The organism is Myxococcus sp. CA023, from assembly GCF_010998615.1.
In the GTDB taxonomy this organism is placed as follows: domain Bacteria; phylum Myxococcota; class Myxococcia; order Myxococcales; family Myxococcaceae; genus Myxococcus.
In genome coordinates this window covers 1-85692 of record NZ_JAAEAH010000037.1, presented here as the reverse complement: position 1 = coordinate 85692, position 85692 = coordinate 1, and the positions used below count along the sequence as shown (strand labels likewise).

Annotated in this window: 77 protein-coding genes, 1 tRNA gene and 1 pseudogene; 22 read left to right on the top strand and 57 right to left on the bottom strand. The window is 68.7% G+C overall.

Translation table 11 applies throughout. The features are described 5' to 3' along the window. Positions 1-814: 814 nt before the first annotated feature. The 18 genes from F8M74_RS17930 to F8M74_RS17845 all read right to left on the bottom strand — a co-directional run bounded on the left by F8M74_RS17930 (position 815) and on the right by F8M74_RS17845 (position 23607). On the bottom strand, positions 815-1621 hold the full coding sequence (locus F8M74_RS17930) for an LpxI family protein (protein WP_141253149.1): 807 nt from the start codon (positions 1619-1621) through the stop codon (positions 815-817). A gap of 28 nt (positions 1622-1649) precedes the next feature. Beyond that, on the bottom strand, positions 1650-2426 hold the full coding sequence (gene lpxA / locus F8M74_RS17925; protein WP_011554711.1) for an acyl-ACP--UDP-N-acetylglucosamine O-acyltransferase: 777 nt from the start codon (positions 2424-2426) through the stop codon (positions 1650-1652). Between the two features lie 29 nt (positions 2427-2455). Then, on the bottom strand, positions 2456-2917 hold the full coding sequence (fabZ, locus tag F8M74_RS17920) for a 3-hydroxyacyl-ACP dehydratase FabZ (RefSeq protein WP_140796573.1): 462 nt from the start codon (positions 2915-2917) through the stop codon (positions 2456-2458). Then, positions 2917-3966: a UDP-3-O-(3-hydroxymyristoyl)glucosamine N-acyltransferase gene (gene lpxD, locus F8M74_RS17915; RefSeq protein ID WP_171410141.1), complete on the bottom strand. Its 1050-nt coding sequence runs from the start codon at positions 3964-3966 to the stop codon at positions 2917-2919. The genes fabZ and lpxD overlap by 1 nt, the downstream gene beginning before the upstream one ends. Positions 3967-3997: 31 nt before the next feature. After that, positions 3998-4552: an OmpH family outer membrane protein gene (locus F8M74_RS17910; protein ID WP_090495490.1), complete on the bottom strand. Its 555-nt coding sequence runs from the start codon at positions 4550-4552 to the stop codon at positions 3998-4000. 107 nt (positions 4553-4659) lie between these two features. Beyond that, the gene (bamA, locus tag F8M74_RS17905; RefSeq protein ID WP_228559702.1) at positions 4660-7062 is read right to left on the bottom strand and encodes an outer membrane protein assembly factor BamA; all 2403 of its coding nucleotides are present in this window, start codon (positions 7060-7062) and stop codon (positions 4660-4662) included. 130 nt (positions 7063-7192) lie between these two features. Continuing rightward, positions 7193-7867: an ABC transporter ATP-binding protein gene (locus tag F8M74_RS17900; protein ID WP_140793535.1), complete on the bottom strand. Its 675-nt coding sequence runs from the start codon at positions 7865-7867 to the stop codon at positions 7193-7195. 2 nt (positions 7868-7869) lie between these two features. After that, positions 7870-10239, bottom strand: coding sequence for an ABC transporter permease (locus F8M74_RS17895; protein WP_141253146.1), 2370 nt, complete (start codon positions 10237-10239; stop codon positions 7870-7872). Positions 10240-10251: 12 nt separating this feature from the next. Then, positions 10252-11805, bottom strand: coding sequence for a lysine--tRNA ligase (gene lysS / locus F8M74_RS17890; RefSeq protein ID WP_140864396.1), 1554 nt, complete (start codon positions 11803-11805; stop codon positions 10252-10254). 74 nt (positions 11806-11879) lie between these two features. Beyond that, positions 11880-12221, bottom strand: a complete 342-nt coding sequence (locus tag F8M74_RS17885) for an anti-sigma factor (RefSeq protein WP_141253145.1) — start codon at positions 12219-12221, stop codon at positions 11880-11882. Between the two features lie 38 nt (positions 12222-12259). After that, positions 12260-12886, bottom strand: coding sequence for an RNA polymerase sigma factor (locus F8M74_RS17880; RefSeq protein WP_141253144.1), 627 nt, complete (start codon positions 12884-12886; stop codon positions 12260-12262). Positions 12887-13025: 139 nt separating this feature from the next. Continuing rightward, positions 13026-14148 (bottom strand): peptide chain release factor 2 gene (gene prfB / locus F8M74_RS17875; RefSeq protein ID WP_228559694.1). Its coding sequence is split into 2 segments (ribosomal slippage): positions 13026-14078 and positions 14080-14148, totalling 1122 coding nucleotides; the frame shifts between segments, so codons are not numbered across the junction. Positions 14149-14166: 18 nt separating this feature from the next. Next, positions 14167-15489, bottom strand: coding sequence for a DUF4105 domain-containing protein (locus F8M74_RS17870; protein ID WP_141253142.1), 1323 nt, complete (start codon positions 15487-15489; stop codon positions 14167-14169). A gap of 99 nt (positions 15490-15588) precedes the next feature. Further along, complete coding sequence (ybeY, locus tag F8M74_RS17865; protein ID WP_171410142.1) at positions 15589-16473, bottom strand: rRNA maturation RNase YbeY; 885 nt, start codon at positions 16471-16473, stop codon at positions 15589-15591. After that, positions 16470-18971: an HD family phosphohydrolase gene (locus tag F8M74_RS17860; RefSeq protein ID WP_171410143.1), complete on the bottom strand. Its 2502-nt coding sequence runs from the start codon at positions 18969-18971 to the stop codon at positions 16470-16472. The genes ybeY and F8M74_RS17860 overlap by 4 nt, the downstream gene beginning before the upstream one ends. Before the next feature lie 133 nt (positions 18972-19104). Next, on the bottom strand, positions 19105-20190 hold the full coding sequence (locus F8M74_RS17855; RefSeq protein WP_141253140.1) for a PhoH family protein: 1086 nt from the start codon (positions 20188-20190) through the stop codon (positions 19105-19107). 87 nt (positions 20191-20277) lie between these two features. Next, on the bottom strand, positions 20278-21393 hold the full coding sequence (locus tag F8M74_RS17850) for a DUF4388 domain-containing protein (RefSeq protein ID WP_141253139.1): 1116 nt from the start codon (positions 21391-21393) through the stop codon (positions 20278-20280). Positions 21394-21399: 6 nt separating this feature from the next. Next, positions 21400-23607 (bottom strand): hypothetical protein, encoded by a 2208-nt coding sequence (locus F8M74_RS17845; RefSeq protein ID WP_228559700.1) that lies wholly within the window; start codon positions 23605-23607, stop codon positions 21400-21402. Positions 23608-23723: 116 nt separating this feature from the next. Between F8M74_RS17845 and mazG the strand changes: the two genes are divergently transcribed. Together mazG and rpsT are read left to right on the top strand one after the other, a co-directional pair. Further along, the gene (gene mazG / locus F8M74_RS17840) at positions 23724-24914 is read left to right on the top strand and encodes a nucleoside triphosphate pyrophosphohydrolase (RefSeq protein ID WP_141253137.1); all 1191 of its coding nucleotides are present in this window, start codon (positions 23724-23726) and stop codon (positions 24912-24914) included. A 139-nt stretch (positions 24915-25053) separates the two neighbouring features. Continuing rightward, complete coding sequence (gene rpsT, locus F8M74_RS17835) at positions 25054-25329, top strand: 30S ribosomal protein S20 (protein WP_141253136.1); 276 nt, start codon at positions 25054-25056, stop codon at positions 25327-25329. Between the two features lie 72 nt (positions 25330-25401). On the opposite strand, the gene lptE is transcribed toward rpsT, so the two are convergent. From lptE to leuS, 3 genes are all read right to left on the bottom strand, one after another. Next, positions 25402-25875, bottom strand: coding sequence for an LPS assembly lipoprotein LptE (lptE, locus tag F8M74_RS17830; protein WP_228559692.1), 474 nt, complete (start codon positions 25873-25875; stop codon positions 25402-25404). 88 nt (positions 25876-25963) lie between these two features. After that, positions 25964-26563, bottom strand: coding sequence for a hypothetical protein (locus F8M74_RS17825; protein WP_141253134.1), 600 nt, complete (start codon positions 26561-26563; stop codon positions 25964-25966). 12 nt (positions 26564-26575) lie between these two features. Then, positions 26576-29077 carry a leucine--tRNA ligase gene (gene leuS / locus F8M74_RS17820; protein ID WP_141253133.1) on the bottom strand — a complete coding sequence of 834 codons (2502 nt, stop codon included), beginning with the start codon at positions 29075-29077 and terminating at the stop codon, positions 26576-26578. Positions 29078-29594: 517 nt separating this feature from the next. On the opposite strand from leuS, the gene F8M74_RS17815 reads away from it, so the two are divergent. Together F8M74_RS17815 and F8M74_RS17810 are read left to right on the top strand one after the other, a co-directional pair. Next, entirely contained in the window at positions 29595-32492 is a 2898-nt protein-coding gene (locus F8M74_RS17815; protein ID WP_216619763.1) for a SusC/RagA family TonB-linked outer membrane protein, read from the top strand. A 3-nt stretch (positions 32493-32495) separates the two neighbouring features. Then, entirely contained in the window at positions 32496-33839 is a 1344-nt protein-coding gene (locus F8M74_RS17810; protein ID WP_141253132.1) for a RagB/SusD family nutrient uptake outer membrane protein, read from the top strand. A 66-nt stretch (positions 33840-33905) separates the two neighbouring features. Here the strand turns inward: F8M74_RS17810 and F8M74_RS17805 are convergent, their stop codons facing one another. From F8M74_RS17805 to plsX, 25 genes are all read right to left on the bottom strand, one after another. Beyond that, the gene (locus F8M74_RS17805; protein WP_141253131.1) at positions 33906-34796 is read right to left on the bottom strand and encodes an NAD(P)-dependent oxidoreductase; all 891 of its coding nucleotides are present in this window, start codon (positions 34794-34796) and stop codon (positions 33906-33908) included. A gap of 94 nt (positions 34797-34890) precedes the next feature. Beyond that, a complete protein-coding gene (locus tag F8M74_RS17800) occupies positions 34891-36621 on the bottom strand; it encodes a putative ABC exporter domain-containing protein (RefSeq protein WP_141253130.1) in 1731 nt (576 codons plus the stop codon). Continuing rightward, on the bottom strand, positions 36618-37367 hold the full coding sequence (locus F8M74_RS17795; protein ID WP_141253129.1) for an ABC transporter ATP-binding protein: 750 nt from the start codon (positions 37365-37367) through the stop codon (positions 36618-36620). Before F8M74_RS17795 ends, F8M74_RS17800 begins: the two co-directional genes overlap by 4 nt. 16 nt (positions 37368-37383) lie before the next feature. Then, positions 37384-37764, bottom strand: a complete 381-nt coding sequence (locus F8M74_RS17790) for a response regulator (RefSeq protein ID WP_011554738.1) — start codon at positions 37762-37764, stop codon at positions 37384-37386. A 41-nt stretch (positions 37765-37805) separates the two neighbouring features. Further along, positions 37806-38843 (bottom strand): chemotaxis response regulator protein-glutamate methylesterase, encoded by a 1038-nt coding sequence (locus F8M74_RS17785; protein WP_141253128.1) that lies wholly within the window; start codon positions 38841-38843, stop codon positions 37806-37808. Continuing rightward, on the bottom strand, positions 38840-39712 hold the full coding sequence (locus F8M74_RS17780; protein WP_141253127.1) for a protein-glutamate O-methyltransferase CheR: 873 nt from the start codon (positions 39710-39712) through the stop codon (positions 38840-38842). Before F8M74_RS17780 ends, F8M74_RS17785 begins: the two co-directional genes overlap by 4 nt. A 9-nt stretch (positions 39713-39721) precedes the next feature. Then, on the bottom strand, positions 39722-41701 hold the full coding sequence (locus tag F8M74_RS17775; RefSeq protein ID WP_141253126.1) for a HEAT repeat domain-containing protein: 1980 nt from the start codon (positions 41699-41701) through the stop codon (positions 39722-39724). After that, a complete protein-coding gene (locus tag F8M74_RS17770) occupies positions 41698-42075 on the bottom strand; it encodes a hypothetical protein (RefSeq protein ID WP_141253125.1) in 378 nt (125 codons plus the stop codon). Before F8M74_RS17770 ends, F8M74_RS17775 begins: the two co-directional genes overlap by 4 nt. Before the next feature lie 21 nt (positions 42076-42096). Beyond that, complete coding sequence (locus tag F8M74_RS17765; RefSeq protein ID WP_141253124.1) at positions 42097-42621, bottom strand: chemotaxis protein CheW; 525 nt, start codon at positions 42619-42621, stop codon at positions 42097-42099. Further along, complete coding sequence (locus F8M74_RS17760; protein WP_141253123.1) at positions 42618-43184, bottom strand: chemotaxis protein CheW; 567 nt, start codon at positions 43182-43184, stop codon at positions 42618-42620. The genes F8M74_RS17765 and F8M74_RS17760 overlap by 4 nt, the downstream gene beginning before the upstream one ends. Positions 43185-43227: 43 nt before the next feature. Next, on the bottom strand, positions 43228-45816 hold the full coding sequence (locus F8M74_RS17755) for a chemotaxis protein CheA (RefSeq protein ID WP_141253122.1): 2589 nt from the start codon (positions 45814-45816) through the stop codon (positions 43228-43230). After that, entirely contained in the window at positions 45813-46187 is a 375-nt protein-coding gene (locus tag F8M74_RS17750; RefSeq protein WP_011554746.1) for a response regulator, read from the bottom strand. Before F8M74_RS17750 ends, F8M74_RS17755 begins: the two co-directional genes overlap by 4 nt. Before the next feature lie 55 nt (positions 46188-46242). After that, positions 46243-46734 (bottom strand): M17 family peptidase N-terminal domain-containing protein, encoded by a 492-nt coding sequence (locus F8M74_RS17745; RefSeq protein ID WP_141253121.1) that lies wholly within the window; start codon positions 46732-46734, stop codon positions 46243-46245. A 30-nt stretch (positions 46735-46764) separates the two neighbouring features. Next, a complete protein-coding gene (gene nusB / locus F8M74_RS17740) occupies positions 46765-47187 on the bottom strand; it encodes a transcription antitermination factor NusB (RefSeq protein WP_141253120.1) in 423 nt (140 codons plus the stop codon). A gap of 3 nt (positions 47188-47190) precedes the next feature. After that, entirely contained in the window at positions 47191-47694 is a 504-nt protein-coding gene (gene ribH / locus F8M74_RS17735; RefSeq protein WP_141253119.1) for a 6,7-dimethyl-8-ribityllumazine synthase, read from the bottom strand. Positions 47695-47734: 40 nt separating this feature from the next. After that, entirely contained in the window at positions 47735-48397 is a 663-nt protein-coding gene (locus F8M74_RS17730; RefSeq protein WP_141253118.1) for a riboflavin synthase, read from the bottom strand. 51 nt (positions 48398-48448) lie between these two features. After that, on the bottom strand, positions 48449-49612 hold the full coding sequence (gene ribD, locus F8M74_RS17725) for a bifunctional diaminohydroxyphosphoribosylaminopyrimidine deaminase/5-amino-6-(5-phosphoribosylamino)uracil reductase RibD (RefSeq protein WP_141253117.1): 1164 nt from the start codon (positions 49610-49612) through the stop codon (positions 48449-48451). Between the two features lie 9 nt (positions 49613-49621). Then, a complete protein-coding gene (nrdR, locus tag F8M74_RS17720) occupies positions 49622-50128 on the bottom strand; it encodes a transcriptional regulator NrdR (protein ID WP_090495519.1) in 507 nt (168 codons plus the stop codon). Between the two features lie 21 nt (positions 50129-50149). After that, positions 50150-51406 carry a serine hydroxymethyltransferase gene (gene glyA, locus F8M74_RS17715; protein WP_141253116.1) on the bottom strand — a complete coding sequence of 419 codons (1257 nt, stop codon included), beginning with the start codon at positions 51404-51406 and terminating at the stop codon, positions 50150-50152. A 36-nt stretch (positions 51407-51442) separates the two neighbouring features. Continuing rightward, complete coding sequence (gene rpiB / locus F8M74_RS17710) at positions 51443-51886, bottom strand: ribose 5-phosphate isomerase B (protein ID WP_090495521.1); 444 nt, start codon at positions 51884-51886, stop codon at positions 51443-51445. A gap of 20 nt (positions 51887-51906) precedes the next feature. After that, on the bottom strand, positions 51907-53160 hold the full coding sequence (gene fabF / locus F8M74_RS17705; RefSeq protein ID WP_011554755.1) for a beta-ketoacyl-ACP synthase II: 1254 nt from the start codon (positions 53158-53160) through the stop codon (positions 51907-51909). Positions 53161-53244: 84 nt separating this feature from the next. Further along, positions 53245-53487 carry an acyl carrier protein gene (acpP, locus tag F8M74_RS17700; protein ID WP_011554756.1) on the bottom strand — a complete coding sequence of 81 codons (243 nt, stop codon included), beginning with the start codon at positions 53485-53487 and terminating at the stop codon, positions 53245-53247. Positions 53488-53591: 104 nt separating this feature from the next. Further along, positions 53592-54341 carry a 3-oxoacyl-[acyl-carrier-protein] reductase gene (gene fabG / locus F8M74_RS17695; RefSeq protein ID WP_011554757.1) on the bottom strand — a complete coding sequence of 250 codons (750 nt, stop codon included), beginning with the start codon at positions 54339-54341 and terminating at the stop codon, positions 53592-53594. After that, positions 54338-55279, bottom strand: a complete 942-nt coding sequence (gene fabD / locus F8M74_RS17690) for an ACP S-malonyltransferase (protein WP_141253115.1) — start codon at positions 55277-55279, stop codon at positions 54338-54340. The genes fabG and fabD overlap by 4 nt, the downstream gene beginning before the upstream one ends. Before the next feature lie 138 nt (positions 55280-55417). Beyond that, complete coding sequence (gene plsX, locus F8M74_RS17685; protein ID WP_141253114.1) at positions 55418-56479, bottom strand: phosphate acyltransferase PlsX; 1062 nt, start codon at positions 56477-56479, stop codon at positions 55418-55420. Positions 56480-56922: 443 nt separating this feature from the next. Here plsX and rpmF point away from each other — a divergent pair, with 443 nt between their 5' ends. Further along, positions 56923-57111 carry a 50S ribosomal protein L32 gene (rpmF, locus tag F8M74_RS17680; protein ID WP_011554760.1) on the top strand — a complete coding sequence of 63 codons (189 nt, stop codon included), beginning with the start codon at positions 56923-56925 and terminating at the stop codon, positions 57109-57111. A 132-nt stretch (positions 57112-57243) separates the two neighbouring features. Here the strand turns inward: rpmF and F8M74_RS17675 are convergent, their stop codons facing one another. Next, positions 57244-57846, bottom strand: a complete 603-nt coding sequence (locus F8M74_RS17675; protein WP_141253113.1) for a DUF177 domain-containing protein — start codon at positions 57844-57846, stop codon at positions 57244-57246. A gap of 163 nt (positions 57847-58009) precedes the next feature. Between F8M74_RS17675 and F8M74_RS17670 the strand changes: the two genes are divergently transcribed. The 6 genes from F8M74_RS17670 to F8M74_RS17645 are packed head-to-tail and all read left to right on the top strand — an operon-like array spanning position 58010 to position 63040. Then, a complete protein-coding gene (locus F8M74_RS17670; protein WP_141253112.1) occupies positions 58010-58945 on the top strand; it encodes a lipopolysaccharide assembly protein LapB in 936 nt (311 codons plus the stop codon). Beyond that, entirely contained in the window at positions 58942-59445 is a 504-nt protein-coding gene (locus tag F8M74_RS17665) for a hypothetical protein (RefSeq protein ID WP_141253111.1), read from the top strand. The genes F8M74_RS17670 and F8M74_RS17665 overlap by 4 nt, the downstream gene beginning before the upstream one ends. 25 nt (positions 59446-59470) lie before the next feature. Then, on the top strand, positions 59471-60151 hold the full coding sequence (locus tag F8M74_RS17660; RefSeq protein WP_140864458.1) for a response regulator: 681 nt from the start codon (positions 59471-59473) through the stop codon (positions 60149-60151). 13 nt (positions 60152-60164) lie between these two features. Further along, a complete protein-coding gene (locus F8M74_RS17655; RefSeq protein ID WP_141253110.1) occupies positions 60165-61529 on the top strand; it encodes a cell wall metabolism sensor histidine kinase WalK in 1365 nt (454 codons plus the stop codon). A gap of 12 nt (positions 61530-61541) precedes the next feature. Then, positions 61542-62486 (top strand): metallophosphoesterase, encoded by a 945-nt coding sequence (locus F8M74_RS17650; RefSeq protein ID WP_141253109.1) that lies wholly within the window; start codon positions 61542-61544, stop codon positions 62484-62486. Between the two features lie 59 nt (positions 62487-62545). Further along, entirely contained in the window at positions 62546-63040 is a 495-nt protein-coding gene (locus F8M74_RS17645; RefSeq protein ID WP_141253108.1) for a histidine phosphatase family protein, read from the top strand. A 6-nt stretch (positions 63041-63046) separates the two neighbouring features. On the opposite strand, the gene F8M74_RS17640 is transcribed toward F8M74_RS17645, so the two are convergent. The 6 genes from F8M74_RS17640 to F8M74_RS17615 form a co-directional block, all read right to left on the bottom strand. After that, positions 63047-63499 carry a DUF1634 domain-containing protein gene (locus tag F8M74_RS17640; RefSeq protein WP_171410144.1) on the bottom strand — a complete coding sequence of 151 codons (453 nt, stop codon included), beginning with the start codon at positions 63497-63499 and terminating at the stop codon, positions 63047-63049. Beyond that, positions 63496-64338, bottom strand: a complete 843-nt coding sequence (locus F8M74_RS17635; protein WP_141253106.1) for a sulfite exporter TauE/SafE family protein — start codon at positions 64336-64338, stop codon at positions 63496-63498. Before F8M74_RS17635 ends, F8M74_RS17640 begins: the two co-directional genes overlap by 4 nt. Before the next feature lie 96 nt (positions 64339-64434). Then, positions 64435-65175: a carbonic anhydrase gene (locus tag F8M74_RS17630; protein ID WP_141253105.1), complete on the bottom strand. Its 741-nt coding sequence runs from the start codon at positions 65173-65175 to the stop codon at positions 64435-64437. Beyond that, positions 65172-66719, bottom strand: a complete 1548-nt coding sequence (locus F8M74_RS17625; RefSeq protein WP_141253104.1) for a SulP family inorganic anion transporter — start codon at positions 66717-66719, stop codon at positions 65172-65174. The genes F8M74_RS17630 and F8M74_RS17625 overlap by 4 nt, the downstream gene beginning before the upstream one ends. A 205-nt stretch (positions 66720-66924) precedes the next feature. Continuing rightward, positions 66925-68268 carry a sigma-54 dependent transcriptional regulator gene (locus F8M74_RS17620; protein WP_141253103.1) on the bottom strand — a complete coding sequence of 448 codons (1344 nt, stop codon included), beginning with the start codon at positions 68266-68268 and terminating at the stop codon, positions 66925-66927. Next, positions 68265-69914, bottom strand: coding sequence for a PAS domain-containing sensor histidine kinase (locus F8M74_RS17615; RefSeq protein ID WP_141253102.1), 1650 nt, complete (start codon positions 69912-69914; stop codon positions 68265-68267). Before F8M74_RS17615 ends, F8M74_RS17620 begins: the two co-directional genes overlap by 4 nt. Positions 69915-70109: 195 nt before the next feature. On the opposite strand from F8M74_RS17615, the gene F8M74_RS17610 reads away from it, so the two are divergent. The 9 genes from F8M74_RS17610 to F8M74_RS17570 all read left to right on the top strand — a co-directional run bounded on the left by F8M74_RS17610 (position 70110) and on the right by F8M74_RS17570 (position 78420). Beyond that, positions 70110-70799, top strand: coding sequence for a response regulator (locus tag F8M74_RS17610; protein WP_141253101.1), 690 nt, complete (start codon positions 70110-70112; stop codon positions 70797-70799). A 133-nt stretch (positions 70800-70932) separates the two neighbouring features. Beyond that, on the top strand, positions 70933-71754 hold the full coding sequence (locus tag F8M74_RS17605; RefSeq protein WP_141253100.1) for a phosphate ABC transporter substrate-binding protein: 822 nt from the start codon (positions 70933-70935) through the stop codon (positions 71752-71754). A gap of 61 nt (positions 71755-71815) precedes the next feature. Continuing rightward, on the top strand, positions 71816-72796 hold the full coding sequence (gene pstC, locus F8M74_RS17600) for a phosphate ABC transporter permease subunit PstC (RefSeq protein WP_228559690.1): 981 nt from the start codon (positions 71816-71818) through the stop codon (positions 72794-72796). Next, positions 72793-73704 carry a phosphate ABC transporter permease PstA gene (pstA, locus tag F8M74_RS17595; RefSeq protein WP_140864480.1) on the top strand — a complete coding sequence of 304 codons (912 nt, stop codon included), beginning with the start codon at positions 72793-72795 and terminating at the stop codon, positions 73702-73704. The genes pstC and pstA overlap by 4 nt, the downstream gene beginning before the upstream one ends. 46 nt (positions 73705-73750) lie before the next feature. Then, complete coding sequence (gene pstB, locus F8M74_RS17590) at positions 73751-74494, top strand: phosphate ABC transporter ATP-binding protein PstB (RefSeq protein ID WP_216619774.1); 744 nt, start codon at positions 73751-73753, stop codon at positions 74492-74494. Positions 74495-74519: 25 nt separating this feature from the next. Continuing rightward, complete coding sequence (gene phoU / locus F8M74_RS17585) at positions 74520-75206, top strand: phosphate signaling complex protein PhoU (protein WP_141253097.1); 687 nt, start codon at positions 74520-74522, stop codon at positions 75204-75206. A 143-nt stretch (positions 75207-75349) separates the two neighbouring features. Continuing rightward, a complete protein-coding gene (locus tag F8M74_RS17580) occupies positions 75350-76558 on the top strand; it encodes a ceramide glucosyltransferase (protein WP_141253096.1) in 1209 nt (402 codons plus the stop codon). 53 nt (positions 76559-76611) lie between these two features. Next, positions 76612-77058, top strand: coding sequence for a response regulator (locus F8M74_RS17575; RefSeq protein WP_090495546.1), 447 nt, complete (start codon positions 76612-76614; stop codon positions 77056-77058). A gap of 78 nt (positions 77059-77136) precedes the next feature. Beyond that, positions 77137-78420: a hemolysin family protein gene (locus F8M74_RS17570; protein ID WP_140793646.1), complete on the top strand. Its 1284-nt coding sequence runs from the start codon at positions 77137-77139 to the stop codon at positions 78418-78420. 63 nt (positions 78421-78483) lie between these two features. On the opposite strand, the gene F8M74_RS17565 is transcribed toward F8M74_RS17570, so the two are convergent. Beyond that, on the bottom strand, positions 78484-79710 hold the full coding sequence (locus tag F8M74_RS17565; protein ID WP_141253095.1) for a fibronectin type III domain-containing protein: 1227 nt from the start codon (positions 79708-79710) through the stop codon (positions 78484-78486). Positions 79711-80260: 550 nt separating this feature from the next. On the opposite strand from F8M74_RS17565, the gene F8M74_RS37870 reads away from it, so the two are divergent. Continuing rightward, positions 80261-80719: a hypothetical protein gene (locus F8M74_RS37870; RefSeq protein WP_228559688.1), complete on the top strand. Its 459-nt coding sequence runs from the start codon at positions 80261-80263 to the stop codon at positions 80717-80719. Positions 80720-81042: 323 nt separating this feature from the next. After that, positions 81043-81247: pseudogene (locus F8M74_RS37865) on the top strand (transposase family protein); the annotation flags it as partial. 289 nt (positions 81248-81536) lie between these two features. Here the strand turns inward: F8M74_RS37865 and F8M74_RS17555 are convergent. From F8M74_RS17555 to F8M74_RS17545, 3 genes are all read right to left on the bottom strand, one after another. Beyond that, positions 81537-82904: a fibronectin type III domain-containing protein gene (locus tag F8M74_RS17555; protein WP_161604909.1), complete on the bottom strand. Its 1368-nt coding sequence runs from the start codon at positions 82902-82904 to the stop codon at positions 81537-81539. A gap of 343 nt (positions 82905-83247) precedes the next feature. Beyond that, a tRNA-Arg gene (locus F8M74_RS17550) sits at positions 83248-83321 on the bottom strand. A 108-nt stretch (positions 83322-83429) separates the two neighbouring features. Then, positions 83430-85692: Ig-like domain-containing protein (locus F8M74_RS17545; protein ID WP_240462295.1), on the bottom strand; the 2263-nt coding region annotated here is incomplete at its 5' end.

Sequence of the window (85692 nt, the reverse complement as noted above, 5' to 3'; positions counted from 1 at the left end):
TTTATCATATGCTCTCTAGTTATATGTATACTTTCTAATTAATGCTAACACGACGACGTATCACTAAACGCGTAAGATCGTCGGCAGCGTCAGATGTGTATCAGAGACAGCCATCAACACCGTCAGCTCCGCGCGCTTCGCGGGCCGGGACAGGACGAAGCGCAGCCGGCGCGCAGCCACGTCCACGTCCTCCTTGCGAACGTCCAGCTTCAGCGTGCCGTAGAGCTCCGTGTCGAAAGACAACGGCATCACGCCGGATTCCGCATCCGGGAAGCGCACCGTGAGCGCTCCCTCGTAGTGGAAGCGGCCTTCCGGCTGATTCAGCTCGATACGGCGCGTGAGGCCCGGATTCCCACCGCCCTTCACCTCCACGTCCTGGCCGTCGCTGCGCTTCAGCTTCACCTCGAAGCCTGCGATAGGCGCCTCGATGTGGACCAGCAGCGCCGGGAGCTTCTCCCCCAGCACGGCGCGCCCCTCCAGGGAGACTCGTACGGCGTCCGCGAGCACCGGCATCGGCGAAGACAGGACAAAGGTGAGGAGCAGCAGGCGGGCGTTCATGGCGCGGTGTAGGCCTCTGGTGTCACGGGCCGCGACCAACCGCGGCACGTGTGGATGGACTGCTCCGCGAGGGTAGGACGAGGTGGCGTGCAGGGAAACGCTCCCCGTGGGGGACGTTGGAGGTGAAACGGTATTCAATCGCCCCCCGTCCCAGGGGAGCCCGGACAGGGGAACGAGGCCATGCTGGTCGCAGGCCGTCCCACACCTGAACGGGTAGGCCTCGTACCGGGGCCGATCCGTCACCCGTCGCCGGGGCTCAGGGCACGCCGACGATGGTGATGCCCCTGGACTCGGCGCCCGCGAAGAGGGCCGGGGCGTCCAGTATCACCGTGCGCCCCACCTCGAGCGCCAGCACGCGCGCGCCGACCTCCTGCATGACTTCCAGCGTGTGAGGCCCCACGGCCGGCAGGTCGAAGCGGAGGTCCTGCTGCGGCTTGCAGCGCTTCACCACCACGGCGCCTGAATTGCCACCCAGCCTGCCGCCCCGGAGAATGGCCTCGTCCGTGCCCTCGACCGCCTCCAGTGCCAGGACGTGGCCGTTGTGCACCACCACCGTCTGCCCCACGTCCGCCTGGCCCAGGAGTATGGCGACCTCGCGGCCCAGGGCCACGTCCTTCTCCTGCGCCGGGTGCAGCCGAGGCCCTGCGAGGTGGCCCTCCGGGCACAACACCTCCCCCAGGAAGTCCGTGGGGGCGATGATGGTGACGCCGCGCGACTCGAAGTCCGAGGCCACCGCGCGCAGCAGCGCATCATCCCGGAAGCTTCGCAGCCGGGAGATGATGCGCACCGCGCCCAGGTCCGGCCGGGCTTCCGCCAGCGCCCGCACGCGGCCGATACCGCCCGCCATGGCCGCCTGCTTCACGCCCGCTTCCCGGAGGGCCTTCTGGATGCGGTCCACCTGACCGACGCGCACCCACGTCAGCCGGTCCACCTCCGACGCCAACGCCGGGTCCGTCTCTCCATGGTGCGCCACGGCCACGACTTCCAGGCCCTTCTTCCGCGCCGCACGCGCGAAGAGAAAAGGCAGCCGGCCGTTGCCCGCGATGAGGCCAATCCGATCCACCGCCGATTCTCCTCCGTCGCTCACGGCGTCAGCGCGTGAGGCCACGCTTGCTCTGCTGGATGAACTGGATGAGGTGGTCCACCTCGGAGTGGCCCGCCAGCTCCGCGCGCAGCCTCACCATGGCCTCCTGGAGCGTCAGCTTCGAGCGGAACAGGATGCGGTGCGCTTCCTTCACCCGCTCGATTTGCTCCTTGGAGAAGCCGCTGCGCTCCAGGCCCACCGTATTGAGGCCCACCAGCTCCGCCCGGTCTCCCTGGGCGGTGGCGTACGGCGGGATGTCCATGGTCACCATGGCGCCGCCGGAGATGAAGGCGTGCTTGCCCAGGCGGGTGAACTGATGCACCGCCGCAAGGCCGCTGATGATGACGTGGTCCTCCATCGTCACGTGGCCCGCGAGCGCAGAGCCATTGCCGATGCGACAGCCATTGCCCACCACGCAGTCATGCGCGACGTGACAGTTGGCCATGAAGAGGTTGCCACTGCCAACGCGGGTAGCGCCGCCACCACCGGCGGTACCCTTGTGCAGCGACACGAACTCGCGAATCTGGTTGTCGTCGCCGAGCACCAGCTCCGTGTCCTCGCCCGCGTACTTGAGGTCTTGCGGGTCGGCGCCAACGGAGGCGAACTGGAAGATGCGATTGCGCTCGCCCAGCGTCGTGCGGCCTTCGATGACGACGTGCGGCCCCACGCGGGAGCCTGCACCGATCGTCACCTGGGGACCGATGATGGAATAGGGGCCGACCTCGACGGTTTCGTGAAGGCGGGCGTCGGGATGAACCACCGCGGTGGGATGAACCTGAGCCATGAAGTCTCCTCGTGCTCGCGGGGCGCGAATCAGGATGCCGCGCTCTCAGCCGCGTTGGCGTCCTTGTCCACGACGGTTGCCAGGAACTCGCCTTCGGCGACACGCGCGCCGTCGACTGTTGCCAGGCCCTTCGTCTTCCAGACAGCGCCCTTGTGACGCACCACCTCGATCTCCAACTGGAGGCGATCCCCCGGCAACACCGGTTTGCGGAAGCGCGCGCCGTCCACGCCCATCAGGTACGTGAGCTTGCGCGACGGGTCCATGTTCTCGCTCTTGTAGGCGAGGATGGCCGTCGCCTGCGCCAGCGCCTCCAGGATGAGCACACCCGGCATCACCGGGTGACCGGGGAAGTGCCCGTTGAAGAAAGGCTCGTTGATGGTGACGTTCTTGTAGGCCGTCAGCTTCTGGCCCGGGACGATCTCCACCACCCGGTCCACCAGCAGGAACGGGTACCGATGCGGCAGCAGATTGAGAATCTCTCCGATGTCCATCACGGCCCCTTTTCCTTCTCCAGCGTCTCCACCCGGCGCCGCAGGGCGCGCACTTCCTTGAGAAGGTCCGCCATCTGGCCCGCCGCGGCGCTGGCCCGCAGCCACTCTCGGTGGGGAACGGCGGGGCTACCGCTCACCACCTGGCCGTCTGGCACGTCGTGCGCGACGCCGGACTGCGCGCCCACCTTGGCCAGGTCACCGACGCGGATGTGCCCCACCACGCCGACCTGCCCCGCGAGCACCACGCCCGTCCCAATCTCCGCCGAGCCGGACACACCGGCCTGAGCGCAGATGAGGGACAGCGGGCCCACTCGCACGTTGTGGGCAATCTGCACCAGGTTGTCGAGCTTCGCGCCGCGCCCCACCACTGTCTCGCCCACCGTCGCGCGGTCGATGCAGGTGCACGCCCCTACCTCGACGTCGTCCTCGATGCGGACGATGCCGACCTGGGGAATCTTGAAGTGCTCCGGCCCCGCCTCGCCTTCCGGGTTGAAGGCGAAGCCGAAGCCGTCCGCGCCCACCACGCTGGAGGCGTGGAGGATGACGCGCGCGCCCACGATGCAGCGCTCGCGCACCGTGACGTTGGGGTACAGGACGCAGTCCTCCCCCACCTCGGCCTGTTCGCCCACGTAGGCGCCCGGGTACAGCACCGTGCGCGCGCCCACCCGTCCACCCCGGTCCACCGACGCGCCGGGCAGCAGCACGGCCTCCGGATGGACGGTGGCCTCGGGATGGACCCAGGCGCCGGGCCTCACGCCCGCGGCGGGACGCTCTGGCGCGTGGAACAGGCGCAGCAGCTTCGCGTACGCCAGATGTGGGTTGGCCACCCGGACCAGCGCCACGCCCTCGCGGGGGGGCACGTCGGCGCCCACCAGTACCGCCGAGGCACGAGTGGCCTCGAACTGGCGCCGGTAGCGCGGGTTTCCGTAGAAAGACACGTCTCCCGGGCCGGCTTCTTCAAGCCCGTTGAGTCCGTGAATGAGCTGTGAGGGATCACCGAGGAGCTCTCCACCCACGTGGGCGGCAAGCTCCCCGAGCTGGCGGGGCATGGGAGCGGTCTGCACGAGTTGGGAGTGACGGCTACTTCTTCGTCGGGGCGTCCTTCGCCGCCGTCTTCTTCGAGCTGTTGTACGCCCGGATGACTTCGTTGGAGATGTCGTGCTGCGAGCGGGCGTAGACGATGCCGGAGTCGCGGCGCTCGAGGACGAAGCCCAGGTCATCGCGCTCGGCGATGGTGTTGATGATGGAGTCGATCTTGTCGATGATCGGCTTCATCTCCTGCTGCTCCTTGTTGGCGGCCTCGGCGCGGCTCTTCTCCCACTTCTGGGCGAGCAGCATCACCTTGCGCTGGAGCTCGGCTTCCTTCTGGGCCTTGATCTCCGCGCTCATGGCGCTGGCCTGCTTGTCGAGCGTCTCCTTCTCGGCGCGGAGCGCGTTCTGCTCCTTGTCGATTTCCTTCTGACGGTCGTCGAGCCACTTCTGGAGACGGGACTTGGCGGCCTTTCCGTCATCCACCTCCAGCATGACTTTCTGGAGGTCCACGTAGGCGACCTTCAGCTCGGCGGCCGAGGCGGCCACCGGGAGGGCGAGCGACAGAGCGGCGGCCGTGGCCGCGATGGTGGTGCGAAGCGACATGTTCAGCAACTCCTCAAGAAGGGTACAAGCTCCGACGTACGCCTATCGGGCATCTTCAATTCCCTCCGCCCGTGGGGGCGGACGCCGGACGACGGGCCAAGGGCTTATCAGAAGAAGTTGCCGATAGTGAACTCGAACAGAATGTTCTCGTCCTCCGGCCGCTTGGTGAGCGGGATGCCCCACTCGAAGCGCAGGGGGCCAATGGGCGAGAACCAGCGGAATCCGAAGCCGGCGGCATGGAAGAGACCGAGCGGCAGCCGGTCCTGCCGGTCCTCGAAGAAGCGCTCATTCGCCGCGAAGGCGTTACCCGCGTCGTAGAAGACGACGCCGCGCAGGCCAGCCTTCTCGAAGATGGGGAACTCCAGCTCGAAGTTGAAGATGAGCTGCTTGTTACCGCCCACCCGGAAATCGGTGACGGTCGCGTCCGGACTGCCGGAGCGGGGAACCTTCACGGACGGGCTGATGCTGCGCAAGAAGTACCCGCGGACGCTGTTGATGCCGCCCACGTAGTAGAGCTCGGAGATGGGCAGCGGCTTGTTCTGGTCCAGTTGCTGGATGTAGCCAATGGTGGCGTTCGTCTTGAAGACGAAGCCCAGCGGCATGGGGAAGTACAACCGCGAGTAGGCCGTGTACCGGTTGTAGAGGAACGTACCGCCCAGGAAGTCCGGGGCGAGCTCCACTGAGCCGTAGTGGATGAAGCCGCGCGACGGGAACAGGCGGTTGTCGCGCCGATCGAACGACAGCGACAGGCGGGCCGCGCTGGTCGTTCCGGACAGGAACTGGTTGGCCAGCAGCACCGCGCCCACGTTCTGCCCGGCCTCCACGTTGACCCACTCACGCGAGTAACCAATGGTGCCCAGCAGGTCGTCGATGAACTGGTAGCCGATGGACACCGTGCCACCGGTCGAATTGCGGATGAAGCCTTCGTAGTCCGCCTGGATGCGGAAGAACTCCGCCGACAGCAGGTAGCGCGTGTCCAGGAAGTACGGGTCGTAGAAGGACAGCTGCACCAGGGAGCGCAGACCAGAGATCTGCGCGGACGCGGAGACGCTCTGGCCCCAGCCCAGGAAGTTGTTCTGGGCGATCTGCGCCGTGAAGATGAAGTTCTCCACGTTGGAGAAGCCCAGGCCGACCTGGAACGTACCGGTGGCCTTCTCCTTCACCTCCACCTGGAGGACGATGGTGTCGTCCGCCGAGCCGGGGCGCTGAGTGATTTCCACCGTCTCGAAGAAGCCCAGCGCGGTGACGCGCTCGCGGCTGCGGCGCACGCCGGTGCCACTGTAGAGCTCGCCTTCGTAGACGCGCATCTCGCGGCGGATGACCTTGTCACGCGTCTTGCTGTTGCCCACCACGTCGATGCGCTCGATGGTGACCTGGGGCCCCTTCTGCACGTCGAAGGTCAGGTCCACCGTGCGGTTGTCCGCGTTGACGCTGGTGATGGGGTTGATGTTCGCGTAGGCGTAGCCGCGGTCGTAGTAGACGTCCGAGACGGAGAGGATGTCCTGCGACAGCTGCGAGCGGTTGAAGCGCTCGCCGGTGGCGGACTTCATCTTCGACGCCATCTGCTCCTTGGTGACGTCGTCGAGCAGGTCACCGGAGAAGTCGATCTTCCCGATGTCGTACGGCTCGCCCTCCGTCACGCGGAGGGTGATGAAGATGAAGCGCTTGTCCGCGGAGAGCTGGACGGTGGGCTTGTCCACCCGGACGTTGATGAAGCCCTTGTCGTAGTAGGCAATCTGGATGACAGCCAGGTCGCGCTGGAAGGCCTCCTCGCGGTAGGTGCCCTCACCGGTGAAGAAGGAGAGGAACCCGCCCTCGCGGGTGATCATCGTCTCCTTCAGCTCCGCGGCGGACAGCTTCTCCGCCCCGAGGATGGTGATCTGCTTCACCATCACCTTGGCGCGCTCGTTGATGTTGAACACCACATCCACGTTGGCGCCGCCCTCGACGGGCTTGAGCTGGTGGCTGACCTCGGCGAGGAAGTAGCCCTTCTCCACGTACTTCGCCTGGATCTTCTGCACGCTGGAGCGCACCAGCTCCATGTCCAGGATGGTGGAGGGCTTGACGTCAATCTCCTCCTTCAGGTCGTCCTTGTTCAGCTCCTCGTTGCCTACGAGCTGGACGAGCCGGACGGTGGGGCGCTCCTCCACGCGCACCACGTAGGCCACGCCGCGGGCCAGCCGCTGGACGAGCAGCTCCACGTCCTGGAAGTAGCCCAGCGCCCACACCGCCCGGAGGTCCTGGGCGGTGCGCGTGGGGCTCAGTTCGTCGCCCACACGGGTGCGGAGGGCGCGGCGGATGGCTTCGGCCTCGACGCGCCGGTTGCCTTCGACGCGGACCTCCACCACCCGGCGGGCGTCCTCCGGAGACACCGGGGCATCGTCGGGGAGCGCGGGCTCGGAGGCCGCGTCGGCAGGAGCAGCGGGAGCGGACACCTCGGGCACGGCTGAAGACGCGGCGGCGCCCTCATCCTCTTGCGCCAGCACGGAGCCGGGCACGAGGGACCACATGGCGACCGCCAGCAGCGGGAGCAGTGACTTGCGCGACAGAACGGGGTGCCTCAAGGGGAGACCGGCCAGGAAAAGGCGGGGCAATCTACGGGAAGGCCCCCAAGGGCCTCAATGCAAAATTGCCAGGACATCACGCCTCCGACACCTCGCCCCCGGCCAACCTGAGGCGGCGGGGCATGGAGCGGGCGAGCGTCTCGTTGTGGGTGACGACCACGGCGGTGATTCCCTGTTCGCGGTTCACTTCCCGCAGGAGTTGGTGGATGCCCTCGCCCGTCGCCGGGTCCAGGTTGCCGGTGGGCTCGTCCGCCAGCAACACCGCGGGCTTGAGCACCAGGGCGCGCGCCAGGGCCACGCGCTGGGCCTCACCGCCCGACAGTTCCCCTGGACGGTGGTCCACGCGGTGTCCCAGTCCCACCCGCTCCAGCAGTTCACGGGCATAGGCGTAGGCGCCGGTGCGGTCCTGTCGCCGGATGAGGGCGGGCATGGCTACGTTCTCCAGGGCGGTGAACTCCGGCAAGAGGAAGTGGCTCTGGAAGACGAAGCCGATGGTCTGGTTCCGGAACTCGGCGATCTCCGCGTCGTTCATGGAGAACACCGAGCGGTCCTCGAACATCACCTCGCCGGCGGCCGGGGCATCCAGCGTGCCCAGGACGTGCAGGAAGGTGCTCTTCCCCGCCCCGGACGCGCCCACCAGCGAGACGAGCTCTCCCCGCTGGATGTCCAGCGACACGCCTCGAAGGATGTCGATGCGCTTGCCGTGCAGGAAGTAGCTCTTGAAGACGTTGCGGATGGACAAGAGCGCCATGGCTACTCCGCCTTGAGGCCTTCCACCGGCTCCACACTGCTGGCCTTGAGGGCCGGGTAGATGGAGGCGAGGTAGGTGACGAGCACCGCGATGACGACGGCCAGCACGGTCTGCACCGGCTCGACGCGCACCGGCACCGCCGGGATGTAATAGACGTCCGGATCCAGCTTGATGCCGACCTTCTCAATGAAGGCGCACCAGGACAGGCCGGATATCAGTCCGAGGAAGCCGCCCGCGACGCCAATCTGCAGCCCTTCCGCGAGGAATATCTTCACGATGCCGCCATCGGGGACGCCCAGTGCCTTGAGGACGGAAATCTCCTTCCGCTTCTCCAGCACCAGCATGATGACGGTGGCGACGATGAGACCCGCGGCCACGATGATGATGATGGAGAGGATGATGCCCATCACCAGCTTCTCCAGGCGCAGCGCGGAGAAGAGGTTCTTGTTCATCTCTCCCCAGTCGCGTGCCCGGTAGGGATAGCCGCCCAGCACCTTCACCACCTGCGCGGCGATGCGCCGCGCATCATCGATGTCCGCCACCTTCAGTTCGATGCCCGTGGCCCCCTTCACGCCGAAGAAGTCCTGGGCCTCATTGAGCAGGATGTAGACGAACTTGGAGTCGTACTCGTACATGCCCGAGTAGAAGATGGCCGCCACGCGGAAGGCGCGGCTCTTCGGAATCGGGCCGGAGGGGCTCAGCTCGGTGCCCAGCGGGGAGACGACGTTCACCCGGTCTCCCACCACCACGCGCAGCGACGCCGCCAGCTCACGGCCAATGACGATGCCTGGCAGCACCGGCGCCTTCTTGGGCGCCCCGGAGCGGCGGATGATGTCGTCCTCCTCCACCCCGCTGTCCTCCGCGGGCTCCTCGTCCGGCAGGCCGCGGTGGACGATCTTCTCCGGCGTGTAGAGGATGTCGAGCGAGCCGCCGCCGAGGATGTTCTGGGGCAGGTCCGTCACCTCGCCCACCGTGCCCGGGTCGATGCCCTTGATGATGACGCCGTCCACGTTGCCCTCGGACGCAATCATCACCTGGTTGATGATGAAGGGCGTCTGTCCCACGACGCCGGGCACCTTGCGGACGGACTCCATGACCTTGGCGTACTCAGGCAGGTCGCCCGCGTACTTCGACACCACCGCGTGCGCGTTGGTGCCCAGGATCTTCTGCTGCAGGTCGGCCTCGAAGCCGCTCATCACCGACAGCACGATGATGAGCGCCATCACGCCCACGCCCACGCCGCCCACGGACAGGGCGGTCATCATCATGGTGGGCGACTGCTCCCGCAGCTTGAGGCGGTTGAGGTCGGAGGCGGCCGCCAACGGATCCTTCAGACCCAGCGCGCGGATGCGGGTGCGCTCCACGGCCGCTTCCGCCGAGCGGATGATGAAGTAGATGAGCAGCGGGGGGATGATGCCGAGCATCAGCACCGCCAGCGTCCCCAGCAGCAGCGACGGCCTGAACACCGCCACGTGCCGGCGCGCGACGAAGAGCTCGAACCCCAGCTTCAGGTCCACCCGGCCGCTGCCGGCGGCGATGAAGCCGGTGTTGATGCCCAGCACCAGCGCCAGCACCAGGAAGGTGAAGACGAGCCAGTACCCCAGCTCCGGGCGGCCAATCAGCCCCGCGACATACGTCACCTCGCGCAGCCGGTAGCCCAGCGAGAGCTGCAGCCCGGGCAGCCGCTCCATCAACGTGAGGACGATGGGGATGGGCAGGCCCAGGTACAACACGCCGATGGTGGCCTCGGGCAGCGACAGCCGCTGCGCCCGCGACGCGCCGATGAAGCCGGAGATGAAGGCCACCATGCCACCCGCGAGCAGCGCGATGGCGAAGGCCCCGGTGGGTGGCAGCGACAAACCGCCGCTGGCGCCCTTCCCCGCCGAGCCCAGCTCCGTAGCGGACACGCCGCTGGACAGCACCGTCTGCAGGAGGACGAGGACCACCTCCGCCAGCAGCATGCCGCCGCCGTAGGCGCCCAGGGTGCTCCAGTAGAAGTCCCGGTAGCGCGCCAGGCGCGGGTACAGCGTGGCGCCCGCGGCCGGGCTGGGCCCATCGGTGGGCTCCGGCGCGCGGCGGATGCCGGCGGCGATGAGCGCCCACCCCGCGAGCCAGACGACGGAGCCCGCGACGAGGAGGCCCGTGTTGGGCACCGGCGCGACGGGCTGCTCGGACACGAGCAGCAGCGCGTTGAGGGCCTGGACCAGCCCGCCCCACCCCAGCAGGGACAGCCCCAGGGAGGAGCTGGTCTCCAGCCAGGCTTGAGCGGACGTGAGCGCCACCCCGAGCAGGCTGAAGCCCACCAGGGCGACCAGCGCCCCAATCCAGATGAAGGTCCAGCGATGGACGGTCTGCCGTTCGGCGGAGTGCACGCGGCCTCCTGGCTACTTCGCCAGTGGCTTGAGGAGGGGAAACAGGATGACGTCCCGGATGCTCTGAGAATCCGTGAACAGCATGGCGAGCCGATCAATCCCGATGCCTTCACCGGCGGTGGGCGGCATGCCGTGCTCGAGGGCCCGGATGTAGTCCTCGTCGTAGTCCATGGTCTCCTGCTGGCCCCGCTGCTTCGCGTCCAGCTGAGCCTGGAAGCGGCCCTTCTGGTCCAGCGGGTCGTTCAGCTCGGAGAAGGCGTTCGCGATTTCGCGGCCCGCCACGTACAGCTCGAAGCGGTCCGTCACGTCCGGGTTCTGGTCATTGCGCCGGGCCAGCGGCGAGACGGCGGTGGGGAAATGGGTGATGAAGGTGGGATGGATGAGCGTGTGCTCGACGTGGTGCTCGAAGAGCGCGCCCACCAGCTCACCATGATTCATGGTGTCGATGGCCCGCCGCTCGGCCTCCGAGTGACTCGTCTTGAGCAGCTCGTGGCGCAGCCGGTCCGCGTCCGCCATGTCCTTGTCGGACAGGCCGCTCACCACCTCGCGGATGGCCTCCGTCATGGAGATGCGCTTCCAGCCCTTGCCAAAGTCGAGCACGTGGTCGCCGTACTTCACCTTCGTGTCGCCGGTGACAGCCTTGGCCGCCTCCGAAATCATCTCCTCAGAGAGGTCCATCAGGTCCTCGTACGTGGCGTACGCCTGATAGAACTCCAGCATCGTGAACTCCGGGTTGTGCCGGGTGCTGATGCCTTCGTTGCGGAAGTTGCGGTTGATTTCGTAGACGCGCTCCAGACCACCCACCACCAGGCGCTTGAGATACAGCTCCGGGGCGATGCGCATGTACAGGTCGATGTCGAGCGCGTTGTGGTGCGTGGAGAAGGGCCGCGCCGCCGCGCCGGACACGAGCGGGTGCATCATCGGCGTTTCGACCTCGACGAAATCACGCGTGTCGAGGAAGTCTCGGATGAAGCGGATGAGCCTGTTGCGCCGGAGGAAGGTCTGCTTCACGTCCGGGTTGGACACGAGGTCCAGGTACCGCTGACGGTAGCGGATCTCCACGTCCGTCAGGCCGTGCCACTTCTCCGGCAGGGGCCGCAGGGACTTGGTGAGCGGAGTGAACTTCGTGGCGGACAGCGTGAGCTCGCCCGTCTTCGAACGGAACACCGGACCGGTGGCGGCCAGGAAGTCGCCCAGGTCACAGAGCTTGAAGGTCTCATAGGAGTCCCCCAAGGCGTCCTTCTTCATGTGGACCTGGATTTCGCCCGAGCGGTCGCGCAGCTTGATGAAGGCGGCCTTGCCGAAGGAACGCATGGCCACGACGCGGCCGGCGACGTCATAAGGCGGAGGCGCGGCCTGCTCGATTTCCTCGGCGGACTGAGCGGCGTGCTTCTCGTGGATTTCGGCGGCCTGGTGCTGGGGACGGTAGCCGTTGCCGTACGGATTGAAGCCGGCCTCGCGCCACTTCGCGGCCTTCTCAAGCCGCTGGTCGTAGATTTCCTGTTCCTTCGTCCCGAGGTCGCCCTCGCCCGCACTCTTCTCGCTCTTGTTTTCGGTCTCGGCCATGACGCGCTTTCCCAAAGGCGCGGCACCGTAGCCAAGCCTCCCCCGGGAAGCAACGCAACACAGCGGATGGCCGCTCAGGGAGCGACCATCATCAGGAAGGCGGCCACGGCGGCCGCCAGCAGCAGCGGGATGAGGACCTCCACCGGGAGCCGGTGGTTCATGTGCAGGGTGTGCAGGCCCCGCAGACCGAAGCGGCGCTTGCGGCGCACACGGTTCATCACCAGGGAGGCGAGCGCGGGTGGGGCCTTCTCACGCTCCACGCGCTGGAGCCGCTGCACCGTGCTGGAATAGCGCTGCCAGCCCTGGCGGCAGTCGTCGCAGCCGTCCAGGTGGGTGCGAACCTCCTGCGCCTTGGGGGCGGGAAGCTCGTCGTCGGCGAGCGCGAGGAACAGGGCCCTCGCCTCGCGATGGTTCATCCGCGGTTCCACGTCCCGCAGTCTGCGATGAATGCCGTTCATGGCTCAAGCCGCCCCAGGAGGTCCGCCAGCTTTTCCCGGGCCCGGTGGAGCCGGCTCTTCACCGTGCCCTCCGGTAACTCGGTGATGTCGATGATTTCGTCGTAGCTGAGGCCTTCGATGTCGCGCAGCGCCACCAGCATGCGCGCGTCCGGCTCCAGTTGGGAGATGGCCCACTGCACCCGGGCGCGCTCACGCGCGGATTCCAGGGCCGCATCCGGGCCGGGCGCGGTGCCCCCACCTTCGGAGAGCAGGGCCGCGGCCTCGTCGAACACTTCGGAGCGGCCCCGGCCCCGGCGCTTCAGGTACTTGAGCCGGTTGATGCAGTGGTTGCGGGTGATGCGGAACAGCCAGGTGGACAGCTTCGAGTCCTCGCGGAAGCGGCGGACGTTCTGGTGCACGCTGACGAAGATTTCCTGCACCAGGTCGTGAGCTTCCTCACGGTCTCCCACCATGCGGACGCAGAAATCGTAGAGCCGGTCCTGGTGGGTGCGCACCAGCAGCTCGAAGGCGTCCGGCTCCCCCCGGCGCAGCCGGGCCAGCAGCGCCGCGTCCTGACGGCGCGACTCGGGCGCATCCGCAGCGGCCTCTTCCTGTCCGATTTCGAGCACGCCGCCCGATGCCACGCGTGTCCTCCCGCGACAGCCCCTCCGCAGGAGGTGCCACCGTCCCTCAGCCTACCCTGTCCCCTACCCCGCGGCCCTCCGACAGCAGGGCCGCGGAAAAGGTTCCGGGCGAAGGCGAGGAAACGGTGAGGCGCGGCGCCTAGTCCGCGCCCGCGCTGCGGTTGGGGTTCTTCACGCCCAGCAGCTGGGCGGTGACGAACTCCTCCACGTCCCCATCCAGCACGGCGTCCACGTTGCCCGTCTCGATGCCGGTGCGCAGGTCCTTGACCATGCGGTACGGCGCCATGACGTAGGAGCGGATCTGCGAGCCGAAGGAGATGTCCTTCTTCTGCGCCTCGGCGGCGTCGCGCGCGGCCTCGCGCTTCTTCATCTCCAGCTCGTACAGGCGGCCCCGCAGAATCTTGAAGGCCATGTCCTTGTTGGCCGACTGCGAGCGCTCCGTCTGGCAGGTGATGATGATGCCGGTGGGCAGGTGGCGCAGCTGCGCGGTGGACGACGTCTTGTTCACCTTCTGGCCGCCCGCGCCGCCGCCGCGGATGAACTTCAAATCGATGTCCTTCTCCGGGATGTCGATCTGGATGGTGTCATCCACCTCCGGATAGACGTCCACGGACGCGAAGGCCGTCTGCCGGCGCGCGTTGGCGTCAAAGGGCGAAATCCGCACCAGCCGGTGCACGCCCACTTCCGCCTTCAGGTAGCCGTAGGCGAAGTCACCTTCGATGCGCAGGGAGACGTTCTTGAAGCCCGCCTCTTCCCCCGGCACCTCGTCGTTTATTTCGACCTTCCAGCCCTTGTTCTCGCAGTAGCGGGTGTACATGCGCAGGAGCATGGCCGCCCAGTCCATGGAGTCCGTGCCACCGGCGCCGGCGTTGATGTCCATGAAGCAGCTGCTGCGGTCCTGCTCGCCGGACAGCATGCGCGCCAGCTCCAGCTTGGCGACGTCGCCCTCCAGCCCCGTGATGGAGCCTTCCGCCTCTTGGGTGGTGGCCTCGTCGTTGGCCTCGGCGGCCAGCTCGAAGAGCACCTGCGCGTCATCCAGGCCGCGCATCACCTTGTCGTAGGCGCCGACGCTGGCCTCCAGCGTGGACTTCTCTTTCAGGAGCGCCTGCGCCTTGGTGTTGTCGTCCCAGAAGGTGGGCAGCGTGGAGTCGCGTTCAATCAGCGCGATGCGGGACCGCTTGCGGTCGAGGTCAAAGATGCCCCCGGAGCGCCAACACGCGCTCCCTGAGGCCGTTGATCTTCTCCATCGAATCGTTCGCCATGGCTTCTTTCCGTGTCCTTTAGGGAGTCTTCAGCGATGCGACGGCATCCCGCCGTCCGGCTGACGCGCGGTCCGCCCCGGGGAGGCACGCCAGCACCCGGTCCAGACCGAATGCGCCCGCCATGCCCAGGGAGATGGGCAGGATGAGCGCGATGAGCCGCCAGTTGTCCTGGTCGAAGGGCGGCAACACCTTGAGCACCACGCCCAGCACCCCCAGGGCGGCCAGCAGCGTCCACACCTTGGACAGGCGCGTGCGGGCCTTCTGGCTGCCCCACGTCAGCGCCACGCCGAAGGGCAGCGCCAGCAGCGTCAGCGGGTTGGCCAGGAAGAGGTTCTCGTTGCGGTACGTCACCGTGTGGTCCGTCACCAACCCCATGATGAACAGCGCGGTGCCCGGCAACCCGAGCGCCAGCCCCACCACGGCGTTCTCCAGCCCGAGCAGCAGGCGGGCCACGCGGCTGCCCCGCTGGCGCTCCCACACCGCCAGCCCGACCGCCAGGCCACCCAGGGCCAGGCCCAGCGCGAGAATCCACGGGCCCCACGGGGGAGGCTCCGCCGGCGGACGCTGACGTTGGGAGGATTCGTAGTAGTTCCAGCTCTTCGCCGCGAGCGACGCCAGCTGCCCGTCCGCACCCTTCACCTGGAGCGCCGCGACCTGAGCCTCCAGTTCATCGGGAAGGAAGGCCTCCTCCCACTTCGTGATGGGACGGTCGATCTCGTCGTTCATCATGAAGTCGAGCAGCACGCTCATGGGCGCGTTCACCGCGGTGTAGCGACGGGTGTGCTCGCGCAGCGTCATCCGCCCTGGTGCCCGGTCCGCCTCGCGGAGCTGGCCGCCCGTAGCCACGTCAATCATGTCCCGCAGCCGCGTGACGCAGTTGTCGTTGTAGTGGTGGTACAGGTACTCGCGGTTCTCCGGGAGCACATTGTCCGCCAGCCGCTTCGCCACGACGACGCGCTGCTCGGGCGTGAGGTTGAGTTCCTGCACGCGGACGTCGCGGTCCTCGGCCTGGTAGTAGCGGAAGGTGCCACCCACCGACGACTGGCCCACCCAGAACTCCAGCCGGCCCATGGCGAAGCGCGCGAGCATGGCCTCGTCGAAGGAGAACATGCCGTAGTTGTAGAGGCGCGACGTCTGCCGCCGCCGGTCCTCCACCACCAGCGAGCCATGGCCCCACCAGGACGGCACGTCATCCCCGGGACTGAACGTCACCAGGAGGATGGCCAGGTCCTCGCCCTGGCTTTCTCCCGTGCCCCACGGCGGCATGGAGGCCGCGCGCGCGGGCGCCGCCAGGAGCAGCAGGCCGAACAGGCAGGAGGCGATGAGTGATGGGCGGAGCATGGCTTGGTCCAACACGCGGGAGGCCGCCTACCTATCACGCACGCCGCCCGGCTCAACGGGATGGATACTGGATTGTCCAGCGAGGAGCCGGCGGAGGGCCTACATGAGGCTGCGAGCGCGGCGGGCCTTGGCATCCACCTGGAGCGAGTCCGCCACCATGCCCCGCTCGCCCAGGAGCTGTTCCTCCAGGGCCGCCATGCGCTTGGCGTCCCGGGGGCGCTCATGGTCGTGCCCCAGCAGGTGGAGCAGGCCATGCGCCAGGTAGCGCGCCATCTCCGCCTCCAGCGTGCGGCCGTACTCCTTGGCCTGCCGCTTCGCCGTGTCCAGGGAGATGACCACGTCACCCAGCGGGCGCGGTCCAGGCGTGCCCTTGGGCAGGTCGCCCGCGGGGAAGCTCAGCACGTCCGTCGCCTTGTCCTTCTGGCGCCAGGTGCGGTTGAGCCGGCGGATGGCCCGGTCGTCCACCAGGGACAGGGACAGCTCCACGCCGGACAGCTCGAGCTGCACCAGGTACGCCCTGGCCCAGGTGGTCAGCAGGCGCGCGAAGTCCCGGCCCTGGCCATGCGCCACCTGGATGGTGACGTGGTTCTCCTGCACGCGGGGCTTGGGCGTCTCCATGTGCGCCAGCTCCGGGCGGAACGCGGGCGCGCACACCGACCAGTAGTCACACGCACCCTGGCCGTCGTTGCGGTACACCACGCGCTTGCCGCGCGGCACCAGTCCGACCTCGCCCGCGGAGATGCGCTCGCGGCGCCCCTCCACCACGATGGTCAGCTCGCCCGTGAGGACGATGACGACCTCGTCGAATTCGGGGCGCTGCGCGGGCTCGGACCACCCGGGGGGCGCCAGCATCCGCGCGACGGACGCGGAGTCCGTGCTGGTGGTGGCCGCGCCCACGAACTCCTCGATGCGCTTGCCGTCGTCACGGGGAATCAGCTTCCCCTTGCGCAATCTCACGCCATTGCCCCTTCGTGCTCCGCTCATGCGCCCCCCGCGGTCCGCGCCTTGTCCTTGCCTTCCGCGGGCCGAGGCACCGCGCCCGCCACCACCAACGGCGGCGCCTTGCCCCCACCCACGGCACCCGCCGGGTAGGCCGGACGCGTGTGGTAGATACCCTCGAGCGTGTGCAGGAAGGACTGCGAGATGAGGTTGAGGTCCTTCAGCGTCAGGTCACACTCGTCGAGCTGACCCTCGGAGAAGATGAGGTTGATGATCTTCTGCACCTGCGCGAGGAGCTTGGGCGTGGTGGGGTCCGTCATGGAGCGCGTGGATGCCTCCACCGCGTCGGCGATCATCACCAGCGCCGCCTCGCGGAACTGCGGCTTCGGCCCCGGGTAGCGGTAGATGCTCTCGTCGATGGGCGGAGCACCTTCCTTGCCCTCCTGCTCCTTCAAGGCCTTGTGGTAGAAGTACCCCACCGTGCGCGTGCCATGGTGCTGCGGAATCGCATCCGCCACCAGCTTGGGCAGCCGGTACTGACGGGCCATCTCCAGGCCCTCCGTCACGTGGCGCTTGATGATGACCGCGCTCATCGCCGGCGCGAGCGCGTCATGGCGGTTCTCACCCTTCTGGTTCTCCCCGAAGTAGAGCGGATTCCGGCCCTTGCCGATGTCGTGGTAGTACGCACACGAGCGCGCCAGCAGCGGGTTGGCCCCAATCGTCTCCGCCGCGTTCTCCACCAGCGAGCCGATGATGATGGAGTGGTGGTACGTGCCGGGCGCCTGGACGATGAGCTCCTTGAGCGCCGGGTGGTTCAGGTTGGCCAGCTCCAGCAGCTTGATGTCCGACGCGTAGCCGAAGGTGGCCTCGATGAGCGGCGTGAGCGCCATCACCATCACCGGCACCGCCAGCGAGGAGCCCGCGAAGGCGCTCACCGCGGTGATGAGGGTGTCGGCCGACAGGCCCTTGCCTTCCACGAGGAAGAGGAAGAGCACCGCCACCAGGTTCACCGCGCCCGTCACCAGACCCGCGCGGAAGATGCCCACCCGGTCCTTCGCCTTCACGATGCGGTCGGCCGCCACCAGCGAACCCACCAGCGTGAAGATGCCGAAGGCCAGCGAGTTGCCCAGCATCACTCCGGTGAGGCAGGCGAAGACGAGCGCGAAGAAGAGCGCCAGCTCCTGCGTGAGGATGAAGCGCACCAGCATGGCGCCGGCCGCCACCGGGAAGGCGTAATAGAAGGCCTCGATGGGCAGCGCGGTGTAGCGGTCCTGCACCGCGTCCGCGATGGATACCCAGATTTGCAGCAGGCCCAATAGGCCCAGCAGCAGCAGTCCCAGCAGTACGCCGTCCTTGCGCGTGGGACGGAAGCGCCGGAATGCGGCGCGGCAGAAGAAGTACGTCGAGACGATGAGAAGGCCCACCAGGCCCGTGCCGCCCACCTGGAGCTGGACCAGGTCCAGCCGGTCCGTCTCCGCGCGCATGCCGCGCAGGATGACCAGGTGCGACTCATTGACCAGCTCACCGTCGCCAATGACGCGCTGGCCCTTCTTGATGGAGATGACGGCGTCCTTCACCGCCTGGGCCGCCTGGTTCCGGCGCGCGTCCGACTCCGCGATGTTGATGGTGAGGTTCGGCCGAACCAGCCGCTGGGCCAGCCGGAGGATGGCGCGGCGCTGAACGCCCGGCGCGTCCGGCATCAGGTTACCGGGCACCGAGGCGAAGCGCTCCATCTCCTGGTGCGCCTCGGGGACGTCCACCACCTGGGTGGAGCCCCCCGACAGGGACTCCTCGGCCTTGTTCACCACGTCGCGGACCGTGAGGCCCTGATGCGCCTCCCGCGCCAGCTCCTCCCGGGAGCCCGCCACATGGACCGCGCCGCGCTCGGAGCGATACGCCCGCTCCAGCACCAGCAGCGTGGCCGTCTCCGCCTCCTGGGAGAAGCGGGTGGCATAGAGCGCCTGGAAATCCTCGGCCTCCAGCACGGCGTCGCGCTTGCCGAAGAAGCGCTCCTGGAGCTCCGCCCGCATCTTCTCGCGGGTGCTGCGCTCCAGCTCCAGCATCTCCGGGGACGCGGCGGGCTTGCGGCGGCGGGGCGTCTCGCGCTCCTCGGGTTCCGAATCGGACTGCGCCTCCGTGAGCTCGTCCAGATGCAGCCGCATGGACGAGAAGGCGGAGCTCACCGTCGACCGCAGCTGCCCCAGGACGGCGGGGTTCAGGTCGTACACCGGTTTGACGGCCGCGCGCGCTTCCTGGCGCCGCTGCTGCGTCATGGAGCGGTGGACGACCTCGTAGTCCCGCGCGGCCTTGAAGCCGGCGGGCGAGCTGGCTCGGAACGGCTTGCCGAGGTTCTCCTCGGCCAGCGCCGGAATCTGCTGGCTGTAGAGACCCGGTGAGATGACGAAGCCCGCGCCAATGGAGACGGCGAGCAGGAGAAGGACCTGGATGGCGCGCCGCCCCCAGACGCCGTTGTCCAGTCCGAGGCGTTCGGCGAGCGCGTCCAGTGGACTGCGCCCGGGGGGCTGCGTTTCCGGTTCGGCCATGGGGGTCCTCACCCTAGATAAGGCGTCGCGGATCCTTCAAGGACGCAGCGCCTGGGAATATTCGCAAGGGTGGGATGGAGTACGCCCGCCCGGCAGGGTATGCGCGGGTGGGCGCAAGTAGGTCTTGGCACCGTTACTCGACGGCAACGGGCTCGGCGGCGGTGGCCGGCGTCGCGGTGGGCGCCTGGGCGGCAGCGGCCGCTGCTTCCCGAGCCGCCTGGGCTTCGCGCTGGGCGACGTCCGCCCGGTCGTAGGCGCGGATGACTTCCTGGACCAGGGGGTGGCGAACGACGTCCACCTCCGAGAACTCCGCGAAGTGGATGCCGTCGATGTTCTTCAGCACCGCGCGCGCGTGGTTCAACCCAGACATCTTCCCCGTGGGCAGGTCCACCTGCGTCACGTCACCGGTGATGACGGCCTTGCTGTTGTAGCCCAGGCGCGTGAGGAACATCTTCATCTGTTCCACTGTGGTGTTCTGGGCTTCGTCCAGGATGACGAACGCGTCGTTGAGCGTGCGGCCACGCATGAAGGCCAGCGGGGCCACTTCCACCACGCCCTGCTCCAGCAGGTGCGCGGCGCGCTCGGCCGCCATCATGTCGTTCAGCGCGTCGTAGAGCGGCCGCAGGTAGGGATTCACCTTCTCCTGCAGGTCTCCTGGCAGGAAGCCCAGCTTCTCACCCGCCTCCACCGCGGGGCGCGCCAGGATGATGCGCTTGACCTTGCGCTCCTGGAGGAAGGCGACCGCCATGGCCATGGCGAGGTACGTCTTGCCCGTGCCCGCGGGGCCGATGCCGAAGACGATGTCGTGGGAGCGGATGGCGTCCACGTAGCGCTTCTGGTTGATGCTCTTGGGGGAGATCTGCCGGTTGCCGGAGCTCTTGAGCACCGGGCCCAGCATGACCTCCTGCAAGGACTCCGCGCCGCGGCCGAGCACCTTGATCCCCTGCTCCACGTCCTCCCGGTAGACGGGACGGCCGGCGCGGATCATCTCCTCCAGGTTCTCCAGGAGGCGGACGGAGAAGGCGACGGCGTCGGACGGGCCGGAGAGATGAAACTCGGTGCCGCGTTGTCCCACCCGGACCCCGAGGCGCCGCTCCATCAGCTTGAGGTTTTCGTTCTGGTTGCCGCAGAGGGCCAGGGCGGTCGCGTTGTCACGAACGTCCACCTTGGCGGAGGCGGTAAGCACTTCGGGCGCTTCCAACGTGGCGGGATTTCGCAATGCGGGTTCTTCCTCGGTCTATGTCGCTACGGCTGACACCAACGTAACGCCGCCCCCAGGGCCGCGAAAGACGACTTTGTGTCAGGACTAGCGCAAGGGTGGCAGGAGAATGAACTGCCGAGCGGCCAACCGCCGGTAATAGTACTCTTCCCGCCACGGATATTTCAGTTCGCCCGGTTTCAACAGTCCAGCCTGCACCAAAGAATCCAGACGCTCGGGCAGCTCACCGCGTTCCAGGCGAAACACCTCGAGCGCGGCCTCGATGCGGACGCGCTGGGCCTGGGAAACATGACGTTGGGCCGCTGAGTCCGCAAATACCGCGGCAACGCCCGCTTCGTGGTCCGGGCGCACGGCCCGGGGAACCACCAGCACCACCGCCGCCAGCACCCCCACGGTGGCGACGAAGCGCCCCAGCGGCCCCGCCACGCGAGCAAGCAGGCGCTGGTCCCCAGGAACGGGGGCCGGGGCTCCCTCCGGCAGTATCGGCCGGATGTACTCGCCCTTCACCAGGTTGTAGAGCGCCTTGCAGGTCTCGAACTCGCCCAGACAGGAGATGTCCACCAGCTTGCGCAAATCCCTCCCGGGCGAGAGTTCATCGTAGATGCGCCGCTCCGAAGGACCGATGGCGCCCAGCTCCCCACCCTCTTCTCCGCGCGGCTGAGGCAGGGCCTTGATGCGCTCGAAGACCAGGTCGTCGCGGTGGATTTTCTGCCGGATGACAGGCCACTCATCCACCATTCGGAAGCCCTCCATGAGCACCGTCTCGGCGCGCAACGGATGAATGGCTTCCGCGTCCGGCTCCACCGGCTCCTGGATGAATTCGTAGGTGCCCGACTTCCAGGTGAAGAGACGGTAGAGGGTCTCCGTGGCCTGAAGCTGCATCATCGCCTGGAAGCGCTCGGCGGTGAGGGACTGGCTGGAGACGAGCACGTCCCCCAACCGCTTGAGCGTGCGGCGCTGCGTCTCCAGGGCCGCCTCGAGCTGCGTCTCGGTGATGAGCTCCGAGCGCACCAGCATGGCGCCGATGAGCTCCTTGCGCTTCCGGGTGACGCTCTCCGCCTTGATGATGTGGCCATCGTTGAAGCCGATGCGCACTTCCTGGTCCTTGGCGCGGACGTGGAGCGTGCCCGTCTTCTGCTGCTGCCCGATGAGCTGCAGGATGTCGCCAATACCAAAGTCCTTCAGGGTGCCTTGCAGGGACATCGCCGTTCACTCCCCCCGCCGCAGACGGCGCAGACCGCGCAACGACAGCAGGTGGACCCCCAGCAGCAGCAACGCCGCGGGCGCGAGCTTGAGGTAGAGGGGGGCTTCACCGTAGGGCCCTCGCACCAGGCCCTGGTGCAGGAGCACCGCGGCCAGCGCGAAGAGGAAACCGAACGCATACAGCGCGCCGCGGACCGGCACGCCCGAGGCCACGTGCCCCGCGCCGGATAGCACCGCGCCCAGGGCGTACGCCACGCGGCCCGTCCAGGCCTGATGCCGGTCCACCTGGAGCTGCTTGCGGGCCCTCAGCTGCTGCGGCACCAGCCCCCGGCGGGAGAAGACGTTGACGCACTGGCCACACTGCTTGCTGCCGACGCCCAGCTCCGGGTCGCAGCGCACGCACACCGCGCGGCCACAGCGCTCACACACCTTGGCCGCCTTCAAACGGTCTCCCGAGAAACCCCACAGGGCCAGCAGCACCGCCAGCGCCGCGGCCCCCGCGGAGGCCATGGGCCCGGGTGGAAGCCCCGGGAGCAGCCAGCGCGACACCTGCGTCTCCACCTGGCGCCCCGCCCCCGTGCCATCCGCGAGTGGAAGCCAGTCGGACTCCCCCAGCTGCGGGGCCAGCAGCAGCAGGTTGAGGAGCAGCCGGTCCTCCGGCGGCGGGTCCCGGACCAGCAGCGTTCCATCCAGCGCCTGCGCCGAGGCCATGGCCGTGGCGGCGCGATCCAGCTCCTTGCCGACCTCCGAGTCCGGCAGCGTCTTCGCCCTGCGGCGGACCACCTGCGCCAGGTTGTAGTGCGGAGCCGCCAGGTCCGGCGCCGACTGCGAGGCTTGCACGTAGAGCAGCGCCGCCCCCTCCGTGTCTCCCAGCGCGACCAGGGTGTTGCCGAAGCGCGTGAGCAGGCGCGCATCCGAGCTCTTCAGCGCCGAAGCGGCCTTGAAGTGCGTCCTCGCCTCTTCCAGCAAGCCGCGCCGGGATTCGAAGTACGCCAGCGACAGCACCTCCGCGAACGTCGCCGAGCGGGACTCCATCCGCGCCAGCACGCGCGCCCGCGCCTCCTCGGCGGACAGGCCGCCCCGCTCCAGGAGGTACACGTCCTCGGCCGGCGTGCCCGCGAACGCCGTGACACGCGCGAGTTGCCCCGCCGCCAGCGGCAAGAGCCCCACGCCCGCCACCAGCACCGCTGCCACGACCCGCTCCGTGCGCGAGAGGTAGAGGGACACGGTGGCCAGCATCACCAGCAGCGCGGGCAGCACGCCCAGCCCCAGCACCCACGGCAGGCTCAAGAGCAGCAGCCCCAGGACCAGGGACTGCCACCGGGAGACGACTCGCGGCAGCAGATGGTGGAAGTCATGCAGCGCGTAACGGAGCTTCCGTAGGAAGAACAAGCCCATCAGCAGCACCGCGGTGGCACCCCAGGCAAGCAGCACCAGTGCGCCCAGGTCCGCCAACGCGGGCCGACGATAGCGGGCATCCTGCGCCAGTGTCGCCAGTGCCTGCCGCACCTGCCCCAACGTGCGGGACACGTCGCCCGGCTTCTCCAAGGCGTAGAGCTCCGCGAGTTCGAAGCGCGCGTAGGGCAGCCCCGGAGACAGCTCGACCGCCACCTCCGCCAGCCGCACCGCGCCGGCCACGTCCCCCGCGCGGCGACGCACGGCCGCTTCGCGGAGGAAGCCCGAGCTCAGGGGCTCCAGGTCCGTGGCGGCCAGCTCGACGCGCAACGTCCGCAGTTCCTTGAGGGCCGCCGCCGCGGCGTCCCGATCATTCGTCGCGCGGGCCTGCCGCCACCGGTTCCAGATGGCCTCCAGGTCCGCATCCATCACCCGCGGCGCCAGCACCGGACTCAACGTCACCGGCCTGGGGGTGATGACCGTGGGTTCATCGACCGGCGGAGGACTGGCCGCCGCGGGAGTCCGGCCATTTGCGGGGGCCGATTCGGCGGCCCTGACATTGCGCGCGGGCGCCCTGGGCGCGTCGTCGGCGTCCTCGGTGGAGGCATCCTCCCCGGCGGAGACGTCTTCTTCCGGCACGTCCTCCGCGTAGGCGGCGTCATCCACCGGATCCATGGACTCATCCCGCAGGTCGGGCTCCATGGGGCCCGGATCCACCTCGGGAAGGCGCGTGGGGGCTTCCAGCTGCGCGGACGCCACGACGGGCACCAGAAGCGTGAAGCCACTGAGAAGGAGGGCAAGAAGCGGCAGGCGGATCATCCAGAGGGTGGATAGTAGGCGACCCAGGGCCAAGCGCGAAAACGAACGCCAGCCCGGCTGCCCACCTGCCGCGTTTGCCGGACAGCACCAGACCCGTGCGTGCTACAGGAACGTGCATGGCGGACACGACGCTGACCCCCGGGGCGGAGCTGGAGCGACTGGTCGACATCATGCGGCAGCTGCGCGCTGAAGGCGGCTGCCCGTGGGATCGCGAACAGGACCTGCGCTCGCTGCGGCCCTACCTCCTGGAAGAGGCCTTCGAGGTCCTGGAGGAGATGGACCGGGTCGCCTACGGCGGCTCCTGGCGGACCTTCTGCGAAGAGCTGGGAGACCTGCTTTTCCAGATTGTCTTCCACGCCCAGCTCGCCTCGGAGTTGGGGGAGTTCTCCCTGGCCGACGTGGCGAAGGCCATTGGCGACAAGCTGGTCAGCCGGCATCCCCACGTCTTCGGCAACGGCCAGCGCATGGAAGGCGCCGAGCAGGTCCTGGACAACTGGGCCAAGCTGAAGGCCGCGGAGAAGAAGCGCAAGACGGGCCGGGAGGGCTCGGTGCTGGACGGCGTCCCCGTCGCCGCCCCGGCGCTGATGCGCGCCGAGCGGCTCACGGAGAAGGCCAGCCGCATCGGCTTCGACTGGCCGGACGTCGCCAGCGTGCGCGCCAAGCTGACGGAGGAGCTGGGCGAGTTGGACGAGGCCATCGCCGCGAATGATCGGGATGCCATCGAGCACGAACTGGGGGACGTGCTGTTCTCGCTCGCCAACCTCGCGCGCTTCGTCGGAGCCCCCGCCGAGGACGCGCTGCGGATGGCCATCCGCCGCTTCACCGCCCGCTTCCAGCACATCGAGTCCGCCCTCCGCGCCGAGGGTGTCGCCCTGGGGGATGCCACCCTGGAACACATGGAGCGCCACTGGCAGGAGGCCAAGGCGCGCGAAAAGGCCCTGCCGTCTCCGACGTGGGTTCCTCGCGCGCCCGTCACCACGCTGCGGCTGGGCGTGGCGGATCTTCCCGCGCAGCGCGCCTTCTGGGACGCCCTGGCTCCCCGGCTGGGGTGGATCACCCGACGGGCTCCGGCGGCGGATCAGGCCCTCTATGAAGACGGGGGCATTCTGATCGCCTTCGAAGCGGCAGGGACGCCCACGACGGGCCTGCGGCTGACCCTGACGGCCCCCTCCCTGGCGGCGGTGGAGCGACTCCCCGGCATCCTCGCGGAGATTCCGGGGAGTCGGCTGATCCAGCACCAAGCCGGCCGGATCACCTTTCAGGATCCCGCGGGGCTGGTGTGGGAATATACGACTTCGGTAGAGTGATTTTCCTCGCAGGTGCCCTCGGCGGGGCGTCCAGAGCCCGGAAATCCCGGCTGGGGGCCCACACCCGCCTTGACGCCTGCGAGGCGTCGCAGTAAGGACGGCCCCTCTTTTAGCCTGCCATTACCGCTGGAGATTTCTCTTGGCCAACACCAAGTCCGCAGAGAAGCGTCACCGTCAGTCCCTGAAGCGCCGTGCGCGCAACGTCACCGTGCGCGGTGAGGTGAAGACCGCCGTCAAGTCCGCCCGCGAGGCGCTCGGCAGCAAGGATGGGGCGCAGCTGACGGACGCCATCAAGTCGGCCGCCAAGGCGCTGGACAAGGCCGCCTCCAAGGGCGTGCTGCACAAGCGCACCGCTTCCCGCCGCATCTCGCGTCTCGCGAAGGCCGCCACCAAGGCTGCCCGCGCGAAGGCCTAATCGAAGCCTCGGGGCCACCTCGCGTGGCCCTGCTTCATTCGTGCAGGCTGCCGGGAGGAGGCTCTTGCCTCCTCACCAGGCGCCCGCGAGTCGGTCGTACCCGTCCCGCATCAAGACCTCCGCGAGGCGCTCGAGCGCGACCTGCCGGTTCGCCTCCGCCTCCAGGATGTCTCCGCTTCCCAGCACGTAGTCCTCCGAGCCGAAGACCTCCGTCTGCTTGAGGACCTGTCCGTCCTTCACCAAGCGGATCTGCGCCCGAGCGGAGACGCGGAAGAAGAAGCCCGGGCTGGCGCTCCTGCCCACAACGGTCGTGGGCGTGTTCGCCACCGACAGCACCGTGCCCTCCATGCGCCCGTCGCAGGACTCCGCGCTGCCCAGCCGGCCCACGCGGATCAGCTCCTGCCGTAGGAAGCGCGTGAAGACCGTTTCCAGCGTGGGCTCGGGCGTGGCGTTGACGAAGACAGGCGCGCAGAGGGACGTCACGCCGGCCGGAAGACCGTCTCCGCGAGGCGCCAGGCGGTAGCCACAGCCCGCGGCAACCCACATTCCCACCACCACGCCAATTCGAAGACGCCGGGGTCCGACAGCGCAGGGTCGCGACATGCGCGGCACCCTACCCGGCCCGATCGGCCCGTCAAGACAGAGGGCCACCGTCTTGTGCCGGCGGAGGCGGCGGCGGTGACGACTCACCGTCGACAGCCACGCCGCGCACCCGCAGGGCCTCCGCCAACGACGTCCACGCCGCCAACAGCCGCGTGTCCCGGGGAGAGCCCCGCCGCGCCAACCCCAGGGGCCAGCGCACCTGCGCCCCCTGCCGAGGCACCAGGACGAGCCCGTGGGAGCGGCACGTCAACGCCAGCAGGACGCCCAGCGCCGCCATGCCCAACCCCAGCACCTTCAGCGCGACGGGCTGCGCCCACAGGCCTAGCAAGGCGAAGACGGTCAACGCCAGCGCCTCCCGGAAGTAGCGCGAGTCCAGCCGCGCCTCCCGCAGCGAGTCCAACTCCACGGGAGGCACCATGACCGACGGGTGCGGTTGATAGAAGAGCCGCGTCCCCTGGCCGGAAAGCATGCGGCCTCCGCCCAGGTCCGCGACGAAGAACGGCTCCCCCGGTGTCGGGCCCCCGGGAAGGGGCGCTTCGGGAAGCACGGCCTCGCAGGCAATGCACCGCGGGCGGCCCGCGGGTTGGGGCCGCCCACATGCACCACACATGACGATGACCTCGGCCGGCACCCGGGTCTCCGCTCAGGTAGCGACGAAGTTCACGAGGCGCTTGGGGACGAAGACGAACTTGCGCAGCGTCTTCCCCGCCAGGGCCGCCTGGACCTTTTCGTCGGCCTCCGCCGCGGCGCGAACATCCGCCTCCGCCGCGTCCGCCGCCACGCGAATCTCCGCGCGCAGCTTGCCGTTCACCTGCACGGCGTAGGGGATGACGTCGTCCACCACCAGCGCCGGATCGAACTCCGGCCAGGACTGCGAGACGGTGAAGTCCTTGCTGCCATAGGCCGCCGCGATTTCGTCCGCGATGTGCGGCGTGAACGGCGTGAGCACAACCGTCAGCAACCGCACGGCCTCCGCCATGGCGGCCTTCTCCGCGGCCGTCTCAAGCGTCCCCAGTGCGGAGAGCGCGTTGACGCCTTCCATGATGCCGGCGATGGCCGTGTTGAAGGACAGGCGCTCGATGGCCTCCCCCACCCGCTTCAGCGTCTTGTGGGCGGCGCGGAGGATCTCCAGCGACTTGCCCTCGTAGGGCCCGTCATGGGTGGCCCCCGCGGCAGCCGCCTGGTGCGTGGCGGCCAGCGCCCAGACGCGCTTGAGGAAGCGGAACACGCCCTCCACCTGCTCATCGGACCAGTCGAAGTCCCGTTCCGGCGGGCCCGCGAACAGCACGTAGGCCCGCGCCGTGTCCGCGCCGTACTTCTGGACGATGGAGGCAGGCGCCACCACGTTGCCCCAGCGCTTGGACATCTTCCGGCCATCCGGCCCGTTGACGATGCCCTGGGTGATGAGGCGCTTGACGGGCTCATCCACGGGGCTCAGCCCCAACAGCTTCATCACCCGCGTCCAGAAGCGGAAATAGAGCAGGTGCATCACCGCGTGCTCGGGACCACCCACGTAGATGTCCACGGGCAGGAAGCGCTGGGCCTCCTTCGGGTCGAACGGCGCGGCGTCGTAGTGCGGCGACAGGTAGCGCGCGAAGTACCAGCAGGAGTCAACGAAGGTGTCCATCGTCTCCGCCTCGCGCCGGGCAGGCCCGCCGCACTTCGGACACGAGGTGTTCACCCACGAGGCCACCTTCGCCAGCGGCGGCTCACCCTTGCCGGTGAGCACCGCCTGGGTGTCGATCTCCGGCAGGCGCACGGGCAGCTGCGCCACCGGCACCGGGATGCCGTTGCGGTCCGGGTCGCACTTCTCGCAGTAGACGATGGGGATGGGCGTGCCCCAGTAGCGCTGGCGGCTGAAGCCCCAGTCCTTCTGGCGGTACGTCACCGTCGCCTTGCCCTTGCCGTCCTTCTCCAGCGACGCGGCCATGGCCTGGCGCGCCTGCTCGGACGTCTGGCCCGTGTAGGCGCCCGAGTTCTCCAGCACGCCGTACTCCGTATAGGCCGCCTCCAGATTGTCACCCGGCGGGAGCTTGTCACCGGACGCGGGCTGGATGACGACCTTCACAGGCAGGCTGTACTTGCGCGCGAAGGCGAAGTCGCGCTCGTCATGCGCGGGCACGCTCATCACCGCGCCGGTGCCGTAGTCGCTCAGCACGAAGTTGGCGATCCAGATGGGGACCACCTGGCCGGTGAAGGGATTCTCCGCGTAGGCGCCAGTAAAGACCCCCTCCTTCTCCGTGCCCTCGCCCAGGCGCTCCGTCTTGGACTGGGCGGCCATGCGCTTGGCGAAGGCCTCCACCTCCGCGCGGCGCTCTGGCGTCGTCACCTGGGTCACCAGCTTGTGGTCCGGCGCCAGCACCACGTAGGTGCAGCCGAAGATGGTGTCGATGCGGGTGGTGAACACGCGCAGCGCGGCGTCGTGCCCCTGCACGCGGAAGTCGGCCTCGGCACCGTCCGAACGGCCAATCCAGTTCCGCTGCGCGGCGGTGATGCGGTGGGGCCACTCATTGAGCGTGTCCAGCGCGTCCAGCAACTCCTGCGAGAACCGGGTGATGCGGAACGCCCACTCGGGCATCTCCTTGTCCACCACGGGGGCGTCGCAGCGCTCGCAGACGCCGTCCTTCACCTGCTCGTTGGCGATGACGGTGTGGCAACCGGTACACCAGTTCACCTTGCTGAAGCGGCGATAGACGAGCCCACGCTCCAGCATCTGGATGAAGAACCACTGATTCCAGCGGTAGTACTCGGGCTCGCTGGTGTTGACCTCGCGTTCCCAGTCGTAGCAGTAGCCCAGGCTTTTGATTTCCTTCTTGAAGGACGCGATGTTCTCGGCCGTGCGCACCGCCGGGTGCACGCCGTCCTTGATGGCCGCGTTCTCGGCCGGCAGGCCGAGCGCATCCCAGCCCATGGGATGCAGCACGTCGAAGCCCTTCATCCGGAAGTAACGCGCGTACACGTCCCCGAGCAGATAGTTGCGGACATGCCCCATGTGCATCTTCCCGCTGGGGTACGGCAGCATCTCGAGCACGTACTTCTTGGGTGCACCGGGGCGGCTACCTGCCCGGAAGATGCCCGCGTCGTCCCAACGGGTCTGCCACTTACCTTCAATCGCCTGCGGCTCGTAACGCTCGTTCATCGCCATATCTATCGAGTCTCTTAGAGGGGGGACGTGCCCCAGGCAACTAGTCTCGCCGGGACAAATCCGTCCCGAGCGGACGACGGCCCCTGGGACGACTGACGGGGGGGCCCCCGGGGCCCCGGCCGCCTTCCTCGGCCCTCCAACGACCGCCCCGCTTCTTCAGCCAGTGACGCGCCGCGGCCTCGCTGATGACAGGCGCAAATCCCTCGGGCTCCAGCGGTGGGCAAACATTCCCGCCAACCTGGATTCAAAGATTAGCAATAAAAGTGAGGATATGCCGTTGACGGCCAATCGTTGCCCCAGTGACGATTCACCTCACCGGCATCCTGCCTTGGGGGGGAGCCGTCCATCCGCAGCGAGTGAGGACCGAATGACGCTGAGAAGGGCGTTGATTCCGGGGTGCGTGTTTGCACTCTTCTCGTTGGAAACGCTGGCGCAGGACGAAAATATCGCGCCACCCGCAGCCGAAACACAGACACCGGCGGCACCCGCGCCAGGGGTTGTGCCACAGCCGGTGCCCATGGCCCCCGCCCCCGCCCCCGCGCCGGTGAGCGGGCGCACGGTGAAGGGCCGAGTCGCGGACCGGCTCACCAACGAGGGGCTGCCCCTGGTGCGTGTCATCATCAAGGGCACCACCCAGGGCGTGGAGACGGAGCTGGACGGCACCTTCACCCTGCCCAACGTGCCGACCCGAGCGGTGACGCTGCTCTTCTCCAGCCAGGACTACGGCGAGCGGGAGGTGCAGATTGGCGCCAACCAGCGCACCGTGGAGGTCGCGCTGGAGAACATCTTCTCTGAGGAGATGGTGGTGGTGGGCCGCGCCAGTGAAGTGGCGCGAAAGAACCTGGCCAACTCGGTGGCCTCCGTGAACGCCGAGGAGATCAACCGCGCCCCCGCCCAGACGGTGGACCAGGCGCTCCAGGGCAAGGTCGCCGGCGCCAACATCCAGAGCAACGGCGGCGCGCCTGGTGGCGGTCTCCAGCTCCGGCTGCGCGGCGTGTCCACCATCAACGGCTCCTCCGCCCCGCTCTACGTCATCGACGGCGTGCTCGTCAGCGACGTGGCCATCGCGTCCGGTGTGTTCGCCATCACCGAGTCCGTGGCCGGCGCCAACGCGAACCCCACCCAGGACAACCAGGTCAACCGCATCGCGGACATCAACCCCAACGACATCGAGAGCATCGAGGTCCTCAAGGGTGCATCCGCCGCCGCCATCTATGGCTCCAAGGCAGCCAACGGCGTGGTCATCATCAACACCAAGCGGGGCCGCTCCAGCGAGCCGCAGTTCGAGGTGACCCAGCGCCTGGGCATGTACACGCTGGCCAACAAGCTTGGCACCCGCCGCTTCAACAGCGTGGACGAGGTGCGCGAAACGTTCGGCGAGGCCGCTGCCCAGTACTACGTGGAGGGTCGCCGGTTCGACCACGAGTCCGCCCTGGCCGGCCGCCGCGACTTGTCCTCGGAGACGCTGGCCAGCGTCAGCGGCGTGACGGGCAATACGAAGTACTTCGCGTCGGCGATGATCAAGAACGACGAAGGCATCATCGCCAACACCGGGTACGAGAAGCAGTCGTTCCGGCTGAACCTCGGCCAGAAGCTGGGTGAGGCGGTGGAAGTCAACGTCGCCACCAACCTGGTTCACTCCCTGGGCCAGCGCGGTCTGACGAACAACGACAACGCGAGCATCAGCAACTACATGGTGCTGCCGCACGCGCCGGAGTTCCTCCCGCTGGAGGCCAACTCGGACGGCGTGTACCCGCAGAACCCCTTCCTCTCCAACCGCGCCAACCCATTGCAGACGGCCGCGCTGGTGAAGAACGACGAGAGCGTGTGGCGCTTCATCGGGTCCGGCGACCTGACGTGGCACCTGTGGAAGACGGAGGCCCACCACCTGCGCGTGCTGGCCAACGCGGGCGTGGACCGGTTCCAGCAGGAGAACTCGCTCTTCTTCCCGCCCGAGCTCAACTTCGAGCCGCTGGATGACGGTCTGCCGGGCTCGTCGCTCTTCGGAACCAGCCAGGTGCGCAACCTGAACTCCGGCCTGAACCTGGTGCACACGTACAAGCCCACGTCGGGCGGCATCGTGGCGACCACGTCCGGCGGTCTCCAGTTCGAAGAGCGCAACATCGACTCCGTCTACATCGTCAGCAAGAACCTGAACGCGGGCCGGCAGAACGTGGACAGTGGCACCGTGGTCAACCTGCGGCAGAACCGCTCGCTGGTGAGGGACCGGGGCTACTACGTCCAGGAGGAGCTCCTCCTGCTGGACGAGCGGCTGACGCTGGTGGGCGCGCTGCGCGGCGAGCAGAGCAGCGCCAACGGAAACCCCAACGCGCTGTTCCTGTACCCGAAGCTGGCCACCGCCTACCGGATTCCCTCGTTCCACCCGAAGGTGAACGAGTTCAAGGTCCGCGCGGCCTACGGTGAGACGGGCAACCTGCCGCTGTACGGAATGAAGTTCACCGGCCTGCGCGCCACCGGCAACATCGCCGGCAGCCCGGGTCTGGTGGGCACCGGCATCGCGGGTGACCGAAACATCAATCCAGAGCGGCAGCGTGAGATTGAGGCCGGCGTGGACGCGCTCCTCTTCGGCGGCGACGTGGTCGCGGAATTGTCCATCTACCAGCGCAACATCAGTGACCTGCTGCTGCAGCGCGCCCTGGCCCCGTCCGGTGGCTTCGCCACGCAGATCTTCAACGGCGGCTCGCTGCGCAACCGTGGCGTCGAGGCCATGCTCCAGGTGACGCCCGTGCGCGGCGGCTTCGAGTGGACCAGCGGCGCGACGTTCGCCCTCAACCGCAGCCGGGTGACGGACCTGCCCGTTCCCGCGTTCCTCGCTGGCGGATTCGGCACCAGCCTGGGCGCCTTCCGCATCGAGGAAGGCGCGACGGCGACACAGATTGTCGGCAACGACGGCGTCGACGAGAACGGCCGCCCGATTGTGCGGAAGGTTGGCGACACCGAGCCCACCTTCCGCATGTCCTTCACCAACAGCCTCAAGTACCGGGACTTCAGCCTGTCCTTCCTGTTCGACTGGCAGCAGGGCAGCGACATCATCAACCTGACGCGGTACATCTACGACGACGCCGGGACGTCACCGGACTTCACGACCGGGGGCCGCGAGCGACTCGTACGGCAACGTACGCACGCGAGCACGTACATCGAGGACGCCAGCTTCCTCAAGCTGCGTGAGGTGACCTTCATGTACCAACTGCCCAAGGACTGGGTGTCCATGGTTCCCGCGGTGAAGTCCGCCCGGCTCAGTCTGAGCGGACGCAACCTCCTCATGTTCACCGGCTACTCCGGGTTGGATCCGGAGGTGAGCAACTTCGGCAACCAGGCCATCTCCCGCAACGTGGACGTGGCCCCCTTCCCTCCCAGCCGCAGCTTCTGGACCTCCATCGACGTCGGGTTCTGAGCCATGACCATCCAACTGACCAAGAAGGCATTCGTGGGGCTCTTCACCGTCCTGGGCCTGAGCGGCTGCGGGAGCCTGGACGTCCCGGACCTGAACAACCCCAGCCTCGATGACTTCCGCGAGCGGCCCACGCGCCCCGCGGTGCTCACCGCCGCCACGGGCTTGCTCCTCGGCCACCGCGCTGGTGTCGCCGCTCCCAACGGCTACGTGGCCCAGCTCGGCATCATCGGGCGCGAGGCGTATGTCTTCGATCCCGCGGACCCGCGCGCCGTCGGCGAACTGCTGGGCCCTACCCTGGACCCTGGCGGCCCGGCGTTCGGCGGCAATCACTGGACCAACCCCTACCTGAACATCCGCAACGCCAACGCGCTGCTGGACTCCCTGGACAAGGTCCCCAACACGCCCGACGCTGAGAAGGAGGGCCTCCGCGGCTTCGCGAAGACGATGCAGGCCCTGGACTTCCTCGTGGTCATCAACACGCGGGACACCGAAGGGGCCCCCATCGACGTCAACCTGCCCATTGGCCAACTGGCCCCCATCGTGGGCAAGGAGGCGGTGTTCGAGCGAATCGCCGCGCTGCTCGACGAGGGCCACGCTCACCTGGGGAACGCGGGGGAGACGTTCCCCTTCCAGCTCAGCCCGGGCTTCGCCGGATTCAACACGCCCACGACGTTCCGGCAGTTCAACCGCGCGCTCGCCGCACGGGTGGCGGTGTACCGGGGGCGCTACCCCGAGGCGCTCACCGCCCTGAGCCAGTCCTTCCTCAACCAGACTCAGCCGTTGGAGCTGGGCATCTATCACTCGTTCGGGACGAACTCCGGCGACACCGACAATGGCCTCATCAGCGTCAACGTCTACGCGCACCCGTCGATCGTCACCGACGCGGAGCTCCAGGAAGATGGCACCGTGGATGACCGCGTGGTCCGGAAGCTCACGCGCCTGCCCGCGGTCCGGACCGCGGCGGACGGGAAGCTGTCTACTGAGTGGCGCTTCCGCATCTACCCCACGAACAACTCGCCAGTGACCATCATCCGCAACGAGGAGCTCATCCTCCTGCGCGCCGAGGCCAACATCGGTGCTCGGAACTTCGGGCCGGCCGCGGACGACCTCAACTTCATCCGCACCACGTCGGGCCGGCTGGCCCCGCGCCTGGACATCGATGAGACGAACGCCCTGGACGAACTGCTGAAGCAGAAACGGTACTCGCTCCTGTTCGAAGGCGGCCACCGGTGGATCGACCTGCGGCGCTACGGGCGGCTCGACACGCTCCCCCGCGAGCTGGACCCGGACATCGCGCCCCACGAGCGCTTCCCCATCCCCGCAGCGGAAATGAACGCGCGGCAGTAGGCGCTCCGCGCAGTCTTTGAAGCTCCAGGTGCACGGCAGTCAGGCGTGCACCTGGAGCGCGGGCGCTCAGCCGCCCTGCTTCAGCCCGGCCCGTTCGGCGACGAGCGCCCCCAGCGCGGACCAGTCCAAATCGCCGTGGCCCTGCGCGACGCCTCCCAGGAACTGGTCCTTCACGAGGCTGGCCAGGGGCATGGGCACCTCGGCGGTGCGCGCGGCGCCCAGGACGAGCTCCACGTCCTTGAGGCCCAGCCGCATCTTGAAGCCCGCCGGGCTGTACTTCTCCTCGGCGATGAGCTGCGCGTACCCCTCGAAGATGGGTGAGCGCGCGAAGACGGATTGGAAGACCTCCAGGAACACCTTCGGCTCGATGCCGGACTTGCGCGTCAGGGCGAAGGACTCGGCGAGCGCCTCCATCATCGACGCGATGAGGAAGTTGCCCGACAACTTCACGACGTTGGCCGCCGGGGCACTGTCACCCAGCACGGTGAGGCCGCGCCCCAGCGCCTCCAGCAGCGGTCGGCAGCGGTCCACGTCCTGCTTCGGACCGGCGGCCACCACCCACAACTGCTTCGACGCCGCGGCGGTAGGTCGCCCGAACACCGGCGCGGAGAGATACCGCTGGCCGGCGCTCGCATGCGCCTCCGCCAACCGTTCGGAAAGCGCCACGGAGAGCGTGCTCGACGAGACGTGCACCGCGCCCGGCGCCAGTCCCGCCTGGAGGCCGTCCTGGCCGAACACCGCGGATGTCACGGCCGCATCGTCCGCCAGCATGCTGAAGACGACCTCCGCGCCGCGAGCCGCCTCCGCGGGGCTGCGGGCGACGCGCGCCCCCTTCTCCTTCAACGGCGCGGCCTTGGACTCCGTGCGGTTCCACACCGTCAGCCCGTGCCCCGCGGCCGCCAGGCTCGCCGCCATGGGCAGTCCCATGTTGCCCAGGCCAATGAATCCCACCTTCATGCGCGTCTCCTCCCGGAAACGGCCCGGATAATCCGCGCCCAGGAGCCCCACCACCGCAAAGCACGCGCACGTCCAGGAGCGAACGCGGGACGACCTATTCTGGCCGGTCCTCGGAGACATCCAGGCGCTCGAAGGCATGGCCCAGCGCCATGACCCCCAGCCACACCTCCCCCACCAACACACCCGCCGCGACGAAGCCCGCAACGGGCAGGGCCCAGGGGCCCAACAGCGTCGACGCAGGGAGGCCCACCACGAGCGCCACCAGCCCCGCGGGAATCAACCCCACCAGCATCACCACCAGCGTGCCCACAACGGCCAGCAGGCGCTGGCCCATCGCCTCGATGCCGCGTGCCCGCTCGCCTGTGTCCGCCGGTACCCACGAGGGAAAGAGGACCACCGCGGCGTTCTGCACGAAGAGGCCCGACAGCGACACGGCCGGAAGCAGGAACGCCAGCGCCAGCCCTCCTGGCCACCACCAGCCGCCCAGGCGCGAGGCCTCCACGCCGGGCCCCAGGACGAGCGCCACCGCCAACAACGCGAGCTGGAACGAGGTCAGGGCCAGCGAGGATGCCGCCAACTGCGCGCGCACCACCTGCCGTCCTGTCAGTGGCATGGCGCGCAGCAGGTCCAGCTTGGGCAGGTCCATCCGCAGGTCCATGCGGAACGCGCTCGGCCCCACCACCGTCAGCATCACCGACAACGCCAGCGCCACCGGCCCGAGCACCCGCCGCGTGTCCGTGAACAGACGCGTGTCGCCCATCATCGCCGCGATGGCACCGCCCAGGATGATGAAGGCGAGGAACACCGCGAACCCGCCCCCCATCCGCTTGCGCGCAATCAGGTTCTTCCAGATGAGCGCCACCTCCGGTCGGCCTCGAGGCAGCAGCCGGAATGGAGGGCGGCTCAACGTGAGCGAGCCCACACGCGTCATCCGCCCCGAGGCCCGCAGCATGCGCTCCCGTGAGCGGGACTCCGCGCGCACCACCGCCGTCTCCTCGAACGGAACTTCGGCCCAGAGCACCCAGCCGTAGTGCGCCGCCATCAGCGCCAACACCGGTGGCAGGGCCCACAGGAAGTCGCCCACGCTCTGCGCCAGCGCTGGCGCCACCAGCAGCCGGCCCGGCCACAACACGGCCGCCACGCCGGGTGACGCCATCAGCGCCTGCAACCACCCGCGAAGCGCGCGGCCTGACGAGAGGTCCTCGGGCACCGGGTGCTCTCGCAGCGAGGTGAACACCGCCAGCACCACGAGCGCCAGGACACCCCCCACCGAGCCCCAGCGGACCACTTGGCCCCAGAGGCCCCATGCCGACAGCCGCGTGCGCACGAAGGACGCCGCCGTCGAGTGCAGATAGAGCGTGCCCAAGGCCAGACACGCCCCCACGAAGAAGAGGGCGGGGTGCGGGCTGATGGTCCTCCCGAGGAACAGCGTGGCGAACAGCGCGCCCAGCGACGTGCCCAGGAGCCCGCGCACCAGCTTGTATTGCAGCAGGGCCCTGCGAGGGACCGGCGCGGGGAAGAGTTGCACCACCTCCGTCTCCGAGAATGTCAGCGACGGCCGGTCCCGGCCCAGCGCCCACGCGGCGAACAATGTCCCCAGCGCGGAGCCGACCAGCGACAACTCGGCGAACAACCGCACACCCTCGGACACCGTGCCCACCGACCCACGGAAGTCCAAACGCCGGAAGAAGACGGAATAGAGATACGCCGCGCCCACCAGCGCGCCCAGGAGGTAGCGCGGCTTGCGCAGCCGCTCCAACTGCCGCCGGATGCGATTGCGCCAGGTCGCGGCCCAGAGGAAGGCCACCGCGCGAGGGAAGCTCACGGCGCCTGCGTTCCCGCGCTGGTGATTCGGACGAAGAGCTCTTCCAGCGAGGCGTGCTCCCCTTCCGCGCCACTCAGTCGCGCGCGGATGTCTTCCAGGCTGCCCAGCGCCATGGCCTTGCCGCCCGCGATGACGAGCAGCCGGTGGCACAACTCCTCCACCAGCGGCAGCAGATGCGAGGACAACACCAGGGCCGCGCCCTGCTCCGCCCGGCGCCGCAGCGACGCCTTCATCCGCCGGATGCCGATGGGGTCCAGGCCGGTGAGTGGCTCGTCCAGGAGGATGAGCTTTGGCGAATGCAGGAAGCCACAGGCGATGGACAGCTTCTGCTTCATGCCTCGTGACAGCTCGCCCGGCAGGGACTTCTCCTTGCCCGTCAGCTCCATCTCCTCCAGCAGCGCGCGGCCCCGCTCCTCCCAGTCCTCCACGCCGTAGAGCCGCGCCGTGAAGTTCAGGTGCTCCCACACCGTGAGGTATTCAAAGAAGCGCGGCTCGTCCGGCAGGAAGGCCAGCGCACGCTTCGCGTCCACCGGCGTCCGCGACAAGTCATATCCCGCGACCAGGATGCGGCCCGAGCTGGGCGGCAGGATGCCCGCCAGGCACCGCAACGTGGACGTCTTCCCCGCGCCGTTGGGCCCCACCAACCCGAGCACCTCGCCGGGCGCCACCTCGAAGGTAAGCCCCTGCACGGCCTTCACCTCGCCGTACGCCTTCTCCAGGCCCTCCACCCGCAGGACGGAATCCATTCGTGCGCGCTCGCCTTCAGTCCAGCTTCAGCAGGTCCCGAACGGTATCCAGCACGACCTTCGCCTGCACGGGTTTCACCAGGTACGCGCTCGCGCCCAGCTTCATCGCGCGCTCCCGGTCCGCCGCCGCACCCTCCGTGGTGACGACGATGATGGGGACGTTCCGGTACTCGGTCGCCTGCCGGATGTGGCTGATGAGCTTCAGCCCGTCCATCAGTGGCATGTTGATGTCCGTGAGCACCAGGTCGAAGCGGCCCTGCGTCAGCTTCTTCAAGCCCTCGGCGCCGTCCTGGGCCTCGGTACACACCACGCCGGACAGGCGCTGCAACGCGTACATGATGCTGCGCCGCATCGCCTGCGAGTCATCCACCACCAAGGCTCGAATCTGCTGCGTCATGGACCGGGGACGTTAGCACCCGTGCGCCAGGGGCCGGAGTTTCAGCGCCGCCGCCGCGCCAGGGCCGCGAGCGCCGGGCCGATGTCACCCAGTGGAATCACCCGCTTCACCGCCCCGGTGGCGATGGCCTCCCCCGGCATGCCGAACACCACCGAGGTCTCCTCCGACTGCGCCCAGACCTCGCCGCCAGCGCGGTGCACCGCGCGCGCGCCCTCCGCGCCGTCGGCGCCCATGCCTGTGAGCACCACCCCCAGGGCCTTGGCGCCGAGCACCTGCGCCATGCTGGCGAAGAGGCGGTCCACGCTGGGCGCGTACTTGTCCACGGGCGTGGGCGGCGGCGTGTGCAGCTCCAGCCGGGAACCCCGCTCGGCCACCACCATGTGCCGCCCGCCTGGAGCGATGTACACGTGCCCGGGCTGTACCAGGTCTCCGTCACGGGCCTCCGACACCGTGAAGGGGCCGATGCGGTCCAACCGGTCCGCGAAGGCGCGGGTGAACTGCGGCGGCATGTGCTGGCAGACCAACACGCACGGCGTGGGCTCCACGGCCAGTCCCTCCAGCACCCGCTGCACCGCGGGGGGCCCCCCCGTGGAGGCGCCCACGGCCACCACCAGCGGCGGCTCGCCCGCCACCGCCATGGCGCGAGCCCCTGGCGCCGCGTGCCGGTAACCGGGGCGCACGTGCCGCGCCGCCCGAACCTTCTCCAGCAGCTCCACCCGAAGCGCCTCCATGGCCTCGAACGTCGGGTGCTGCGGCTTGGCGATGAAGTCGAACGCCCCCAACTCCAGCGCCTTGAAGACATCCGAGCGGTGCGAATAGCTGGAGATGACGATGACGGGTGTGGGCGCCGTGCGCATCAGCAGGCGGAGGAACGTGTAGCCCCCGAGCTTCGGCATCTCCAGGTCCAGCGTCACCACGTCGGGCTTCAGGTCCACGACCTTCTTCAGCCCCTCTTCGCCATCCGCCGCGCGGTCCACCACTCGCACGTCCGGCTCCGACTCCAACATCGTGGAGAGGGTGCGCCGGTTGTGGGCCGAGTCGTCGATGACCAGTACGGAGATGACGCCCTTGCTGCTCATCGACGCGCTCCTTCGTCCAACTCCGGCCTCCGGTACACCAGGTCCCCGCGCAGGTGAACGAACTCGAAGTCCGAGCCCAGATTCAGCAGGTTCTCTGAGTGTCCCAGCAGCAGGTACCCCCCTGGCACCAGCCGGTCCCGAACAATGCGCAGGAACTTCCGGCGTGCCGCCAGGTCGAAGTAGATGAGCACGTTGCGGCAGAACACCACGTCCATGCGTGGCACCAGTTGGCTCCCCACCTCGTCCAGCAGGTTGTGGTGGCCAAACGACACCCAGGCGCGCACTTCGTCCCGGACGCGCACGCGGCTGTTGCCCAGCGAAACGAAGTGGCGTTCCAGCAATTCCGGCGAGGTGGCGCGCAGCGCGGAAGGTCCGTACTCCGCTCGCCGCGCCATAGCCAACACGCGCCGGGAGATGTCCGTGCCCAGGACTTCCACGTCCCAGTCGTCGAAGCGGCGGCTGTCCTTGAGGAGCATCGCCAGCGTGTAGGCCTCCTCCCCGGACGAGCACCCCGCGGACCACACCCGCAGGCGCCGTAGCCGCGCGTTGCGCTGTTCCACCACCGGGAACAGTTCGTCCGTGAAGGCCTTGAGCTGCGTGGGCTCGCGGAAGAAGTACGTCTCGTGAGTGGTGAGGGATTCGACGGCCGCCTCCAGTTCGGCGTGCCGGTTGGCGTCGTAGCGCAGGTGGCGGTGGTACGCGCCGTAGTCTGGCAGCCCCAGCAACTCCAGCCGGGGCCACAGCCGGCGCTCCATCACGAACTTCATGTCCTCGTGCACCAGGATGCCGCAGTGCGAATACACGTGGTCCCGGAGGAGACGGAACTCCTCCGCTGACATCTCCGGACGTCCGTCGTCGAAGCGTGCCATGGAGCCCTCTCAGCGCCGGAGCAGGCGCTCCACGGCATCGGAGAGGGCTCGCAGCGCCAGGGCGTCCGACTCCGCCTCCAGCGCCTCCCGGGCGGCGGACAGACACTCAGGCCCCGCCGAATCTCCCAGCACTCGCGCCGCCGCTGCGCGGACATCCCAGCGCGCATGACGCAGCAGGGACAGCGCCACCGTCACCCCGGCCGACGACTCCGCCCCCGCCACCAGCGACGCCTTCACCACCTCCACGTCCGGATGCCCCGCGGCCTCCCGCAACACCCCTGGGCCCGCCGCTCCCATCCGCGCCAGGGCCCGCACCGCGGCCACCGCCAGCGCTCCATCCGCATCCCGCGTCAGGGCCACCAGGTCCGGCACCCGGTCCAACGCGCCGCAGTCCCCCGCAGCCTCCACCGCGGCCACCCGCACGGAGGGGTCCTCGTCCCTCAGGACCGGTGACAGCAGCGCGCCCGCGTCCGGTCCGCCCAGTCGCGCCAGGGCCCGCGTGCCCGCGATGCGCACCGGCACGGACTCATCCGCGAGCGCCGCGCGCACCAACTCCCGACCGACGTCGCCATCCAGCTCACACGCCGCCACCACCGCCGCCGCGCGCCACCGAGGGTCCTCGTCCCGCGCCAGCCGCTTCAACGTAGGCAGGGCCGGCACGCCGCCCACGCGGGCCAGGGCGGCGACCGCCGCGGGCGTGGCCCTGCGCGCCACCGCGTCCTCCAGCGCCTCCAGCACCGCCGGCCGGCACGATTCCGCCAGCCCGGCCAGGGAGCGCGTCGCCGCACCCGCGAGGGATGGCTCTTCCAGCAGGGCGACGAGCGGCGACACCGCCGAGGCCGCACCTGTCCGCCCCAAGGCACGCACCACCACCGCGCGAAGCTCGTCCTCCACCCACTCCAGCAACGCGCACAGCGGAGCCACCGCCGAGGCGTCGACCAGGTCCACCAGCGCTTCGGCCGCGGCGGCCCGCGCCGGCAGGGACAGGTCCGGCAGGTGATGAAGCAAGGTGCGCCCGCCGTCCGGCCCCAACCCGCCCAGCGTGCGCAGCACCTCGCGCAGCAGCCGCGCCTCGCGCGCACACTCCGCCACGGGCACGGCCAGCGAAGCATCGCCCAGCGAGGCCACCGCCACCAGCGTGCCCGCGCGCACCATGACGTCCTCGGACGCCAGCGCCTCGGTCAGTCGCGGCGTCATGCCGGGCAGGGGCAAGAGCGCCTTCCGCACCACCGCTTCGAGCTCGCCGCGCCGCGCACCCGCGGAACGCGCGGCCTGGGTCCCCAGCGCGGACAGCGCCGCCTCTCGCACCGAGCGCAACTCCGACGTGAGCCCCTGGCAGATGCGCACCGTCGCGTCCGCCTCCGGAATGAGGCCCAGCATCCGGTAGGCGCTCCGCTGAAGCCGAGGGTCCTCCAGCAAGGCCTTCACCAGCGGTAGGGGCGCCGCATGCTGAAGCAGCGTCAACCCTTCCAGGGCGGACAGGCGAAGCAGCGGCTCCGGTTCGGCCAGCAGCGACTCCAGCGCGGTGACGGCTTGCGCGCCGCCGATGCGTCCCAGTGCCTCCGCCGCGGACACACGCACGTTGAGGTCCACGTCCGAGAGCGAACGCACCAGGGGACCCTCCGCCTCGCGCTGCCCCAGTTGGCCAAGGATGTCCGCGGCGAACTTGCGTTGGTCCGGGTCCGGATGGGCCAGCAGGCCCACCAACGGGCCCAACGCGACACTGCCCAGCCCCGCGAGCGCCTCCGCCGCCGCATTCCGAGCCCCCGTCTCCCCTCGCTCCCCCAGCACGGAGATGAGCCGGGCCGCGAGCTCGCTCGAGGCGGGCATCCGCTTGAGGGCCTCCGCCGCGACGTGGCGCACGCGCCAGCTCTCGTCATGCAAGCCGGCGACGAGAATCTCCAGAACGCCCGCGGTGCACGGGTCCAGCGACTGGAGTGCGAGGTAGCGCGCCTCTTCCTCGACCGGGGGCTCGGAGCGGGGGCTCATGTGTCGAAGACCTGGTCAGAGCCTGGCTGAAGGTAGAACCAGAGTGCGTAGGCCCCCAGGGCCGTGCCCAGCGGGACATTGGGAATGGCGAGGATGCCCAACACCAGTGTCAGCGTCCTCGACCACGCTTTGCGGTACAGCAACCCGAAGCCGGTGATGACACCCGGCAACCCCAGCAGCGCCAGGCACCCGCCCACGCCCATGCCCAGGGCAACAATCAGCGCCCGTTCCTCGGGCTTCGCGCTTGGCAACATCCCGCCCATCGCCCCGAAGAACAGCATCACTCCCACGGCGATGAGCACCGACAGCCCGTTGATGACGATGAAGAGGATGCCGAGGATTTTACGGTGCTGCTCCAGTCCTTGATGGCCCATCTCAATCCCCCATTTGTGCGCCTACGTCGTGTTCCTTGAAGATTCGCGCTCCAACTCCACGCGCAGCAATGCCTTGAGGTCCAGCAGCAGCCGGAGCCGGTCCGGTGGTCCACAGACGCCGACGACAAAGGGCGTGTGTCCCGCCACCATCAGCGCGGGCGCGGGCTTGATGTCGCCGCGCCGCACGCGCAGCACCTCCGCCACCCGGTCCACCTTCACCGCCACGCGCCGCGAGCCCAGCTTGCAGACCAGCAGCCGCGTCTTCGGCGTCTCCGGCCCCGGCGTGCCCAGGAGCCGGCACCGCAGGTCCACCACCGGCAGGATGAGGCCACGCAGGTGAAGCACGCCCTCCACGAACGCCGGGGCGTGGGGGATGGGGGTGATGCGCTGGAGCGGGAGGATTTCCTCCACCCGCATGATGTCCAACACGTACTCCTCCGCGCCGATGAAGAAGGCACAGAGCTGCACCACCGTGTCCGCGGCCGAGGACACTTCATCCGGGACCGCGTGGGGACGCCGCGACAGCAGGTTGACGGAGTCCTTCATGGGGCGAGCGCCTGTTCCGCGTCCAAGAGGATGTAGAGCATGGGGCCACGCCGGCCCATGCCCACCACGCAATCCCTGTCACCCACGCGCATCCCCGGTGGCGGTGCCTCCAGCATGGACGGCTTGAGCTTCACCACGCCCACCACGCCATCCACCCACACCCCCGCGGGCCCCGTCTCCGTGCGCAGCACGAGGATGCGAGCACTCCGAGGCGGAGCCGGCGCGTCGGGCCCGGCGACCAGGGGCGCCCGCTCCGCCAGCCGCAGCCGCATCTTGACGTCGTACACGGGCAGCAGCTCACCGCGCAGGTTCATCACCCCCAGGAGTTGAGGTTCGGCGCGGGGAATCTCCGTCAGCGGCGGAACCTTGGAGATTTCACGCACCCCCCGGATGGGGACCGCGTAGCACTCCCCTTCCAGGCGGAAGGCCAGGTACTCCTCGGGCACCTCCTCGGGGGCCGCGGGCAATACGCCGTCGCTGCCCGCCGCGAAATCCTGGAGCCCGGAGACGTCCTCGTCAGGACGGTAGAAGAAGTCGTCGAGCAGTTCCGAGAACCGGGACACAGCGACGCAGGATAGCAGCCGGCGCGCCCGTCCGCAGCGAGGGTCAGGCGCGACGCCGCTCCACTGCCATGCCCTCTTCCAGGAGCGCCGCCACGTCCAGCACCAGGACGGTGCGCCGGTTGCCCAGGTCGGTGGCGCCGGAGATGCCCCGGACGGACTGGAGCCGGCCCCCCAGGGGCTTGGTGACGATGTCCTGCTGACCGTGCAATTCGTCCACGGCGATGCCCAGGCGCTCCTGGGCCAGGCCCACCACCACCACGAAGTGGCGGCTCACCGGGCGCTCCGGCAGGGCGAACATGCGAGACAGCCGCACGAAGGGCAACGTCTGTCCGCGCAGGTCCAGGACCTCGCGCCGCTCCACGGTGCGGATGTCCTTGGGCTGGACGGAGATGATTTCCAGCACGCTGTTGAGCGGCACCGCGTAGGTGCGGCCACTGACGCCCACCAGCAGCGCGCGAATGATGGCCAGCGTGACGGGGAGCGTGAGGTGGAAGGCGGTGCCCTTTCCGCGCTCGCTCCACACGTCGATGATGCCCGACAGGTTGCCCAGGTTGTTCTTCACCACGTCCAGGCCGACGCCCCGGCCGGAGAGCTCGGACACGCTGCGGGCGGTGGAGAAGCCGGGCTGGAAGATGAGGTTGAGCAGCTCCCTCCGGCTCATCTCCTGGGCCTGCGCAAAGGTGATGAGGCCGCGCGTGATGGCCACCTCGCGCACGCGCACCTCGTCGATGCCGGAGCCGTCGTCACTCACCTCGATGACGACGTGGTTGCCCTTCTGCTCGGCGCGCAGGCCCACCACCGCGCGACGGGGCTTGCCCGCGGCCAGACGGGCGTCGGGGGATTCGACGCCGTGGTCGATGGCATTGCGGATGAGGTGCATCAGCGGGTCGCTGAGTTCCTCGACGATGAGCTTGTCCAGCTCCACCTCGCCGCCGCTGATGGCGAGCTCGATTTCCTTGCCCGCCTCGCGGGTGATGCGGCGCACCAGCCGTGCCAGTTTGTCGAACACCTGGCCTACGGGGACCATCCGCGCCTCGAGGAGGCCTTCCTGGAGGGCTTCCAGCTTGCGCTCCAGGCCTCGCGTTTCGCGCGCCAGCTCCTGGCCGAACAGCTTGGAGAGCGCCACCGCGCCGTCCTGCCTCGCGGACTCCGCGAGCCGCTGGAGGTTGGCCTTGATGAGCAGCAACTCGCCCACCATGTTGATGAGGCCATCCAGGCGACCGATGTCCACCCGCACGGTCTGCGTCAGGGAGCGCAGCGACGTGTCCGCCGTCAGCGCCGCTGGGGCGCTCACGGGGGCGCCAGCCGGTGCCGCTGGGGCTACCGAGAGCCCCTTGGGTGATGCCTTGGCGGCGCCCTGGAGGTAGGCGACGACGGGCACGCTGGAGGGTCCGGGCACGGGAGTCGGTGAAGGCGAGCCGCCGGCATTGGCAGGTACGTCGGCGTCCGACGTGGGCCATTCCAGGAGCCCGGGCTCCGTGTCTTCCGGTACGTGCGAAAGGAGCGGCGGCTGCGCCTCGGGAGGCATCGCAGCGGGCGTCGCGCGCGCACCCTTCTTCTTGCCGCCGCCCTTGGGCGACGTCGAATGTCCCGCCACAGGCGAATCCTTGGCGTCCGCGGACGTGCCTCGGATTGCGGAGCTTCGGGAGCCGCGCGAGGGCGTTGCGCCCTTCCGCGACGCCTCTGGGGCCGCATCAGTCACGCGGACGGGCACATCAGGTGCCGCGAGGCCCCCTGCCGCTGCGTCCTGAGCAGAGCCTGCGTCCCCATCGTGCGTCGCCGCGTCTCCAGGCCGCGTCTCCGACTTCGCTCCCCCGGACGCGCGAATCGTCGCGGCGGGTTGCGCGGCCTGAAGCAGCGCGCTCGTCGCAGCCGCCGCGGCCGGGCGCACCGTCAGCGCGGACAGCTCCGCGGGCGTCCCCTTCAGTCCCGTCTCCAGGGACACACGGTCGACCTGCGCACCGAAAATCAGGTCGAACGCGATGCCATGCGCGCCACCCGGCTGCGCGGACGGCAGCGTGCTGATGACCTCGCCCAGCGGCTTGAGCCTCGCGTTGAGCTCCGCCAGTCCCTTGTCGAAGTCGGACAAATCAAAGGCGGCCCGTACGCGCCACAGCGACACACCCCGCCGCACGTTCTCCCGCAGCCGGTGTTCCTCGTACTCCGTGAAGACGGAGCGGACCTGCGCCTCCAGTTCCAACCGGTCCAGCGGGTCGTCCGCGGCAACCTCCGTCGGAGCGCCCATCGACGCCATCCGCGCGGCCATCGCCTCCACGCGGGCGGACAGGCTTTCGCTCTCCGTGCCGCGAGCGGCCTCGCCCAGCAGCGCCTGGAACGCATCCAGCGCTTCAATCAGCGCATCCAGGACCGCGCCGTCCAGCAGCAGCTTCCCCAGCCGAAGCCTGTCGAGCAGGTCCTCCGTCCCATGCGCCAGCCGGGAGATGCGCTCCTGGCCGAACAGCCCGGACAACCCCTTGAGCGAATGCGCCGCGCGGAAGATGCCGTTGACCAGGTCCGGGTCCGCCTCGTAGCCCCGGCGCTCGTCGAGCACGAGCAAGTCCCTGGCCAGGGCGTCGAGAATCTCCGTCGCCTCGGCCACGAACTCGGCCAGCGCCTTGCTTCCCGGACTCACGGCAGCTTCAGGTAGCGCCGCAGGAGCGCTTCGAGGCTCCCGGGGAGGAAGGGCTTGACCAGATACTCCGCGGCGCCCAGCGCGAGCCCGCGCTCGCGGTCCTGATCGCGCCCCTCCGTGGTGATGATGAAGAGCGGCACTTCGCGGTAGTTGGGGTTCTTCTTGACGAAGTTGATGAGCTCCAGCCCGTTGATGTCAGGCATGTTGATGTCGGTGATGATGAGCTCGAAGCGGTGACGCGGCAGCAGCTTCAGGGCCTCGAAGCCGCTCGAGGTCACCACCACCTCGACGCCCTCCACGGCCTCGACCATCGCGGCGATGTACTCGCGCGATGCTTTCGAGTCCTCGACAATCAACACCTTGACACGCATGTGCGCTCGCCCCGGGCGAGACATGCTAGCAGAAGGCCCGCCCGCCCGCCGAGCGTCAGCCCTTGCGTGCAGGCAGCGACTTGACGAGTCCCTTGTCCGCCAGGACCGCCACCCGTCCGCCCTTGAACGCGGGCAGGAAGCCCTTCTGGAAAGCCTCTGCCCGCGCGGCGTCCTCCACCTGGCCACCGGCGGGCACTTCCAGCGCCACGGACTCCACCCGGGCCTTGGACAGCACCCGTCCCGCTTCAGCCATCGCGTCGTTCAACGTGCCCGCGTCCAGCCGCTGACGCGCGCCCAGCCCCACGACGAAGATACGGGGCACCGCCAGCTTTCCGTCCGAGGGCAGCAGCAGCCAGTCATCCTTTGCGCCCGTGAAGAAGCCGGCCTTGAGCACCCGCGAGAGCGAGCCACACAGCCGCCAGTCCACGAAGCCCGCGGAGGACGGCAGGGGCCGGTCATCCTCGGCGATGAAGAGGCAGAGCGCGTCCACCCCGCCGAGCGTGTCCAGGCCCTCCAATCCGATGTCGTGCGTCGTCGTCTGGCTCACGGCGCGTCCCTCGCGGCTGGCGTCAGCGGCTCACGGCTTGTTCAAGGCGACCGCGACGCGGTCCAGGAGCCCGTTGACGAACGCGCTCGATTCTTCATTGCCGAAGTTCTTGCCCAGCTCCACCGCCTCGTTGATGGACACCTTGCGGGGGATGTCCGGGCGGTACTTCAGCTCGAAGATACCCAGGCGCAGCACGTTCCGGTCGATGCGCGACATGCGGTCCAGGCGCCAGTTGTGGCTGTGCCGTTCGATGAGCTGGTCGATTTCGTCCCGATGGGACTGCACACCTTCCACCAGTTCCCGGGCGAACCTCACCGCGTCCGGGTCCCGCTTGTTGCTCTCCTCGGCGGCCGACCAGGCCGACTCCAGCGCCTCGGCCGTCGTCGCGGTGGCCATCTCCAACTGGTAGAGCGCCTGCAGCGCACGCTCACGTCCCGTTCTTCGCGCGCCCATGACCTACGCCTTCCTTCCGTCCGTCGCCGACATCTTCGCGTAAAGATTGACCATCTCGATGCAGGCCAGTGTGGCCTCCGCTCCCTTGTTCCCCGCCTTCACGCCCGCCCGGTCGATGGCCTGTTCCACCGTGTCCGTCGTCAGCACGCCGAAGGTGACCGTCGTGGCCGGGGTGGCCGCCGCGGCCTCGAAGGCCACCGCGCCAATGCCCTTGGCGCACTCGCCCGCCACGTAGTCGAAGTGCGGCGTCCCGCCCCGGATGACGGCGCCCAGAGTGACGACGCCCACGTACTGCCGCGTCTCCGTCACGCGCCGGACCAGACCGGGCAGCTCATAGGTTCCGGGGCAGCGGTACACGTCGATGTCCGCGTCAGCCACGCCGTGGCGCACCAACGTGTCCACGGCGCCCTTGGCCAGCTCCTCGGTGATGAAGCCGTTGAAGCGGGCCACGCAGATGGCGAAGCGGCCCTTGGGGGGTAGAAAGTCACCGTCGAAGTAGCGAGGCATGCCGCGCTTCCTACACCACCCCGGGGCCCGGCGTCGCCTGCTACGGCGTGCCAAACCCCGCGGCCGCGATGGCCGCCGCCGTCAGCCCGCCACCGCCCCTGGGGGCACCCTGGCCCCGCTGGAGCGCGAACAGCCGCGCCACGTACTTGCCAATCTGGTCTGCCTCCAGGTTCACCTTCGAGCCCACGCCCCGCGCCTTCAAGGTGGTGCGCTCCTGCGTCTCCGGGATGAGCTGCACCCGGAACCGGTCCGCATCCAGCGTGTTGACGGTGAGGCTGATGCCGTCGATGGCCACCGAGCCCTTCTCGATGAAGTACGGCGCCAGTTCCTCCGGCAGCCGGAACCCCATCACCCAGGAGCCCCCCTCCGGGTACGTCTCCAGCACCTCACTGACGGCGTCCACGTGGCCAGAGACCAGGTGCCCGCCCAGCCGGTCACCCAGCGCCAGGGCCCGCTCCAGGTTCACCCGGTCTCCGGGCTTCACGGACGCCAGCGTCGTCCGCCGCAGCGTCTCTGGCGCGGCCTGAACGCGGAAGGTGTCGCCCGTGCGCTCCACCACCGTAAGGCAGGCGCCGTTGACGGCAATCGACTCGCCCAGCTCGAAGGCCGCCGCGCCCAGCGAGGTGTGAATCCACAGGTCGGTCATCCCACCGGGAATGACGCGCTCCACCCTGCCAAGGTCCTGAATGAGGCCGGTAAACATGGGGCCGCTTATAACGGACCGGCCCCGTCTACGCCCACGGCCGCTCGTGTCCTACAGCAGCGCCTGGAGCAGGATGTCGTCACCGTGGCGTTCGAAGGCGAGGTCCTTCACCGCCAGGGCCTGGGCCATCTCCTTCACACCCAGGTCGCCGGCCCACGACAAGCCCGGGCTGCCAATCAGCTTGGGCGCCAGGAACAGCGACAGCGAGTCCGCCAGGTGGCCGCGCAGGAAGGAGCCGTACATCTCCGCGCCGCCCTCCACCATGACGTGGTTGTGGCCGCCCTTCGCCAGCCGCCGCAGCAGGGCCTTGAGGTCCACCTGTCCCGACTTCTCGCGGAGCTGCCAGACGTCCACACCCTGGGCCAGGAAGCGCCGCGCCTTGCGGCCCTCCGGGTCCTCCAGCGTGGCCACCACGGTGCGCGCGGGGCTGCGCTGAGTGAAGACGGTGTAGCCCGGGGACAGGCGTAGGTGGCTGTCCACCACCACGCGCAGCGGGTCCTTCCCACCGCCTCCGGGCAGCCGCGTGGTCAGCTTCGGGTCGTCCTTCCGGACGGTGTTCGCGCCCACCAGGATGACGTCCACGGAGTCACGCAGCCGGTGGACCCAGGCGCGCGCCGGCGCCCCCGTCACCCAGCGCGAGTCACCGGTGGCGGTGGCCAGCTTCCCATCCAGCGTCACCGCCGCCTTGAGCGTCACCCAGGGCAGGCCGGTGCGAATCATCTTGAAGAAGGGCCGGTTGAGGCGGTCCGCCTCCTCCGCGAGCACGCCCGTGAGAACCTTGAGGCCGGCGCGCCGCATCCGCGCCACGCCCTTGCCACTCACCTTCGGGTTGGGGTCCGCCGACGCGCAGATGACGCGCCGGACGCCCGCCTCGATGATGGCCATGCTGCACGGCGGGGTACGCCCGTAGTGGTCGCACGGCTCCAGCGTGGTGTAGAGGTCCGCGCCCTTCGCGCGCGCACCGGCGGCCTCCAGTGCGACGACCTCCGCGTGCGCGCTGCCCGCCTTCTTGTGGTAGCCGCGGGCGATGATGCGCCCGCCCTTCACCAGCACCGCGCCCACGACGGGGTTGGGGCTGGTGCGGCCCAGGCCCTTGGCGGCTTCCTCCAGCGCGATGCGCATGAAGAACTCAGCCACCGCCCGGTCGAAGTCCGCTGCTCGCTTCGCCCGGGGCGCCCGTGTCGCTTCCAACCTTGCCCGTGTCAACAGCCGCATGTGCTTTCTCTAACCGCCCTTGTCCACCGGTGCCGAGGGAGGCGACTGGCGCTGCTCGCGCGCCTCCGCCTCGCGCAGGGCCTTCAGCTCGTCCATGAACTCCGCGATGTCGCGGAAGCTGCGGTACACGGACGCGAAGCGGACATAGGCCACCTCGTCCAGTTGCCGCAGCCGGCGCATGATCTCCTCGCCGATGACGGACGAGGGCACTTCCTTCTCGCCCATGCCCTGCAGCTGCCGCTCGATGGCGACCACCGTCTCCTCGAGCTGATCCGCGGACACGGGCCGCTTCTCACACGCCTTCTTCAGCCCGTTGACGATCTTCTCCCGGTCGAACGCCTCGCGCCGCCCGTCCTTCTTCACGATGAGCGGGTAGAGCTCCTCCACCCGCTCATACGTGGTGAAGCGGCGCTTGCAGGTCAGGCACTCGCGGCGCCGCCGGATGACGGAGCCCTCGTGTGACTCACGGGAGTCGATGACCTTGTTCTCGGCGTCCTGACAGAAGGGGCAGCGCATGGAAGGGTACGGCCCGCCAATCTACTTCAACCGCGATGCGTAGAGCGGGAATCCCTGCGAAAGCTCCTTCACCTGCCCCTTGATGCGGGCCAGCGCGGCGTCGTCCTGCGCGGCGTCCAGCGCCTCGCCGATGAGCCGCCCCACCACCGCCATCTCCGCCTCGCGCATGCCGCGCGTGGTGATGGCCGGCGTGCCCACCCGGACGCCGGACGTGGTCATCGGCTTCTCCGGGTCGAACGGAATCATGTTCTTGTTCACGGTGATGCCGGCCTTGTCCAGCACCGCTTCGGCCACCTTGCCCGTGAGCTTCTTGGGGCGCAGGTCCACCAGCATCAGGTGGTTGTCCGTGCCACCGGACGTCAGCCGCAGGCCCGCGCGCTGGAGCGCCTCCGCCAGCGCCTTCGCGTTGGCGACAATCTGCCGCTGGTACGCCTTGAACTCCGGCGACAGCGCCTCCTTGAAGGCCACCGCCTTGCCGGCGATGACATGCATCAGCGGACCGCCCTGGATGCCGGGGAAGATCTGGCTGTTGATGGCCTTGGCGTAGGGCTCGCGGCTCAGCACCAAGCCGCCACGCGGACCGCGCAGCGTCTTGTGCGTGGTGCTGGTGACGATGTCCGCCACCGGCACCGGCGAGGGGTGCACGCCCGCGGCCACCAGGCCGGCGATGTGCGCCATGTCCACCAGCATGGCCGCGCCCACCGCGTCGGCGATCTCTCGGAACTTCGCGAAGTCCAGCGTGCGCGGGTACGCACTGGCGCCCACGACGATGACCTTCGGCTTGTGCTCCTTGGCCAGCGACTCCACCTGCGCGAAGTCGATGGTCTCCGTGTCACGCGTCAGGCCGTAGTGGACGACCTTGTAGAGCTTGCCGGAGAAGTTGAACGTGGCGCCGTGGGTGAGGTGACCGCCGGAGTTGAGGTCGAGCGACAGCATGGTGTCGCCCGGCTTCATCAGCGCCATGAAGGCGCCCATGTTGGCCTGGCTGCCGGAGTGCGCCTGCACGTTGACCGCGTCCGCGCCGAACAGGTCCTTGGCGCGGGCGATGGCCAGGTTCTCCGCGACGTCCACCACCTCGCAGCCGCCGTAGTAGCGCTTGCCAGGGTAGCCTTCCGCGTACTTGTTGGTGAGCACCGAGCCCACCGCCTCCATCACCGCCGGAGAGACGAAGTTCTCCGAAGCGATGAGCTCCAGCCCTTCCTCCTGGCGCTGGGTCTCCTCGCGGAGGACGCGGGCAATCTCCGGGTCCACTTCGGCCAGCGTACGGATGTTCTCCATGGCGGACTCCCTCGAACGACGGGTACGGCGGGGCCGTTAGCCCTGGGACTCGGCCTCGCGAATCATCTGGACGCGCCGCTCGTGGCGGCCGCCTTCGAAAGCAGTGCTGAGGAACGCCTCCAGGATGGCGCGGCCCACGCCGGCCCCCACCACGCGCTGGCCCAGGCACAGCACGTTGGCGTCATTGTGGGCCCGGGCCATCCGGGCCTCGAACTCCGTGGTGCACAGGGCCGCCCGGATGCCCTTGTGCTTGTTGGCGACGATGCTCATGCCAATGCCAGTGCCACACACCAGCACGCCCAGGGTGGCCTCCCCGGACGCCACGGCGCGGGACACCCGCGCGGCGAAGTCCGGATAGTCCACCGAGTCCCGCGTGACGGGACCCACGTCTTCGTGGGCCACGCCCCGCGCGGTGAGCGCGGCCACCAGCTCCTGCCGGAGCTCCAGTCCCGCGTGGTCTGAAGCGAGGATGACTTTCACGCGGGTTTCTCCTGGGACTGCTAGAAGCGCTTGAACACCAGCACGGCGTTGGTGCCGCCGAAGCCAAACGAGTTGCTCATCACCGCGTCCACCCGGGCCTCACGCGCCTGGTTGGGCACGTAGTCCAGGTCGCAGTCCGGATCAGGCGTCGTCTGGTTGATGGTGGGCGGCAGGATGTTGCGCGCCAGCGCCAGCGCGCTGACCACGCCCTCGAAGCCACCCGCCGCGCCGAGCATGTGGCCCGTCATCGACTTGGTCGACGACACGGCGATCTTCCGCGCGTGGTCGCCGAACACCGTCTTGATGGCCTTCGTCTCATTCGCGTCGTTGAACGGCGTCGAGGTGCCGTGAGCGTTGATGTAGCCCACGTCCTCCGGGTTCATCCCCGCGGACTGGAGCGCCAGCCGCATGCAGCGCGCCGCGCCCTCGCCTTCCGGCGCCGGCTGGGTGACGTGGTACGCGTCCGAGTTGGCGCCGTACCCCACCACCTCCGCCAGGATGTTGGCGCCGCGCTTCTTCGCGGCCTCCATCTCCTCCAGCACCAGGATGCCCGCGCCCTCGCCCATGACGAAGCCGTCACGGTCCTTGTCGAAGGGACGGCTGGCCCCGGCCGGATCATCATTGCGCGTGGACAGCGCCTTCATCACCGAGAAGCCACCCAGCCCCAACGGGGTGATGGCCGCCTCGGCGCCGCCGGCGATGACCGCGTCCGTCTCACCCAGGCGGATGGACTTCCAGGCCTCGCCAATGGCGTGGGCACTGGTGGCGCACGCAGACACCGGCGCCCAGTTCGGCCCCTTGCAGTTGTACCGCATGGAGATGAGGCCCGGCGCCATGTTGATGATCATCTGGATGATGAAGAAGGGCGACAACCGGTCGAACCCCTTCTCCAACCCCTTGCGGTGCTGCTCTTCCAGCGAAGAGATACCGCCGATGCCCGAGCCGACGATGACGCCGACCTTCTCCGGGATGTAGCCGTGCGGCGCATCCGGGCCAATGGGAATGCCCGACTCCGTCACGGCCATCTGCGCGGCGGCCAACGCGAACTGCGCATACAGGTCCATCCGGCGCACTTCGCGCTTTTCGATGAACGCCTCGGGCTCGAAGTCCTTCACCTCGCCCGCGATGCGCGTGTCGATTTTGCCAACGTCAAAGCGCGTGACCTGGGCAATACCCGACTTGCCGGCGATCAACGCCTGCCAGTTCTTCTCGGTTCCGGTTCCCAGAGCCGAAACAAGCCCGGTTCCGGTGACGACGACTCGACGTTGTGACACGGTCCTCTCCGGTGGCGCCTGGGACACCGGGGACGCCGCGCATAACGCGGCGCCGCCCCGCACCCCGGCACGCCGTGGTGCTGCCTACTTCTTGTGGGTGTTGATGTAGCTGACGGCGTCGTTGACGGTCTTGATGTTCTCCGCCTCTTCGTCGGGAATCTCGACCTCGAACTCCTCTTCCATCGCCATGACGAGCTCCACGATGTCGAGGCTGTCCGCGCCCAGGTCCTCGATGAAGGAGGACTCCGGCTTGATCTCATCCTCTCCGACACCGAGCTGGTCGGCGATGATGGACTTGACCTTGGCCTCAATGGTTGACGTCGACATAAGTGTAGAACCCTCCAGGAACCAGATGTGGCCCGGCTGGCTTCCCGGACCATGTCGAAAGCGGGCGCGGTATATCCCACGCCCGGCGGCAATCCAACCGTGGGTTACATGTACATTCCGCCGTTGACCTTCAGGACCTCGCCGGTGATGTAGGACGCGGCGTCCCCCGCCAGGAAGAGCACGGCACCGGCGACCTCCTCCGGATTGCCCAGCCGACCCAGGGGGATGCCCTCCAGCATCTTCTGGCGCATCTCGTCATTGATCTGATGCGTCATGTCCGTCCCGATGAAGCCAGGGGACACGGCGTTGACGCGGATGTTCCGGCTGGACAGCTCGCGCGCCACGGACTTGGTCAGGCCGATGAGCCCCGCCTTGGACGCCGAGTAGGCCGCCTGACCGCCGTTGCCCATCTCCCCCACCACGGAGGTGATGTTGATGATGGCGCCGCCCTTCTGCTTCATCATGGGCCGGCTGACAGCGCGGATGAGCGAGAAGGCGCCCTTGAGGTTGGTGTCCAGCTGCTTGTCCCAGTCCTCGTCCTTCACCCGCATCACCAGGCCGTCCACCGCGACGCCCGCGTTGTTGACGAGCACGTCCAGCCGGCCGTGGCCCTTGACGATGCCGTCCACTGCGCTGGCGCAGGCGGCGCTGTCGGACACGTCGAAGCGGATGGCCTCCGCCTTGGCGCCTTCCGCCTGGAGCAGGGCCACCGTCTCCTGGGCCGCCGCCTCGTTGCCCGCATAGCTGATGACCACGGTGGAGGCCCCCGCCTTGGCGAAGGCCACCGCACACGCCCGGCCGATGCCGCGCGAGCCACCCGTCACGAGCACGACCTTGTCCTTGAAGCCGCTCATGGTGCCACCCCCAGTGCCGCGAGCGCCTTGTCCAGGCTCGCGGAGTCCTCGACGTTGAACAGCTCGATGTCCTTGGTGATGCGCTTGACCAGGCCCACCAGCACCTTGCCCGGCCCCAGCTCGATGATGCGGGTGACGCCTTCGGCCTTCAGCGCCTCCACGCACTCAATCCAGCGCACCGGCGAGCTCACCTGCTCCAGGAGCAGCGGCACCACCCGCGACGCGTCCGCGTTGGGACGGGCCTCCACGTTGGTCACCACCGGCACGGACGGCGCGGACACCTGGATGCGGCCCAGCACCTCCGCCAGCCGAGGCTGCACCGGCGCCATCAGCGCGCAGTGGAAGGGGGCAGACACCGGCAGGGGCATCACGCGCTTGGCGCCGGCCTCCTTGCACTTCACCCCGGCGCGCTCCACGGCCGCCGCGTCACCGGCGATGACCGTCTGCTCGGGCGAGTTGTAGTTCGCCGGCGACACCACCTGCCCCTCGGCCGCCGCGTCACAAGCCGCCTTCACCTTCTCCGGAACCAGGCCCAGCACCGCGGCCATGGCGCCCACGCCCGCGGGCACCGCCTCCTGCATGAAGGTGCCGCGCGCGCGCACCGCCCGGACCGCGTCGCCCAGGTCCATGGCGCCCGCCGCCACCAGCGCCGAGTACTCGCCCAGCGAGTGCCCCGCCACGAAAGACGGCACCGGTCCCCGCTTCGCGAACACCGCGTGCGCCGCCAGCGACACCGTGAGGATGGCCGGCTGGGTGTTGGCCGTGAGCTTCAGCGCCTCGTCCGGGCCCTCGAAGCAGAGGGTGGAGAGCTTCTCCCCCAGGGCGGCGTCGACCGCGTCGAACACGGCCCGGGCCTCGGGGAACTTCTCATACAGGTCCTTGCCCATCCCCACGGCCTGGCTGCCTTGCCCGGGGAACACGAACGCGACCTTCGACATGCGGACTCTGCCTCCTCTTCAGCGGCCGGGGCCGCAGGCTGGACGCCCTGTTGCCGTACCTGACCAGGTTGAGCCAGCAATTTCCGCGAGGCGCCCCGCCACCAGCCCGAGGCGGCCTGCACGCTCCGGGCGAAGGCTCTAATCGGAAACGCCCGCGTCTGTCGCTCTTTTTCCCTTCGGATGGGTCGGAAGCCACGCCCCCGCGCGCCCGATGCAACGCGTCAACTCCGCCTGCACGCCCCCCTCCGCCATGGCCAGCGCCGCGCCCAGCGCGTTGAAGAGGGCCCGGGGCGTGGAGCGCCCATGCGCGACGATGCCCACCCCCTGGATGCCCAGCAGGGGCGCCCCGCCGTACTCGGCGTAGTCCACCACCCGGCGAAGCCCGGCCAGCGCGGGCTGGAGCAGCATCGCCCCCACCTTCTCCGCCAGCCCGCCGCGCCGTTCGATGGCCTGACGCAGCATGCCAATGACGCCCATGCCCACGCCCTCGGATGTCTTCAGGACGACGTTTCCGGTGAACCCGTCCGTCACCACCACCTGCACCTCGCCGGAGAAGAGGTCCTTGCCCTCCACGTACCCCACGAAGTCCAGATCCGAGCGCCGCAGCAGCCCACTGGCCTCCCGGGTGAGCGGCGTCCCCTTGGAGGACTCCTCTCCATTGGAGAGCACGGCCACCCGGGGCCGGGCCACGCCCATGCGCGCGCGCACGTAGGCCTCCCCCATGACGGCGAACTGGGCCAGGTGCGTCGGCTTGCAATCCACGTTGGCGCCCGCATCCAGGAGCAGGCACCGGCCGCCACCCTTGAGCGCGGGGAAGAGCGCGGCGATGGCGGGACGCTCCACGCCCGGCAGCCGTCCCAGCGTGAGCAGGCCCCCGGCCATGACGGCGCCGGAGTTACCCGCCGAGACGAGCGCCTCCGCCCGGCCGTCCCGCACCAGCTCGAAGCCCACCCGGAGGGAGGAGTCCCGCTTGCGGCGGAAGGCGGTCGAGGCGTGCTCGTCCATCTCCACGACTTCAGAGGCGTGGTGGACCTGGAGGTTGGACGGAGGCCGCAGCTTGCCCAGCAGGGGCGCCACCTTCGCCTCGTCCCCCACCAGGAGCACCTGGTGACCGGGGTGGGCCCGCGCGAAGAGCACCCCACCCTCCACGGGGGCGGCGGGCGCGTGATCGCCGCCCATGGCATCCAGCACCAGCCTCATCCCCACCCTCTCCTTGCCCGCCAGGCGTCCCGGCGGCTATCGGTGTCGGTATCCCACCCGCCGGGGGGCGGGCGGCGCGCAGCACAGCAGGAACCCTCCAGGGGGGCAACGACTGGCTGACACGCCCCGGGGCACGGCCGGAAGAATGGCGCCCGCGCCATGGGCGTTGTCACCGGGCACCGTCCGAGATAGACGGTGCCCGGGAGATAACGGGCCCTCCCGCGTTGCCGCATTGACTCGGGGGCTTCGAGCCGCTAGGGTCCGCCGCCTTCCGAAGCCGGACATGGAGTACGGGAGCCTTCGTGCGACCGCCCCAGACCGGTTTCGAGCAGAGAGTGTTGCGCACGGAGCCGGGGACCCCGGCACAGCGCGAAAGACATTGGACTCAACCGGTCCGGACCGGCGCGAACGCTCCGGGTCGGGGTCGAATATAGAGGTGAGCCGTGGGTGTCCCCAAGAAGCGTACTTCGAAGATGCGTCGCGACCGCCGCCGTGCGGCCAACAACAACCTGCGGAGCGCCGTGCAGGTGACCAAGTGCCCGAACTGCAAGGAGCCGGTGATGCCTCACCGCGCCTGCACGTCCTGCGGCCAGTACAAGGGCCGTGAAGTGGTCGCTCAGGCCGAGGCCTGACACACAGCCACATACAGCGCCCTTCCCGGGCGCTGCGAAACACGACGGGCCGCGTCTCCATCCTGTGGAGGCCGCGGCCCTTGTCGTTTCAGGGCCCCCTCTCACGAGGCGGCCCTGCACTCCAGGCTCACTTCAGTTGTTGAGCTTGATGTTCTTCAGCGGCGCCAGCCGCGGATCCACGGGCCGGGTTTCACAGGAGCAGGCGACGTCGTTGCGGTTCGCGCCGCACTGCGAGCACAGGCCCTTGCAGTCGTCCCGGCACACGGCGTTCATCGGCAGGGCCAGCAGGAGCTGCTCGCGGACGATGGGGTCCAGGTTGATGGTCTTCCCGTCGAAGAGTTCCTGATCCGCGTCGTTCAGTTCGAAGGAGCCGCCAGACTCACCCTGGCTGCGCTCCTTCTTCTCCATGGCCTTCTCGTCGTCATCCTTGAAGTCGTCGCCCCGAGCCAGGGACTCCGGCACCAGGTTGAGCGTGAACTCCACGGGCACCTTCGTGGCCACGTCGGTGAGGCAGCGCTTGCAGGGGCTGGTGACGTCCACCGTGAAGCGCCCCTCCAGCAGCACGCCGCCGCTCAGCTTGCGCAGCGACGCCTTCAACGTCGCCGGGGCCGTGGCCCGGAATCCGGTATCCTCGCCGGAGGCAGCGCCTCCCAGCGTCTCACCGAGCAGCTCGAGATTGACGGGCTCCTCGAGCTTCAGCCCTGCGTCCTTGATTTGATCAACCTTTACGAGCATTTACGCTACTTCCAGGCCAAAAGGGGCGCGCAACATAGAGGGTGGCCCCTCCAGCGTCAACACGCCCTCGTGCAACACCGCCACGAAGATGTCACCGCGCCGTCACCCCCGATGGGCCGGCCTTCGTGGATTCTCTCGATAACGTTTTGATAGGTACGAATCGATGCACGCACACGGCTGGCGGTTGCGCGGGTGGGCCCTGCTCCTGGTGCTGGGCCTGGGTGCCCGACCGGGCTGGAGCCGGCCCCTCTTCCCTGAGCCTGTTCTCTCGCAGCTCGGCCCGGCCAGCCCGGCCATCACCGAGGCCCGCGAGCAGTTCGACCAGGGCGAGTTCGAAGACGCACGTCGCACCCTCCTGGAAGGCCTGGATGCGCCGGACCTGACGGATGATCAGCTGGTGGAGATGTACCGCCTGCTGGGCCTCACAGCCCTCTACCTGGGGGACGAGCCCCAGGCGCGCGACGCCTACGAGAAGCTGCTCCAGGCCCGGCCGGACTACGAGCTCCCCCGCAGCTCCCCGCCCAAGCTGCGCGCCCTCTACGCGCGCATCCGCGAGGACATCAAGAGCCGGCGCGTCCGCCCCGTCACCCTGGACGTGGACCCCATCCCTGATCCGCCGGGTGGCGAGCCCGTCGTCGTGGAGGCCTCCATCCAGGACCTGGCGCTGGGCGCCCGCGCGCGCCTCTTCTACCGGCGCGCCGGTGACGAGGCCTACAACTCGGTGGACTTCGCGCGTGAGCGAGGCCCCGACGGCCGCCCCCGCGAGCGCTACCGCGCGGTGTTGCCGGCCTACGAGGTGCCCACCGAGGCCGAGGCCTACGAGATGGAGTACTACTTCGAGGTCGCGGACGCGGCGCAGCGCCGGCTCGCGGGCCGGGGAGACTCCTTCCAGCCGCTCATCTTCCAGGTAGCGCCCCGGGCCATGCGCGCCGGCGCCGCCGCCGACCCGTCCTCCCGCCCCTGGTACAAGAGCCCCTGGCTCTGGGTGGGCGTGGGCGCGGTGGCCATTGGCGCCACCGCCGGCATCGTGGCGCTGACCTCCGGCGAAGAGCGGGGCCGCGTTCCCATCACCATCCGCGTGGAGCCCCCCACCCCATGAGCCTGCGCCTCCTGTCCCCGCTGTTGCTGCTCGGCCTTGGCGCGTGCGGCCCTGACGCCGAGCCCGCGGGCCGCTTTCCGCTCGCCCTGACGATGGAGCGCGCGGTGGCCAACGACGTCCAGGCCCTGCAGGTGGCCGTGGTGTCGCGGGGCTCCAGCCGCAGCTGCACCGAGATTCAGCGCACGTGCCTGGGCACCCAGGTGCGGCGTGACGACCTGGTGGTGCTGAAGGACACCCAGGGACGCGAGGGCAGGGCCCTCCGCTTCCCAGTGGACCTGGCGACCCTCCAGTCGGGAGGAAGCCTGGAGCTGGCGGTGGACGTGCCGGTGGGCCGAGACTACGCGCTCGTCATCGAGGCGATCACCACGGGGACCCCGCCCGGCTTCCTGGGGAGTTCGTGCAACTACCTCCGTGAGGTCAACGCGGGCGACAACGCCCCGGTGATTGCCGCGCCTCTGACGCTGACCGGTGGAGATTGCAATCCGTCCATCGCGCCCTGAGCGCGGAGGGACTCGAGAGGGCTTCATGTCGCGCATCCTGATTATCGAGGACGAGCAGGACCTGGCGGGCCTCGTCGACTACAACCTGCGGGCGGCGGGCTTCGAAACGGAGACGGCCAACACCGGCGCGAGCGGGCTCGCCAAGGCGCGCGCGCATCCGCCAGACCTGGTGCTGCTGGACCTGATGCTGCCGGACGTGGCGGGCAGCGAGGTGCTGCGCATGCTCAAGGCGGACACCGAGCTGCGCAAGGCGTCCGTCATCATCGTCAGCGCGAAGGGCCAGGAGTCCGACCGGGTGCAGGGCCTGGAGCTGGGCGCGGACGACTACGTGGTGAAGCCCTTCTCCGTCCGCGAGCTCCTCCTGCGCGTCAAGGCCGTGCTGCGCCGCGCGGACGCGGAGGACGGGCCCTCCGCGGTGCTCGCCTCCGGCGACATCAGCCTGGACACCACCCGCCACCAGGTGCGCGTGAAGGGCGAGGAAGTGCTCCTCACCGCGCTGGAGTTCCGCCTGCTGCGCACGCTGCTGGAGCGCTCGGACCGGGTGCAGACGCGCGAGGTGCTGCTGTCGGACGTCTGGGGCATCCAGGCGGAGATTCACACCCGCACCGTGGACACGCACATCAAGCGGCTGCGCGAGAAGCTGGGCCCCGCCGGGGACATCATCGAGACGGTGCGCGGCGTGGGCTACAAGCTCAGCCCTCCGTGAGGCCGCCCCACCCATGCCCCTGCGCGCCACACTCCTTCCGCTCCTGCTGCCCGCCGTCGTCGTCGCGACGCTCGTCGCCCTCCTCGACGGGCCGAAGGAGGTCTTCGCCGCGGCACTCGTCGCGCTCGCCGGCTCCCTCATGTCCCTGGGCGTGAGCCGCGGAACGCTGCAGCGACAGCTCACCCTGCTGGCCCGCCACACCCGGGAGCGCGCCGAGGGCGGCCCCCCCACCGCCGCGCCTGGCGTCCCTGAGCGGCTGGACGAGGTGGCCGGGCTCGAAGGCGCCATCGACTCGCTGCACGCCCAGCTGTCCGCGCGCAACACGGCGCTCACCCAGGAGGCGCGCACCCTCACCGCCGTGCTGGACGGCATGACGGAAGGCGTCTGGGTGACGGACGAAGAGGGCACGGTGGTGCGCCACAACGACGCGCTCCGGCCCCTGCTGGCGTCCACGAGCAGCCCGCTCACCGGCCAGCGCCCCCTGGCCCTCATCCGGAACGAGGCGCTGCACGACGCCGTGATGCGCGCCTGCCGGGAGAGCGCATCCAGCCACCTGGAGCTCACGCTGGACGACCACTTCCCGCGCACGCTCTCCATCCGGGTGACGCCGCTGGCCAAGGATTTGCCGGGCAGCGCCGCCGTCTTCCACGACGTCACCGAGCTGCGCCGGCTGGAGAAGGTGCGCAAGGACTTCGTGGCCAACGTGTCGCACGAGCTGCGCACGCCCATCACCGCCGTCCGCGGCTACGCGGAGACGCTCCAGGGCGGGGCCCTCAATGACCCCGTCATGGCGCCGAAGATGGTGGAAATCATCCACCGCCAATCCGAACGCCTGTCCGAACTGGTGGAGGACCTGCTGGAACTGTCCCGCCTGGAGTCGCGCGAGGTGAGCCTGAAGCTCGCCCGCGTCACCCTGGCCGACGCCGCCGCCCGCGCCGCCGACACCGTGCGTCCCAAGGCCGAGGGCAAGGGCCAGCTGGTTTCACTCCACGTCCCCCCAAGTCTACTCGCGGTGGGGGACCCCCGGGCCGTGGAACAGGTGCTGCTCAATCTGCTGGACAACGCGGTGAAGTACACGCCCGCGGGTGGCCGGGTGGATGTTTACGGTGCGTGCGAGCAAGGCCGCTGCGTGGTGCGGGTGAAGGACACGGGGGTGGGCATCGAGGCCAAGCACCAGTCGCGCATCTTCGAGCGCTTCTACCGGGTGGACAAAGGCCGCAGCCGGGACATGGGCGGTACCGGACTGGGGCTCGCCATCGTCAAGCACCTGCTGCAGGCCATGGACGGCGAGGTCAAGGTGGAGAGCCAACCCAACGAGGGGAGCACCTTCACCATTTTTCTGCCCCTGGCGGCTTCATCGAGCGCGGCGACAGGGTAGGATGGAGTGACCATGCGGGTCGCCATCCTCGCGGACATCCACGGCAATCTTCCTGCCTGCGAGGCCGTCCTCGAGGACATCGCCCGCTCTGTCGCGCCCGACTACATCGTCGCGGCCGGAGACCTGGCGCTGCGTGGCGCCCATCCCCGGGAGACGGTGGACCTGCTCTTCGACCGGTGTGACTCCGTCCTGATGGGCAACACCGACTGCTACCTGGCGGGCAACTACCTGGGCGGCGCCTACCGGGAGAAGGATCACTGGAAGACGGAGCTGCTGCGCTGGACGCGGGACCAGCTGGGCGGCGCGCTGCTGGAGAAGCTGGGCGCCCTGCCCTTCTCCGTGCGCTACACGCCGCGCAAGGGACAGGACCTCTTCGTCTGCCACGCCAACCCGCGCAACCTCGAGGAGTCGCTGGACCCCACGCTGGATGACGTCGCGGTGCGCCGCTTCTTCAGCCACCTGGACGCGGCGGCCTGCGCCTTCGGGCACCTGCACTTCCCCTACCGCCGCCGCGTGGGTCGCATGCTCATCGCGGACGTGGCCAGCGCGGGCATCCCCCGGGACGGAGACCTGCGCCCCGCCTACGGCGTCTTCACCTTCACGCCCAAGGGTTGGCGGGTGCAGATTCGCCGGGTGCGCTACCCGGTGCGCAAGGCCACCCAGGCCCTCACCGCGCGCCGCGTCCCCGGCGGACCGCTCCTGGTCCACAAGCTGGTGGAGGCGCGCTACCGCCACCACAACGCGCTGATGGAGGCCGCGCGGCGCCACTCCGGCCTGCCACCGCCGGGCCCGGTGCTCCGCCCGCCGCCAGGGGCCGCCTCGCGCGCCGCAGCCACGCCCATGGACAGTCGTCCCTCCCCGGAGGTCGACCCCGCCTCGTTGCCCACGGACCTGGACGGAACCGTGACGGGCGCGGCGCCGCTTCCCGTGGACGCGCTCAACGATTTTGAAGGGTAGACGTTGTCGCCAGTCCGTTGCTTGCGCGGGGACGTCCGGAGTGATTCACGGCGCTCACCATGTCTGCACGCGAGCTGCCGCTGCTGTTCATCCGCCACGCCGTCGCGGAGGACTCTCACGTCCTGGGCGATGAGGCGCGCGCCCTCACCCCGGAAGGCCGCGCGGCCTTCCGCCACCACGCACGCAAGCTGGCACGCCTCACGCCTCTGCGCGGCATCATCACCAGTCCGCTGGTGCGCGCCGTCCAGACGGCGGAGCTGCTCGCCGAGGCCTTCGGCGTGTCCGGCGTGGAGGTCCACCCCGCCCTGCTGCCCCAGCGCGGCGCGCACAAGCGCATCATCGACCTGGGCCGCGAGCGCGGCGCGGGCTGGGCCCTGGTGGGCCACAACCCCTCGCTGGAGCGCGCGGCCATTCGCGCCCTGGAGCATGAGCTGCCGGACAAGCTGCGCAAGGGCGCGGCGCTGGCGCTCCACCCCCTGAAGAACGGCGGCTTCACGCTCGCGTGGTGGGCCACGCCGGGCAAGCCCGTGAAGCGCCCCGGCGACCTGCGCTGACGCGCCTCAGTGCGCCGCGCCCAGCAGGAAGGACAGGACGAGCATGGCCAGCACCGTGGCGGTGATTCCCACGTAGAGCCGGTCCTTCTGCTGGCGGAAGATGAGCAGCGACAGGGCCACCCGCATCACCGGCACGGCCATCATCACCAGCAGTCCCGCCATGACGAACGCCTGGCCCCGGGCGGCCAGCGCCCCCGCCACGACGTCCCCCAGCGTGTGCGGCACCGGGTGCGGCGAGGTGAGGCGCTGCAACGCCTCGGACGAGACGAGGTAGTCCGGGTGGCGGAAGAAGGTCACCACGGTGCCCAGCGTCACCAACGCCAGGCTGGCGGCCACGCCGTACCGCAGCAAGTCACTGATGAGCAGCTCCGGATGGAGCAGCGAAGCGTCCTCGCCGTCCTGCACCGCCGCGGTGGCGGCCTCAGGGCTGCGCGGCTCCGGCTTCGGTGCCTCGCTCATGGCGCCCACCCCTTGCGCAGCATCTCGAAGGCCACCCACAGCAGCACGCCCACGAAGAGCGCGCGCAGCCACGTGCTGTTCACCCGGGCCATCAGGTGGCGCGAACCCAGCCACGCGCCCAGCGTGACGCCCACGCACACCGGCCCCGCGATGAACGGGTCGATGTTGCCGCGCGCGAAGTAGACGCCCGCGCTGGCCGCCGCCGTCACGCCAATCATGAAGTTGCTGGTGGCCGTGGACACCTTCAGCGGCAGCCGCATGGCCAGGTCCATGGCCGGCACCTTGAGCGCGCCCGAGCCGATGCCCAGCATGCCGCTCACCGTGCCCGCCACGTACATCAGCCCCAGTCCCGCCAGCGGCCGCGTGACGCGGTAGGACACCTCACGGCTCTGCGACTCATCCCAGTAGCTGCCGTGCAGCGCCAGCCGGTCCGCCAGCGCGTCCGCGGGCACCGGCGCCTCGGCGCTCGCCCGCATCCGCCGCAGCATCACCAGCGCCGACCACGCCATGACGCCGCCAAAGACGAGGTACACGCCGCGCCCACCCACCAGCCCGGACATGAACGCGCCGCTGAGCGCGCCCGCGGTGGTCGCCAGCTCCAGGAACATGGCCACGCGGGTGTTGGCCATCCGGTCGCGCACGTAGGCCGCCGCCGCGCCGCTGGACGTGGCGATGACGGAGACGATGGACGCCCCCACCGCGTACTGGATGTCCACTTTCAGGAGCAACGTGAGCACGGGAATCAGGATGAGCCCGCCGCCGATACCCAGCAGCGAACCCAACAGTCCCGCACCCACGGAAAACCCCAGGACGACGAGCATGAAGAGGAAGGGAGTCATCGAAGCTGCGCCCCATCCTCTCCCCCTCACCGGCCTTTGGCCACCAGGAGAATGGCTCGATTCGAGCCGCTCCCCTGGTTGCCTGCTTCCACCGGGCTACTGCGCGCTGGCCACCACCGATATGCGCTGAGCACCGTTGCTGTTGGCGAGCGCGCCGGGGGCGTGGGTGTCCGTGCCCAGCTCGCGCAGCAGGGCTTCGCCCACCAGTTCGTCCATGGGGATGAAGCGGCCCAGCAATGGGCGCCAGGCGTGGACCTGCGCGGTGGCGATGTCGAACCACCAGCCGTGCAGCCGCAGGGTGCCCGCGTCGAGACGCTCCTTCACACACGGATAGGTGGAGATGTGCTCCATCTGCAGCAGCACGTTGTTCTGGGACAGGCGATCGTAATCCGACCGGCCCTCACCCAGCGTCGGGTTCGCATCCATCCGCTGGAGCGCGGCCTTGCCGTGCTCGAGCCAGCCCTTGAGGTTCGGGTTCTCAGGACCCACGCCGCCAGCGAGGACGGCCTTCATCGCGCCGCAGTTCGAGTGGCCGCACACGACGATGTCCTCCACCGGCAGGTTGCGGAGCGAGAACTCCAGCGCGGCCGCCTCGGACTGGTCGCCCGTGGACTGCCCCTTCGAATCCGACGGCGCCACCATGTTGCCGACGTTGCGGACCACGAACAAGGCGCCCGGGTCCGTGGACACGAGCAGGTTGGGCACCACGCGGCTGTCCGCGCAGGCGATGAAGAGGCAATCCGGATTCTGCCCCTGTGCCAGCAACGCGAACTTCTCCCGGTAGCTGGAACGGGCATTGAGCTGAAAGTCCAACAGACCGCGAATGAGCTTCCTCACTGCGCACCTCCAGAGACAAGCGAGTTGTGATTGGGACCGTCAACGACCACGGGGCTGCTCGGCTTCACCGTGCCCTTGCGGCTCCAGACGTCTTCGAGCGACTCGGCGAACACCGAGCCGCCCGTCTTGCGATGCGTGTCGCACCAGCTCTCCAGGGCTTCGTGCCCGGAGTGGTCCAGCGTCTGCACGGCCAGGTCCAGCTCCACCTTGGAGCCCGACGGAACCTGCGCCAGGGCGGTGGACAGCTTGGGGACGCCGACGAACGTCAGCGCGCCCGAGATTCGCACCAGATAGGACGCATGCGCCTGCTGGTGCACGTCCACCTTGACGCTGCCCAGGTGCCACAGCAGGCGCAGCACCGCGAACGCCAGGCCCATGCCGATACCAGCCAGCAGGTTGACGCCCACCACGCCGGCCACCGTCACCAGGTACACGGCCAGCTCCCCGCGCTTCTGGAGCTCACGGATGTGGTGCACGTTCACCAGCTTGGCGCCGACAAAGACGAGCAGACCCGCCAGCACGGTGAGGGGAACGAGCCCCGCCACCGAGCCGAGCAACGTGATGAACAGGAGCAGCCAAACGCCGTGCAGCGTGCCTGACAGCCGCGTCTTCGCGCCAGCGGTGATGTTGGTGGCGCTGCGGACGATGACGCCGGTGATGGGCAGGCCACCCGCCAGACCCGAAATCGTGTTCGCCAGGCCCTGACCGAAGAGTTCGCGGTCCAGGTTCGCACGGGGGCCCGTGTGCATCTTGTCCGTGGCCACCGCGCTCAAGAGCGACTCCGCGCTCGCGACCAGCGCCAGCGACAGCACCGCCGTGCCGAAGGTGACCCAGTCGCCCTTGGGGAAGGTGGGCAGCTGGATGCTGGAGAAGATGTTCTCCGGCAGGTCCACCCGGGCCACGTTGGCGCCCATGAAGGTCGCCACCGCGGTGGCGCCCACCACGGCCACGAGCGGACCTGGGACCTTCTTCAACTTTCCGGGAACGAACTGCCACGCCACCATCAGGCCGATGGTCAGCAGGCCCAGCAGCGTCGCGGCGCCATGAAGGTCCGCGATCTGTCCCGGCAGCTCCTTCACGTTCTGCCACGCGCTCGATTGCGGCGCGCCGCCCATCACGATGTGGACCTGCCCCAGGACGATGAGGATGCCGATGCCGGCCATCATCCCGTGGATGACGGCGGGAGAGATGGCCAGCGCGCCGCGCGCCACCTTCAACCCACCGAGAATCATCTGCACCACGCCCGCGACGGCCACCGCCGCGCACGTCATTGCCAGGCCCATCTGCTGGATGAAGCCAAACACCATGACCGCGAGGCCGGCCGCGGGACCGCTCACCTGGAGGGGCACGCCTCCAAAGAGCCCCACCACGATGCCGCCAATCACACCCGCGATGAGCCCGCTGACAATGGGCGCGCCTGAAGCCAGCGCGATACCCATACACAACGGCAACGCCACCAGGAACACCACCAGGGAAGCAGGCAGGTCCGTGGCCAGCGCCTTCCAGGGGGAAGCAGCGCCCTCAGGACTCTTCAAAGTCGACATCACACCTCCACACAAGTCGCCGCGACTGCCGCGTGCGCTGGTTCACGTGGAGGCCCTCCGCAAAGAGCGTGCCGTCCGCCTTCTGTCAGGCTCAGAGGGAACGCCAATTGATTGCGGTTGGGAATATGAAAGCGATTTTAAGTCCCGGATCCAGACTTAAAAATCCTTGAGGCCGCCGGCCTCAAGAATCTTGAAGTGCCCTCGCCTACTCCTCCTCAAGCCGGCGGAGGAAGGTGGGATAGGAGAGCCCCAGCACCCGGGCGGCCTCCATCCGGCGCCCATCCAAGCGGGCGAGGACGTGCCGGACGTACAACCGCTCCACGTCCTGCAAGGGGCGCGGAGCCCCGGAGACGACGAACGCGTCGGGGTCCACATCGGGCGGGCCGCTGGTGCCCTGCGGCTCCAGGGAGGCGAGCTCCAGTTCGGGTCCGGCCTCCAGCACCAGGGCCCGTTCGAGCACGTTGCGCAGCTCACGGACGTTGCCGGGGAACGGGTAGCGCTCCAGCCGGGCGCGCGCGGCGCTGGAGAAGCCCACGGGCCGGCGCCCCAGCTCGGCGCCCAGTTCCGCCACCAGGGACTGTGCCAGGGGCAACAGATCCTCGCGGCGCTCGCGCAGCGGCGGAATGTCCACCCGGAAGACGCTCAGGCGGAAGTAGAGGTCCTCGCGGAAGCGGCCCTCGGCCACCTCCTTGGTCAGGTCGCGGTTGGTGGCCGTCACCACGCGCGCGCTGCTGCTCAGCTCGGCGGTGCCGCCCAGGCGGCGGAAGGCGCCCTTGTCCAGGAAGGTGAGCAGCTTCGCCTGGAGCTGCAGCGGCAACTCGCCCACCTCGTCCAGGAAGAGCACGCCGCCCGCGGCCACCTCCACCAGGCCGCGGCGGGCGGTTCGCGCGTCGGTGAAGGCGCCGCGCTCGTGACCGAAGAGTTCACTTTCCACCATGGTGGCGGGCAGCGCGGCGCAGTTGACGTGGACGAACGAACCCTGCCCGCCTTGCAGCGCGTGCAGGTGGCGCGCAATCACCTCCTTGCCCACGCCCGTCTCGCCCAGCAGCAGCACCGGGCTGCGCGGCGCCTTGGCGATGCGCTCCAGCATCTGCAGCGCGGCGAGCATCTTCGGCGAGTGCGGACGCGACAGGCGCCGCCGTCCGCCCAGCTCGCTCTCCGCCAGACGCAGCCGTTCCTGGAGCTGCAGGTCCGCGACGGCGCGGCGGGCGCGCAGCACCAGGTCATCCAGCTCCACCGGCTTGGACAGGTAGTCGCGCGCGCCCGCCTGGATGGCCTCCACCGCGCTGGCGATGTCGCCGTGCGCCGTCACCATCAACACGGGCGTGTCCGGAAGCTGGGCGCGCAGCTCCGGCAGGAAGTTGATGCCGTCCCCGTCCGGCAGGCGCCGGTCCAACACCACCAGGTCCGGCGCCTCGCGGGACATGGCCCCACGCGCGTCGTGGAGTGAATGCGCCAGCGTGACGCGGAAGCCCTCGTGGCGCAGCACGGAGGCCGCCAGCGAGGCGAAGGTCCGGTCGTCATCCACCAGCAACAGATAGGTGCTCATCGGGCCACCTCCAACGGAAGGCGCAGCGTGAAGCGGCTTCCCAGCGGACTCCGGACATAGTTCAGACTGCCACCATGGGCCTCCACGGAGGCACGCGCCATGGGCAGCCCCAGCCCCACGCCCTTGGCCCGCCCGGTGGCGAAAGGTTCCCACAACCTGGGCTCGAGACGCGGATCCACTCCGCCCGCATTGTCCTCCACCACGAGCACGGCGTCATGGTCGTCCCGCGTCAGACGCACGCTGACCCACGGTGCCAACTGCATTCCTGTGTCCTTCGCCACCGCGCCCGCCTCCACCGCGTTGCGCAACACGTTGTCAATGGCGGACACCAGCAGCGCCGCATCCCCCTGGACCCACAGGGACTCCTCCAGGGACGTAGTCAGTGCCACGGCCTCTGACTCCGGCAGCAGCTTCACGCCCTGGAGCGCGTCCTTCACCAGCAGGTGCACCTCGCAGCTGCGGCGCAGCGCGGCACGAGGCGCCCCGAAGGACAGCAGCGAGCGCGCCAGATGGCTCAGGCGCTCCACCTGCGAGCGCAGCGCGCCCACGGGCAGCTCGCTGCCCGCGGGGGTATGCCGGAGCACGGACAGCGCGGCCTGGATGCCGTTGAGGGCGTTCTTCACCTCATGCGCGATGAGCGAGGCCGCGGTCCCCAGCGCGGCCATGGTCTCCTGGCGTCGCAGCCGCTCCTCGGCCGCCAGCAGCGAACGGTAGGAGTGCCGCAGCAGGAGGATGAAGATGATGAGCGTGCTGCTCAGCAGGGCGATGTGGAACGCCAACTGCCGCAGGAAGCGCGCCCGGAGGCCCGCGGTGGCCGTCTCCTCCTCCAGGACGACCAACAGCAGGTCGCTCTTCCCCACCCACGCGCCCGCGCCCATCATGTGCTTGTCATCCAGCGTCAGCGGACCCGGCATGTTCGCCAGCGCGCGCAGCCGCCCCGTGATGTCCCCGGAGCCCAGCGTGAGCCCCACCGGCATCAGGAGCTGACCGTGGTCATCCATCAGCACCAGTGACGTCTGCGCGGTGGGCCGCGTGGGCAGCGCGCTGGCGCGGAGCTCTCCCAGCAGCACGCCCTTGAAGCGGCCCTCCTGGAACATGGGGACGGCGACCACGATGGGCCCCCCCTCCCCTTCCAGCAGGTCGATTTCCGGCTGGCGGCCCTCCACCATCCGGCGGAACCAGGGCCGCAGCGTCAGCGGCGAGCGCCCCAGCGGCATGTCCGGAGGGTCGCTCCAGACGCGCTCGCCCTCGGGCGTCAGCAGGGCCACGCCCTCCGAGAAGAGGGACGAATGGTAGAAGGCGCTCTCCAGCAGGGCCAGCTCCGCCGGGGAGGCGCCGTCCTCGGGAGACAGCGCGGGGTGCCCGGCCACGCGGGCCAGCTCCGCCTCCAACAGCCCCAGGTGGACGCCCAGCGCCTCCGACTGCACCTGCGCCTGGTTGAGCAGCCGGCTCAGCAGCTCCTCGCGCGCGTTGCGCACATCCTCCACGTAGCCCAGCACGGGGCTCGTCAGCGCCACCAGCCCCACCAGCCCCAGACCGACGAGCGCGGAGCGTCCCCCGCGCCGCTGCGCGTGGGCCAGCTCGCCCGGCGTGGGGGTCAGCGTCGGAAGTGGAGGTGGGGTCGGCGGCAGGTGGGCGGAAGTCATGACAGGGAGCCCTGAGGTTTACCCCGGCACGGCAGCGCCTTCACGCGCAATCAGGCCACCTGGCCGGGGGCCCGCCCGCTGGAGGGCCGGCCATCGCCCCGGGTCACCCGCTCCCGCGCGTGTTCCCGCCATGACGAAGTTGTTGCACATGCGTCACACGTTCGGAAAAGGGGGCGCGCAGAGTGGCGGCCCGCCATGCCCCATGTCCTCATCATCGACGACGAACGCGACCTCGCGGAGCTCATTGATTTCAACCTGCGGGGTTCCGGCCTCACCACGCACGTGTCCCACACTGGCGAAGAAGCGCTGGTGGCCGCGCGGGAGCAGAACCCCGACCTCGTGCTGCTGGACCTGATGCTGCCGGACATGTCCGGCATTGATGTCTGCCGGCAGCTGCGGGCCAACCCCCAGTCCCGGGGCGTCCTCATCGTCATGCTCACCGCCAAGGGCGAGGAGTCCGACCGCATCCGCGGCTTCGAGGTGGGCGCGGACGACTACGTGGTGAAGCCCTTCAGCGTGCGGGAGCTGGTGCTGCGACTGAAGGCCATCCTCCGCCGCGGCGCGCCCACGGCTGGGAGCACGGCGCCGCTGGCGCTGGGGCCCCTGCGCCTGGACGTGGCGTCCCACCGCTTCTTCGTGGAGGAGCGCGAGGTGGCCCTCACCGCGCTGGAGTTCCGGCTCCTGGAGCACCTGCTCGCCCGCCTGGGCCGGGTGCAGACACGTGAGCAGTTGCTGGAAGAGGTGTGGGGCCTGTCATCCTCCCTGGAGACGCGCACCATCGACACCCACGTCATGCGCCTGCGCGACAAGCTGGGCCCGGCGCGCGCGCTGCTGGAGACGGTCCGCGGTGTCGGCTACCGGATGCTGGACCCAGCCGCGGGCTGAGCGTCGTGACGGCGATGTCACGTGGCGGACGCGAAACGGACACCCACGTCACGTAGAAGCGCGGCGTCTTCGCGCAAGCATCACACAGCGTCCAGATTTCGATCCGCATCATCCAGCCAGGAGAAGTCCCCCCATGAAATCGCTCCTCAAGCCCCTGCTCGCGGTGTTCCTCCTGGCGCTCCCCGCCGCTGCCCAGGCGGGCACCGTCACCATCAAGGGCTCCGACACCATGGTCATCCTCGGCCAGCGCTGGGCCGAGGCGTTCATGAAGAAGAACCCCACCATCAAGGTCCAGGTCACCGGCGGCGGCTCCGGCGTGGGCCTGGCGGCGCTCCAGAACGGCACCACGGACATCGCCATGTCCAGCCGGGAGATGAAGAAGGCGGAAGCCGACAAGCTCCGCGCGCGCTTCAAGGCGCCGCCCGTGCAGCGCTCGGTGGCCAAGGACGGCGTCACCTTCTACGTCCACCAGGGCAACCCCGTGAGCGCGCTCACCACCGAGCAGTTGATGAAGATCTACGTGGGCGACATCACCACCTGGAAGCAGGTGGGCGGCGCGGACGTGCCCATCGTCGCGTATTCCCGGGAAAACTCCTCCGGCACCTACGTCTTCGTGAAGGACATGGTGCTGGACGGCGAGGACTTCGCGCCCGCCATCCAGACACTGCCCGGCACCGCTGCGGTGGTGAACGCCGTCTCCAAGGAGAAGAACAGCCTGGGCTACGGCGGCGCCGCGTACGCAGAGGGCATCAAGGAGTTGAAGGTGAAGAAGGGCAACGAGGAGATCGCCCCCAGCGCGGACAACATCAAGAGCGGCAAGTACCCGCTGGCGCGCGACCTCTTCTTCTACCTGCGCACCGAGCCGACCGGCGACATCAAGGCCTTCATCGACTTCGCGCTCTCCCCCGAAGGTCAGGCCATCGTCACCCAGGTCGGCTACTTCCCCGTGAAGTAGCCGCGGAGCGTCACACGAATGTCACAAGAGGCGCTGAATCCCAATGGATAGACAGGCGACCATGGAGCAAGGTCTCACGCGGGTCGTGGCCGCGCCGCGCCTGTCCGCGGCGGCGCGGAGGCGTCAACTGCGGGAGAAGGCCGTCGCGGGCTTCATCACCCTGATGGCGTTCACGGGCATCGCCGCGCTCGTCCTCATCATCGTCTTCGTGGCCAAGGAGGCGCTGACGCTCTTCACCGACGCGGACGCCCGCCACGAAGCCAGCCTCGCCAAGATGTTCCTGCCGCAGGAGGGCCGCTACCCGTTCCGGTGGCAGCCCGTGTCGGACACGCCCAAGGTCAGCATGATTCCGCTGTTCGTGGGCACGCTGAAGATCACCCTGGTCTCCATGCTGGTGGCGGTGCCCATGGGCGTCTTCAGCGCGCTCTTCGTCGCGGAGTTCGCCCCGCGCCGCCTGCGCGAGCTGCTCAAGCCCATCATCGAACTGCTGGCCGGCATCCCCTCGGTGGTGCTGGGCTTCTTCGCGCTGATGGTGCTGTCGCCGGTGGTGAAGGACCTGTTCCACCTGGACCGGCCACTCAACGGCACGCTGGCCGGGCTGGCGTTGGCGCTGGCCATCGTCCCGGTCATCTTCACCGTGTCCGAGGACGCGCTCACCGCGGTGCCCCGCAGCTACCGCGAGGCCTCGCTGGCGCTGGGCGCCACGCTCTGGGAGACGGCGTGGAAGGTCGTGCTGCCCGCGGCGGCCCCCGGCATCCTCGCTGCGTGTGTGCTGGGCTTCGGCCGGGCCATTGGCGAGACGATGATTGTCCTCATGGCGTCGGGCAACGCGGACATCGTGTCCTGGAACCTGGGGGACTCGGCGCGCTCGCTGTCGGCCACCATCGCGGCGGAGATGGGTGAAGTGGTGGTGGGCAGCCCGCACTACTCCCTGCTCTTCTTCATCGGCGTGGAGCTGTTCATCTTCACCTTCGTCCTCAACATGGTCGCCTCCACGTGGACGAAGAAGGTCCTCCAGCGGCTGACCGGGAGCGCCTCGTGAAGTACACCACGCGCCGAGCGGTGGGGCTGGGCCTCACCGGACTGACGGCCCTCGCGGCCTTCTTCATCGTGGGCATGCTGGCCCTCATCCTGCTGAACGTCGCGCGCAACGGCGCCCGTCACCTCTCCTGGACCTTCCTCACCCAGCCCCCCAGCGACGGCATGATGGGCGGCGGCATCTTCCCCGCCATCTTCGGCACCGCCGCGCTCACGCTCCTGATGACGCTGGCGGTGATGCCGGTGGGTGTGCTCACCGCCGTGTACCTCCACGAGTACGCGCCGCCGGAGTCACGCTTCGCCCGCTGGGTGCGCGTGGCGGTGGTCAACCTCGCGGGCGTGCCCTCCATCGTCTTCGGCCTCTTCGGGCTCGGCTTCTTCATCCTCTTCGTCGGCGGAAATCTGGACCGGATGCTGGGCTACGAGGAGATGCACTGGGCCCAGCCGGGCATCCTCTGGGCCTCGCTGACGCTGGCCGTGCTGACGCTGCCGGTGGTCATCGTCTCCACGGAGGAGGCGCTGCGCGCGGTGCCGCTGGAGCAGCGCACCGCCAGCCTGGCACTGGGCGCCACCCAGTCGCAGACGCTGGCGCGGGTGGTGCTGCCCGGCGCGCTGCCCGGCATCCTCACCGGCGCGGTGCTGGCCATCTCCCGAGGCGCGGGCGAAGTCGCCCCCATCCTCTTCACCGGCGCCGCCTACTTCCTGCCGGACCTGCCCACGCACCTGGACTCCCAGTTCATGCACCTGGGCTACCACACGTATGTCATGGCCACCCAGTCACCGAACGTGACGGAGGCCAGTGGTCCGCTGTATGCGACGGTGCTGGTGCTGCTGGCGCTCACCTTCGCCCTCAACCTCGTCGCGGTCATCATCCGGACGCGCACGCGCCGCAAGGCCGCCAGCGCCCACTGACGGTACGCCTGCCATGTCCCTCCAACCCCAGAATCCCCGCGCGAAGATGGAAGCGCGGGAGCTCACCCTTCGCTACGGCCCCAAGACGGCCATCCACAAGGTGTCCCTGGCCATCCTCGACCGGCGGGTGACGGCGCTCATCGGCCCCTCCGGCTGTGGGAAGTCCACCTTCCTGCGCTCGCTCAACCGGATGAATGACCTCATCTCCGGCACCTCGCATTCGGGCACCATCCTGCTGGACGGCACGGACATTCATGACCGCGGCGTGGACGTGGTGGACCTGCGCCGGCGCGTGGGCATGGTCTTCCAGAAATCCAACCCCTTCCCCAAGAGCATCTTCGAGAACGTGGCCTATGGCCTGCGCGTGGGCGGGATGAAGGACAAGGCGGAGCTGGCCACGCGCGTGGAGAAGTCACTGCGCGGCGCCGCGCTCTGGGACGAGGTGAAGGACCGGCTGGACGAAAGCGCCCTGGGCCTGTCCGGCGGCCAGCAGCAGCGTCTGTGCATCGCCCGGGCGATGGCGGTGGAGCCGGAGGTGCTGCTGATGGACGAGCCCGCCAGCGCGCTGGACCCCATCGCCACCGCGAAAATCGAGGAGCTCATCCACGAGCTCAAGGCGACGTACACCATCGCCATCGTCACCCACAACATGCAGCAGGCCGCGCGCGTCAGCGACCGCACCGCTTTCTTCTACATGGGCGAGCTGGTGGAATGCGGCCCCACCGAGCAGATCTTCACCAACCCGCGAGAGAAGCGCACCGAGGACTACGTCACCGGCAAGTTCGGGTGAGCGGAAGAAAAAGGGGACCGGACACATGCCGTCGACGCATACGGACAAGGCCTTCGAGGCGGACCTGAGGGATTTGCGGGAGAAGCTGCTCGCGATGGGCGCGAAGGTGGAGAACCTCATCGTCCAGAGCATGAAGGCGCTCACCGACCGCGACAGCGCCCTGGCCGAGAAGGTCGTCGCCGCCGACAAGGACGTCAACCGCCTGGAGGTGGACATCGACGAGCTGTGCCGGAAGATTCTGGCGCTGCGCCAGCCCGCCGCCAGCGACTTGCGCCTCATCACCACGGCGCTGAAGATCGTCACCGACCTGGAGCGCATCGGCGACCTGGCGGTGAACATCGCCGAGCGCTCCATGGACCTGAACCAGGCCCCCCCGCTGGCGCCCTACGTGGACACGCCCCGGCTGGCGGAACTGGCCCAGCGGCAGGTCCGCATGTCGCTGGACGCCTTCGTCTCCGGCGACGTCGCCAAGGCGGAGGAGGTGCTCCGGGGCGACGATTTGCTGGATGCCCTCTTCCTCAAAATCTTCAACGAGCTCCTCGCCTACATGATGGAGGACTCGCGCAACATCCGCCGCGCCACGGCGCTGATGTTCATCGCGAAGCACCTGGAGCGCATTGGCGACCACGCGCTGAACGTGGCGGAGATGGTCGTCTACATGGTGCGCGGCAAGGACATCCGCCACCCGCGGAGCCGCAACCTGGCGGAGTAACCCGCGGGCGCGGGCTTCACCGCCCTGTCACCGCGAATTGCCCGGCCCGCCCCGGGCGCTTCGCGGGGCTGACGTGGAGGGCCTCTAGCGTGGCAACCGTGGTCGCGCCATGACGGCGCACCGGCCCCGGGGATTGCCCGCGAATGTTGCTCGCCTCCACCGTCCTGCTGCTTGCCGCCTGCCTCGGACTGTTCGTCCTCACCGTCCAGTTCGCGCTCGTGCTGCGCCACCGGCGTGAGCCGTCCCCCACCGCGCAACCGGGCACGCCCCGCCCGGGCATCTCCATCCTCAAGCCGCTGTGCGGCGTGGATGACGACCTGGAAGCCAACCTGGCGCAGTTCGCGGGGCTGGGCTACGCGGGCGCGTACGAGGTGGTGCTCGGCGTCAAGGATGCCAGGGATCCGGCCTTCGCCGTAGCCCGCGCAGCGGTCGCCCGTTGGCCCCACGTCATGCGCCTGGAGGTCCAGGAGGGCGAGCCGGGCCGCAACCCGAAGGTGAATCAACTCATCACCCTGGCGGACCGGGCGCGCTACGACGTGCTGGTCATCAGCGACAGCAACACGCGGGTGGCGCCGGGATACCTGGAGGAGATTGCCCAGGCCTTCGAGGACCCGGAGGTGGGCTGTGTCACCCACCCGGTGGCGGGCATGGGCGAGCGCACCTTCGGCTCGCTCCTGGACAACCTGCACCTGGGCGCCAGCGCGGCGGCGGGGATGATTGCCGCCAAGCGGCTGGCAGGCCGGGACATCGTGGTGGGCAAGTCCATGGCGCTGCGCCGCGAGGACGTGGACGCGCTGGGCGGCTTCTTCTCCGTGAAGGACGTGCTGGCGGAGGACTACGTCATCGGCCAGTGGGTGACGCGGAAGCTGGGCCGGCGCGTGGTGATGGCGCACACGCCCGTGTTCAACGTGTCGCTGCGCAAGAGCGTCCTGTCCTTCTTCCAGCGCTATCTGCGCTGGAGCGTGATTCACCGGACCGCGGTGTCTCCGGGCACGTACCTGGCCCAGGCCCTGCTGAACCCCACGCCGCTGGCCCTGCTGGGCGCGATGCTGGCCCCCTCTTCCGACACCGCGGCGCTCTGCCTGGTGGTGGCCCTGGGCAAGGTCGCGGTGGACCTCTCCACCGTGCGCGCCTTGCGGCCGCAAGCCCTGTCGTGGGACGCGGTGCCCGCCGTCTTCGCCAAGGACGCCCTGCTCTTCGCGGCCTGGAGCTACGCGCTCTTCTCCCGCACCGTGAACTGGCGCGGCACCCGGCTGCGCGTGGGCCGGGGCACCCGGCTGATGCCGGTGAGCACGGCATCCCTGACGTCTGAGCCCGCGCTGCCCCAGGGCGACCGCATCCTCGCGGGCTGACCTGGCGACGCGCCCTTCCAGGGCCTGCCTGCCCGCATGCCGCAGCGAGCACCATGTCACCGCTCGCGGAGAATGATGGCGCCCTTCAGCAGCGTTCATCTCAGGTCGGGGGAGGACGATTGGCGCGACTGGCAACGGACAACGGCGCAAGAAGGGTCTTGGTCGTCGATGACGACGCGGACTGGAGGGAATTCCTCCGGCTCAGCCTGGAGGACCTTGGCTACGAGACGACCGAGGCCTCGGATGGGCAAGAGGCCCTGGAGACGCTGAGGCGCGGCGGACGGTATGGCGTGATGCTGCTGGACCTCAACATGCCTGGCATGTCCGGGCTGGAGGTCGTGGAGCATCTGCCACGCGGGCCGCATCCCCGCATCGTCTTCCTGACGTCCGCGGCGGCGCAGGATGTAGGCAGTGCCCTGCTCTCAGGGCCACACTACTACCTTCCAAAAGGTGCGAGCCGCGACCAATTGTCACTCCTCTTGCAATCACTTGGTGAGTGAGCAGCCCGCCTCTGGCGTATAGGGTAGAGGGCCCCTGAGAGGAGGGCCATTATCGTCACCGAGCTTCTCATCATCCTGTTGCTGGTCCTGGCAAACGGCATCTTCGCCGGCGCGGAGCTGGCCATCATCTCTGTCCGCCGGACGCGGCTGCGGGAACTGATTGAAGAAGGCAGCACCTCCGCGAAAGCGGTGGAGGCCCTGCGCGGCAACCCTGAGCGCTTCCTGGCCACGGTGCAGATTGGCATCACCGTCATCGGCGCCACGGCGGCCGCGTTCGGTGGCGCGAGCATCGCCACGCGTCTGGGTGACTTCCTCACGAGACTGGGAGTGCCCGAGCAGCAAGCGGACGAAGTCGCCCTGGCGGGCGTGGTGGCCTTCGTTTCGTACCTCTCCTTGGTGCTGGGCGAGCTGGTGCCCAAGTCACTCGCGCTGCGTGCCGGCGAGCGCTACGCGCTGCTCATCGGCCGGCCTCTGCGCGGCCTGGCGTGGCTGATGCAACCGGTGGTGTGGTTCCTCACCGCCAGCTCCAACGTGGTGCTGCGCCTGTTCGGCGACCGGACGAACTTCACCGAAGGCCGCCTGTCTGCAGAGGAGCTCCAGCAGTTGGTGGAGGAGGCGGCGAAGCAGGGCACGTTGGACCCTCACGCCGGTGAGATTGCGTCGCGCGCCTTCGAGATGGGCGACGTGACGGTGGGCGAGCTGTCGGTGGCGCGGGACGAGATGGTGGCCCTGCGGCGGCACTCCAGTCCGGAGGAGATTCGCCGCGTCCTGCTGGAGGGCGGCCATTCGCGCATGCCGGTGTACGAGGGCACGCTGGACAACATCGTCGGCTACGTCATCGCCAAGGACCTGCTGGGGGTGGCCTGGGAGGGCAACCTCATCATCCTGGAGGACGTGATGCGTCCGCCCTTCTTCGTCGTGGAGACGATGCGGGCCATGGACGCGCTCAAGGAACTGCAGAAGCGGCGCATGCAGTTGGCGGTGGTGGTGGACGAGCGCGGCGGCGTGGTGGGGCTCGTCACCGTGGAAGACCTCGTGGAGGAGCTGGTGGGCGACATCCTCAGCGAGTCCGAGGTGCCGGAGGAGTACGTCAAGCGCGAGGGTCCGAACACCGCCCTGGTGCTCGGCACCGCGAGCATCCGCGACGTCAACCGGGAGCTGTCCCTGGACCTGGACGAGGACCAGGACTACGCCACCGTGGCGGGTCTGTGCATCGCCCTGTCCGGCGGCGCCATCCCCGGGCCGGGCACGAAGGTCCAGACGGAGGGAGGACTCGTGCTGGAGGTCGTCGCGTCCTCGCCCCGCCGTGTGGACACCGTGCGCTTCCACCTGCCGCAGCGCGAAGAGCCCGTGGAGGCGTGAAGCCTGCCCCCCCCCCGGCCTTTGGCTCAGGAGGCCAAAGGCGTCGGGAGGTGCGGCGCGGCCTCAGGGGCGCAGCGAGTCAAAGTAGCAGTAGAGCTCCACGGAATTTCCAAACCCATACGCATTCTGGGCGACGAGAGAGAACCGCATGGGGTTCCCTTCGCGAGGAATCTCCGGGAGGACGTAGCGCAGCTTGGTGGTGTACCACGCGGTGTAATAGCCGCGGAGCATTGTCGCGATACGGTATTCCACTACCGGGTACCCGTAGTCGAACTCAGGCGGCTCCCAGGCGAACGTGACGTTCCCGCTAGAGGTATCGCAGGTGGCGTTGAGCGGCACTGACGGGCTCCGGGCGAGCGTGCTCGCGATGCGCTCCGAGATCGTGCCCCACCCGGCCTCGTTCCGTGCGACGACCGTGAAGTGATAGGTCGTCGAGTAGAGCAACCCCGTCACGTTCAACGTCAACTCGGTCGTCTCCACGGTCCGTAGGACCTCGTCGTTCAGGTACACCGTCACCAGATAGCCGGTGATGGGACGGCCTCCCGTGTCTTCGGTGGTCCAGCGCAAGGACACGCGAGTCGAATACCCTCTGGCCGTCAACGCGGGAGCGCCCGGCGTCGTGAAGGGGGTGGCCGAAACGGAGCTCCCAGGCCCCTGCGCATGGCCGTTGTCCGCGACGACGGTGAAGGAGTACGCCGTCCCGTTCGTCAACGCGACCAGCGCGGCCCGCGTCTCCGTCACGGTGACCGTCACCGGCTGAGACTCGGCTCCTGCATCCTCGGCCTGCACTGTGATGGAATAGCCGGTCAGGGCCATGCCCTTGCCATCGGCGGCCTCCCACGTCAGCACGACCTCCTGGTTCCCAGGCACGGCCACCAGGTTGCTCACCGCGCCGGGCGTCACGTGCGGCGTGACGAGGGCCGTGCGCGTGGACGCAGCACCACGGCCCCGGTCGTTCACCGCGACCACGCTGAACGCGTAGGCCGCGCCATTGCTCAGGTCAGGGATGAGGGCCTGGTTCGCGGACGCGGGCGACGGCACCACCCGGACCTCGCTCTCACCGGAGAAGACATGCACCGCGTATTCGAGAATGGCGCTGCCACCGTTGTTCGCGGGCGCCGCCCACGTCACCGTGACATGTGAGTCCCCCGCCACTGCCGCCACCTGGGTCGGCGCCCCGGGTACTGTCACCTGCGGTTCCTGGGGAGGCGGGTCATCCGAACCGCCACATCCCATCCCGCCAAACAGCCCCAGCAGCACCGCAGACAAAAGACAGATTCGTCCGTTCATCACGACAGTCCTCCCCTCTCACTGGGAAATGCAGGCCTACAGCATCACGCCCGCCTCCGGAAAGAGAGGCTGCATGGACCCTGCCCTTCAGAAGGAAGTGCTCGCACACCCCTGGAGCAGGACAACCGCCCACCTGAACAAGCCCACGGGAAGAGCGAGCTCCCAGCCCTTACAAACGCTCAGGATTTTGGAGATTCGGAACCAGGGACCATCCAACCCTCCACCAGCTCGTCACGAGCGTCCACGCGCCCCTGGAAATGTCGACTATCGGACCAGGACCTCGGAAGCAACTTTGCGATACCAAACACTATCGACGGGAGTCGACAAGTCACATGACCGTGTTTGCGGCATATCTGGCCATGCCCGATTGGCGCCGCAGAAGGGCGCGATGCACATGTGGTCGCAGGTCAGGCGGTGGCGCATTCCCTGTCGACTGAGGGGTACGCAATGAAAAGCAAGCGCTCGTTTCGACTAGGATTTCTGTTGGCGGTCGCTCACTGAAGCGCAACTGTCACTCCAGCGCATCGACAAACTATACGAATCCAATCCGGTGGCCGCACTGGAAGCCAAGCAGAAGTTGCGTCCAAAGCTCGATGAAATCAATCATCTGATTGCTCGTGTCGAACTGGCACCTGAGCACCATGTTGAATTTTACGACTCGGGAGCCGGTGGCCTACTCATCATGGAACGCGGGCCCGTTGAAAATGGACATATCTTGCGTGACGAGGATGTTGCAGGTCGCTCCGCCGTCGACCTCTATCGTCGGCTTACGGGAGGCTCGCCACCGCCAGAAGCATTGGTCAGGGCAGAATCGCTCAGTGGGGCGCATGATGGCTCCCATGTCATGCCTACGCGAGATGAGGTTGTTGCCAACCCAGAATCTTCAGAGGGCTTTGCCCCGGATGTCACCCAGTCGTGGACGGGGGCCGATGGCCAACAATGGTGGCGCATGGGGATCCTGGGTCTTTTTTGCAGGAGAATCGGTGCAGTACTGGCAGCACAGTGCTAGCTATTGGGCATGCCCTTGGCACGAGGCATGCGGCGTTCAAGAGTACTACATTCGACAACATCGATGGGATGTCTTGGATGCGGACGGCGACGGGTATCACTTCAGTCACGCCTTCAGGAGCAATTGCAACTGGACATCGTGTGACAATGCCCCCTGACGTCCGCAACTGCTGATCCCATTGAGGCTGCGTTCCTTGATGCCAGATTGGCTCTCGTAGCGTTGCTACGTTGCCACTGAGCAAGGCCACGTGAAACTCCAGCGCGCCGCATGCTCGACTGGGACTCCCCCGGTTCCGTGGGGTCCGCCCCGAAAGCAGCGGCGCGCGATGTCCCTCCTGCAAGACGCCCAGCGATACCGCCGCATCGTACCTATATCCGGCGCCCAGCCGACCTGCCATCGGCCGAGCGCTCCGTTCAGCTCCAACTGCGCGTGCGTCGCTTCTCCTGTCCAAACACGAAGTGCACTCGTCGCACTTTCGCGGAGCGTCTGCCCGGTCTGCTCGCCCCACGTGCCCGGCGCACGTCACGAAGCTCAAACTCCAGAAGCGCCAGATGTACGGCCGCGCCCGCTTCGACTTGCTGCGCCGTCGCGTGCTGCTCGCCGCTTGATCCGACGCCTCACATCAAGTGCGGGAGCGCCACGAAATCGGGGCAACCCCAGGTTCAAGCAAGTGGCGCGAAGCGCTCTTCCTGCAAGGTCCGTCCAGAAAGCGAAGGGCCCGAAATCGGTGGAGAATCTCCACAACGTTCCGGGCCCTTGTCTCTGCTCACAGCGAAAGCTTCGAACCTGCGGCCTTTGGCTCCGGAGGCCACCGGCCTCACGGGGCCATGGGTGTGGCCTGCGTCGTCGCCGTCGGCCCCTGCCCCGCGCGGTTGTCCGCACGAATGGTGAACGTGTAGGTCGTCCCGTTCACCAGGCCCTCCATGAGCCGCGACAGGTCGTTCGGGCTCACATAGAAGGTGTCCGTTTCGCCCACCGCAGGCTCGACCGTCACCACGTACCGCGAGATACGCCCCCCATTCAATGGAGGCTCCGTCCACGACAGAAGCACCGTGCCGTCGCCTGGCGTGGCGGTGAAGTTCCCCGGCATCCCCGGCGCGGGATATGGCGTGGCCTGATCCTGAGTCGAATAATCACTCATCCCAGCCTCATTCCGGCTGTGGACCACGAGCAAATAGAGCACTCCGTTCCGAAGCCCCGTCGCAACGAAGCGCGTATCCGTGTTCGTTTCAGTCCGGGTCGAGGCGCCGCCAACCACACCCATGATCTCGACGCGGTAACCGATGAGGGGGCAGCCCCCGGTCTCCACCGGCGCGAGCCAGGTGAGGGTGAGCTGCCCATCCCCGGGCGCGGCCATCAACGTCGTCGGCGCTCCTGGCAGGCCACAGGGCCGCTGCGCCTCGAACTCCGCGGGCGCCCCCTCTCCCTGCGCATTGATCGCGATGACGACGACGCGATACGGCGTGCCCGTGGACAGGTTCCTGAACCAGTGCAAGGTCTCCGTCGTATCGGCGGTCTGGACCACCGAGTCCCCCTCCCGCAGGACCAGCCGGTACCCGGTAATGGGGCTGCCGCCCGTGTCCCCTGGCTCCCAGCCGAACGCCAGCGCGGTCGCGGTCCGGTTGTGCACCCACAACCGGGGCGCGCCAGGGACGGACACCGGCGTCACCGCGACCGGCGCGGACTCCGGCCCCGCAACCACCGCGTTGGCAGCCGCCACGGTGACTTGATAGTCGGTGCCGTTGATGAGTCCTGAAACGGCGGCGTGCAGCTCCGTTGATGCCTGTGTCGCTACCACCGTCTCTCCCTGCCGGACGGTGACGGTGTAGCCGGTGATGGGCATGTCCGTCGCCTCGGGAGGGCTCCAGGCCACATTGGCACTGCGGTCTCCCGGCGTCGCGGTGACCTCGCGCGGTGCTCCCGGAATCACGCGGGGCGTGACGGCCTCGGAAGGCGCGGACGCGGGCCCTTCGCCCTGCGCATTGATGGCCACGACGACCAGCGTGTACGTCTCACCGTTGGTCAGCCCCGTGAGCGTGAGCGAGGTGCTTGTCCCTTCCAGGGTGTGGGCGACAACGCCGTTGCGCAGGGCACGAACCTCGTAGCGCTGAATGGGGCTGTCGCCCGCATCTTCTGGCGCCGACCAGGTCGCGGTGACCAGGGAGTCACCTGGTGTGGCCGACACGGAGCGAGGCGCTCCTGGCACACCCGAAGGCGTTGGTTCACTCTCTCCCCCACACGCCGCCAACCCCACCAGGAGCAGCAGACACCAGGATTTCAACGGGATACGGCGCATCACACTCACCTCGCTCCATGACTCCAGCAACGAGTCCCCCCGGGGACTTCGCCACCTGACGAATGAGCGCGGACTCTAGTAGAGCCCATGCGCCATGAAGATTGGGTGAAGCCGGACACCGCGTGTAGCCCGCAGGACGGGTGCAGCGTGCCTGGAAGTCTCCGCCCCTCGCGGGAAAGACAAAGGCCCGGAACCGGCGGGATGAATCCCTCGGTTCCGGGCCCTGTCCCTGCGCGCGATGCAGGATTCGAACCTGCGGCCTTTGGCTCCGGAGGCCAACGCTCTATCCAGCTGAGCTAATCGCGCAGACAGCTCTGACGGTGGGGCACAAGTAGCCGAAGTTCCCCGCCGAAGCAAGCACGCAATCCCCCAACCGGATGCGTGCGCCGCCCCATTCCCCCCAAAGGCGGCCGGTTACGGCTGCCTCCTCCGGCGAGCGGCCAGCAGGGCGAACGCCACGAACCCCAGGGAGGCGACAGGCGCCTGGCCACTGCCACCCAATGAACAGCTCAGGCCTCCTCCTCGCGAGTCGATCTCCGTGGATGGGATGAGCGTGAAGGTCACGAGCTCGCTGGCCGCGCTCTGGTTGCGAGCCAGGTCCACCGCGTAGACGCTCACGGAGTGCTCGCCGTCGGGCAACGACCCCGTCAGGGTAAAGCGCCACTGCCCCGCTCCATCCACGGACGCCCGCCCGCGTTCGTCGCCATCCACCCTGATCACGACTTCGCTGGCCTCCCCCAGTGCGGTTCCTCGAAACTGCGGCGTGCGCGTCTCCACGAGGGCACCGGGCGTCGGGAAGCTCAGCGAAGGGACCTCTGGGGGCGTGTCATCCACCGTCCAGGTGTAGCTCTCCGGGGAGTCGTCCACGTTCTCCACGCTGTCCACAGCACGGACTTGCAGCGTGTGCGCCACCTGCGAAAGCGGAGGCAGCGTGACGGGGTTGTCGCAGGGCGCGAATGCGGCGCCATTCAGACTGCATTCGTAGCGAACCTCCTCTTCATCGGAGCCGAACAAGAACACGGAGCGCGACGAGTGGTCGAACAAGCCAGGCTTGTTGATGATGCTCGTCTCGGGCCGCTTGGAGTCGACCAACCAGGTATGGGTGGCAGGCGTCGGATCCAGATTGCCAGCAAGGTCGCGGGCGCGAACGCTGAGGAGATAGGTACCATCCTGGGGAACCATGACCTCGTAAGGCGTCGTGCAGTCCCGGTATTGCTCGTCATTGAGGCTGCACTGGAAGCCAGCGAAGTTCACCTCCTGCCGATGCTCAAACTCGAAAGTGACGGTCCGTTCGCGGCCCCGAGCAGGGGGCGCCCCGGTGATGGTGGTGTCCGGCGGCGTGACGTCCACGGTGAAGACGCGCGGCTCGGAGGCGTTCAGTGAGCCCGTGTTGGATGCCGGGTCCGTCAACGTGGCGCGAAGGGTGTACTGCCGCTCCTCCAACTGGAGGCCGCTCAGCTCCCAGGAGAGAGTGCCGCTCGTCGCCGCCTGCCCGACGTTCAGTGCCCCCAGATACACCGTCACCGTCCCGGCCTCGGGGGCGGTTCCCCGGATGACAGGCGTGGTCGTGTTGACGTACGCCGTTATGGGCTCCGTAATGAGCGGTGGCCCCGGGGCAACCGTATCCACGGACCAGGTGTAGGAGGCACCCGTCTCATCCCGGTCTCCGTTGTCCTGGTCCACGGCGTGGACATTCAGCGTGTGCCGTCCATCCGATACGTTGAAGGGGTGCTCAGTCTCCCGATCCTCTGGATCTGGCGTGATGGAGCCACAGTCGACTTCGGCCTGGTCATCCAGTTTGCACCGGAACGCCACATGCCCCTTGTTCGACGTGAAGACAAACCTGGCCACCGACTCGTTGGTGAGCTGCGGTGGCCGCGCCCTGATCTCAGTGATGACAGGACCGGAGTCGACCCGCCAGACATGCGTTGCGGGCGTGTCGTCCACGTTTCCCGCCGTGTCCACGGCGCGAATGAGCATCTTGTGCACCCCGTCGTCGACCTGGAACTCGACGCCAGAGACGCACCTCTCGAAGGGGTCTCCATCCAGGCTGCACTCGTAATAGTCGACATCCGAGTCCTGAGGTGACGCAAAGCCAAACGTCGCGACCAGGTCACTCGTCAATTCCGCAGGCGCCTGCGTAAACACCGTGTTGGGAGGGGTCACGTCCACACGCCACAAATGGCTGGCCGGCGACGCGTCACTGTTTCCCGCCCGGTCGACCGCCCTGACGTGAAGCCGGTAGGTGGTGCCATTGACGAGGTCGTTGATGACATGGGCAGAGGGACACGTCTGCCAGGTTCCCGTGGTGGACTCGGGCTCCGTCGTGTCCAGCCTGCATTCGAAACGGACCACGTCCGGCGCGGAGGAGGTGAAGCCAAATGCCGCCGAGCGGGAGTTGTTCGGGTTCCGCGGGGGGACCGGAGACGTGAGACTGATGGCGGTATCTGGCGCGGCCGTATCCACCACCCACATATGCATCACGGGCGTCGGGTCCACGTTGCCTGCTTCATCCACCGCCCTCACCTGCAACGCGTGCGTCCCGTCCGTCGGCGGAGTGACAGGCGTGAAGGGCGAGGTGCACGTCGCGAAGGGCGCCGAATCCAGGCTGCACTCGAAGCGCACCACGTCCGTGTCGTCGCTGCCGAATGCGAACGGCACGTTCTGTGACGTCACC

Excerpts from the sequence above, each read along its gene's own strand:
- lpxA (WP_011554711.1), bottom strand. The coding sequence starts at position 2,426 with ATGGCTCAGGTTCATCCCACCGCGGTGGTTCATCCCGACGCCCGCCTT.
- fabZ (WP_140796573.1), bottom strand. The coding sequence starts at position 2,917 with ATGGACATCGGAGAGATTCTCAATCTGCTGCCGCATCGGTACCCGTTC.
- lpxD (WP_171410141.1), bottom strand. The coding sequence starts at position 3,966 with ATGCCCCGCCAGCTCGGGGAGCTTGCCGCCCACGTGGGTGGAGAGCTC.
- F8M74_RS17910 (WP_090495490.1), bottom strand. The coding sequence starts at position 4,552 with ATGTCGCTTCGCACCACCATCGCGGCCACGGCCGCCGCTCTGTCGCTC.
- bamA (WP_228559702.1), bottom strand. The coding sequence starts at position 7,062 with ATGTGGTCCCTCGTGCCCGGCTCCGTGCTGGCGCAAGAGGATGAGGGC.
- F8M74_RS17900 (WP_140793535.1), bottom strand. The coding sequence starts at position 7,867 with ATGGCGCTCTTGTCCATCCGCAACGTCTTCAAGAGCTACTTCCTGCAC.
- lysS (WP_140864396.1), bottom strand. The coding sequence starts at position 11,805 with ATGGCCGAGACCGAAAACAAGAGCGAGAAGAGTGCGGGCGAGGGCGAC.
- F8M74_RS17885 (WP_141253145.1), bottom strand. The coding sequence starts at position 12,221 with ATGAACCATCGCGAGGCGAGGGCCCTGTTCCTCGCGCTCGCCGACGAC.
- F8M74_RS17870 (WP_141253142.1), bottom strand. The coding sequence starts at position 15,489 with ATGCTCCGCCCATCACTCATCGCCTCCTGCCTGTTCGGCCTGCTGCTC.
- ybeY (WP_171410142.1), bottom strand. The coding sequence starts at position 16,473 with ATGAGCGGAGCACGAAGGGGCAATGGCGTGAGATTGCGCAAGGGGAAG.
- F8M74_RS17860 (WP_171410143.1), bottom strand. The coding sequence starts at position 18,971 with ATGGCCGAACCGGAAACGCAGCCCCCCGGGCGCAGTCCACTGGACGCG.
- F8M74_RS17850 (WP_141253139.1), bottom strand. The coding sequence starts at position 21,393 with ATGTCCCTGCAAGGCACCCTGAAGGACTTTGGTATTGGCGACATCCTG.
- F8M74_RS17845 (WP_228559700.1), bottom strand. The coding sequence starts at position 23,607 with ATGATCCGCCTGCCGCTTCTTGCCCTCCTTCTCAGTGGCTTCACGCTT.
- mazG (WP_141253137.1), top strand. The coding sequence starts at position 23,724 with ATGGCGGACACGACGCTGACCCCCGGGGCGGAGCTGGAGCGACTGGTC.
- lptE (WP_228559692.1), bottom strand. The coding sequence starts at position 25,875 with ATGTGGGTTGCCGCGGGCTGTGGCTACCGCCTGGCGCCTCGCGGAGAC.
- leuS (WP_141253133.1), bottom strand. The coding sequence starts at position 29,077 with ATGGCGATGAACGAGCGTTACGAGCCGCAGGCGATTGAAGGTAAGTGG.
- F8M74_RS17815 (WP_216619763.1), top strand. The coding sequence starts at position 29,595 with ATGGCCCCCGCCCCCGCCCCCGCGCCGGTGAGCGGGCGCACGGTGAAG.
- F8M74_RS17810 (WP_141253132.1), top strand. The coding sequence starts at position 32,496 with ATGACCATCCAACTGACCAAGAAGGCATTCGTGGGGCTCTTCACCGTC.
- F8M74_RS17805 (WP_141253131.1), bottom strand. The coding sequence starts at position 34,796 with ATGAAGGTGGGATTCATTGGCCTGGGCAACATGGGACTGCCCATGGCG.
- F8M74_RS17795 (WP_141253129.1), bottom strand. The coding sequence starts at position 37,367 with ATGGATTCCGTCCTGCGGGTGGAGGGCCTGGAGAAGGCGTACGGCGAG.
- F8M74_RS17790 (WP_011554738.1), bottom strand. The coding sequence starts at position 37,764 with ATGACGCAGCAGATTCGAGCCTTGGTGGTGGATGACTCGCAGGCGATG.
- F8M74_RS17785 (WP_141253128.1), bottom strand. The coding sequence starts at position 38,843 with ATGAGCAGCAAGGGCGTCATCTCCGTACTGGTCATCGACGACTCGGCC.
- F8M74_RS17780 (WP_141253127.1), bottom strand. The coding sequence starts at position 39,712 with ATGGCACGCTTCGACGACGGACGTCCGGAGATGTCAGCGGAGGAGTTC.
- F8M74_RS17775 (WP_141253126.1), bottom strand. The coding sequence starts at position 41,701 with ATGAGCCCCCGCTCCGAGCCCCCGGTCGAGGAAGAGGCGCGCTACCTC.
- F8M74_RS17770 (WP_141253125.1), bottom strand. The coding sequence starts at position 42,075 with ATGGGCCATCAAGGACTGGAGCAGCACCGTAAAATCCTCGGCATCCTC.
- F8M74_RS17765 (WP_141253124.1), bottom strand. The coding sequence starts at position 42,621 with ATGAAGGACTCCGTCAACCTGCTGTCGCGGCGTCCCCACGCGGTCCCG.
- F8M74_RS17750 (WP_011554746.1), bottom strand. The coding sequence starts at position 46,187 with ATGCGTGTCAAGGTGTTGATTGTCGAGGACTCGAAAGCATCGCGCGAG.
- nusB (WP_141253120.1), bottom strand. The coding sequence starts at position 47,187 with ATGGGCGCGCGAAGAACGGGACGTGAGCGTGCGCTGCAGGCGCTCTAC.
- ribH (WP_141253119.1), bottom strand. The coding sequence starts at position 47,694 with ATGCCTCGCTACTTCGACGGTGACTTTCTACCCCCCAAGGGCCGCTTC.
- F8M74_RS17730 (WP_141253118.1), bottom strand. The coding sequence starts at position 48,397 with ATGTTTACCGGCCTCATTCAGGACCTTGGCAGGGTGGAGCGCGTCATT.
- ribD (WP_141253117.1), bottom strand. The coding sequence starts at position 49,612 with ATGCGGCTGTTGACACGGGCAAGGTTGGAAGCGACACGGGCGCCCCGG.
- nrdR (WP_090495519.1), bottom strand. The coding sequence starts at position 50,128 with ATGCGCTGCCCCTTCTGTCAGGACGCCGAGAACAAGGTCATCGACTCC.
- glyA (WP_141253116.1), bottom strand. The coding sequence starts at position 51,406 with ATGGAGAACATCCGTACGCTGGCCGAAGTGGACCCGGAGATTGCCCGC.
- acpP (WP_011554756.1), bottom strand. The coding sequence starts at position 53,487 with ATGTCGACGTCAACCATTGAGGCCAAGGTCAAGTCCATCATCGCCGAC.
- fabG (WP_011554757.1), bottom strand. The coding sequence starts at position 54,341 with ATGAGCGGCTTCAAGGACAAGGTCGTGCTCGTGACGGGTGGCTCGCGC.
- fabD (WP_141253115.1), bottom strand. The coding sequence starts at position 55,279 with ATGTCGAAGGTCGCGTTCGTGTTCCCCGGGCAAGGCAGCCAGGCCGTG.
- plsX (WP_141253114.1), bottom strand. The coding sequence starts at position 56,479 with ATGAGGCTGGTGCTGGATGCCATGGGCGGCGATCACGCGCCCGCCGCC.
- F8M74_RS17675 (WP_141253113.1), bottom strand. The coding sequence starts at position 57,846 with ATGCTCGTAAAGGTTGATCAAATCAAGGACGCAGGGCTGAAGCTCGAG.
- F8M74_RS17670 (WP_141253112.1), top strand. The coding sequence starts at position 58,010 with ATGCACGCACACGGCTGGCGGTTGCGCGGGTGGGCCCTGCTCCTGGTG.
- F8M74_RS17665 (WP_141253111.1), top strand. The coding sequence starts at position 58,942 with ATGAGCCTGCGCCTCCTGTCCCCGCTGTTGCTGCTCGGCCTTGGCGCG.
- F8M74_RS17660 (WP_140864458.1), top strand. The coding sequence starts at position 59,471 with ATGTCGCGCATCCTGATTATCGAGGACGAGCAGGACCTGGCGGGCCTC.
- F8M74_RS17655 (WP_141253110.1), top strand. The coding sequence starts at position 60,165 with ATGCCCCTGCGCGCCACACTCCTTCCGCTCCTGCTGCCCGCCGTCGTC.
- F8M74_RS17650 (WP_141253109.1), top strand. The coding sequence starts at position 61,542 with ATGCGGGTCGCCATCCTCGCGGACATCCACGGCAATCTTCCTGCCTGC.
- F8M74_RS17645 (WP_141253108.1), top strand. The coding sequence starts at position 62,546 with ATGTCTGCACGCGAGCTGCCGCTGCTGTTCATCCGCCACGCCGTCGCG.
- F8M74_RS17640 (WP_171410144.1), bottom strand. The coding sequence starts at position 63,499 with ATGAGCGAGGCACCGAAGCCGGAGCCGCGCAGCCCTGAGGCCGCCACC.
- F8M74_RS17635 (WP_141253106.1), bottom strand. The coding sequence starts at position 64,338 with ATGACTCCCTTCCTCTTCATGCTCGTCGTCCTGGGGTTTTCCGTGGGT.
- F8M74_RS17625 (WP_141253104.1), bottom strand. The coding sequence starts at position 66,719 with ATGTCGACTTTGAAGAGTCCTGAGGGCGCTGCTTCCCCCTGGAAGGCG.
- F8M74_RS17620 (WP_141253103.1), bottom strand. The coding sequence starts at position 68,268 with ATGAGCACCTATCTGTTGCTGGTGGATGACGACCGGACCTTCGCCTCG.
- F8M74_RS17615 (WP_141253102.1), bottom strand. The coding sequence starts at position 69,914 with ATGACTTCCGCCCACCTGCCGCCGACCCCACCTCCACTTCCGACGCTG.
- F8M74_RS17610 (WP_141253101.1), top strand. The coding sequence starts at position 70,110 with ATGCCCCATGTCCTCATCATCGACGACGAACGCGACCTCGCGGAGCTC.
- F8M74_RS17605 (WP_141253100.1), top strand. The coding sequence starts at position 70,933 with ATGAAATCGCTCCTCAAGCCCCTGCTCGCGGTGTTCCTCCTGGCGCTC.
- pstC (WP_228559690.1), top strand. The coding sequence starts at position 71,816 with ATGGAGCAAGGTCTCACGCGGGTCGTGGCCGCGCCGCGCCTGTCCGCG.
- pstB (WP_216619774.1), top strand. The coding sequence starts at position 73,751 with ATGGAAGCGCGGGAGCTCACCCTTCGCTACGGCCCCAAGACGGCCATC.
- phoU (WP_141253097.1), top strand. The coding sequence starts at position 74,520 with ATGCCGTCGACGCATACGGACAAGGCCTTCGAGGCGGACCTGAGGGAT.
- F8M74_RS17580 (WP_141253096.1), top strand. The coding sequence starts at position 75,350 with ATGTTGCTCGCCTCCACCGTCCTGCTGCTTGCCGCCTGCCTCGGACTG.
- F8M74_RS17575 (WP_090495546.1), top strand. The coding sequence starts at position 76,612 with ATGTCACCGCTCGCGGAGAATGATGGCGCCCTTCAGCAGCGTTCATCT.
- F8M74_RS17565 (WP_141253095.1), bottom strand. The coding sequence starts at position 79,710 with ATGAACGGACGAATCTGTCTTTTGTCTGCGGTGCTGCTGGGGCTGTTT.